Here is a 112,343-nt window from a genome sequence, read left to right as displayed (position 1 = left end):
CGATCCGTGTCGTCGACGGGCAGGTGGAAGTCAATGTCGACTGATCCGTTCGTGATCGTCGGCGCCGGCCACGCGGCGCGGCGCACGGCCGAAGCGCTGCGCGAACGCGATGCGGCGGCGCGCATCGTGATGATCGGCGCGGAGCGCGAGTTGCCGTACGACCGGCCGGCGCTGTCGAAGGACGCGTTGCTGACGGACGGTGGCGAACAGCGCGCGTTCATCCGCGATGCCGCGTGGTACGACACGCAGCGTATCGAGCTGCGGCTCGGCACGCGCGTCGAGGCGATCGAACGCGATGCGCAGCGCGTGCGGCTCGACGACGGTACGACGTTGCCGTACGGCAAGCTCGTGCTCGCGACGGGCTCGCGCGTGCGCACGTTCGGCGGGGCGATCGACGAAGGTGTCGTGGTGCACTACGTCCGCACGGTCGACGATGCGCGTGCGTTGCGTGCGCAACTTGCGCCCGGGCGCCGCGTGGCCGTGCTCGGCGGCGGCTTCATCGGCCTCGAAGTGGCGGCTTCCGCGCGCCAGCTCGGCTGCGACGTGACGGTGATCGACCCGGCCCCGCGCTTGCTGCAGCGCGCGTTGCCGGAAGTGGTCGGCGCGTATGCACGGCAATTGCACGATGCGCGCGGCGTGAACTTTCAGATGGCGACGCTGCCGCGCGCAATTCACCGCGCGCCGGGCGGCGGCGCGATCGTCGAGACCGATCGCGGCGACGTGCCGGCCGACCTCGTCGTGGTCGGCATCGGCGTGGTGCCCAACGTCGAGCTGGCGCAGGCGGCCGGGCTCGACGTCGACAACGGGATCCGCGTCGACGCGGGCTGCCGCACGGCCGATCCCGCGATCTTCGCGGCGGGCGAGGTGACGATGCATTTCAATCCGCTGCTCGGGCGGCATGTGCGGATCGAATCGTGGCAGGTGGCCGAAAACCAGCCGGCCGTCGCGGCCGCGAACCTGCTCGGCGCCGACGAGCGCTATGCCGAGCTGCCGTGGCTGTGGTCCGATCAGTACGACTGCAACCTGCAGATGCTCGGGCTGTTCGGCAGCGAACGCACGATCGTCGTGCGCGGCGACCCGGCGAGCGGGCCGTTCACGGTGTTCGGGCTCGGCGACGACGGGAAGATCGTCGCGGTGGCCGCGGCGAACCTCGGGCGCGACATCGGCGCGTCGCGGCGGCTGATCGCGGCAGGCGCGGTGCCGGACCCGGTGAAGCTGGCCGATCCGGCAGTCAGTCTGAAGACGTTCATGTAGCGGTGGGACGCGCGGCGCGCGTGCGCCGTGCGTGCCCGCACCGGCTGCGGGTTTGTCGGTGGCGGCGAAATCGGGGATATTAACGGCATCGCCGATCCGCCCGTCCTCCATGACGCCAGACAAAGCCCTCGAACTGAAACGAAGCAAGCGCCGTGCGCTGTGGCTGCTGCTGGCGGCCGTCGCGGTGTTCGTCACGACCATCCTGCTGCCGCGCGGCCCGTGGGTCGACGGTTTCAAGGCCGTCGCCGAAGCCGCGATGGTTGGCGCGCTCGCCGACTGGTTCGCGGTCGTCGCGCTGTTCCGCCGCGTGCCGATCCCGTTCGTGTCGCGCCACACCGAGATCATTCCGAAGAACAAGGACAAGATCGCCGACAACCTCGCGGTGTTCGTGCGCGAGAAATTCCTCGGCCCGGACGCGCTCGCCGCGCAGATCCGCCAGCACGATCCCGCACAGAAGCTCGGCGCGTGGCTCGGCGAGCCGGCGAACACCGACGCGCTCGGCGGCTACGTGACGAAGCTGATGAGCTTCGCGCTCGACATGACCGACGACGCGCGGATCCAGTCGTTCGTCCACGATGCGTTCCGCGCGGTGATCGACCGGGTCGACCTGTCGCAATCGGCCGGCGCGATCCTCGACACGCTGACGAAGGACGGCCGCCACCAGGCGCTGCTCGACGACGCGATCGAACAGGTGGTCGACGTGCTCGACAAGGAAGAGAACCGCGACGTGATCGCGGGCTTCATCGTCGAATGGCTGAAGACGCAATACCCGAAGGTCGAGAAGATCATGCCGACGCAGTGGTTCGGCGAGAACGGCGCGCGGATGCTCGCGAGCGCGGTGAGCCGCGTGCTCGAAGGCGTCGCGGCCGACCCCGAGCACGAGCTGCGGCAACGCTTCGACCGCACGGTCGTGCGGCTGACCGAGCGGCTGAAGCACGACCCCGCGTTCATCGAGAAGGGCGAGGAGATCAAGCGCTATATTCGAGACGGCGATGCGTTCAATGACTACGTGCGCGACTTGTGGGACCAGTTGCGTGCGTGGCTGAAGGCTGATCTCGCGCGCCCCGATTCGGCGCTGCACCGGCAGGCCGCGACGCTCGGCGGCTGGCTCGGCGCGCGGCTCGCCGAGAGCCCGGCGCTGCGCGCGTCGCTGAACGAGCACGTCGAGAAGGCCGTGCACGAGATGGCGCCCGATTTCGCCGATTTCCTGATGCGTCACATTCGCGACACGGTGCGCAACTGGGATGCGCGCGAGATGTCGCGACAGATCGAGCTGAACATCGGCAAGGATCTTCAATACATCCGCATCAACGGCACGCTGGTCGGCGGGCTGATCGGGCTCGGGTTGTATCTGGTGTCGCTGGTGCCGCGCTGGGCGGCCGGTTGGCTGCACTGACGCGGGCACGGGCGTTGCGCCCGCGGCGCGATGCCGCGCGCCGCCGGATCACGCGGCAGCCTTGGCGCCGTGCAATTGCAGGCCGAGCGCCTTGATCACTTTCAGGATCGTGCCGAAGCTCGGATTGCCGTCGCGCGACAGCGCCTTGTACAGCCCTTCGCGCGACAGCCCGGCATCGCGCGCGACCTGCGACATGCCGCGTGCGCGGGCGATCACGCCGAGCGCGTGCGCGATGAAGGCCGGATCGTCGCCGGCCTCCTGCAGGCAGGCGTCGAAGTAGTCGGCCATGTCGTCTTCGGTTTTCAGGTGTTCGGCCGAATCCCACGGCCGCGTGTTGATCTTGTCCATCGATCACTCCATGTCGAGGTGCGCGAGCATTGCGTGCGCGGCGCGTATGTCGGCCTGTTGCGTCGATTTATCGCCGCCGCAGAGCAGGATGACCCAGATCGTTCCGCGCCGGACGTAGTAGACGCGATAGCCGGGCCTATGATCGATGCGCATTTCGACGATGGGCGAGCCGGCGGAATTCCAGTCGCCCGGATTGCCCATCGACAGGCGGTCGATGCGCGCCTGGATGCGGCGCCGGGCGATGCGATCGGGCAGGCCGGCAAACCAGGCGTCGAAAACGTCGGTGGTCCGGATGCTGAATGCAGGGGCACTGTAGGGCAGGAATGGCAATGTGTCAACCATGGTTCACATGTCTGTTGAATGGGACATCGTTGCCATTACAGCCCGGCCGCGCGGTTGCCGGGTGTTTACTGGCCGTCAGGCCGACCTTTTTACCGCTGCCGGAGTCGGCCATCCGGTCGAATTCGGAATTCCGCGAATCCGTCTACAATCAAAAACGTCTTTGCCGCCCGTGTGCGCTTGCCGCTGTTTGCCGCGCACGGGCGGGTCCGTTCGTCCTCCGGTATCCGGAGGCGCCGCCGCGCATCACGCATCCAGGAGGGCGTGTCGCGCGGCGAGCAGTGCCGTGGTCTGTGTCCAGTAGGTAAGGCGTCCGCGTGCCGTAGGCCGGCGCGCGTCCTGAACGCCGCGTGTCCGTAGGCCGGGCAGGCGGCATAACCGAGAGTCCCCCATGAAAGCATCGGATCTGTTCGTGAAGGCGCTGGAAGCCGAAGGCGTCGAGTACGTGTTCGGCATTCCCGGCGAAGAAAACCTCGATCTGCTCGAATCGCTGCGGCGATCGAAGATCAAGCTCGTGCTGACCCGGCACGAGCAGGCGGCCGGGTTCATGGCCGCCACCTACGGCCGCCTCACGGGCCGCACCGGCGTGTGTCTCGCCACGCTCGGGCCGGGCGCGACGAACTTCGTGACGGCCGCCGCATATGCGCAGCTCGGCGGGATGCCGATGCTGATGATCACCGGGCAGAAGCCGATCAAATCCAGCAAGCAGGGCCACTTCCAGATCGTCGACGTGGTCGACATGATGCAGCCGCTCACGAAGTTCACGCGGCAGATCGTGTCGATCGGCAACATCCCGTCGGCGGTGCGCGAGGCGTTCCGCCGCGCGGAGGAAGAGCGCCCGGGCGCCGCGCACCTCGAACTGCCGGAAGACATCGCGCACGAGGAGGGCGACGGCAAGCCGATCCCGCGCAGCTACAGCCGGCGGCCGGTGGCCGAGGAAAAGGCGGTCGCGCATGCGGTGGACGCGATCCAGGCCGCGCGCCATCCGCTGTTGATGATCGGCGCGGGCGCCAACCGCAAGACCACCTGCAAGATGCTGCTCGAATTCGTCGACAAGACGGGCATCCCGTTCTTCACGACACAGATGGGCAAGGGCGTGATCGACGAGACGCACCCGCTGTGGCTCGGCAACGCGACGCTGTCCGACGGCGACTTCGTGCACCGCGCGATCGAGCAGGCGGATTGCATCATCAACGTCGGCCACGACGTGATCGAGAAGCCGCCGTTCTTCATGCGCACCGACGACAAGACCGTGATCCACGTGAACTTCCTCGGCGCGCAGGTCGATCCCGTCTATTTCCCGCAGATCGAGGTGGTCGGCGACATCGCGAACGCGGTGTGGCAGATGAAGGAAGCGGTGACGCCGCAGTCGCACTGGGATTTCGAGCGCTTCCGGATGATCAAGGAGCATTTCGACGCGCATCTGCAGAAAGGGCAGCACGATCCGCGCTTTCCGATGTATCCGGTGCGGATCGTGAACGACCTGTACAACGCGCTGCCGGTGGACGGCATCGTCTGCCTCGACAACGGGATGTACAAGATCTGGTTCGCGCGCTACTGGCGTGCGCACGAGCCGAACTCGCTGCTGCTCGACAACGCGTTGGCCTCGATGGGCGCGGGGCTGCCGTCGGCGATCGCGACGAAGATCGTGCATCCGCAGCGCAAGGTGATCGCCGTGTGCGGCGACGGCGGCTTCATGATGAATTCGCAGGAGCTCGAAACGGCCGTGCGGCTGAAGCTCGACATCGTCGTGATGATCCTGCGCGACGATGCGTTCGGAATGATCCGCTGGAAGCAGGAGAACATGAATTTCCCCGATTTCGCGATGACGCTGCAGAACCCCGATTTCGTGGCGTACGCGCAAAGCTACGGCGCGCACGGGCATCGCGTCGGGTCGGCCGACGATCTCGAGCCGCTGCTGCGCGAGTGCTTCTCGTCGCCGGGCGTGCACGTGATCGACGTGCCGATCGATTACTCGGACAACGAGCGCGTGCTGAACCGCGAGATCAAGCGCCTGTCGGCGCAACTTTGAATTCCCGTTCACAGGAAGGAGTCGTTCCATGTTGAAGGAAACCTATCCGTACTACCTCGCCAATGAAGCCGTCTACGCGAACACCGATCTGGAGGTGACCGACAAGTTCAGCGGCAAGGTCGCCACGCGCGTCGCGCTGGCCGACGCGAAGGCGATCGATGCGGCGATCGCCGCGGCCGTCGACGCGACGAAGCCGATGCGCGAGATGCCGGCCTACAAGCGTCAGGCCGTGCTCGATCATTGCGTCGCGCGGTTTCGCGAACGTTTCGACGAGCTGGCCGAGGCGCTGTGTATCGAGGCCGGCAAGCCGATCAACGATTCGAAGGGCGAAGTCACGCGGCTGATCGATACGTTCCGCGTTGCGTCCGAGGAGTCGGTGCGCATCGACGGCGAGATCGTCAACCTCGAGATCTCCGCGCGTGCGCAGGGCTATACGGGCTACACGAAGCGTGTACCGATCGGCCCGTGCTCGTTCATCTCGCCGTTCAACTTCCCGCTGAACCTCGCCGCGCACAAGGTCGCGCCCGCGCTCGCGGCCGGCTGCCCGTTCGTGCTGAAGCCCGCGAGCCGCACGCCGATCGGCGCGCTGATCATCGGCGAGGTGCTCGCGGAAACCGACCTGCCGAAGGGCGCGTTCTCGGTGCTGCCCGCGCATCGCGACGGCGCCGACCTGTTCACGACCGACGAGCGCTTCAAGCTGCTGTCGTTCACCGGTTCGCCGGCCGTCGGCTGGGCGCTGAAGGAGAAGGCCGGCAAGAAGAAAGTCGTGCTGGAACTCGGCGGCAACGCGGCCGCGATCGTCGATGCGGACCAGCGCGACCGGCTCGACTACGTGGTCGAACGGCTCGCGTTCGGCGCGTACTACCAGTCGGGCCAGAGCTGCATCGGCGTGCAGCGGATCCTCGTGCATGCCGATCTTTACGACGCGCTGCGCGAGAAGCTGATCGCGAAGACGCGTTCGCTGAAGATGGGCGATCCGAAGGATCCGTCGACGTTCGTCGGCCCGATGATCTCCGAATCCGAGTCGCGCCGGCTGTCGGGCTGGATGGACGCGGCCGTCGCGGCGGGCGCGAAGATCGTCGCGGGCGGCAAGGTCGACGGCGCGATGTTCGAGGCGACGCTGCTGGAAAACGTCGGGCGCGAGCAGGACCTGTACCGGAAGGAGGCGTTCGGCCCGGTCGCGATCCTCGAGAAGTTCGACCGCTTCGACGACGCACTCGCACGCGTGAACGACAGCGACTTCGGGCTGCAGGCCGGCGTGTTCACCGATTCGCTCACGCATGCGCACCGCGCCTGGGACGAACTGGAGGTCGGCGGCGTCGTGATCAACGACGTGCCGTCGTTCCGCGTCGACAATATGCCGTACGGCGGCGTGAAGGATTCCGGCCTCGGCCGCGAAGGGATCCGCTACGCGATCGAGGACATGACCGAGCCGCGGCTGATGGTCGTGCGGCGCCGGTAACGCGCGGCAGGTAGTGCGGTGCCATGACGGCACGCGGGCGGGCGAACGGGCCGGCCCGCGTGCCGTTTTTCATGACGGCGCGCGCAGCGGCACGGCGCCGTGCGTGCGCCGCGCGGCGGGCCGCCCGAAACAGGCTCGACTACGGGCCTCCCCTCGTGATGTAATCGCGCGAAACTGCCGACCGGGGTACGACGCCGGAACGCGCGAATTCATTCTTCACGAGGTCGATTCATGTCCCCCGTCTCGGCATTCAAGCTGGTTCTGTTGTCATTTCTCGCGATCGTCGCGCTCGAATGCATCGCCAAGCGCCTGCGGCTGCCGCCCGCGGCCGCGCTGCTGATCGGCGGCATCGGCATCGCGTTCATCCCCGGGCTGCCGCCGATCAACCTCGATCCCGAGCTGGTGCTGCTGGTGTTCCTGCCGCCGCTGCTGATGGACGGTGCGTACTTCTCCGTGTGGGAAGAATTCAAGCGCAACGTCGGCGGCATCCTGATGCTGGCGATCGGCGCGGTCGTGTTCACGACGTTCGTGGTCGGCTTTGCCGTGCACTGGGTGGTGCCGGCGCTGCCGTGGGCTGCGTGCTTCGCGCTCGGCGCGATCGTGTCGCCGCCCGATGCGGTCGCCGCGAAGGCCGTGCTCGAACGCGTCGCGCTGCCGCGCCGGCTGATGGTCCTGCTCGAAGGCGAAAGCCTGCTGAACGACGCGGCCGGCCTCGTGCTGTTCCGCTTCGCGGTCGCGGCCGCGCTCACCGGCGCGTTCAGCCTCGAGCATGCGGTCGTGCGTTTCGCGGAGCTCGGGCTCGGCGGCGTGGTGGTCGGCTTCGTGGTCGGCAAGCTCGTCGTGTGGTTCCTGAAGCTGCTCGACGACGACTACCTCGTGATCACCGTCGCGGTGATCGCCGGCTGGATCGCGTATATCGCCGGCGAAATGGTCGAGGTGTCGGGCGTGATCGCGACCGTCACGGCCGGCATGATCATCGGCTGGCATCAGCACGAGGTGTTCTCGGCGGCCGTGCGCACGCGCGGCACCGCGTTCTGGCAGGTCATTGTGTTCCTGCTCGAGGCGATGGTGTTCGTGCTGATCGGGCTGTCGCTGCGCGGCGCGATCCACCGGCTCGGCGGTTTCGAGCAGGTGCTCGGCACGATGGTGCCGCCGGTGCTCGCGGTGCTGGCGGCGGTGATCGTGTCGCGCTTCGTGTGGATCTATGCGGTCGAGGCGCTGAAGTGGCCGGTGCGCGGCCTCGCGCGGCGCGGCGAGGCGCCCGACTGGAAGGCCGCGACGATCATGAGCTGGGCCGGGATGCGCGGCGTGGTGACGCTGGCGATCGCGCTGTCGCTGCCCGACGCGCTGCCCGGCCGCGACGTGATCCTGGTCGCGTCGTTCGCGGTGATCCTCGTCACCGTGCTGCTGCAGGGCACGACGATCGGGCCGCTGATCCGGCTGCTGCGCCTGCCGCAGCGCGACGAGCGCGCCGCGCACCATCTGACCGAGCCGCAGACCTGGGCCTACGTCGAGGCCGCGCAGCTCGCGGCGATCCAGCCGCTCGTGCGCGACGAGAACGGCGTCTTGATCCATCCGCGCCTGCTCGAGCAATACACGTATCGCGCCGAGCTGACCGAACGATCGAAGAACGAACCCGCGTATCCGGCGGAAGTGCGCATGGCGCACTACGACGTGGTGCTGGCCGCGATCCGGGCCGGCCGCGCCGAATTGTTGCGCCTGCATCGATCGGGGCGCATCCATGACGAGATGCTGCATATGCTCGAACGCGACCTCGACCTGCAGGAAGTGTCCGCGCAGCACGCGCGCGGCTAGGGTCTGTTCCCGCTCATGACGGGCCGGCGTCCTGCCGGCCCCTGAAACGCGCGCGGGTCGAGCGCCCGTCGCGCGATTTTCTTCTTCCCACGGCCGATTCCGGGCAGCGGAATCCGGCCCTCAATACGTTCCCCGATACGACCGGCCCCGAGCCTTGCAGCGCATGCAAACCTCACGGCAGCGGTCTCGCAAACGTTATCGTGTTTCGAATCCGGAAATGATCTGATTTATCTGTTTCCGTCTCTTTCTGCATATTTGGCAAAACTAAACCGGAAGGAGATAGATGCTGTGTTCTAATTTCATTTAGAATCAGCCGGTTATGTTTATTGAGAGAAAGAATGCGGAGGTAATGCGGTCGTCGACGGGGAAACAAGCGGCGTCCGAAGCCCCGTAAGGCAATGCCGACAGGCCAAATCGGCGAAATCAGGCGGGTTTTTCAACTGCCAATATAAGATAGTGTCCAAGTCGGATAAACAACTCCTATGAAAGAATCGATTGGAGATTCGGCGTTTGAAACTGTATTTATGAAAGAATCGAGCAGTGATAATGCCTCGGATTGCCTCGAATCGGGGTTATCGGTCCTCCTCGTCGACGACCAGCCGTTCGTTGGCGAGGTGATCCGCCGCGCGCTGCGCAGCGAGCACGACATCGACCTGCACGTGTGCACCGACGCGCATCGGGCGATGGCGGTCGCGCGCGACGTGAAGCCGACGGTCATCCTGCAGGATCTCGTGATGCCGGAGATCGACGGCCTCGATCTCGTGCGGGCCTGGCGGGCCGACGCCGGCACCGCGCGCGTGCCGATCATCGTGCTGTCCGCGAAGGAAGAGCCGATCGTCAAGCGCGAGGCGTTCATCGCCGGCGCGAACGACTATCTGGTGAAGCTGCCCGACGCGATGGAGCTGACCGCGCGCATCCGCTATCACTCGAATTCGTACCTGATGTCGCGGCAGCGCGACGAGGCGCTCGATTTCCTGTCGCACGACATGCGTTCGCCGCAGACGTCGATCCTCGCGCTGCTCGACGTCTACCGGGCCGAACACGGCGACATGCCGGCGATCATGGAGCGCATCGCCGGCCATGCACGGCGCGCGCTCGCGCTCGCCGACGGCTTTATCCACCTGACCCGCGCGCAGTCCGAGCGCCGCGCGCACGAGGTCGTGAGTCTCAACGAGATCGTGCTCGACGCCGTCGACCAGCTGTGGGAGAAGGCGGCCGGGCTCGGCTGCCGGGTGAGCGCGTGCGTGCCCGATACCGAGTGCGTGACGATGGGCGACCGCATGATGCTGACGCGCGCGGTCGCGAACCTGATCGACAACGGGCTGAAGTACGGCCCGGCCGGGACGGACGTCCATTGCACGCTGAGCGGCGACGACGGCGCCTGGCTGATCGGCGTCGAGGATGCCGGCGCCGGCATCGCGCCGGAGCAGCGCACGGCCGCGACCGAGTCGTTCGTGCAGCTCGAATCCGTGCACGGCGCGGCGCGCAGCGGCTTCGGCCTCGGGCTCGCGTTCGTTCGCGCGACGGCGGCGCGGCATCGCGGCCAGATCCTGATGCGCAATACGGCGCGCGGCTTCATGGTCGCGCTTCGGCTGCCGGCGCAAGCGGAGCGGTGATGTCGCGGCGCGGCCTGCCGGCGCCGCGCCGCCCCGCGAGACCCCGATGCGCTCGTGGCGCGCCAACCGGCGCGCCAGACGGGCGCGGATTTTTTTTAACGCTGAATTTAGAAAGCCCATAACGAACATGGCCACCGTGACGCCCCGCGCGACCAATGAAAGCCTGCATCCGACCATCGGCGCTGGCCGGCTGACGCTCGGCAATCGCATCCTGCTCAGCTTCGGCGTGCTGTTCGTGCTGATGCTCGTGACAGCCGGCGTGTCGTACGAGCGACTGCGCGCGATCAATGCCGAAGCCGTCAGCATCGAGCGCGACTCGCTGCCCGGCGTCTATCTCGCGTCGTCGCTGCGCGGCTCGGTCAACGAGTCGTTCACGCTGCTGCAGCGCGGGATCTTCGTCGAGACCGAGCCCGATATCGCGCAGCGCGATCTCGCGAAGATCGCCGACGCGCTGAAGGAAGTCGAGTCGCTGTCGGCGGACTACCAGAACACGACGTTCCGCGACGACGACCGGCAGCGCTTCACGGCGTTCCGCGGCGCCTACGATCACTACGTGCCGCTGCTGAACGAAGCGGTGCAGAAGAGCCGCGCGTCGCACGACGAGGCGGTCGCCGCGTACGCGAAAGCGCTGCCCGCGTGGACCGAGGTCGTGCGCAACGCGAACGTGCTGGTGCAGGAGAACCGCAAGTTCGCGGAGCAGTCGGCGAAGATGATCCGCGAATCCGTGCAGGACACCGAGGTCGTGCTGGCGACCGCGCTGGCGTTCATGCTGCTGTCCGCGCTCGCGCTCGGCTACCTGCTGTACCGCTCGGTCACCGTGCCGATGGCGCGGCTCGTCGAGGTGCACGACGTGATGCGCACCGGCAACCTGACCCATCGCCTCGATCTGCGCCGCAGCGACGAATTCGGCACGCTCGAGACCGGCTTCAACCGGATGGCCGACGAGCTGACCGAGCTGGTGTCGCGCGCGCAGCAGTCGTCGCTGCAGGTGACGACGTCGGTGGCCGAGATCGCGGCGACGTCGCGCGAGCAGCAGGCGACCGCGAACGAGACCGCGGCGACGACGACCGAGATCGGCGCGACCTCGCGCGAGATCTTCGCGACCTCGCGCGACCTGCTGCGCACGATGAACGAGGTGGCCGGCGTGGCCGAGCAGTCGGCGACGCTCGCGGGCGTGAGCCAGAGCGGGCTCACGCGGATGGGCGAGACGATGCGCAGCGTGATGGACGCGGCCGGCTCGGTGAACGCGAAGCTCGCGATCCTCAACGAGAAGGCGCTGAACATCAACCAGGTGGTCGCGACGATCACCAAGGTGGCCGACCAGACCAACCTGCTGTCGCTGAACGCGGCGATCGAGGCCGAGAAGGCCGGCGAATACGGCCGCGGCTTCGCGGTCGTCGCGACCGAGATCCGCCGGCTGGCCGACCAGACGGCGGTGGCGACCTACGACATCGAGCAGACGGTGAAGGAAATCCAGTCGGCGGTGTCGGCGGGCGTGATGGGGATGGACAAGTTCTCCGAGGAAGTGCGCCGCGGGATGCTCGACGTGCAGCAGGTGGGCGGGCAGCTGTCGCAGATCATCGCCGAGGTGCAGACGCTCGCGCCGCGCTTCCAGATGGTCAACGAAGGGATGCAGACGCAGGCGAACGGCGCCGAGCAGATCACGCAGGCGCTGTCGCAACTGTCGGAAGCCGCGCAGCAGACGGCCGAATCGCTGCGCCAGTCGTCGCAGGCGATCGACGACCTGACGCTCGTCGCGAACCAGTTGCGCACCAGCGTGTCGCGCTTCAAGGTCGACGCGTGACGCGCGCCGATCCGCAGAACGGCGCTCATGCGCTGTTCCTGATGTTCGAGCTCGACGGCGAGCGCTATGCGCTCGACGCCGCCGGCATCGAACAGGTGCTGCCGCTCGCCGTGATGAAGGCGGTGCCCGGCGCGCCCGACTGGATCGCCGGGCTGCTGATGCGCGACGGCCAGCCGGTGCCGGTGATCGACGTGCCGATGCTGGCGCTCGGGCGGCGCGCGCAGGCGCTGCGCTCCACGCGGCTCGTGATGGTCCGCTATCGCGCCGGTCACGCCGATGGCGAGCGCACGATCGGCCTGATCGTCGAGCGGGCGACGCAGACGATGCGGATCGACCGCGCGGCGTTCCGCACCAGCGGCATCTCGACCGCGCGCACGCGCTGGCTCGGGCGGGTCGCGAACACGCCCGACGGCGTCGTGCAGCAGGTGTCGGTGTCCGACCTGGTCGACGACGTCGCCCGCCTGTATTTGTTCGATGGCCTGCCGGGCCACGGAGAGGAGTCCGCATGAACGTGTCCGAATCGCGATTTCGCGACTGGTTGCTGCGCGAGACCGGCATCGACCCCGATTCGCTCGGCAACGATTTCCTGATACGGGCGCTGACGGATCGCGTGCATGCGTTGCAGGCGGACGGCGAGCGCGTGCCGTCGGCCGCGCGGCCGCCCGTGACGCCGGAAGCGCTCGACGCGTACTGGCAGCAGCTCAACGCGTCGGCCGACGAACGGCGTGCGCTGATCGAGCTGTTCGTCGTCCCGGAAACGTGGTTCTTCCGCGACCGCGAAGCGTTCGCCACGCTCGCGCGGCAGGCCGCCGAACGGCTCGCCGCGATGCCCGGCCGCGTAATCCGCGTGCTGAGCGCGCCGTGTTCGACGGGCGAGGAGCCGTATTCGGCGGCGATGGCGTTGCTGGATGCGGGGCTCGACCCGGCGAGCTTCGCGATCGACGCGATCGACCTGAGCGCGCGCGCGATCGACCACGCGCGGCTCGGCTGTTACGGGCGCAATGCGTTCCGCGGGACGGCGACGGAGTTTCGTACGCGGTATTTCACGCCGACCCGCGACGGCTGGCTGCTCGACGAGCGCGTGCGCGCGTGCGTGCAGTTCAGTCACGCGAACCTCGTCGAACCGGTGGCCGACAACGGCATTCGCTACGACTTCGTGTTCTGCCGCAACGTGCTGATCTATTTCGACCGCGACGCGCAGGATCGCGTGCTGCGCTCGCTCGACGCGCGCCTCGCCGACGACGGCATGCTGTTCGTCGGCCCGGCGGAGACGGGCGTCGCGATGCGGCACGGGATGCGCTCGGCGCGCGTGCCGCTAGCGTTCGCGTTTCATCGCGAGCCGGCCGGCGCGGCGGCCGATGCGTGCGCGGCGCGGCCGGTTGCGCCGCTGTCCGCGGCGGCGTCGTACCGGCGCACCGAGCGCTTCACGGTCGCGCCGCCCGCCGCGCCGCGCCCGGTGCTGGCCGTCGCGCCGCCGGCCTGGTTCGGCGAAGCGCGTCAGCCGTGCGCGGCGGCGCCGGCCGTGCAGGCGGCCTCGCAGACGGCCGCACTCGACGCACGGGTCGACCGGGCCGACCGGGCGGTGGCGACCGCCGTGGCGGCCGCACCGGCCTACGACGGCCTCGCGCCGACGATCGACGATGCGCCGACGCTGGAGGATGCGCAGGCCCTGGCGAACGCGGGCGCGTTCGACGAAGCCGAGCGCGTGCTCGCGCAGTTCTCGGCGCGCGTCGGCCCGCATGCCGATGCGTTCTACCTGAACGGACTGATCGCGGATGCGCGCGGGCGCGCCGCGGAAGCGAGCGACTTCTACCGGAAGGCGCTGTACCTGCGCCCCACGCATCACGAGGCGCTGACGCATCTCGCGACGCTGCTCGACGTCGGCGGCGATCGCGCGGGCGCGCAATGGCTGCTCGAACGCGCCCGGCGTTCGGCCGGCTGACACGACGACGGGAAATGGGACCGACACCGCGATGACCAGAGGAACCCTTGACGTCCTCCTCCGCCTAAAGGCGGAAGATTCCCACACCTGGCGATGCACGTCCGCATCGGAGAATGTTCAGCGCGGCGTTGGTATCTCGATCATGCTCGACACCACAGTCACTGCAGGTCCACTCTCTTATTCTCAGTCCCGCGATACCTTTCGGCCGCGTTGTGCTGTTTTTCGACCCGCACGACGAACAGGACTGGGTAGAACCGCTTTCGTTGACTTCCTCGAACGTGGCCCCGTGCGCGATCGCCTTGTAGCGGAGCTTGTTCCGGAAGGACGACCAGGACGCGTCGTAGACGCTCTTCGCCATCCTGGTTCTGGCGAGTTTGACAGCCGACACGTTGCCGACCGCGATGTAATCGAAGCGCCGCACCAGATCGAGCGCGAGCTTGTGCTGGAAGTCGGCGCGGGCATTGGCGATCTTTGCGTGCAGCTTCGCGATATGCCGCTTGTGCTTTCGCGCTCGCTGCGCTTTCGCGAGCCTTTCCGCCGCTCGTCGACCGAACCAATCATTGGGCAGCTTCTCGCCGGTCGAAAGTGTGGCGAAGTCTTTCAAGCCGAGATCGATGCCGACGCCGGAACGGATCGGTCGGGCCTGAACATCGGGTATCTCGATCACGATGTTGAGAAACCAGTTGCCACGCGCATCCTGCGCAAAGTTGGTTCCATCCCTGATCTTGCCTTCGGGAAGCGGTCGGCTGTTGAACACGCGAAACGTGTTGCCAGCGAAACGGAACGCGTCACCCTCGCGCTTCAGGTCACGGCCCTTCAGCGGCACGCAGCCCAGCGATTTCCTGCCGCGATAGCGCAGGTAGGGCCGACGGCGCTGACTGCGCGACTTCGCATATTGCTCGCACGTCGCGTTGACCGTGCCGGAATGGATGCCAAGCGCCTTGCTGCTGCCGGTCGTCAGCACGTTCAGATCGAATCCCGTCGGCCACTTCTTGCTCCACTTGAGCGCGTGCTTCTGCGTGTCGTTGCAGAAGTTCCAGACGTAGTTCACCGCACGGCTCTGCTTGTTGAGCAGTCCGTTGAGCGACTTCACCCGGTAGCGGTAGACAAGGATCATGCCGGTGATCCTAACTCGTGGAAGAAGCTGCCTGTCAACAGCACGCCTTTCCTTCCCGCCATCAATGGCGGGGTCTCTCGGAGAAAATTCTGATGAACCGCGCCGCTGCCACTGACGACGCGACGCTCGACGTCGACGATTGCTGGAACCGGATCGGCACGCGCGGCGACCGCTCGTGCGAGCGGCTGAACGACTGCCTGCGCTGCCTGAACTGCCCGGTCTACGCGTCGCACGCGGCGAAGCTGCTCGAGCGTCCGCTCGACGTGGCCGAGATGGCGGACGTCACGCGCCGGATGAGCGCGCTCGGCACGGCGCGCGCGGGCGACGACGACGGCGATACGCGCCATGCGGCGCTCGCGTTCCGGGTGGCCGACGAATGGCTCGCGCTGCCGATCAGCGTGCTGCGCGAGATCGCCGGCACGCGCCCGATCCACTCGCTGCCGTATCGCCGCCATTCGGCCGTGCGCGGCGTGGTCAACATTCGCGGCACGCTGCGCATCGCGATCTCGATCGGCGCGCTGCTCGGCCTCGATGCCGGCAAGGCCGGCAACGGCGGGGGCGGTGGCGACGGCCGTTTCACGCGGCTGCTGGTGGCCGCGCACCAGGGCGAACCGGTCGTGTTTCCGGTCGACGAAGTCGAGGGCGTGCTGCGCTTCGGCGCGTCCGACTGGGTGCCGGTGCCCGCGACGGTCGGGCGCGCGAGCGCCGGCCTGTCGCGCGGCGTGCTGTCGTGGCGCGGCAAGTCGGTGGGCCTGCTCGACGACGACCGTCTGTTCGACGCCGTGACACGGAGCATGCGATGAGCGGCGATGACGACCTGAGCCACCTGTCGCTGCTCGAGCTGTATCGCGAGGAGACGCGCACGCAGACCCAGGCGCTGTCGGAGCGGCTGCTCGCGCTCGAATCGGGCGAGCCCGATTCCGTCGCGCTCGAAGCGTGCATGCGCGCCGCGCATTCGCTGAAGGGCGCCGCGCGCATCGTCGGCGTGCCGCTCGGCGTCGAGATCGCCGGGCGGATGGAGGAATGCTTCGTCGCCGCGCAGGCCGGCACGATCGCGCTGACGGCCACGCACGTCGACGTGCTGCTGGCCGGCGTCGACTTGCTGGTGCGCGTCGGCGATCCGCAGGGGCAGCCCGTGTCGCAGACCGAGATCGACGTGTTCGCGGCGGCGCTCACCGGCGCCGACGGCGCGCAGACGATGCAGGCGCCGGCCGCCGTGCCGCCGTCTGCGCCGCCCGCGCCGCCGTCGCTCGTGCCGTATCGCGATCACGACGGCGCCGCGAACGAGCCGGTCGGCGCGAGTGCCGCGGTGCCGCCGCTTGCCGTGTCGAGCCCGGTGCCCGATCCGGCCCAGGCCGGCCGCGTGGCGGGCGCCGGCGCGATGCGCCGCGTGCGCGCCGATACGCTGAACCGGCTGCTGAGCCTGTCCGGCGAATCGCTGGTCGAATCGCGCTGGCTCAAGCCGTTCGCCGAATCGATGCTGCGCGTGAAGCGCGCGCAGCGCGACGCGGCCCGTTCGCTCGACCTGATGGTCGAGCAGTTCGCCGACGAGCTCGACGCCGGCATGCTCGCGTCGATGAACGAAGTGCGGCACATGCTCAACGACCTGCAGCGCTCGCTCGCCGAGCGCATGGACGAATTCGACCGCTTCGAGCGGCGCAGCACGCATATCGCCGAGCAACTGTACGACGAGGCGCTGCAGTGCCGGATGCGGCCGTTCGGCGACGCGACGCGCGCGTATCCGCGCATCGTCCGCGATCTCGCGCGCTCGCTCGGCAAGCAGGTGCGCTTCTCGATCGTCGGCGAAGGCACGCAGGTCGATCGCGACATCCTCGACCTGCTCGACGCGCCGCTCGGCCACCTGCTGCGCAACGCGATCGACCACGGCGTCGATTCGCCCGATGCGCGGCGCGCGCGCGGCAAGCCGGCCGAGGCGAGCGTCACGCTCGAGGCGCGCCACAGCGCCGGCTCGCTGCTCGTCAGCGTGATCGACGACGGGCCGGGCGTCGACATGGACGCGCTGCGCGCGGCCGTCGTGCGCCAGCGCCTGACCGACGACGAGACGGCCGCGCGGCTGTCCGACCCCGAGCTGCTCGAATTCCTGCTGCTGCCGGGCTTCTCGATGCGCGATGCGGTGACCGACGTGTCGGGGCGCGGCGTCGGCCTCGACGCGGTGCAGGAGATGGTGCGCGGCGTGCGCGGCGCGGTGCGGATCTTCAACGAGCCGGGCGCCGGCATGCGCTTCGTGCTGCAGTTGCCGCTCACGCTGTCGGTGATCCGCAGCCTGCTCGTCGAAGTTGGCGGCGAACCGTATGCGTTCCCGCTCGCGCATGTGCGCCGCACGCTCGAACTCGAACACGACGACATCGACGTGCTCGAAGGGCAGCCGCATTTTCCGTTCGACGGCCGGCGCGCGGGCCTCGTCGCCGCGCACCAGCTGCTCGACGCGGGCGAGCCCGACGTCGCGCGCGCCACCACCGCGGTCGTGGTCGTCGGCGCCGAACCCGAGCTGTACGGCGTCGCGGTCGACCGCTTCCTCGGCGAACGGATGCTCGTCGTGCAGCCGCTCGACAGCCGCCTGCACAAGATCCAGAACATCGCGGCCGGCGCGCTGCTCGAGAACGGCGACCCGGTGCTGATCGTCGACGTCGAGGACCTGATCCGCTCGGTCGACAAGCTCGTGCGCGGCGGCCAGCTCGCGCGGCTCACGCGCGATCCGCAGCTCGCGCTGGCCGACCGGCGCCGCCGCGTACTCGTCGTCGACGATTCGCTGACGGTGCGCGAGCTCGAACGCAAGCTGCTGGAAAAGCGCGGCTACGACGTGACGGTCGCGGTCGACGGGATGGAAGGGTGGAACGCGGTGCGCAGCGATGCGTTCGATCTCGTCGTGACCGACGTCGACATGCCGCGCATGGACGGGATCGAACTCGTCACGCTGATCAAGAGCGACCCGATGCTCAAGCGCGTGCCGGTGATGATCGTGTCGTACAAGGATCGCGACGAGGATCGCCGCCGCGGGCTCGACGCCGGCGCCGATTACTACCTCGCGAAGAGCAGCTTCCACGACGAGGCGCTGCTCGATGCCGTGCACGACCTGATCGGGGATGCGCGCGGATGAACATCGGCATCGTCAACGACCTGCCGCTGGCCGTCGAGGCGCTGCGCCGCGTGATCGCGCTGCGCGCGGACCATCGTGTGCTGTGGGTCGCGACCGACGGCGACGAGGCGGTGGATTTCTGCGTCGCGCAGCCGCCCGACGTCGTGCTGATGGATCTCGTGATGCCGAAGGTCGACGGCGTCGCCGCGACGCGCCGGATCATGGCGCGCGCGCCGTGCGCGATCCTGATCGTGACGGCGAGCGTCAGCGCGAACACGTCGTCGGTGTACGAGGCGATGGGCGCCGGCGCGCTCGACGCGGTCGATACGCCGACGCTCGCGCTCGGGCTGTCGACCGACGCGTCGCCGCAGGCGCTGCTCGCGAAGATCGACCAGATCGGCCGGCTGCTCGAAAGCCGTACCGCGGCGCTCGTGCCGCCGGGGCCGGCGCCCGCGCGCGGACAGCCGACGCTCGTCGCGATCGGTGCGTCGGCGGGCGGGCCGACCGCGCTGACCGCGCTGCTACGCGCGCTGCCGGGCGATTTTCCGGCCGCGATCGTGATCGTCCAGCACGTCGACCAGGCCTTCGCGTACGGGATGGCCGAATGGCTCGACGGCTATACGCGGCTGCCGGTGCGCGTCGCGCGGCAGGGCAGCGTGCCGGAAGCGGGCACGGTGCTGCTCGCGGCGACCAACGATCACTTGACGCTGTCGCCGCGCGGCGTGCTCGGCTATACGCTGCATCCGGCCGACACGCCGTACCGGCCGTCGATCGACGTGTTCTTCAACAGCGTCGCGGACGGCTGGGAGGGCGATGCGCTCGGCGTGCTGCTGACCGGCATGGGACGCGACGGCGCGCTCGGCCTGAAGGCGATGCGGGCGAAGGGCTGCTACACGATCGCGCAGGACGAAGCGACCTGCGCCGTGTACGGGATGCCGAAGGCCGCGGCTGCGATCGGCGCGGCGTCGGCGATCCTGCCGCTCGAACAGATCGCGCCCCAGTTGATCGCGCGGCTCGCGCTCGCGCCGCGCGACTGACCTGAGCGCGGGGCGGGCGCCGTCGTTTCGTGACGCACCGGCGCTTGCATTGCGGGCGTGGCGCGGCGTCGCGTACAATTGCGGCCTGCGGAGATGGCATGCCTCCCTGCGGTCGTTCCCGGCGCGTGGCGCGCGCGGTGCGGCCCTCAACCGCCGGTTTGCCCGGCTGATGATGCCTGCGTGTTCCTGGGTCGTCAGGAGGTCGCAGGCCGTCCATCCGGTATTCTGCCGCCCAGGTTTTGATGTGCCGTCGAATCTGGGAAATCATGTTCTTCACCACTTCTGCCGATCTTTTCGCGACCGTGCGCTATGTGTGCCGCTGGCTCGCGCTTTCCGCGCTGCTCGGCGCGCTCGCCGGCACGGCCTCCGCGCTGTTCCTGATCGCGCTCGACTGGGCGACCGGTACGCGCGTCGCGCATCCGTGGCTGCTGTGGGGGCTGCCGGCCGCCGGGTTCGCCACCGGCTGGATCTACCATCGCTTCGGCCAGTCGGTCGCGCGCGGCAACAACCTGCTGATCGACGAGATTCACGATCCGAAGGCGCTCGTGCCGAAGCGGATGGCGCCGCTCGTGCTCGTCGCGACCGTCGTCACGCACCTGTTCGGCGGCTCGGCCGGCCGCGAGGGCACGGCCGTGCAGATGGGCGGCGCGCTCGCCGATCGCATCACGCACGTGCTGCGCCTCGATCGCGAGCATCGCCGCGTGCTGCTGATGGGCGGCATCGCGGCCGGCTTCGCGTCGGTGTTCGGCACGCCGCTCGCGGGCGCCGTGTTCGGGCTCGAGGTGCTCGCGATCGGGCGCCTGCGCTACGACGCGCTGCTGACCTGCGTCGCGTCGGCGATCGTCGCGGACGTCGTGTGCCGCGCGTGGGGCGTCCATCACACGGCCTATGCGATGCCGTTCGTGCCGGCCGTATCGGCGACGGGGCTGGCCGTGACGGTCGTCGCGGGCGTCGCGTTCGGCGTGGTCGGGCGGCTGTTCGCGTTCGCGACGCATGCGGTGACCGCGTGGTTTCGCCGCGTGATCCGCCATGCGCCGCTGCAGCCGGTGGTCGGCGGCCTGCTGGTCGCGGTGGCGGCGACGGTGCTGAACGTGCCGCAGTATCTTGGCCTGGGCATCCCGACGATCGAGGCCGCGTTTCACGGCCCGCTGCCGCTTTACGATTTCGCGGGCAAGTTCGCGTTCACCGTCGTCACGCTCGCGTCGGGGTTCAAGGGCGGCGAGGTGACGCCGCTGTTCTACATCGGCGCGACGCTCGGCAATGCGCTCGGCCAGGTGCTGGCGCTGCCGGTGCCGGTGCTCGCGGGGCTCGGCTTCGTCGCGGTGTTCGCGGGCGCGGCGAACACGCCGATCGCGTCGACGATCATGGCGATCGAACTGTTCGGCGTGGATATCGGCGTGTATGCGATCGTCGCCTGTGTCGTCGCGTATCTGTTCTCCGGGCACGCGGGGATTTATCGCGCGCAGCGCGTGGCGGTGGGGAAGGGGGAGCGGGTGGAGGTGGAGTGAGGTGGGGCTGCGGTCGATGTCGTTCGGTCACAGCGGTGCGATGTGATATCCGGGACGCTAAAAAGAGAGACATCCAATGACGTCGGACGATTTCCTGACCGAAGCCAAGCGGCTTGCGAGGCCGTGCCGTCAGTACCGCTTCGCGGACGACGGCGAACCCGTCACCGGCTACTGGCACGGTATCGATGACGGCGCGTTGTGCATTTCCGTCGAGCGCGACGACGTCTGGCTGAACGTATATCTCGACGATAGCGGCACGTCGGGCCGCGTGGAGACTTCCACGCAACCCGTCCGCTCCGACCGCCCGCTGTGCCGATCCGACGCGATGTCGCTTCCGCCAGTCGACGCGGTGTTCCGCTTCGGTTCCGCCGCGATCGGCGCGTACCTCGACGCACACGGCTGGCAGCGCGACTGGGGATTTAACGGCAACTTCAAGGGCGCGGCCGCGCACGACTACGAGCGCGCATGGATGGCGCAATGCCCGCTTTATACGGGCAGCGTGGTGGCCGTCGCGGGCGGGTGGAACATGCCGTGGCCCGATGACGACTGGAACGAACTGATCGACCTCGATCTCGTCCTCTGGACGTTCGAGGAATCGGAACCGTGGGTCGAGGTGTTCTTCGACGGCACCCGGTACTCGGTGATCCAGCGGATCACCTAGCATGCGGGCATCGCGCTTACTGCTTGGGCAGCCGCGCGACGTGACGCGCGAGCAGTTCCTCGATATCGATGCCTTTTTCCGCCAGCAGCGCGGTGACGACGCCGTTCAATTCGCCGAGCGTTTCCTTGACCGATTCGCGGATCGTATCCACGACGACCTGCGTGCTGCGCTCGATCTCGATGTTGACCTTGTCGTTCACGCCCTTCGCGTCGAACGTGGTCGCGCGGCGCGTTTCGGGAATCAGCCAGACGTCGAACCAGCCTTCGTCGCGATTGACGTCCGACACGGTGAGGCTGCAGCCGTTGATCGCGATGTAGCCCTTCGCGAACACATAGCGCTTGAACTCGGCCGGCACGCCGATGCGGATCATCCGGTTGTGCTCGGACGACGCGATGTGCGCGATGGTCCCCGTGAAATCGACATGACCGGACAGCGGATGCCCGCCGATCTCCGCGCCGTCCTTCGCGGCCCGCTCGACGTTGACCCGCGCGCCGGTCGCGAGGTCGGCGAGCGTCGTGATCCGCAGGCTCGGCAGCATCACGTCGAAGTCGATCAGCGCCGGCGAATGGATGGTCGTCACGGTCAGGCACACGCCGTCGACCGACACGCTCGCGCCGATCTCGATATCGTCGGTGAACCGCTCGGGGAATGCGATGCTGAACGTCCTCAGTTCGCCGTGATCCTTGATGGCGTTGATGGTGCCAACACCCTGAACAATGCCTGTAAACATGGTCTGCCTTTCGTCGCGAATTGCCTGGCCGACATGATAAGTGATCCGCGGGAGGGGCGCGTGACGGCGGCGATCTGGCGGCGGCCGCTTTCGTGGAAGCCCCGGCCGTGGGCAGGACCACGACGAACAAGGTCGATCGTCGCGAGTCGGCCGTCTATGCCTGCCCCGGGCTTTCGCATGTCAACGGCGCCGGTATCTGATAGATGATCGACACGAATTTCGGGGTCTCGCCATGGCCCGTTACAGTGCCGCCGAGGGACTCGGCGATACGTCGGCTCGGATGGTTCTCCTCGGCGACGGGATAGTTGAAGCGCTGAACGTTGAGTGTCACGCACGCCCATTCCACGACGAGCCTGACCGCCTCTCGTCCGATCCCTTCGCGATGCCGATCTTCGCGGATCCAGACGCCCAATTCCGGGATGGCTTGCTCGACGTGATGAACCCCCACCAGGCCGAGGAAGGTTCCACCGTCGCGTTGTCGAATCACGAACACGTAGTCTGTGCCGCTGGTTTGTGCGTGCAGCCACGTGTGCCAGATGCGATCGAAACTTTCCCGGTTGGCCGGAGGGTCCCAGCCCATATAGCGAGTCAGCGACGGCGTAATGCATGCAAGCGTCGCATCCGCGTCGTTCGCCGAGAACGGCGCGAGCGAAAGGCGATTCGATTCGATACGGGTTTCGTGCGGTTGCAGCATCATTTCCTCGTCGTGCGTCGACCACGCCAATCGGATCGCCGACATGGCCCGGCGATTGAAGCCATGTCGCCGGGCCACGTGACGATCTGCCTGCATCAAACCTTCGCCGGCTCCCCCAGCGGCCCGGCATCGCGATCCGCCATGCGCCGCGGCGAATCGGCGAGCCCCTTCGCCAGCTCCAGCGCCTGCCGCTCGAACAGCCGGCGATAGATGCCGCCGTCGATGCGGATCAGCGCGTCGTGGTTGCCTTCCTCGATCACCTTGCCGCGATCGAGCACGAGCAACCGGTCGAGCGCACGCACGGTCGACAGCCGGTGCGCGACGACGAGCGTCGTGCGGCCGACCATCAGCCGTTCCATCGCCTGCTGGATCAGCAGCTCGCTTTCGCTGTCGAGGCTCGACGTCGCTTCGTCGAGGATCAGGATCGGCGCGTCGGCGAGGAACGCGCGCGCGATCGCGACGCGCTGGCGCTCGCCGCCCGACAGCTTGATCCCGCGTTCGCCGACGAGCGTGTCATAGCCGTCCGGCAGCGCGGCGATGAAGTCGTGCGCGCTGGCCAGACGCGCGGCGCGCTCGATGTCGGCGCGGCTCGCGCCGGGGCGCGCATACGCGATGTTCTCCGCGAGCGTGCGGTGAAACAGCACGGGCTCCTGCTGGACGATCGCGATCTGGCTGCGCAGCGAATCCTGCCGCACCTGCGCGATGTCCTGCCCGTCGATCGTGATGCGGCCGCCCGACACGTCGTACAGGCGCTGGATCAGCTTGATGAACGTCGTCTTGCCCGAGCCCGAATGGCCGACGAGGCCCACGCGCTCGCCGGGCGCGATCCGCATCGAGAAATCGTCGTACAGCGGCACCGGATGGTTGCCGTAGCGGAACGTCACGTGCTCGAAGCGGATCTCGCCTTGTCCGATCCGGATCGCCGGCGCGCCGGGGCGATCGTCGATGCCGAGCGGCTGGCGTTCGAGCGCGACGAGTTCTTCCATGTCGTTCACCGAGCGCTGCAGGTTGCGGATGTGCATGCCGACGTCGCGCAGGTAACCCTGCAGCATGAAGAACATCGTCAGCGCGAACGCGATGTCGCCGACGCTCGCTTCATTGTTCGCCCACAGCCGCAGTGCGACGCCGATCATCGCGGCCTGCATCGCGACGAGCATCGCGCCCTGCAGCCCGCCGTTGAACGTGCCGCGCACCCACGTGCGGCGCGTGCGCTGCCGCCATTTGTCGATCACGCGCGCGAGCCGCGCTTCCTCGCGCGTTTCCGCGCCGAACGCCTTGACCACTGCGTTGCAGCTCACGGCGTCGGCCAGCGCGCCGCCCATGCGCGTGTCCCACAGGTTGCCGAGCCGCGCGGCGGGCGCGACGATGCCGAGCGACACCGCGACCGTCACCGCGATGTACAGCAGCGAACCTGCGCCGACGACGAGCCCCATCACGGGCCAGTGCGTGCCGAGCAGCACGGTCGCGCCGACCAGCATCGCGACCGACGGCAGCAGCGCGATCAGCACGGTGTCGTTGAGCAGGTCGAGCGCCCAGATTCCGCGCGTGATCTTGCGCACGGTCGAGCCCGCGAAGCTGTTCGCGTGCCAGTCGGTGGAGAAGCGCTGCACGCGATGGAACGACGCGGCGGCGATCTCGCTCATCATCTTCAGCGTGAGCGTGATGATGTTCAGGTAGACGCCCTGGCGCAGCACCGTCGCGCCGATGCCGAGCGCGGCGAGCGTGCCGAACGCGACGAGCGCCGAATGCCACGCGGCGGCGCGGTCGGTCAGGCCGCTCGACAGCGCGTCGACGAGGCGGCCGGCGAACAGCGGCGTGAGGACGTCGGCGAGCGCGGCGAGCAGCGCGAGGCTCGCGACCGTGGCGATGCGCGCCGGCTGCTTGCGCCAGTAACGGATGGTGAAGCCGAAGACGGCCTGGAATGCGTGGCCGCCCAGATGGGAGGTTTTTCTGGTCATTTATCGTTGCCCGGCGCATCGCGCGACGGGACTTTCCGGTTCGGAGAACGTCGAAAACGCAACAGCCGGGCCGCGCGAGACACGCGGGCGGAACGAAACGGGCTGTCGGGAAAAGCGCGGCTGACGGGTTAGCGGAAAACTCGGGAGCCGGCGCGGACGGCGGGCTGGATCAGCTGCGCCGCGAGACCACGTTCGGGAAGGTGGCTGGCATTCGGAACATCTGCACCTCCCTGAAGTGAACGGTTGAATGAAAGGACGCCGAAAAGACGTGGAGAAGATTCTATCAGGACAGTCACGCGCGCCGCAACGTCTGACGAATGCGGCGTTGCTGCGTCGATACGGTTAGTATTCAGGGTTTTGGCCCCTTTTCGCGTACGTTGCGCGAGGGCGGGCGCGGGGCCGGCGCGCGCATCGATTACACTTCCGCGTCCGCGGCGCGCGCGCCCCCAGATTCACTCCGAACCCTTCCCGAGGAAACGATGAGCGACGTTCAGCAAGGCATCCTGGCTCCGATCGATACGGCAGCCCGATACCTCACTTTCACGATGTCGAACGACGGCAATATCGCCGCGGCGCTGGCCGCGCTGCGCGAGATCGTCGACGGACGCGACACGGTCGTCGGCTTCGGGCACGCGCTGGCTGCCTATCTCGGACACCCGGTGCCGGGCCTGACCGACTACCCGGCGTTCTCGGTGAACGACCGCACGCTGCCGGCGACGCCGGCCGACGTGTGGGTCTGGCTGCGCTCGGACGACCGCGGCGAGATCGTGCTGCGCGCACGGGCGATCGAACGCGCGCTCGCGCCGGCGTTCGCGCTGCAGGACGCCGTCGACGGCTTCCGCTATTCGAACGATCGCGACCTGTCCGGCTACGAGGACGGCACGGAGAACCCGGAAGGCGACGACGCGGTGGCCGCGGCGATCGTGACGGGGCAGGGCGCGGGGCTCGACGGCTCGAGCTTCGTCGCGGTGCAGCAGTGGGTGCACGACTTCGACCAGATGGAGCGCATTCCGTCGGGCGAGATGGATCACATCATCGGGCGTCGCCGTTCGGACAACGAGGAACTCGACGACGCACCCGAATTCGCGCACGTGAAGCGCACCGCGCAGGAAAGCTTCGAGCCCGAGGCGTTCATGCTGCGCCGTTCGTCGCCGTGGTCGGACACGCGCCGGGCGGGCCTCTACTTCGTCGCGTTCGGCTGCTCGTTCCGCGCGTTCGACGTGCAGATGCGCCGGATGAGCGGCGCGGAAGACGGGATCGTCGACGGCCTGTTCCGCTTCACGCGGCCGCTGACGGGCGCGTATTTCTGGTGCCCGCCGATGAAGGACGGCAAGCTGGACCTCGCCGCGCTCGGACTGTAAGCGCCGGGCAGGATCGACGAACGGGCGGGCCGCGCCGGATGCGCGGCCCGCCCGTTTCGTTTTTCAAGCGTTCAAGCGGCAGTACGTGTGGCCTGCCGCGTGCATCAATTCAACGTCGTTTCGATCCGCGTGCCGCGCTTGATGAACTGCGTCACCGGGGTTTTCTCGCAGATCTCCGCGAGACGCTGGCGTTGCGCGTCGTCGAGCGGGCCATCGAGCGTCACGACGCGGCGCACGTACTGCGCGCCTTCGCGATCGGCATGCAGCTCGGTGCGCACCGCGATGCGCGCGGCCGGCCACGTCTTGCGCTGCATGTACATGCGCAGCGTCGCGGCCGTGCATTGCGCGAGCCCGGCCAGCACGAATTCGTACGGCGCCGGCCCGCGATCCTGGCCGCCTTCGCGCGGCGCTTCGTCGCCGGTCAGCGCGTGCGTGCCGGCCTGCAACTGGACGACGTAGTCGGCCGCGTCGGCATCGAGGACGGCGGCGGCGTGGATGAGCGACATGGCAGGTCTCCGGTAAGCGAGTCAAGGAAAGCGGGCGCCGCGTGGCGGCGTGCAGCCGTCAGCATACCGTCCCGGTCGCGCGGGCGTGCGCTGCGTGCTAGGCGTCGGCGATGCCGGCGCTGCTGCGCACGAGCGCGGCGATGCGTTCGCGCACCCACTGATGCGCGCGATCGGTGTCGCGCGACTCGTGCCAGTACGCGAGCAGCGGGAACGGCTTGAGCCGCAGCGGCAGCGGCCGCACGGCGATCGGCAGCCGCGCGCGCAGCCGGTTGAGCGCATGCGTGACGGCCGGCTGCGTCAGATGCAGCGCACGCGCGGCCGCGCCGATGCCGCCATGCACGTAGACGGCGTCGAACACGCAAAACAGGTTCAGGTCGAGACGGTGATCGGCGGGCACGGAGCACGCGCGGCGTGGTGAAGGACGCACCGATTCTAAAGGATGCGCAGGCAACGGATGCGCCGGTTCGCCTACGCGGCGATCGTACGCGTCCGATGCGTGTCGATGCCGTTCGCGCCGATACGCGAGCGTCCGCTTGACCGATGCGCAATGCAAATTGAACACGCATGTCATTAAGCATGACGGCCGCAATAATCGACCGCATCGCATACGCGATTCTGTGCCGGCATACCAATGGCACGCGGCAGCCTGTAGTAATCCGCCATCATGCTGTCCCCGTCGGCCATTTCGCGCCAAAGGCACTACCCGTTCGGCTAAGATGCCGTCGCTTCATATTTCGGGATAGCCGTCCTGTCGCACGCATTCAAACCAAATATAAGCCTGACAGTTCGACGGTATTAGAAGAAGTCGAACAAGTCGGGGGCTTGGCCAGTGAATGCAGCAGATCAGCGGTGGGTCATTATCTATTTGAGTACGGGGTTTTCGTTGGCCCAGGCCGCGCGTCTTGGCGAGGCCTTCAACCTGGCGAATCGCCTGCACGGGTACGGCGTGGATTACCAGCTGAAGTACGTATCCGAAAGCGGGGGACTGTTGCAGTCGTCGTCTGGCGTGAGAATCGCGGCCGATCCGCTCGGCGACGAACACAGCCGCCGTGCGCTCGCGTTCTTTCATCTTCATGGCGAGCGTGCGGCAGTCAATTGGGACGACGCGTTGCAGCAGCGCCTGGCCGACATTCGTCAGCGTGCGCGCTGGATCGTCGACGCGATGGATCTGCCCGCGCTCGCCGCCGCGCGGCGGCCGTCGTCGTCGATCGACGCGCGGCCGGCCAGGGCCCGGCGCCGCGCCGCCACGACGATCGAATCGCGGGCCGGCGGGACCGACGTGTTCGCCGCCGCGCTCGACATGTTCCGCGCCGACCTCGGCGACAGCGCCGCGCAGGAGATCGCCAGCAACATGATGCGGCCGGTCGAGCAGCGCTATGTGCAGTCGATGTGGGCGTTCCGCGAACTGAGCGCGAGCCCGTCGATCCGGATGTCCGCGCAGCGGCTGCGCGCGCAGAGCGTGAACCGCATCTCGATCGCGAACGCCGCGCAGGCGGCCGCGATGAGCGAGCGCAATTTCCTGCGGCGCTTCAAGAAGGAAATCGGCGTGACGCCGACCGAGTTCGTCCAGCACGTGCGGCTCGAACGGGCGTGCCACATGCTGATCCATACGACGCTGCCGGCCGACAAGGTCGCGCGGCGCACCGGGTTCGGCAGCGGCGAGCGGCTCGCGAAGCTGTTTCGCCAGCGCCTGTTGATGTCGCCGACCGAATTTCGCGTCGCCGAGCGGGAAAAAATCCTCGCGCACGGCACGGCGTCGCGCGATCCGGATGACGGACACGCGGCCGCGTGTTGCGACGGCGACGACGCGGATTGCGACGCGTGCGTGGACGCGCACGAGAAAACGGGACGGATACCCGTAGAATCGTCGTGTCGCGATCTCGATTCCCGGTTTCCATGCCCTTCCTTCCCACTACCGCCACCGCCCCTTTCTGCCCGTCGGAAGTAAAGGGCAGCATCACGATCGACGCCGCCGCGCCGCGCTGGCAGAAGCTCAGGCGTTTCTTCGGCCCCGGCCTGCTGGTCGCGATCGGCTACATGGACCCCGGCAACTGGGCGACCGATATCCAGGCCGGCTCGCAGTTCGGCTATTCGCTGCTGTGGGTCGTCGCGTTCTCGAGCCTCGCGGCGATCTTCCTGCAGATGCTCGCGGCGCGGCTCGGGCTCGTCGCGGGCAAGGATCTCGCGCAGGCCAGCTACGAGCGCTACGGCCGGTTCGGCCGCCTCGTGCAGTGGATCACCGCCGAAGTGTCGATCATCGCGTGCGACATCGCGGAAGTGCTCGGCTGCGCGCTCGCGTTCAAGCTGCTGCTCGGCGTGCCGCTCGCGTGGGGCGTCGTGCTGACCGCGCTCGACACGGTGATCGTGCTCGGCCTGCAGGGCAAGGGCTTCCGGCAGATCGAGGCGATCGTGCTCGGGCTGATCGCGACGATGGCGTTCTGCTTCGTCGCGCAGGTGGCGATCACGCCGCCCGACTGGCATGCGGTGGTCGGCGGGCTCGTGCCGGGCGATCCCGGCCACGACCGCAAGGACGCGATCGTGCTCGCGCTCGGCATCGTCGGCGCGACGATCATGCCGCACAACCTGTATCTGCATTCGTCGGTCGTGCAGACGCGGCACGTGGTCGGCGGCGCGCGCGGCGTGATCCGCGACACGCTGGCGCTCGTGCGCATCGATACCTGCGTGTCGCTGTTCGTCGCGATGCTCGTCAACGCGGCGATCCTCGTCGTCGCGGGCGCGGCGTTTCATGCGACCGGCCAGCACAACGTGACCGACATCGAGCAGGCGTACCGGCTGATCACGCCGATCGCGGGCGGCGCGGCCGCGCTGTTGTTCGGCATCGCGCTGCTCGCGTCGGGGCAGAGCTCGACGCTGACCGGCACGATCGCCGGCCAGGTCATCATGGACGGTTTCCTGCATACGAAGATCCCGTGCTACCAGCGCCGCCTGATCACGCGCGGGCTCGCGCTCGTGCCGGCGCTGATCGGCGTGCTGTGGCTCGGCGACGGCTCGGTCGGGCAACTGCTCGTCTGGAGCCAGGTGCTGCTGAGCCTGCAGTTGCCGTTCGCGATGTGGCCGCTGATCCGCTCGGTCAGCGACCGCCGCACGATGGGCGAACATGCGATCGGCCGCGGGATGCAGGTGGCCGCATGGGCGCTGTTCGCCGTGATCACCGGCACGAACCTGCTGCTGATTACCGGTGTCGCGGGCTGATACAGCCTGTCACAGGCTGACACAGGCGCGCTGCGCGCATGCGGTAAACTGCGCCTTTCGATCGTCCCCCGAAGTCCGTTATGTGGAGTGAAATCAGCAATATCGGCGATGCCGCGCTGACCTTGCCGATCGCGCTGACCTGCGCGGCATGGCTCGTGCTGACCGACTGGCGCCTCGCCGCCCGCTGGGGCGTGCTGCTGGCCGCCGGCATGGGCGTCGTCGGCGCGACGAAGATCCTCTATGCCGGCTGCGGCGTCGAGCTTGCGCAATTCGATTTCCGCATGATCAGCGGCCATACGATGCTGTCGACGTCCGTGTGGACGGTCGCGCTGTCGATGCTGTGGCAGGCGTTCCGGCCGGGCAAGGCGCCGGGCATCGCGGCCGGGCTGGCCGTCGGCGCGATCACGGCCGTCGCGCGCGTGTTCGATCACTCGCACACCGTGCCGGAAGTCGTCGCCGGCTGGATGCTCGGCGCGCTGGTCGCGCTGGTGTTTCTGCGCGGCTACGACGGCGTGCGGCAGCGCGCGTTCTCGCCGCGCGTCGCGGCGGTCTGCCTGCTGCTCGTGTCGGGCATCGCGTACGGGCACCGCGCGCCGTTCCAGCAGATGATCGACACGCATTCGCCGCAGCTCTGCGCGTTCGTGCGTGCGCCGTCGGGCGATCGGTTCTGACGGTTGCCGATTGCCGATTGCCGGTGGTCGGCGCCGCGCCCCCGCGCCGCTTTCTTGCCGCCGGCGTTCGTCCGGCGTGTTCCGGCGGGTGCACGAGGCCATGCCGGCTCATCTTCCCGATTGCGTTCTCCGCGGTGCGGAACGCAACTTGCGTGATCCGACGATGCGGTTCATCGGCCGGTCCACCCGACCGGTCGCGCCGGCCCTGTTTGCGCACCGGCGCCGGTACGCGCAAGTCATGAGCCATATCTATGACCGGGCATAACGAATATTCATTTCATCGATCGGCGGCATTCGCGTACGCTGGCTGTCGTCCAAGCGCGGGCAGGCCGCCCGGCCGCTCCGGCGTGCGTCGCACTCGTCCCGATATACTCGCGCAAACCGTGCGATGCGCCGGCGTGCCGGCGCACGGGCAACCCCCACGCGTCGGCCGGCAGATGCACGGCAACCCCGTCGCGGCGGCGTTCCGCGACGACGATTCAAGACAGGAGCAGGTCACATGGCAATCGTTTCTCCGCGCCTCGCCGGCAAGTGCGCATACATCACGGGCGCCGCGGGCGGCCTCGGCCGCGCGATCGCGCGCCGGATGGTCGAGCAGGGCGCGCGCGTGTTCGTGACCGACATCGCGGAAGCGGCGGTGCTCGACGCGTTCGCGCAGGAACTCAACGCGGGCCACGCGACGCCGGTCGCGTTCGCCGCGACCCAGGACGTGCGCGACGAAGCGCGCTGGCAGGCGCTGCTCGCGCAGGCGACCGATGCGATGGTCGGGCTGTCGGTGCTCGTCAACAACGCGGGCGTTGGCTCGATCGGCTCGCCCGCGCAAATCGAGCTGGACGAATGGCGGCGCGTGATGGCGATCAACGTCGAGAGCATCGTGCTCGGCTGCAAGCATGCGCTGTCGTATCTGGCCGAGAGCCATCCCGCGTCGATCATCAACATCTCGTCGGTCGCCGCGTTCAAGGTCGAGCCGGATTTCACCGCGTACAACGCGTCGAAGGCGGCGGTCGCGTCGCTGACGAAGTCGGTCGCGATCGATTGCGCGCGCCGCGAGATCGACGTGCGCTGCAATTCGATTCACCCGGCGTTCATCCGCACGGGGATCGTCGAGCCGCTGTTCCAGTCGCTCGGCGAACGCGACGCGACGCGCAAGCTCGCGCGCGGCATTCCGCTGCGCCGGCTCGGCGAGCCGGACGACGTCGCGCATGCGGCCGTGTATCTCGCATCCGACGAGAGCCGCTTCGTGACGGCCGCCGAACTCGTGATCGACGGCGGCATGTGCGCGGTCTGACGCGCATCCCGAACCACAACGATTGGAGGAGAACATCATGTCGACACCCGTGAACCGTCAACTGCTGCTGAAGACGCGCCCGGAAGGGCGGGTCGGCCGCGAACATTTTTCGCTCGTCGAGACGCCGGTGCCGGCGCTCGCCGACGGCGAGGTGCTCGTGCGCGTGCTGTACCTGTCGATGGACCCGACCAACCGCGTGTGGATGAGCGACGTGCCGCAGTACCTGCCGCCCGTCGCGATCGGCGAGGTGATGCGCGCGCTCGGTATCGGCCGCGTGGTCGCGTCGCGCCACGCGGGGTTCGCGCAAGGCGATCACGTGCAGGGGCTCGTCGGCTGGCAGGACTACGCGGCGGTGCCGGCCGAGCAGGCCGCGCAGCTCGTGAAGCTGCCCGCGCAGTCGGGCTTGCCGCTGCCGACGCTGCTCGGCGCGTGCGGGATGAGCGGGCTGACCGCGTACTACGGGCTCACCGACATCGCGCCGGTGCAGCCGGGCGAAACGCTCGTCGTGTCGGCGGCGGCCGGCTCGGTCGGGTCGATCGCCGGGCAGATCGGCAAGATCCACGGCGCACGCGTGGTCGGCATCGCGGGCGGCGCGGACAAGTGCCGCTACCTGACCGAGACGCTCGGCTTCGACGCGGCCGTCGACTACAAGGCCGACGATTTCCGCCAGCAACTGAAGGCGGCGACGCCGGACGGCGTGCACGTGAACTTCGAGAACGTCGGCGGCGAGGTGATGCGCGCGGTGCTGTCGCGGATGGTGATCGGCGGGCGGGTCGCGCTGTGCGGCGTGATCTCGAACTACAACAGCGGCCGCGCGGCCGACGACGTCGGCGTGCTGATCTCGAAGCGGCTCACGATGCGCGGCTTCCTGATCCTCGACTACCGCAAGAGTCGCGAAGCCGTGCAGACGCTCGCGGGCTGGCTGCGCGACGGCCGGCTCAAGGCCGAGGAAACCGTGGCCGACGGTCTCGAAAACGCGCCCGACGTGCTGAATCGCCTGTTCGACGGCGACCATCGCGGCAAGCTCGTGCTGCGCGTCGATCCGGACGCGTGACGGGGGTGTCACGGCTGTCGGATCGGGCCGCGGGCGCGTATCGACCGCGCTGAGTTCGATCAATCCGACTTCAGTTTAGGACTTGTCCCATATATAGTCCGGGCCGCTCTCCCTACAGTGATGGCCAGCACACAGGCGGCGTGACCGACGCGTCACGCCGCCTGTTTTTCTGGTCACGCGGCAGAGGAGAGGGAACATGCGCAACGACGCGAAGCGATCGGCATCGGTAACGGCAGTGGGCGCCGGGGTCGTGCGGAGGATGGTGTTCGGGCTGGGTATCGTGCTGGCGATGTCGAACGCAATGTCGAATGCGGCGGCGGCCGGACAGCCCACGCCGGATGGCGTCGTGCGCTTCACCGGCTCGCTCGTCGATCTCTACGACGTGACGCTCGATACCCCGGCGGGCGGGCAGGTCGACGCGCGGAAGGCGACCGACGGCGGGGCAACGGCGACGCTCCGGTTCGATGCGCATGGCCGGCGCTTGCCCGGTGCGCAGGTCGCGTTGGTCGCACTGGTCGGGCTCGACGGCGCGCTGCTCGCGCCGGACGGCGGCGCGGCGGTGCGCGCCACGTGGCGCGATGCGCACGCCGGGCAAAGCGTGCTGCTGGCACCGGGCCGGGTTCATCGCGTCGGCCCGCATGGCGGCGTGATGACGGCCGCGGCGGATGAAGCAACGGGCGCCGTGGCGCCCGTCGTGATCCATATCCGTCATCCTTGACGGGCGAGTTCCGCACGCGTGCGGATCGCCGGCGGCCGGACGCGCGTCATTCGCCCTGTTCGGCGCGCGCGTAGATGTCCCAGCTCGCCATGAACAGCGCGGCGACGAGCGGCCCGATCACGAAGCCGTTGATGCCGAACAGCGCCATCCCGCCGAGCGTCGAGATCAGCACGACCCAGTCGGGCATCTTCGTGTCCTTGCCGACGAGGATCGGGCGCAGCAGGTTGTCGACGAGGCCGATCACGCCGACGCAGAACACGACGAGGATCACGCACTTCCAGACCGCGCCGATCATCAGCAGGTAGAGCGCGGCCGGCACCCACACGAGGCCCGCGCCGATCGCGGGCAGCAGCGACAGGAACGCCATCAGCGCACCCCACAGCACGACGCCCTCGATCCCGAGGATCCAGAAGATCAGGCCGCCGAGCGCGCCCTGCACGAGCGCGACCGCGATGTTGCCTTTCACGGTCGCGCGCACGACCGTCGTGAATTTCGCGAGCAGCAGGTTCTTGTGCTCGTCGTCGAGCGGCAGCGCGCGGCGCACGCGGCGGCCGATCTCGCCGCCGTCGCGCAGCAGGAAGAACACCATGTACAGCATCACGCCGAAGCTCACGATGAACTGGAACGTGTTCTGGCCGATGCTGAGCGCTTGGGTGGCCGCGAACTGGCTGATCTGCGCGGCGCCGTCGGTCAGCTTCTTCTGGATGCCCGGGATGTTGGACAGCCCGTATTTCTGCAGCAGATGCTGGATCGACGACGGCAGCGCGTGGATGATGTCCTGGAAGTACTTCGAGTAGTTCGGCTGCGCGTCCTTGAGCTCCTGGTACACGTACGCGATTTCCTGCACGAGCGTCCCGGCGACGAACACCAGCGGCAGGATCACGATCAGGATGATCAACGACAACGTGAGGAGTGCGGCCAGGTTGCGCCGCTTGCCGAAGCGCGCGGCCAGCCAGCGCTGCACGGGCTGGAACAGGATCGCGAGAATGGTGCCCCAGAACACGGCGCCGAAGAACGGCGCGAGGATCCAGCAGAGTCCGACGGTGACCGCGAACAGCAGGAAATAGAAGAATTTTTGGTGATCGTGTCCGCTATCCATGGGTGACATTCGCGCAGATTGATGCGTGGTTTGATTGAATCTCGTTGCCCCGCGCGCGATCGGTTCGCGAACGTCGGGTTCGCGGCGAAACGCGCCGCCGGGCGGCCCATGCGGAGTATGCCCGCAAAGGTGCCGCGATCATAGCCGCTGCGTGACGCACATGCGAAAACGCCGCGGCCGGGGCCGCGGCGCTGCCGGGAGGCGAACGCGGCGCGACGCCGCGTGCCGCATCGTCAGATGTGGAGCTTGGTGACCTTCGTGCCGTTCACCGACAGGTCGCCCATCAGGCCCGCGTTGGTCAGGACCAGCACTTCGACCGGTGCGGTGGCCGTGTTGGTGTCGACCGCGCCGTTCGCGCCGACCTTCACCACTGCAACCGACGCGTCGGCGCCGGCCGACCAGCCTTCCGACTTGCGGAACGAGTCGAGCGCATCCTGCGTCATGAACAGGAACACCACCGCCTTCGATTGCGCGCCGGCCTGGAGGCCGACCGACAGCGACGACGTGTTGTAGTAGCCGACGGTGCTGCCGCCGACGCGCAGCGCGCCGTTGCCGGACTGGGCGCCGACGATGAAGCCGGCCTGCAGCACGTTCGGGAACACGAGGACGCCGCGTGCCTTCGAGACCAGGTCACGCGAACCCGGTACCGTCGAATACAGGCGCGACAGCGTCGCATTCACGCTGGCGTCGATCGACTCGCGCTTCGACGCGCTGGCCGAGGCGTTGTCGGGTCTGTCGGGCGTGGTCGTGCAGCCGGCGAGGGCGAGGCTGCCGAGCATCACGGCGGCGGCGGCTTTCATGGCGAGGGACTTCTGCATGGCGTTTCTCCTTCGTTGTCGGATGGATGACGGACGGGGCGGGCGACGGTACACGCAGCCCCGTTCAACGGCGGGAAAGGAGCAGGCCCGCGACGAACGCGAGGCCCGCGACGACGCCGGCGGTTTGCCACGGGTTCTCGTGCACGACCTGCGATACGCGTTCGGCCGAATCGCGCAGCCGGGCGGCCGCGCTGCCCGACGCGTAGTCGAGCGCGCCGCGTGCTTCATCGAGCCGGGATTGCACGCGCTTGCGCAGCGCGGCGATATCGCCATCGCCATCGTTTTTCAGCAGGTCTTCCAGTTCGTCGACCAGCCCGCGCAGATCGTCGGTCACGTCGTCATGCAGATCGCGGGCAGCCGAGCGCGTCGTGCGGCCCACGCGCCGGCCGGTGCGACGGATGTCGGACAGGCCGCGGTCCAGCTTGTGTTCGATCGAGTCGGTAAGCGCCATGGTGTTTATCCTCCTTCGATTCCAGGCAATTTGAAGATAAGACGATTCCCAGCAACTGATGTGATTCACTTGATCCGATTGAGTTTCGAGACAAATTTTCAATTCGTCGGCAGGATCGCCGGGAAACCCCGTCGCGCGGGGCGGCGCGGCGGTTGAAAAAATTTCGCGTTTCGCGGCGATTCAGCGTGTCGAGCAGCGGGTCGCAGTGAAGGTCCGGTAAATATGGCGTTGCCAGGGGCATCAGGTAAATAGTGCCGTTGCACGTTGAATGCTGATGCAAATGCACTACTCGACGCCCGGTGGAGGCGCACTATTCGTGCCTGCTGCCGCGGGTGTGCGGCCGGCGTCCAGCGCGACGTCGATGACGACGGGGTCGTGGTCCGACGAGCGGTAGGCGTCCGGTGCGTAATAAGACGACCGTCGCGCGGACGTTTTGTAATCGGGCACGGGTTGCAGGACGAGCGGTTCGTCCGCATTGATGTGCCAGAATCCCACGGCCTTCACGCGCGCGGCGAGCGGCGGCGTGGCCAGCGCGTGGTCGAGCGTGCCGGCTTCGCCGCGAAATACGTAGCTGTACGCAGCATCGCCGACGAAGCGCGCAACCACGTTCGCGTAGCCGCGCGCTTCGAGCGTGCGAACCGGGTCTTCCTTCGCATAACTGTTCAGATCGCCGATCAGCAGCACGAGGTCGGTCGTGGCACCCGTCGGCGCGGTGGCGAGCCAGTCGGCAATGCGCGTGGCAGCCCGCGTGCGTGCCGCGTTCCAGCAGCCCTGGCCGTCGGACTGATCGAGATCGGCGCCGCGTGCGCCCGGGCAGTTCTTCGACTTCAGGTGATTGACGGCGACCGTGAACGCGCGCGTGCCGCCGATGCGCCGGAACGTCTGCGCGAGCGGCGGGCGATGCCGCCGGCCGAGTGAGACGGTGGCGGCGCGCCCGACCGGCTCGACCGTGCGGCTGTCGTACAGCAGCGCGACCGCGATCGCGTCGCGGCCCAGCCGCGCGGTGCCGGGGTCGACCGTGCGCCAGCCGTCGCCGAGTTGCGCGGCGAGACGCCTCACGGCGCTCGCGTCGCCGTGGCCGTTGTTCGCGATTTCCATCAGCCCGATCACGTCGGCGCGCAGCGCGCGCAACGCCGCGACGATCTTCGCTTCCTGCCGCGCGAACACGGCGGGCGTTTTCGCGCCGCGGTTGTCCGGCGCGTCGAATCCGCCGCCACGGCCGTCGCCGTTGAAATAGTTGAAGACGTTGAACGACACGATGCGCACGTCGGCATCGGGATGCCGGGCCGGCGCCGCGGTACGCGGGTTCGCGGCGGCATCGAATACGGGCGCGGCACCGGCCACCGGTTGCAGCCGCCATGCGCCGTAGCGCCATTCGAGCACGCCTTCGACGCCGCGCACCGTGTAGCCCGCGCGCAGCGTGTTGGCGGCGCTCAGCGCGGGCGGCGGATAGCGCACCGCGGCCGGGTCGCGGCGGCTCGAACCGTCGTCGAGCACGATGCGGTTCAGTGCGTTGGCCGCTGCTTGCGCGGCAGCGTCGGCCGGCGTCGCGACCTGGGTCGGCACGCGCAGCCGGCCGTTGCTCAGCACGATGCTGCCGTAGCGGCCGAGTTCGTAGGTATCGCTGACCGTCAGCGTTTGCGGCAGGCGCACGCGCATGGCTTCGTGCGCGGCCAGGATCGCGGGCGACGCGACCGGCAGCGTGAGCGCTGCCGGCGTGACCGTCTGCCCGCGTGCGCAGACGGTCACGCGGCCCGACAGCGTGAACTGCGTCCGGCCGTATCGCTCGTCGACCTGGCCGGTCAGATGCACGAGATCGCCGGGTTCGGCGCGCGCGTTCGGCGCGTAGACGAACAGGCCTTCCGGAACGCCCGGCCGGCGTTGCCGCTGTGCGTCGGCCTGCTGGACGAAGAAGCCGCCCAGGCCGTCGGCGCCGCCGAACGCCGCGGTGACGACCGCTTCGATCGACGTCGTTTGCCCGGCGAGCGGCGACGGGCCGCCGGCGCGGCGGATCTCGGCGATCGCCGTGGCGGCGGCGCCGCAACCGCCGCCGATCGGCAGCGCGGCGTCGGCAGGCCGGGCAACGCGGGCCACGGCCAGCACGACGGACAGCACTAGCAACAGCGCAACGGCAAACAGGGCAAGCGGGCGTGACATGGGACGGTCCACAGGATGAAAATCCGACAGTTCGGGACCGCATCTTGAAGGCAAAATGTCAGGCTGCGGCCGAAATGGCCGTCCGGCCAGTGCCGGTTGGCCAACGATGCGGCAAGCCGCTCCGCGGCTGTTACGCTTTCGCACCGGGCGTCGTGTGCCGCTCGCCCGGCGTGCGTCGCCGCGCCCCGTCCCCTCAGGAGAAACCCATGTCTTACATGCTGTTGATTGTCGAACCGACCGAACAGCGCGCCGAGCGCACGCTCGACGAAGGCCAGGCGCTCTATGCGCGGATGGTCGATTTCGCCGAGTCGCTGAAGGCGCGCGGCGTGCTGCGCGGCGTCGAGTCGCTGGAGCGGTCCGAGCGCGGCACGCGCGTGCAGGTGCGCGATGGCGAGACGCGGCTGCTCGACGGCCCGTTCGCCGAGGCGAAGGAGATGGTCGGCGGCTTCTTCCTCGTCGACGTCGACACGCGCGAGGAAGCGATCGAAATTGCGCGCCAGTGCCCGGCCGCGCAGTGGTGCACGGTCGAGGTGCGCGCGGTCGGCCCGTGCTTCCTGTGAGCGTCGCGACTCGGTATTTACCCTGATTTGTCGTGGCGCGTGTCGATCCGGCCGTCTTCCGCCCGTCGTCCGGGTAAGGCGCTGCGGAGCGGGCGCCGCTTTCCACCGACGACAAGGAGTAACCGATGCGATTCATGATCATGATCCGGGCGAACGCCGTCAGCGAATCCGACGCGTTGCCGGACAACCGGCTGGTCGAGGCGATGACGGTCTATCACGAGGAACTGGCGAAGGCCGGCGTGCTGCTCGACGCCAACGGCCTGAGGTCGAGCGCCCACGGCTGGCGCGTGCGCTACACGGGCGGCAAGGGCACGGTGATCGACGGGCCGTTCGCCGAAACGAAGGAACTGATCGCCGGCTATACGCTGATCCAGGTGCGCTCGCGCGACGAGGCGCTCGAATGGACGCGCCGGTTCCCCGCGCCGTTCGGCGCCGAGCTCGATTGCGAGATCGAGGTGCGGCCGCTGTTCGAGCTCGACGACCTCACGCCGAGCGACGCGGTCGAGCGGTTCCGCGATCTCCACGTCGGCCGCAGCCACGCCTGAATCCAATCTCACCGGGAGCACCCGTCATGCACAAGATGGTTTTCATCAACCTGCCGGTAGCCGACCTGCCGCGCGCGAAGACGTTCTACCAGGCGCTCGGCTTCGAGGTCGTGCCGGCCTATACCAACGAGCAGGCCGCCTGCATCCGGATCAGCGACACGATCTTCGCGATGCTGCTCGTGCGGCCGTTTTTCCAGACCTTCACCGACAAGACCATCATCGATCCGGCGACGCACATCCAGGTGTTGTCGTGCCTGTCGTGCGACAGCCGCGCCGAAGTCGACGCGATCGTCGCGAAGGCGCTGGCGGCCGGCGGGGCCGCGCCGCAGGCGCCGCGCGAGTACCCGAACATGTACGGCCACGGGTTCACCGATCCGGACGGCCACACGTGGGAGCTGATGGCCATGCCGCTGGATGCGTCCGCCCAGGGGCAGGCGTCGTGACGCATGAGGCCACGCATCGTGCGATCGAAGCGGTCTGGCGAATCGAGGCGCCGAAGATCATCGCGCGCGCCGCGCGCGTGGTGCGCGACGTCGGCGTGGCCGAGGAACTGGCGCAGGACACGCTCGTCGCGGCGCTCGAGCACTGGCCCGTCGACGGCGTGCCCGACAACCCGGCCGCCTGGCTGATGACGGCCGTGAAGCGTCGCGCGCTCGACCGGGTCCGGCAGGAGTCGCTTCACGCGGCGAAGCGCGACCAGCTCGGCCACGAGATGGACGCGCTTGAAGCGCACGTCGTCCCCGACATCGCCGAGGCGCTCGCCGACGCGCGCGACGACGACATCGGCGACGATCTGCTGCGGCTGATCTTCACGTCGTGCCACCCGGTGCTGTCGACCGATGCGCGCGTCGCGCTGACGCTACGGCTGCTCGGCGGGCTGACGACGGGCGAGATCGCGCGCGCGTTCCTGACGCCCGAGCCGACGATCGCGCAGCGGATCGTGCGCGCGAAGCGCACGCTGTCGGCCGCGCACGTGCCGTTCGAGGTGCCGGCCGCCGATGCGCGGCCGGCGCGGCTCGCGTCGGTGCTCGAAGTGATCTATCTCGTGTTCAACGAAGGCCATGCGGCGACGGCGGGCGACGACTGGATGCGTCCGGCGCTGTGCGACGAGGCGTTGCGGCTCGGCCGCGTGCTGGCCGGGCTCGCGCCGGACGAAAGCGAAGTGCTCGGGCTCGTCGCGCTGATGGAGCTGCAGGCGTCGCGCATGCATGCCCGCGTCGACGCGCAGGGCCGGCCCGTGCTGCTGCTCGACCAGGATCGCAGCCGCTGGGATCCGTTGCTGATCCGGCGCGGCCTCGCGGCGCTGGAGCGGGCGACGAAGCTCGGCGGCGTGCGCGGGCCGTATGCGCTGCAGGCCGCGCTCGCCGCGTGCCACGCGCGGGCGCGGCACGCGGCGGACACGGATTGGGCGCAGATCGTCGCGCTGTACGACGCACTCGCCGAAGTCGCGCCGTCGCCGGTCGTCGAGCTGAATCGCGCGGTGGCGGTGGGGATGGCGTTCGGGCCGGCCGCCGCGCTCGAACTCGTCGACGTGCTGCGCGACGATCCGGCGCTTGCGCGCTATCACTGGCTGCCGAGCGTGCGCGGCGATCTGCTCGTCAAGCTGGGCCGCGCCGACGAGGCCAAACTGGAGTTCCGCCGCGCGGCGGAGCTGACGCGCAACGAGCGCGAGCGCGAATTGCTGCTCAAGCGCGCGATGGATGCGTGACGCGCTGCCGTATGCCGCACGACGCACGACGCACGACGAGCGCACGCACCCGTCTCCCCAACCGTCCACCGACACCCCACCCAGCACACTATCGCGAGCATTGAAAAAGCCTATTGGGTGATGCGAACGCGAACGCCTAGATTGAAGAGCACGATGCGCGCCCGGCGCACGCATCGTTCCCCACATATCTGATCGGCCCGGCGTCGCACGCGGCCGCGCCGACTCGAACGGAGGCGCAAATGGCTCAACTCAAGGGCAGCAAGACCGAAGAGAACCTGAAGGCCGCATTCGCGGGCGAATCGCAGGCGAATCGGCGCTATCTGTATTTCGCTTCGAAGGCCGACGTCGAGGGGCAGAACGACGTCGCCGCGCTGTTCCGCTCGACTGCCGAAGGCGAAACCGGCCACGCGCACGGCCATCTCGAATACCTGGAAACCGTCGGCGATCCGGCCACGGGCTTGCCGTTCGGTTCGTCGCGGCTGAATCTCGAATCGGCGATCGCCGGCGAGACGCACGAATACACCGACATGTATCCGGGCATGGCGAAGACCGCGCGCGACGAAGGGTTCGACGAAATCGCGAACTGGTTCGAGACGCTCGCGAAGGCCGAACGCAGCCACGCGAACCGCTACACGAAGGCGCTGGACAGTCTCGTCGACTGACAGGCCGCCGCAGGCTGCCCGGCCTCGCCGGGCGACCGGCACGCGGCCGGCTGTTCGTTCATCGCCGCCCGCATCGTGCGGGCGGCGCGCTTGCGCACATGCGCGCGATGCGGGAGCGCCCCCATGCCCCACGAGGAAGGCAGTCTCGAAGCCCCGACCCGGCATCCGCTCGACTGGCAGTCCGAAGCGTTCTACGACCAGGCCGCGATCGATGCGGAAATGACCCGCGTATTCGACATCTGCGCGGGATGCCGGCGCTGCGTGTCGCTGTGCGGCGCGTTTCCGGCGCTGTTCGACCTGGTCGACGACACGCCGATGGGCGACATCGAGGAAGTGCCGAAGGAAGCGTTCGGCAAGGTCGTCGACCAGTGCTACCTGTGCGACCTTTGCTACATGACGAAATGCCCGTACGTGCCGCCGCATGCATGGAACGTCGACTTCCCGCACCTGATGCTGCGCGGCAAGGCCGCGCGTTACAAGCGCGGCGAAGCGACGCTGCGCGACAAGGTGCTGTCGAATACCGATGCGCTCGGCCATTTCGCCGGCATTCCGGTCGTCACGCAGACGATCAACGCGGTGAACCGCACGCCGCCCGCGCGCCACGCGCTCGAAGCGGCGCTCGGCGTCGATCGCGACGCGTGGCTGCCGGAATTCGCGCCGCGCACGTTCCGGCGCGCCGCGAAGCGCTCGGACGATCCGCCCGTGCGCGACGGCGAACGCACGCCCGGCAAGGTCGCGATCTACGCGACGTGCTACGTGAATTTCAACGAGCCGGGGATCGGTCATGACCTGCTCGCGATCCTCGCGCACAACGAGATCCCGTACGAACTCGTCACGCGCGAAGCGTGCTGCGGGATGCCGCTGCTGGAGCAAGGCAACCTCGCCGGCGTCGCGGCGAAGCAGGCGGTGAACATCCCGGTGCTCGAACGCTATGCGCGCGACGGCTATGCATTGATCGGCGCGATTCCGAGCTGCGTGCTGATGTACAAGAGCGAGCTGCCGCTGATGTTCCCCGGCGACGCAGCCGTGCGCGCGGTGGCCGACGCGTTCTGGGATCCGTTCGAATACGTGATCGCGCGGCATCGCGACGGACTGCTGAAGACCGATTTCAAGACCGGCCTCGGCACCGTGTCGTATCACGTGCCGTGCCATGCGCGCGTGCAGAACATCGGCCGCAAGACGGCCGATGCGCTGTCGCTCGTGCCCGATACGCGCGTGAACGTCGTCGAGCGTTGCTCGGGCCACGCGGGCACGTTCGGCGTGAAGAAGGAATTTCATGCGGATGCGATGCGGATCGGCGCGCCGGTGTTCAAGGCGATGGCCGAGCCGCGGCCGGACGTCGTGTCGTCCGACTGCGCGCTCGCCGGCCATCACATCGCGCAGGGCATCGACGAGAACGGGCTGCCGGAAGCGCCGCTCGCGCATCCGCTGACGCTGCTGCGCCGCGCGTACGGCATCTGAGCCGCCACCGGTCATCCACGAGGACCATCCATGACGCTGACCCGCGACTCCCTGCTGACGCTCGAAGCGTACGCGAAGATCCGCAAGGCCGAACACGCGCGGCTCGTCGCGTACAAGCGCCGCCGCGCGGTGGCGCTCGGCAACCACCTGCGTTTCCTGTTCGAGGACGAGACGACGATCCGCTACCAGATCCACGAGATGCTGCACATCGAGAAGATCTTCGACGAGGCCGGCATCGAAGGCGAGCTGGAAGCGTATCTGCCGCTGGTGCCCGACGGCACCAACCTGAAGGCGACGATGCAGATCGAGTACGAGCACGAGATCGAACGGCGCGCGGCGCTCGCGCGGCTGATCGGTGTCGAGGATCGCGTGTACCTGCGGGTCGACGGGCACGCGAGCGTCTACGCGATCGCCGACGAGGATCTCGAGCGCGACACCGCCGAGAAAACGTCGGCCGTACACTTCGTCCGCTTCGAGTTCGATGCGCCGATGCGCGCGGCGCTCAAGGGCGGGGCGGCGCTGTCGATCGGCTGCGATCACCCGGCCTACACGATGCCGCCGCAGCGCATCGACGCGGACGTGGCCGCGTCGCTGGCCGGCGATCTGCGCTAGCGCCGCCGTCGCTTCCGAGCCGCGCTCGCCGGCTTCCTCCTTTCCGTTCCGACCCGAAACAGCCGCGCCGCATGCCGTGCGGCACGGCTGTTTGCCGCTTGCCGCGAAGATGTAACAAGCGTGACTGATTTGCATGCGGGGACATAACGGGCATGCCGCGTCAGCGTGTTTTCATCACTCGCAGGGAAACAATAAAAAGATTGTGCATCGGGATAATTTGATTCAACGCAAATTGAATGATTTACCGATTCGTGAATATCTTGTTACGAATTTTCCCCTGATTTACCGATTTCCGGACACCATTCCGGCGGGTATTGCCGGGAGCGGGCGGAACAGGCCGCCGCAGCCTGTTTCAGCGCATTCGTCGGATGCCGCGGAGCCCCGCCAGACGGGCCTTTGCAGCCGTTGGCATAAAGATCTCGCAAAAAAATTCAAGCATAAATGGTTTGCCCGCCCATGGCAGGTTGTTTCAGTGCGTAACATTAAGTCATTGTCATATTGAGATAAACCCTAGGGATGGTATGCTTCGTGCACAAAAATTCCCACATTGGAGTGAGACCGCGATTTGTGCGCCATTGCCGGGAATCGCGGCACCGAGAAAGTGCGGTGTCGCCCGGTATGCACAACGCCGGATAACCATAATGTGCAACCTGGCCGCCCCGCGACGCGAAGTGTCGCGACGGCGCCGCCAATCGCAGCCCCGGCCTGGCTGCGTGGAGAGATCGACTATGTTCTTCGATGAGCTTAACGATGAAGAGTGGTTTCGCCTTTCAGCGCTGATCGCCGATGAACCCATCCGGCTGAACCGTCGCGGGCGTCCACGCGCCGAACCGCGTGTCGTCGCCAACGCGGTGCTGTGGATCCTGACGACCGGGGAAGCCTGGTCCAAGCTGCCCGGTCGTTATCCGTCCGGGCCGACGTGCCGTCGCCGCTACGAGGAATGGCTCGCGAACGGCACGCTGCTGAAGATGATCGACGTGCTGACCCAGTTCAGCGGGCGCACGTTCGCGTATATTCCGCCGCCACCGGAGGCGGTCGCGCCGGCCCGTCGCGCGGAGCCCGTGCCCGACAACGACCGTCTGCGCGGCGTGTTCTGGCAAAACCCCGAGTCGTGGCAATTGCCAGTTGCGCAGGCAAACGTTTGGCAGGGCGAGGGTGCGTCGCTGAGCACGATGCCGGACGACCGGGTGGACGGCCGTTCCGACGTGTCGTTCGCGGTGCCCGGCGCGCCGGCCGCGGAGTTGCGCCATGCGCGCGCGTCGGCGACGAGCTTCGCCGCGGCCGAGCCGCAGGTCGACGAGTATCGCGGCTATACGATCAGCGGCATCGCGCAGCCCGTGCAGAACCTGATGTATCGCGCGTGGGCCGAGATCTCGCAGGACGACCGTCGGGTCGAACGCTCGGGCCTGATCGGCCCGCGCTTCACCGATGCCGAGGCAGCCGAGCAGTACGCGCTCGAGTGGGCACGCCAGTGGATCGATCGTCACGGTGCGAGCGACGCGCCGGCGCGCGAGCCGCAAGGCGAAGTGCTGGCCGGCTTGTCGGCGCTGGCGCGCGCGGAATCGGACATCAAGCGCTTCATCGCCGAGCGTCGCGCGGGCGCGTTGTCGGAAAGCCGCAACGATCCCGTGCAGGCGGAGCGTCGCGAATACGCGTACCGCGTGGGCTGATCGCCGTTGCCGTGCCACGCGCGGGGCGTCGTGTGCCTGTGCCACGACGCCCGCGCGGAAGTCCCGTGTCTCCATGTCTGCCTAGCCCGGGCGCCGCCGTCGAAAGCGGCGCCCTTTGTTGCATGACGCGTTACTGCCGGCCGTAGGTATCGTCGAAGCGGACGATGTCGTCCTCGCCGAGATACGCGCCCGACTGCACTTCGATCAGCTCGAGCGGCATCTTGCCCGGGTTCTCCAGGCGATGCGAGACGCCGAGCGGAATGTACGTCGATTCGTTTTCGGACAGCAGGAACGTTTCGTCGCCGCGCGTGATGCGCGCGGTGCCGCGCACGACGATCCAGTGTTCGGCGCGGTGGTGGTGCATCTGCAGCGACAGTTGCGCGCCCGGCTTCACGACGATGCGTTTCACCTGGAAGCGCTCGCCGGTGTCGACCGAGTCGTAGTGGCCCCACGGACGATGCACCTTGCGGTGATCGGTCGCTTCGGTGCCTTGTCGCGCCTTGATGTGCCCGACGATCTTCTTCACGTCCTGCACGCGCGATTTATCCGCGACGAGCACGGCGTCGGGCGTTTCGACGACGACCAGGTTCTGCGTGCCGACGCATGCAATGAGCCGGCTTTCCGAATGCGCGAACGTCGAGCCGGCGCCTTCGAACAGCACGTGGCCGCGGCCGACGTTCCCGCTATCGTCCTTCGGCGAGATCTGCCAGATCGCGTCCCACGAGCCGACGTCCGACCAGCCCGCGTCGAGCGGCACGACGACGCTTTCGCACAGTTGCGGCTGGCTCGCGAGCGGCTCCATCACCGCGTAGTCGATCGAGTTCGACGGCGACGCGGCGAACGCGTCGCGATCGACGCGGAAGAAATCGCCGTCTTCCTTGCCCTGTGCGACGGCCTGTTCGCACGCCGCGTAGATCGCCGGTTCGAGCTGCCGGATCGCGTTCAGCCACACCGACGCGCGCACGATGAAGATCCCGCTGTTCCACCAGTATTCGCCTGACGCGACGTACTGTTGCGCGAGTTCGAGGTGCGGCTTCTCGACGAAACGGTCGAGGCGGCGTACGTCGAGGCTGCCGGTGGCGGCGTCGCCGAGCGGCGCGCCGACGCGAATGTAGCCGTAGCCGGTTTCCGCGTGCGTCGGCACGATGCCCATCGTCGCGATCTTGCCTTGCGCCGCGCAGTGCACGCCGGCCGCGACGGCCGCGTGAAAGCGCGGCACGTCCGCGACCGCATGGTCGGCGGGCATCACGGTCATCACTGCGTCGTTGCCGTTCGCGACGAGCCGCAACGCGGCGAGCGTCAGCGCGGGCGCGGTGTCGCGGCCGAGCGGCTCGAGCATGATCGTCGCGTGCTTGGCCGTCAGGCGCAGTTGTTCGGCGGTCGTGAAGCGGTGATCCTCGCCGCATACGATCAGCACGTCGTCGTTCAGCGGGTGATCGGCCGTCAGGCCGTCGAGGCGCAGCGCGGTGGATTGCAGCAGCGAATGATCGCCGAGTAGGCCGATCAGCTGTTTCGGAAAACGCTCGCGCGACATCGGCCACAGGCGCGTGCCGGAGCCGCCGGCGAGAATCACGGGCTGCACGGCGAGGCGGGTGCCGACGGCGGGCGTACCGGCGACGGGTGCGGCGGAAGAAGAATGGCGCGTTTCGGCGACCACTGCCGGAGCATTCATGATGACACTCTCCACGGTTGAAGTCAGTGCCTGTCGTTGTAGCATGAAGTAAATCGACAATAAAACCGGACCCAATGCCGGATACTCGCCACGCATTCATCCGGGAGAATTTTCCGCGGTAGCACCGGCCGGAAATAAAAAAATAAAAAATAATTCCGCGAACCGGCCCGGCGTGCCCGCCCGCAAAGGGCGAGCGGAAAGCGTAAAGACGCCGAAAAAATCCCCGTTGCCGACCGATTCGGGAAATCCTGCCGATTTAATTAAAAAAGATCGCGGCAAGAATTTCCGATTATTTTTCGAAATACTTGTGCGCTTGAGGATGAATTTTCTTGTCGCTTCAATAGCGTCATGCAACGTTTGAATCGAATGTGCGGCACGGGTCGCACAAGGCGCTGTTCGGCAAACGCCTGTTCAAAGAAGAGGAAACAGACATGTTGAGCGTGCTGGCGAGAGTCATCGATATCGCGATGGTCGTGACGGGCGCGCTGATCGCGGCCGCGCTGCACGACGGCAGCATCGGGCTCAGCGACCTGCAACGCACGACGGTGCTGTTCGACTGCCTGCTGGTCGTCGTGTTCTTTCCGGCCATCGGCATCTACCAGTCGTGGCGCGGCAAGCGTCTCGTCGGGCTGGTGGTCCGCGTGGCGTTCGCGTGGCTCGTGGTCGAGCTCGCGGGCATCCTGATGAGTTTCAGCTTTCACCAGTCGGGCGACCTGTCGCGGCTGTGGCTGGGTTACTGGGCGCTCGTGACGATGGCGCTGCTCGCCGGCTCGAAGGCCTGCGTGCACGTGGTGCTGCGGCAGTTGCGCCGCGGCGGCTACAACCTGAAGGCGGTCGCGATCGTCGGCGGTACGCCGGCGGCGCGGCGGCTGATCGCGCAGATGCGGGCGCGGCCGGAAGCCGGCTTCAACCCGGTGTGCGTGTACGACGAAAGCGAGGCGCCGGGCGAGGTCGCGCTCGACGACGTGCGCATCGAGCGGCAGTTCGAATCGCTGGTGTGGCTGGTGCGCAGCCGCGCGATCAGCGAGCTGTGGCTCACGCTGCCGATCACGGAGGAGCGCCGGATTCACCAGATCGTGACGGTGTTCCGCCACGACTTCGTGAACATCCGCTTCATTCCGGACGTGCGCACGCTGTCGTTCTTCAACCAGGAAGTGGTCGAGGTGCTCGGCGTGCCGGCGATCAACCTCGCGGCGTCGCCGATCACCGACGTGCGGATCCTGCCGAAGTTCGTGTTCGACCGGCTGTTCGCGCTGGCGGCGCTCACTGCGCTCGCGCCGGTGATGGTGCTGATCGCGGCGCTGATCAAGCTGACCTCGCGCGGGCCGGTGTTCTTTCGGCAGAAGCGCAAGGGGATCGACGGGCACGAGTTCGAGATCTACAAGTTTCGCTCGATGAAGGTGCACCAGGAAGTGGCCGGGCAGGTCACGCAGGCGACCAAGAACGACTCGCGCGTGACGCCGGTCGGCCGCTTCCTGCGCCGCACGAGCCTCGACGAGCTGCCGCAGTTCATCAACGTGCTGAAGGGCGAGATGTCGGTGGTCGGCCCGCGCCCGCATGCGCTCGCGCACGACGACATCTACAAGGATCTGGTCAAGGGCTACATGTTCCGCTACCGGATCAAGCCGGGCATCACCGGGTGGGCGCAGATCAACGGCTATCGCGGCGAGACCGACCAGATCGAGAAGATGATGGGCCGCGTGAAGCTCGACCTGTACTACATGCAGAACTGGTCGTTCTGGCTCGACATCAAGATCGTCGTGCTGACGCTGTGGAAAGGCTTCACCGGCAGCAACGCGTACTGACACCGACGCCGCGTCACGCAGGCAATTCCGGTTTTCCGAATTTCGAATCATTGGTCAAGGGGTCCGACACATCATGAATCTGACTATCATCGGCAGCGGTTACGTAGGGCTTGTCACCGGCGCCTGTCTCGCCGACATCGGGCACGACGTGTTCTGTCTCGACGTCGACCAGGCAAAGATCGACATCCTGAACGACGGCGGCGTGCCGATCCACGAGCCGGGCCTGAAGGAAGTGATCGCGCGCAACCGCTCGGCCGGCCGCCTGCGCTTCTCGACCGACATCGAGGCCGCGGTCGCGCACGGCGACGTGCAGTTCATCGCGGTCGGCACGCCGCCCGACGAGGACGGCTCGGCCGACCTGCAATACGTGCTCGCGGCGGCGCGCAACATCGGCCGCTACATGACCGGCTTCAAGGTGATCGTCGACAAGTCGACGGTGCCGGTCGGCACGGCCGAGCGCGTGCGCGCGGCGGTCGCCGAGGAACTCGCGAAGCGCGGCGGCGACCAGATGTTCTCGGTCGTGTCGAATCCGGAATTCCTGAAGGAAGGCGCGGCCGTCGACGATTTCACGCGGCCGGACCGCATCGTGATCGGCTGCGACGACGACGTGCCGGGCGAACGCGCCCGCGAGCTGATGAAGAAGCTCTACGCGCCGTTCAACCGCAATCACGAGCGCACGCTGTACATGGACGTGCGCTCGGCCGAGTTCACGAAATACGCGGCGAACGCGATGCTCGCGACGCGCATCTCGTTCATGAACGAGCTGGCGAACCTCGCCGACCGCTTCGGCGCGGACATCGAGGCCGTGCGCCGCGGGATCGGCTCCGATCCGCGCATCGGCTATCACTTCCTGTATGCGGGCTGCGGCTACGGCGGCTCGTGCTTCCCGAAGGACGTCGAGGCGCTGATCCGCACGGCCGACGAGCACGGCCAGTCGCTGCAGATCCTGAAGGCCGTGTCGTCGGTCAACGCGACGCAAAAGCGCGTGCTCGCCGACAAGATCGTCGCGCGTTTCGGCGAGGACCTGAGCGGCCGCGCGTTCGCGCTGTGGGGCCTGGCCTTCAAGCCGAACACCGACGACATGCGCGAGGCGCCGAGCCGCGAGCTGATCGCCGAGCTGCTGTCGCGCGGCGCGCGCGTCGCCGCGTACGACCCGGTCGCGCAGCAGGAAGCGCGCCGCGTGATCGCGCTCGATCTCGCCGATCACCCGAGCTGGCTCGAGCGCCTGTCGTTCGTCGACGACGAGGCGCAGGCCGCGCGCGACGCCGACGCGCTCGTGATCGTCACCGAATGGAAGGCGTTCAAGAGCCCCGACTTCGTCGCGCTCGGCCGCCTGTGGAAGGCGCCCGTGATCTTCGACGGCCGCAACCTGTACGAGCCGGAGACGATGAGCGAGCAGGGCATCGAGTATCACCCGATCGGCCGGCCGGGTTCGCGCCAGGCGGTCGCCGCCCGCGTGCCGGGCACTGCCCGCGCCAGCGCGTAACCCGTTTTCCGTCACTCGTTACGAGACGCCATGTTCCGGAACATCCTGATCGTCTGCCACGCGAACGTCTGCCGCAGCCCGGCGGCGGAAATGCTGTTCAAGTCGCACGCCGCGTCGCGCGGCGGCCCGCGTCCGACGTTCCACTCGGCCGGCGTGCACGCGAACGACGGCGACGGCATCGATCCGGTGATGCGGCAACTGCTCGCCGAGCGGGGCGTCGATGCGACGACCCACCGCTCACGGCGGCTGTCGCGCCGGATCGTGCGCGACGCCGACCTGATTCTCGTCAGCGAGCGCCGACAGATCGCGGCCGTCGAATCGGTCGATCCGTTCGCGCGCGGCAAGGTTCACCTGCTCGGCAAGTGGGAAGGGGCCGAGATCGCGGACCCGCACGGCGGCGCCGAGGCCGACTACCGCGAGAGCTACTCACTGATCGAACGTCTGGTTCAAGGATGGCTACAGAAACTATGCTGAAACGCCCGATGCGCCCGGTGGCGCTTGCCGTCGCGCTGACGACTTTCCTGTCAGCCTGTGCAACCGCGCCCGGCAACTACCTCGACTCGTCGAACCTGAAGGACGAAGGCCGGCAGGAAGCGGCCGAAACCTATCCGGTTCATTACATCGACGCCAAAGTGGTGATGGACCAGCTGCAGAAAGCGCAGGTCGATCATCCGCTGCCGCCCGGGCGCTATACCGATCCGTCGCAGTACACGTATCGCGTCGGCCCGCAGGACATCCTCGGCGTCACCGTGTGGGACCATCCGGAGCTGACGACGCCGCAGGGCCAGTCGTTCTCGAGCGGCGGCAACACGACGCAGTCGGTCGCGGGCGCGCTGCAGCAGCCGTATACGACCGCGCTGCCGGGCCAGGCCGATCCGTACGGCCAGACGGTCGCCGCCGACGGCACGATCTTCTTCCCGTTCGTCGGCCGGATTCGCGTGGCGGGCAAGACGGTCGCGCAGATCCGCGACGAGATGGCGTCGAGCCTCGCGCGCTACGTGAAGAATCCGCAGCTCGACGTGCGCGTGCTGTCGTTCCGCAGCCAGAAGGTGCAGGTGACGGGCGAGGTGAAGCAGCCCGGCCCGCTCGCGGTGAGCGACGTGCCGCTCACGCTCGTCGACGCGATCTCGCGCTCCGGCGGCTCGACCGCCGAGGCCGACCTGCAGCGCGTGCGCCTGACGCGCGACGGCAAGCTGTACACGCTCGACGCGAACGGCGTGCTCGATCGCGGCGAGGTGAAGCAGAACGTGATGCTGCAGCCGGGCGACATCGTCAACGTGCCGGACCGCAGCGACAGCCGCGTGTTCATCATGGGCGAGGTCAAGACGCCGGTCACGGTGCCGATGCTCAAGGGCAGGCTGACCATCGCCGATGCGCTGACCGCGGGCGGCGGGATTCTCGATACCGACGCGAACCCGCGCAAGATCTACGTGATGCGCGGCATGCGCGACAACCCGACGAAGCCCGAGGTGTACCGCCTCGACATGACGCAGCCCGATGCGCTGATGCTGTCGAGCCGCTTCCCGCTTCAACCGCTCGACGTCGTCTACGTCAGCACGGCCGGCTCGGTGCAGTTCAACCGTGTGCTGCAGCAGGTGCTGCCGACGATCCAGACGATCTTCTACATGCGGCAAATCACGCGCTGATAGCCCGCCGGGGCGGCGTCCGCCCCCCGGCACCACTCAAGCGGGAACGAATGGTGAACACGCAAGCGAAACACTCCTACGCGGACCTGACCGCCAAGACCGAGGAAGAGGACGTCGTCCTCGGCCAGTTGCTCCAGGTCATCATGGACGACATCTGGCTGCTGCTCGGCATCGCGGTGACGGTCGTCGCGCTCGCCGGCCTCTACTGCTTCATCGCGAAGCCGGTCTACCAGGCGGACGTGCACGTGCGGGTCGAGGGCAACGACAACACGTCGCAGGCGCTCACGCAGACGCAGACGGGCGCGTCGATCAACAGCGGCCCGCAGCAGGCGCCGACCGACGCGGAAATCGAGATCATCAAGAGCCGCGGCGTCGTCGCGCCGGTCGTCGAACAGTTCAAGCTGAACTTCTCGGTCGCGCCGAAGACGCTGCCGGTGCTCGGCAGCCTCGCCGCGCGCGTCGCGACGCCCGGCGAGCCGTCGCGGCCGTGGCTCGGGCTGAAGTCGTATGCGTGGGGCGGCGAACTCGCCGACGTCGATTCGATCAGCGTCGTGCCGGCGCTCGAAGGCAAGAAGCTGACGCTGACGGCCGGCCCGAACGGCACCTATTCGCTGGTCGACGAGAACGGCACGCGGCTGCTGGCGGGCCGCGTCGGCGAATCGGCGCAGGGCGGCGGCGTGACGCTGCTCGTGCAGAAGCTCGTCGCGCGCCCCGGCACGCAGTTCACGGTGGTGCGCTACAACGATCTCGACGCGATCAGCGGCTTCCAGGCCGGCATCCAGGTGAGCGAGCAGGGCAAGCAGACGGGCGTCGTGCAGATCTCGCTCGAAGGCAAGGACCCGGACCAGACCGCCGCGATCGCGAACGCGCTCGCGCAGTCGTACCTGAACCAGCACGTGGTCGCGAAGCAGGCGGAAGCGACCAAGATGCTCGACTTCCTGAAGGGCGAGGAGCCGCGCCTGAAGGCCGACCTCGAACGCGCGGAAGCCGCGCTCACGCAATACCAGCGCACGTCGGGCTCGATCAACGCGAGCGACGAGGCGAAGGTCTACCTCGAAGGCAGCGTGCAGTACGAACAGCAGATCGCCGCGCAGCGGCTGCAACTCGCGTCGCTCGCGCAGCGCTTCACCGATTCGCACCCGATGGTGATCGCCGCGAAGCAGCAGCTCGCGGAGCTGCAGGGCGAGAAGGACAAGTTCAGCAACCGCTTCCGCAGCCTGCCGGCGACCGAAGTGAAGGCCGTCCAGCTGCAGCGCGACGCGAAGGTCGCCGAAGACATCTACGTGCTGCTGCTGAACCGCGTGCAGGAGCTGTCGGTGCAGAAGGCCGGCACGGGCGGCAACATCCACCTGATCGATTCGGCGCTGCGCCCGGGCGCGCCGGTCAAGCCGAAGAAGGTGCTGATCCTGTCGGCCGCCGTGTTCCTCGGGCTGATCCTCGGCACGGGCGTCGTGTTCCTGCGCCGCAACCTGTTCCAGGGCATCGAGGATCCCGATCGCATCGAGCGCACGTTCAACCTGCCGCTGTACGGGCTGGTGCCGCAAAGCGCCGAGCAGGTGAAGCTCGACGCGGCGGCGGAGAAGGGCGGCAGCCGTGCGCGGCCGATCCTCGCGAGCCTGCGTCCGAAGGACCTGAGCGTCGAAAGCATGCGCAGCCTGCGCACCGCGATGCAGTTCGCGATGATGGACGCGAAGAACCGCGTGATCGTGCTGACCGGCCCGACGCCGGGCATCGGCAAGAGCTTTTTGACGGTCAACCTCGCGGTGCTGCTCGCGCATTCGGGCAAGCGCGTGCTGCTGATCGACGCCGACATGCGGCGCGGGATGCTCGACCGCTACTTCGGCCTGACCGTGCAGCCGGGCCTGTCCGAGCTGCTGAGCGATCAGTCGCCGCTCGAGGAAGCGATCCGCGAGACGCCGGTGCAGGGCCTGTCGTTCATCGCGGCCGGCACGCGTCCGCCGAACCCGTCGGAGCTGCTGATGTCGACGCGCCTGCCGCAATACCTCGAAGGGCTCGGCAAGCGCTACGACGTCGTGCTGATCGATTCGCCGCCGGTGCTGGCGGTGACCGACGCGACCATCATCGGCCGCATGGCCGGCTCGACGTTCCTCGTGCTGCGCTCGGGCATGCATACCGAAGGCGAGATCGCCGACGCGATCAAGCGCCTGCGCACCGCGGGGGTCGATCTGGAAGGCGGGATCTTCAATGGTGTGCCGCCGAAGGCGCGCGGCTACGGCCGCGGCTACGCGGCCGTGCACGAATACCTGAGCGCTTGACCGCATTGCACGAAACCGGGCCGGCGCGCGCCGCATCGGCCCGGCCGAATGGAGAATCCTCGATGAAAATTTCCGTGCTCGTTCCGACCTACCGGCGTCCCGCCGACCTCGCGCGCTGCCTGCTGGCGCTGCAGCGGCAGCAGCGGCTGCCCGACGAGGTGATCGTCGTCGCGCGCCCGGAGGACGACGCCACGCACGAACGGCTCGCCGATCCGGCGGTCGGCGGCGCGCTGCCGCTGCACATCGTGCCGGTCGACGTGGCCGGGCAGGTCGCCGCACTGAACAAGGGGCTCGACTCGGCGACGGGCGACATCGTCGCGATCACCGACGACGACGCGGCGCCGCGCCCCGACTGGCTCGCGCGCATCGAAGCCGTATTCCTCTCCGACCCGCGCGTGGGTGCGGTCGGCGGACGCGACTGGGTGCACGAGAAAGGCCGCGTGCTCGACGAATCGCGCGAACTCGTCGGCCAGCTCACGCTGTCCGGCAAGATCGTCGGCAATCATCACCTCGGCGTCGGCGGCGCGCGCGAAGTCGACATGCTCAAGGGCGCGAACATGAGCTACCGCCGCGCGGCGATCGAACGGCTGCGCTTCGACACGCGGCTGCGCGGCGCCGGCGCGCAGGTGCACAACGACATGGGCTTCAGCATGCATGTGCAGCGCGAAGGCTGGAAGCTCGTCTACGACCCGGCGATCGCGGTCGATCATTTTCCGGCCGAGCGCTTCGACGACGACCGGCGCGATGCGGCGTCGCTGAATGCGATCAGCAACGGCGCGTACAACCTGCATCTGATCCTGCGCGAGCATCTGTCGCCGCTGCGGCGCGAGATCGCGTGGTGGTGGTGGACGCTGGTCGGCACGCGCGTCTATCCCGGCTTCGCGCACGTGCTGCTGTCGTTGCCGACCGCGCGCCGCGCCCGCGTGCTCGCGCACTGGCGCGCGGTGCGCCGCGGCGCCCGCGATGCGCGCCGCACGAACCTCGCCCCCCACCGCGCGGCGATGCCGCCGGTGACGTCTTGAACGGCCTGCGCGCCTCGCGCGCGGCCACGCCCGGAGGGCTCGCATGACCACGAAGGCTGCAACGAACGTTCACGTCCATTTGTTCTACGGCGCCGATCCGCGTACCTACCGGAAAGGCGACGACATCGGCTGCCTGTACGGCTATCACCACGCCGAATCCGACGAATTCCGGCTGACCTATTCGCAGGACGCCGGCGAGAACCGCGTGGTGAGCATCGCGCGCCGCGCGCTGAAGGCGGCGCTCGGTTTCGACGTCGTGCATGCGTGGCGCAACCGTGCGGCGCTGCTCGGTACCGACGTGATCTGGACGCACACCGAGCAGGAGCATCTGGCCGCCGCGCTGATCCTCAAGCTCGCCGGCGCGCAGGGCAAGCGCCCGCTGCTGCTCGCGCAGAGCGTGTGGCTGTTCGACAAGTGGGGCAGCTTCGGCGGCCCGCGCCGCTGGCTGTACCGCAAGCTGCTCGCGCGCGCCGACGCGCTGACCACGCTCGCCCGCGACAACGCCGACCTGTGCCGACGCTATCTCGGGCGCGAAGCCGAATTCGTCTATTACGGGCTGAACACGCAGGATTTCCCGCCGGTCGAGCCGCGGCAATGGCAACCGAGCCGGCCGCTGCGGATCGCGGCGATCGGCAACGACCGCGACCGCGACTGGCGCACGTTCCTCGCCGCGTTCGGCGGCGACGAACGCTACGAGGTGCGGCTCGCGACGCGCCGCCGCGTGCCGCGCGAATGGCATGCGCCGAACGTGACGATCGGCCCGGCGTCGGGGCTCGCGAAGCAGCACGAGCTGTACGCGTGGGCCGACGTGATCGTCGTGCCGCTGCGGCCGAATTTCCATGCGTCGGGCATTACCGTGATGCTCGAGGCGGCGGCCGTCGGCAAGCCGATGATCGTGTCCGACGTGGGCGGCCTGAGCGACTACTTCCCGCACGACACGGCCGCGTATGTGCCGGCGTTCGACGCGCAGGCGATGCGCCAGGCCGCCGACCGCTTCGTCGCCGATCCGGTGGCGGCGCTCGACTGCGCGCGGGCGGCGGCCGCCTGCCTGCGCGAGCGCGACCTGACCACGCAGGCGTTCGCCGAGCAGCACGTGCGGATCACGCGCGACATGCTGCGCCGGCGCCGCACGCCCGCGGCGGCAGGCATGGCGATGCCGCTCGCCGATTCGCGTCCGTCGTCGCAGTGAGCGCGAATCGATGAGTACGATTGCCGCCGAACGCGCGCCGTCGCGCGCCCGCAGCTGGTTCGCCGAGCCGAAGCACTGGGCCGGGCAGGCCGGGCTGTGGGCGTTGACCGCCGCGCTGATCGCCGTCCACCAGGGCAAGGTGCTGACGCTCGCGTTCCCGGTGCTGGCCATCGGGGTCGGCGTCTGGCTGTATTTCAAGAGCCCGGCGCGCTATGTCGGCTTCATGTGGTGGGTGTGGTTCCTGAGCCCGGAAGTGCGGCGCCTGGCCGACTGGTCGAAGGGCGCGTTCACGCCGACGAGCCTGATCCAGGTCGCGCCGCTCGCGGTCACGATGATCGCCGGCCTGGGGCTCGTCAGGCATTACCGCGTGCTCGCGCAGCGGCGCGGGATTCCCGTGCTGCTGATTCTGTTCGGGCTCGTGTATGCGTACCTGGTCGGGATCGTGTCGAGCGGCGTGATGGCCGCGACCTACGACCTCGCGAACTGGCTGTACCCGATCCTGATCGGCTTTCACATCATGGTGAACGCGCGCAACTATCCGGAGTATCGCGACGTGCTGCTGTCCACCTTCATGTGGGGCATGCTCGTGATGGGCCTGTACGGCGTCGTGCAGTACTTCGTGATGCCGCAGTGGGACGTGCTGTGGATGGTCGGCTCGCAGATGGGCTCGCAGGGCGAGCCGGTGCCGTACGGCGTGCGCGTGTTCAGCACGATGAATTCGTCGGGGCCGTTCGCGTTCGCGATGATGGGCGCGCTGGTGTTCGTGCTGGTCGCGCCGCAGAAGATCCGCTGGTTCGCGGGCGCGGCCGGTTTCGTGTCGTTCGCGCTGTGTCTCGTGCGCTCGACCTGGGGCGGCTGGGTGATCGCGCTCGCGATCCAGCTCGTGCAATCGAGCAACCGCGTGCGGATGCGGATCCTGATCAGCGGCGTCGTGCTGGTCGGGCTGTGCGTGCCGCTCCTGACCGTCGGGCCGGTGGCCGACCGGCTCGGCGCGCGCCTGCAGTCGATCACGAACCTGAAGGACGACCGCAGCTACGACGACCGCAACAAGTTCTACGCGACCTTCGCGCAGACGGCGTTCACCGACGTCGCCGGCGAAGGGATGGGCGCGACCGGCGCGTCCACGAAGCTGTCGAGCGACAGCGGCGAGCTCGGCAAGTACGGCAGCTTCGACAGCGGCGTGATGAACGTGCCGTTCGTGCTCGGCTGGCCCGGCACGCTGCTGTATCTCGCCGGCGTCGTGATGCTGTTCGGCCGCACGCTGCGCGCGGCGTTCAAGCTGCGCAAGGACAAGTTCGTCGGCGCGTGCCTGAGCCTGTGCCTGTCGACTTTCGCGATGCTCGTGTTCACGAACTCGCTGATCGGCACCGGCGGCCTGCTGATGTTCACAGCCATTTTTTCGATACTTGCCGCGGCGCACTGGCAGAAGGCGCAACGCCTGCTGGCCGCCGCGCGTTCACGGGGAGGCGACCATTGAGAATCGCGATCGTCACGCACGTCGTGCGACATAACGACGGGCAGGGCCGCGTCAATTACGAAATCGCGCGCGCGGCGCTGGCCGAAAACTACGAGGTCACGCTGGTCGCGTCGCATGTCGCGCCCGAGCTGCTGGCCGACCCGCGCGTGCGCTGGGTGCCGGTGAAGGTCGGCGGCTTCTGGCCGTCGAATCTCGTCAAGCAGCAGGTGTTCGCGCTGAAAAGCGCGGCGTGGCTGCGCGCGCACCGTAGCGAATACGACGTGCTGCACGTGAACGGCTTCATCTCGTGGATCAAGGCCGACGTGAATACCGCGCACTTCGTGCACGGCGGCTGGTTCAAGAGTCCGTACTATCCGTTCGGGCCTGCCAAGGGGCTGTGGTCGGCCTACCAGTATGTCTACACGCGCGTGAATACCGTGCTCGAGCGCTGGGCGTACAAGCGTTCGCGCGCGATCACCGCCGTGTCGCAGAAGGTGGCCGACGAGATCGCCGGGCTCGGCATCGACAGCCGCAAGATCAGCGTGATCTACAACGGCGTCGACGGCAGCGCGTTCGCGGGCGCGCAGGCGGACCGTGCGGCGTTCAAGCTGCCGGACGACGCGTTCCTGCTGCTGTTCGTCGGCGACCTGCGCACGCCGCGCAAGAACCTCGGCACCGTGCTGAAGGCGCTGACGAAGCTGCCCGCGAACGTGCATCTGGCGGTGGCAGGCTATCTGCCCGGCAGCCCGTATCCGGAAGAGGCGCGCGCGCTCGGCATCGCTTCGCGCGTGCATTTCCTCGGGCTCGTGAAGAACATGCCGACGCTGATGCGCTCGGTCGACGCGTACGTCTTTCCGTCGCGCTACGAAGCGATGAGCCTGTCGCTGCTGGAGGCGATGGCGGCCGGGCTGCCGGTCGTCACCGCGCGCACGGCGGGCGGCGCGGAAATCATCACGCGCGAATGCGGGATCGTGCTGGAGGACCCGGACGATCCGGCCGCGCTCGCGCAGGCGATCGGCTCGCTCGCGGCGTCGCGCGACACCTGTCGCGCGATGGGCGACGCGGCCCGCGAACTGATGACCCGTTTCGGCTGGGCGCACATGGGTGCCCAGTACGTCGCGCTTTACCGGCGCATCGGCCAACCCTCGCAGCCGTCCGCTTTCGAGCGGGTCGAGCATGCAATCACGCAGGAGCAACCGTGATGTCCCACTCTTCCCGGCCGATCAAATCGTTGCAGATCGGCATGCACTGGTTCCCCGAACGCGCGGGCGGCCTCGACCGGATGTACTACTCGCTCGTCGGCGCGCTGCCCGGCGCGGGCGTCGAGGTGCGCGGGCTCGTCGCCGGCTCGCCGAAGGTCGCCGACGACACGGGTGGCGCGATCCAGGGCTTCGGGCCCGCGTCGCAGCCGCTCGCGCGCCGGATGCTCGCCGCGCGGCGCGCGCTGCGCGACGAGATCCGCAGCGACCGGCCGGACGTGATTTCGTCGCACTTCGCGCTGTACACGTTCCCCGGCCTCGACGTGACGCGCGGGATTCCGCAGGTGTCGCACTTCCAGGGGCCGTGGGCCGACGAAAGCCAGGTCGAGGGCGCCGCGTCGCTCGGTCAGCGCGCGAAGCGCTATCTCGAACAGGCCGTCTATACGCGCTCGTCGCGGCTGATCGTGCTGTCGCAGGCATTCGGCCAGATCCTGACGCACCGCTACGGGATCGATCCGTCGCGGGTGCGCGTGATTCCCGGCTGCGTCGATACCGCGCAGTTCGACACGCCGCTCACGCCCGCCGAGGCGCGGCACAAGCTGCAACTGCCGCAGGACCGGCCGATCGTGCTGGCCGTGCGCCGGCTCGTGCGGCGCATGGGGCTGGAGGACCTGATCGACGCGATCGGCCTCGTCAAGCGCCGTCACCCGGACGTGCTGCTGCTGATCGCCGGCAAGGGCAAGATCGGCGAGGAACTGCAGCAGCGCATCGACGAAGCCGGGCTGCAGGACAATGTGAAGCTGCTCGGCTTCGTGCCCGACCATCATCTCGCGGCGCTGTATCGCGCGGCGACGGTCAGCGTCGTGCCGACGGTCGCGCTCGAGGGCTTCGGGCTGATCACCGTCGAATCGCTGGCGTCCGGCACGCCGGTGCTGGTCACGCCGGTCGGCGGGCTGCCGGAGGCGGTCGCCGGGTTGTCGAACGATCTCGTGCTGCCGTCGACGGGCGCGGACGCGATCGCCGAAGGGCTCGGCGGTGCGCTGTCGGGCGCGATCGCGCTGCCGGATGAAGCCGCGTGCAAGCGCTATGCGCGCGATCACTTCGACAACGCGGTGATCGCGCGACGCGTGGCTGGCGTGTACGAAGAGGCGATTCAGGCGGCTGGCTGAGCGTCCGCGGCGCGCACCGCGCCGCCGAACCGAAGCGGGACCGAAGCGGGACCGCAGCGGAACCGACATGCGCCGCGACGTTGCCGGCACGCCCGCCTGCCTGCCGCGAGGATGTCCCAAGCCGACCGAAGCCGAACCGAAAGCCCGATCGGCGTGCGTGCGCGGCCGGTTCGCGTACCGGCCGCCCGTCCAGGGCGCGCGGGCTTTTCCTGTTCGATCCGCACAGCCGGCGCGCATCACGCGCGCCGGAGCGTCGCGGCCCATACGCCGAGCGCGGCCACGCTCACGCCCGCGCCGAGCACGCACACGCCTGTCCATCCGGCGCGCGCATACATCATCGTCGACGCGATCGCACCAAGGCCGCTGCCAGCCGAATAGAACAGCATGTAGCAGCCGACGAGGCGCGCATGCGCGTCGGGCCGCGCGCCGAGAATCATGCTCTGGTTGACCACGTGCACGGCCTGTCCGCCGACGTCGAGCAGCACGATGCCGACGATCAGCAGCGCAATCGACGTATTGCCGAACGCGAGCGGCAGCCACGCGCACGCGAGCAACGCGAGTGCGGCGCCGGTCGTCGCTTCGCCGCGCCCGCGATCCGCGAGCCGGCCCGCGCGGGCGGCCGCCGCCGCACCCAGCGCGCCGACGAGGCCGAATGCGCCGATCTGCGTGTGCGACATCGCGTGCGGCGGCGCGCTCAGCGGCAGCACGAGCGCGCTCCAGAAGATGCTGAACGCCGCGAACATCAGCAGCGCGATTGCGCCGCGCACGCGCAGCACGCGTTCGTCGCGCAGCAGCGCTACCATCGAGCGCAGCAGCGCCACGTAACCGATGCGCTCGCGCGGTGCGTGCCTATCGGGCAACAGCCGCGACAGCGTGACCAGCATCGCGATCGCGAGCACGCCCGACACGAGATAGACCGCCCGCCACCCGGCGATGTCGGTGACGACGCCCGCCAGCGACCGCGCGGCCAGCAGCCCGACCACGACGCCGCCCTGCGCGGCGCCCACGACGCGCCCGCGTTCGTCCGCGCCGGCGAGGGCGGCCGAGCACGCGATCAGCCCTTGCGTCATCGCGGTGCCGAGCAACCCGACCGCGACCATCCCGGCCAGCAGCGCGACGCGCGTCGACGCGGCGGCCACGCCGATGCAGGCCGCCGTCAGCAGCAGAAGCTGCACGGCGATCAGGCGCTTGCGGTTCAGCAGGTCGCCGAGCGGCACGACGAACAGCAGCGCGAGCGCGCAGCCGAGCTGCGTCGCGGTGATGACGCCGCCGACGGCAGCCTGCGACACGCCGAAATCCCGTGCGATCGAATCGAGCAGCGGCTGCGCGTAGTAGACGTTCGCGACGCTCGCCGCGCAGCAGACGGCCAGCAGCGCGACGCGCGCCGACGACAGGCGGCCGCTGTCGGCCGGATGGATCGCATCGGTTCGCGGGTTCGATGCAACGGTGCCGGAATGACAGGACGACTCCATGGTTTCCTCGCGCAATGTAGTTGCAATTTGAAACTTGTTTGGAGTGTAGGGAAAGTAGTTTTAAAATGCAACCTGTTGGGTGGCGGGCGACGGGCCCGTGCACGGAGGGCCGGCATGGCCGCGAAGGCGGCCGGCGCGATTGCGGAGAGGAACATGGCCAGGCAGAAAAGTCTTGCGGATTCGCCGTGCCCGGTGGCGCGCGCGACCGATATCGTCGGCGATCGCTGGGCGTTGCTGATCGTGCGCGATGCGTTCGACGGCGTGCGCCGCTTCGGCGATTTCCGCGCGAGCCTCGGCGTCGCGAGCAACATCCTGTCCGACCGGTTGAAGATGCTGGTGGATGCCGGCGTGTTCGACGTCGTGCCGGCGTCCGACGGCAGCGCATATCAGGAATACGTGCTGACCAGGAAAGGCGAGGGGCTGTTTCCGGTCATCGTGATGCTGCGGCAGTGGGGCGAGGCCAACCTGTTCGCGCGCGGCGAGCCGCATTCGGTGCTGGTCGAACGCGGCACCGGGCGCGCGATCCGCAAGCTCGCGCTGCGGCACGACGACGGCCGGCCGTTGAAGGCGGCCGATACGGTCGTCAGGAAGATCGACGATGAGACCCGCGCGGCACGGCGGTGAGCGTCATGTGCGAAGGTTGCGCCGTCGGATGACATTCGGCGCGGAAGCACGACCACGGCTCGGCCGGCTACGCGAGTCGCGTCAGGAAGACTTCCTTTCGTTGGCGTGACGACCTGATTCAGCCTCGCCCCGGCGACGCATGACCGCACGCGCTCAATCGTGCGCCGACGCTGCGTGACGCGCACCCGGCGCGCCGCGATCCGCATCGGCCCGCACGCGGGTCGCGAGCAGCGCGGCCGCGACCAGCAGCGCGACCGACACGACGGTCTCGATCCGCAGCCCGCTGACGACCCGCGATGCGCCGCCGCCGGCGAGCGCACCAAAGGCCGCGACGCCGATCGCACCGCCGGCCTGCCGCGCGGTATTCAGCACGGCCGACGCGATGCCGGCCCGGTCAGGCGCGACCGATGCGAGCACGGCCGTCGTCATCGCGGGCACCGCGAAACCCATGCCCAATGGAACCAGCAGGAACGGCACGAGCAGCACGCCGAGCGGCGTCGCCGCGTCGACGAAATGCAGCGACCCGTAGCCGAGCGCGGCGACGAGCGCGCCGGCCACCATCGGCACGCGCGGGCCGTGGCGGGCGACCGTGCGTCCGCTCGCGAGATTCGACAGCAGGAAGCCGCCCGTGAGCGGCAGGAACGCGAGCCCCGCCTGCAGCGCCGATTCGCCGCGCGCGCGTTGCAGGTACAGCGCGAGCACGAACACGGTGCCGTAATACGTGAGGTTCACGCAGATTCCGAACAGCACGGCCGCGCTGAACGTGCGGCGGCGGAACAGCGACAGCGGCAGCATCGGCGTGGCCGTGCGCGATTCGACCGCGACGAACGCGAGCGCGGCCAGCGCCGCCAGCGCGAAGCCGCCGGCCACGACCGGATGCGCGAAGCCGAGCGGCCGCCATTCGATCACGGCGCCGGTCAGCGCGGTCAGCATCGCGATCGCGATGAGCTGGCCGCGCAAGTCGAGCGAGCGGGTCGAGCGGGTCGAGCGGGCCGGTGCGGCCTGCTCGCGGCGCGCCGGCACCCACGCGAACGTCGCCGCGAGCCCCGCCGCACACAGCGGCAGGTTCACGAGGAAGATGCCGCGCCAGCCCCACGCGGCGATCAGCAGGCCGCCGACGACCGGGCCGGCGGCGATCGCGATCGACCCGGCCGCCGTCCACCCGCCGACCGCGCGGGCGCGCAGGCGCCGGTCGTGCCGGCACGCGTCGTTCAGCAGCGCGAGCGAGTTCGGCAGCATGGCCGCCGCGCCGACGCCCTGCAGCGCGCGGGCCGCGATCAGCATCGCGGGCGCGACGGCGGCGCCGCACGCAAGCGACGCGAGCGCGAACAACAGGAGGCCGGCGAGGTACAGGCGGCGCGCGCCGAAACGGTCGCCGAGCGCGCCGGCCGACAGCATCAGCACCGCGAACGCGAGCGTGTACGCATCGACGACCCATTGCAGGCCGGCGACCGGCAGGTGCAGATCGGCGGCGAGATGCGCGAGCGCGATATTGACGATCGTCACGTCGAGCTGCGTGACGACGAACCCGATGCTGACGGTGGCGACGACGCGCGTGAGCGCGGGCGGGAAAGCGGGGGACGGTGTGATCGTATCCATGTGTCCATCGTAGGCGGCGACGGACATGCGATGTTTCAGCGGGACGTGAAGCGTCGATACGCGGCCGGTACGTGGCGACTAACATGGCCATGCGGCGCGTCATGCACGCCACCGCACACCTCGACTTTCGACAGGCCCATCCGGATGACTCCCTCGACCCTGACGACGCGCGACGCGCAGCTCGCCGATCACGCCGACATCGCCAGGCTGATGCACCAGCTCGGCTACGATGCGACCCCCGCGATGATCCGCGACAAGCTGGCCACCCTGCTGCCGAGCGCGGTCGACCGCATCCTGGTCGCGACGATCGCGCGCAGCGTGGTCGGCTGCATCAGCCTGCATGCGCTGACGCTATTTCACGCGCACGGCAATCTCGGGCGCATCACCAGTCTGGTCGTCGACGAAGACTGTCGCGCGCAGGGTGTCGGCGGCGCGCTGATCGCCGCGGCGCAGATCTGGTTCGAATCGGCAGGGTGCGTGAAACTGGAGGTGACGAGCGGCGACCATCGGCCCGATGCGCACCGCTTTTACGCGCGGCACGGCTTCACGCGGGACGGACAGCGGCTGTCGAAGCGCGTGCGGCCGTGACGCCACGGCGCGGTGGCCGCCGCATCCGCTATCGCGGGAAAACCGGCGCCGCTGGGGCGTTCAGTGCCGCTCCCCACGCCAGCGCCCCGGCGCCACGCCGAAGCGCTTCGTGAACGCATGCGTGAACGTGCTTTGATCCGCGAAGCCGACGCTGCCCGCGATGTCGACGAGCGAATGCCGGCCGTCGGCGAGCAGCACGACCGCGGCGTCGAGCCGCAGCCGCTGCAGGTAGCGATGCGGCGTTTCGCCGAACGCGTCGACGAACAGCTGATGAAACCGGCGCATCCCGTAGCCGCAATGCGCGGCGAGATCGGCGATGCGCAGCGGCTCGGCGAGCCGCGCGCGCAGCCAGCGGTCGATGCGCGCGAAATCGAGGCCCGACGCGGGCGCGGCGATGCCCGCATCGTCGAGCAGCGCGTCGCACAGGCGCGCGGCGGCCTGCCACTGGAAACGGTGCGCGGCGGCCCGCCGCGCGTCGCCGGCCGGCGCATCGTGTTGCGCGGCGGCCGCCGCGACCTGCGCGACGAGCGACGTGAGCGCCGGGTCGATCGACACGGCGCGCGCATGGTCGAACAGCCGCTGCGGCACCGCGAGCGACGCGGCGGGCAGGTCGATCACGAGCTGGCGATTGTCGCCGAGGCCCGCGTAGTCGTGGCGCGCGCCGGCCGGAACCAGCCAGGCCGCGTGCCGGTCGATGCGCCGGCCGATTCCGTCCACCGCCATCACCATCGCGCCGTCGACGCCGAGCACGACCTGATGGAAGTCGTGCACGTCCGACGCTTCGCACGTGTCGTAGCGGCGCAGCGCGATGGCGGGGGAGACGATGCGTTCCATCGGGAAGGAAACGGCCGGAGGCCGGGTCAGACGTCGAGCAGTTCGACTTCGAACACGAGCGTCGCGTTCGGCGGAATCACGCCGCCTGCGCCGCGCGGGCCGTAGCCGAGTTGCGGCGGAATCGTCAGGCGACGCACGCCGCCGACCTTCATGCCCTGCACGCCTTCGTCCCAGCCCTTGATGACCATGCCGCCGCCGAGCACGAACGCGAACGGGTCGTTGCGATCCTTGCTCGAATCGAATTTCTGACCGTCGGTCAGCCAGCCCGTGTAGTGGACGCTGACGGTCTTGCCGGCTTGCGCTTCCGCGCCGGTGCCTTCGGTCAGGTCTTCGTACTTGAGGCCCGATTCGGTCGTGATGACGGACATGATTTCTCCTGAAAGAGGTTGCGTTAAACCGCTATTGTAGGCGAGCGCGCAGCGGGCCGGCGCGGGTGGATTTCGCGCCGCCGTACGCGTGTCGGCGAGCGTGGCGGCACGCCGCGCACGCGATTGCACGAAACGCAATTGGAACGCGCGTTTGAATTTTTCGCGACCGGCGAGGCCGAGGTTGCACCACGCAAGTGCGCCCGCGTATGAATCGATGCGCCTGTCACGCGTTGCCGCACGCTGCACGACCGTTGCCGGATGCCGCGAAACGCCCGCCACACGGGGCTCGCGAGCGGCCGCCGAGAGGTCGCGCCGAGCCTGAAAAGTCGCCCGTACGCGAGCCCGCGCGTTCGAATCGCGCCGCGTCCGGGCGCCGTTCGAACGCCGTTTTTTCCGCCTTGCCGACCGTGCCCCGTTTGGAAGCGCGCATCTACCGCGCGGCTTGCATGCGCCGGCGCGCGCGGCCTATCGTTACATCTGTCGATGTCAGGATTTTGGCGGCGCGCGCCGCGTCGCCCGGGCTTGCGCCGGCCGCGTCCGACGATGCGCCGGGGCCGCGCCGCAACAGGAGAACGATGAACATGAAGTCAGCCGCTTCCGCCACCGCAGCCGGGATCATGCCGGTGCGCCGCGACTTGCGCTTCGACCTGCCGGTCGAGCGCGCGAAGGACTGGCATGGCCTCGGGTCGCACGTGACCCATTTCTTCAACGCGCTGTCGCTGCTGTTTCCGGCCGGCGAGCGCTTCTTCATGGATTCGGTGCGCAACTACCGCGACCGGATCGACGATCCCGTGCTGAAGCAGCAGGTGCTCGGCTTCATCGGCCAGGAGGCGATGCACACGCGCGAGCACGTCGAATACAACGAACTGATGCAGGCGAACCGGCTGCCCGCGCGCAAGCTCGACAAGCGCGTGTGGACGGTGCTCGGCTACATGAAGCGCAAGCTGCCGCATTCGGTGCAGCTCGCGCACACGGTGGCGGCCGAGCACTACACGGCGATGCTCGCCGACTGGCTGCTGCGCGACCCGACGCGCCTCGGCGGTTCGGTCGAAGGCTACCGGCAGATGTGGATCTGGCACGCGCTGGAGGAAACCGAGCACAAGGCCGTGTCGTTCGACGTGTGGAATGCCGCGATGAAGCCGGGGCTGCGCCGCTACCTGATCCGCATCGGCGTGTATCTGCTGACGACGCTGACGTTCTGGCCGACCGTGTTCCTGCTGCATGCGACGCTGCTGTGGCGCGATCGCGGCGCCGGCCATCACGTGCGCGGCATGCTGCGGATGATCGCGTTCCTGTACGGGCCGCGCCGCGGGCTGTTCCCGCGCATCGCCGGCGAATGGCTGAGCTTTTTCCGGCCGGGCTTCCACCCGTGGGATCACGATAATCGCCACCATCTCGCGCGGGTCGACGCGCTGGCCGCCGCCTACGGCGAACACGGCGGCACGCCGGCCGGCCGCGGCCGCGCGAACGCGCCGGCGCCGCTCGCGTCGGGCCGCTGACCCGGCCGCCTTCGCCTCAGCCGCGCGGCGGCGCGCCGTGCATGTTGCGTGCGTGCATCAGCCGGCTTCTTCCGACGATTGACGAAAATCACCTGGAACCGGTTGCCCGGGTATCCACCTGTCCGGCAGGCCGGTTGCGCGCGCATGCGCCGGCGCGCCGATCGCGCGTGCGCCGCGTCGCCCGCCATCGCTGCGCGCCAGCACCGGCGCGGCTTTGCGCGCGCTGTGCCGGTCCCTCCCGGTCGCGCGCGGCGTCCGCCACCGGGATAACACCCATCTAGCCGCGGGCCGGCCGCATCGATATACCGTTCATGGCAACGCCGACCTCTGGCGCGATTCATGCGCTGGGGGATTTTATTCGGACGGAAATACGGCCAATATGTCGGTTCGATCGTGTCCGTCGTACGCGGCGGCGAGCCGGCGCGCGATACCAACGCCAAGCGGGGAACAACGATGGTTGCAAGGTCACCCGACGCAAACGGGCACGCGGCGCCCGAGATGACGGACGTGTCCGTCACCGCTCCCGAGGCCGGACGCAAGCTGTTCGTGATCATGCGCACGCCGGACGAGCCGTTGCTGGCGCAACTGCGCGGGCTCGGCTGGGAGATCGCGGTCGCGAAGACGGCCGGCGCCGCGCAGAACATGACCTCCGGCGTGAGCGTGGCCGCCGGGCTGGTCGATTTCACCGGGTTCACGTCGCGCGACTATCCCGCGCTGAAGATGTGCCTGAGCCAGCCGGCGATCGGCTGGATTTCCATCGCGCAGGCCGGCATCACGATCGGCCCCGCCGTGCGCGAACTGATCCGCAGCTATTGTTTCGATTACGTGACGCTGCCGCTGCCGTACGAATGGATTTCGCACGTGCTCGGCCATGCGCGCGGGATGGCCGCGCTCGATCGCGTCGACGGCGCGGCTTATGCGGCGTCGATCGGCGAACACGGGATGATCGGCAACTGCGAGGCGATGCAGCAGTTGTTCAGCACGATCCGCAAGGTCGCGAAGACCGACGCGAGCGTCTTCATCTCGGGCGAGTCGGGCACCGGCAAGGAACTGACGGCGCTCGCGATTCACGAGCGCTCCGGCCGCGGCAAGGGGCCGTTCGTCGCGATCAATTGCGGCGCGATTCCGCATCACCTGCTGCAGTCGGAGCTGTTCGGCTATGAGCGCGGCGCGTTCACCGGCGCGAACCAGCGGCGCGCGGGCCGGATCGAATCGGCGAACGGCGGTACGCTGTTTCTCGACGAGATCGGCGACATGCCGGTCGAAAGCCAGGCGAGCCTGCTGCGCTTCCTGCAAGAAGGCAAGATCGAGCGGCTCGGCGGGCAGGAATCGATCGCGGTCGACGTGCGGATCATCTCGGCCACGCACGTCGATCTCGACGGCGCGGTCGAGGCCGGGCGCTTCCGCGCGGATCTCTATCACCGGCTGTGCGTGCTGCGCATCCACGAGCCGCCGCTGCGCGCGCGCGGCAAGGACATCGACATCCTCGCGCACTACGTGCTGCAGAAATTCAAGGCCGACAGCGGCCGCAAGATCAGCGGCTTCACGTCGGCCGCGCTCGACGCGATGCGGCGCTACGAGTGGCCCGGCAACGTGCGCGAACTGATCAACCGCGTGCGGCGCGCGATCGTGATGGCCGAGAGCCGGCTGCTGACGCCGCACGATCTCGGGCTCGACACGCCCGGCGAAACCGAACCGGTGACGCTCGAACAGGCGCGGGCGCTGGCCGAGCGCACCGCGATCGAGAACGCGCTGCTGCGCAACGACCACCGGATCAACAAGGCCGCCGCCGAACTCGGCATTTCACGCGTGACGCTCTACCGGATGATGATCGAGCACGGGCTGAACGATCGCGACAACAGCGGCGGACACGACGACGCGCCGCCGGACGACGCCGGGCATCAGCGGGTCGGCTGAGCGGCGCGCGAACCGGCTCGGCGGCGCGTCCACAGCCGGTGCGGCGCGAACGCGACGGGCGGCACGGCATGGCCAAGGTACGGATCATCGTGGACGGTCGCTCGGGCAGCGTGAGGGCGCGTGAAGCGGTGTCGCGGTATCGCCATGCGACCGGCCGCCGCGTCCGGCGTCGAGCAGCGCCGTGCGGTGTTTCGTGCCGCCGCCGGCATGTAAAGCGCATGAAACATTTCGGGTGGGCCGCCGGGCGAATTTCCGTGGCGAACGGGGCCGATCGGCCCGCCTCCCCGCCGGTAAAAATTCCGCGCTCCATTGTTCAGCCTTATTCCGCAAGGCCCCGCCGCGACACGGCCGGCGCGTGCTCCGGCGCCGACGTTTCAGTTTCGCAACTTCCGGCATGCGACGCTTGTTCCGGCCGTCAGCCGGCCCGGTCACCCCCTTGTCCGGCCGGGCTCGCGCAGCGCTGGCCCGGTCCTTGCGAAGAAGGGCGTGCGAGAGTCGACGACGCGAGGTCCGTCCGGTCAGGCAGCGAAAGCTTCCGGTACCGGCCAGGATGCAGTCCGCGGGGATGCGGCGCCCGAGCGCGGTGCAGCGATCGCGTCACGGCGAGCACGGAGCGTCGTCGCCTGATCGCCGGGGCATCGGCATCGTCCGGTTGCCGGAACAAACACCAGACAGCAAACGGGGTAGAAAAATGATCGATCGTCACACGCCGCGGTCCGCAGGCCGCGATCGCAGTGATTCGGGACATCGCCGCGCGAACGTCGCGCTTGCGGCCGGCCGGCATGCCTCGACAGGCCATCTCTGCACGCCCGGTGCGAGGCGGATCCGGCTGGTTGCCGGTCATCCGCGCCGGGTCGGCACTTTCCTGCACGCAAACCCGATCCGCATGGGCATGTGCACACGGGCGCCGATGCCGCGACGCCCGATCTTCGCCTATTGAGTCGGGCCGCACGACGTCCGTTCGCGTTGCCCGTCGTTGCCGCGAACGATTGATCGGTAATCCGAACGATGGCCGAAGCGTCGTGCCGCGGGCAGCGTACAACGCAGGAAGCAAGCAGACAAGCATTCGATGCAGCGGCGCACCACGCGATGCCGTTGCGATCCGGTTGCAAGGGGAGGGCGGTCGGACGCGCGCGACGGAAGCAGTCATCCGTACGCGCGCGACGCCGTTTTCAACTGCCGTAGATGTCGAAGTCGAAGTACTTCGATGCGAGCCGCTTGTAGGTGCCGTCCTTGACCATGTCGGCGATCGCGCGATCGATCTTCGCCTTCAGGTCGGTGTCCTCCTGGCGCAGGCCGATGCCGGCGCCGATGCCGAGCACCTTGTCGTCGACGAGTTCGGGCCCGACGAACGTGTAGTTCGCGCCGCGCGGCGATTTCAGGAATCCGATCGCGGCCTGCACTTCATCCTGGAGCGCCGCGTCGAGGCGGCCGGCGATCAGGTCGGCATACACGCCGTCCTGGTTCTGGTACGACACGACGTTCGCGCCTTGCTTGCCCCAGTACGCCTTCGCATACGTCTCCTGCGTCGTGCCCTGCTCGACGCCGATCGATTTGCCCTTCAGCGATTCGGCGGTCGGCAGCAGCGACGAGCCCTTCTTCACGACGAGCCGCGTCGGCTGGTTGTAGATCTTCGTCGTGAAGCCGATCTGCTGCGCGCGCTGCGGCGTGATCGACATCGACGACAGCACCGCGTCGAACTTCTTCGCCTTCAGCGCCGGAATCATCCCGTCGAAATCGTTCTCCAGCCACACGCATTTCGCCTTCAGGCGCGCGCAGATCTCGTTGCCGAGGTCGATGTCGAAGCCGACGAGCTTGCCGTCGGGCGCCTTCGATTCGAACGGCGCATAGCTGGCGTCGGTGCCGAAGCGGATCGTGGTCCAGTCCTTCGCGATGGCGGGCCCTGCCGATACCGCGAGCAGGGCGATCGAAACAGCGGCAATCAGTCTCTTCATGGTGCGTTCCTTGGCGTGGTGCATCCGGTTGCTGCGCGACACGGTCTCCACGGACACGACCCGCGCCGTGACGCGGTGTCCGCACGGCCATTAACGCAGAAAATAAAATAAGAGTCCAGAATGGACAAAAAATATCGATTTGTCGGATCGGCGGCCCCTTCGATGGTGCGACCCTTGCAAAAATACGAGAATGGACTAATCTTGTTAGTAAATTCGTTTCGAGACTAACCGTCATGTCACAGCCCGCTTACGATTCGCATTCCGCCGTGCCGCATGCTTCGGTCGCGCAGATGTCGACGGCCGGCCTGCGTGCGTTTTTCAACATCGCGCGCGACTGGGAACTGACGATCGACGAGCAGATCGTGCTGCTCGGGTCGCCCGGCCGTTCGACGTTCTTCAAGTGGAAGGCCGCGCCGGAATCGGCGCGCCTGCCGCGCGATACGCTCGAGCGGCTGTCGCTGCTGCTCGGCATCTACAAGGGCTTGCAGATCCTGCTGCCGCAACCCGCCGCGGCCGATGCATGGGTCAAGCGGCCCAACGATGCGGCGCCGTTCGGCGGCAAGCGCGCGCTCGACCGGATGCTGGCCGGCAACGTCGGCGATCTGGTGGCCGTGCGGCAATATCTCGATGCGATGCGGGGTGGCTGGGCGTGACGACACCGATCGAAGTCACCCGGTGGCCCATGACCACCGTCGACTGGGCGCCCGCCTATCGCGTGATTCCCACCCGTTTTCCGGCCATCAACCTGTTCGACCGCGTCGCGTCGGCGGACGATTTCGACGCGCTCTACGCGCTCGAATCGCTGACCAACGACCGCATCCGCAACGAAGTCGGCACGCTCGACCTCGTACCGCCTGCCGAGCGCCGCTACGGGCAGGGCTGGGGGCCGATCATGGCCGCGTTCACGCACCTGAATCCGCTGGGCAGCCGTTTTTCGGACGGCAGCTACGGCGTGTTCTACTGCACGCGCTCGCGCGACACGGCGATCGCCGAGACGCGCTATCACAGCGGGCTGTTCCTCGCCGCGACGAAGGAGCCGCCGATGCGCCAGCAGATGCGGCTCTATACCGTGCTCGCGCACGGCGACGTCGCCGACGTGCGCACATGGCCGCAGCGCGATCCCGCGTTACTGCATCCGGTCGACTACAGCGCGGGGCAGGCGTTCGGCCGCGCGGTGCGCAATGCGGGCGGCATGGGGATCGTCTATCCGTCGGTGCGCGATCCGCGCGGCGAATGTCTCGCCGCGTTCCGCACGACGCTGCTGCGCGACTGCCAGCATGCGGCCTATCTCGAATACAACTGGAACGGCTCGGCCGTCGATGCGGTGTTCGAACTGAATCAGGTCGGCTAGGGTTCGCTTGGCCGGGCACGGCGGGCCGTTGCGTTGCGCGCCGGGCCAGCGCGTCACGGCAGCGGCCAGTCGCCCGCGTGGCGTTCGCGCGCTTCGGCCTGCGTCATCGACCAGGTGCGGCCGGTGCGCGGCTCGGCGAGCGTGAGCCGCCCGGCCGGCGCGAACGCACCCGTATCGATGAACCATTGCGCGCCGATCCGCTGCGGCGTACGCACGGGCGTGTGCCCGGTGCAGGTCAGCGATAGCCCTGCCTGTCGCGCCGGATCCGCGAGCCCCTGGACGAGATCGCGGCCCCAGATCAGCCGCTCGCGCACGTCGTGCGCGTAGCTGCCGGTATCGAGATCCGCGTCCGAGCCGAAGAACTCCGCATGCAGCACGTTGAAGCGCGCCGGGCCGTCGCCGATCACGCGCACGAGCGGCAATGCGTCGACGCGCGCCGCATGCGCGCGCAGCTTCTCCGGCGGCAGGTCGGCGCCCCAGTCGCCGCCGATCCCGCGCCACGCGTCGGGCGGCAGCTTGCCGCGCGCGACGAGGCTCAGCACTTCCTCGTGATTGCCGCGCACGACGTGGCACCACGGCCGGTCGAGCAGGTCGAGCGCGGTGTCGGAGGCCGGGCCGCGGTCGACGAGATCGCCGACCGAGAACAGCCGGTCGCGGGCCGGATCGAAGCGGACGTCGTGCAGCAGCGCGCGCAGCACGTCGACGCAGCCGTGCAGGTCGCCCACGACGAAGTCGCGGCCGGCCGTGTTCGCAGGATGGCGGCAGAGCAGGGCGGTGGCGGTCATCCCCTTATCTTAGGCGCTCCCTGGGCGCTCGCGCCCATCGCCACGTCACGACGGAATGGCGATAATCGGGGCGCGTTACCCGCCGGCGCAGGAGCCCTCCCGCGCACCGGCCGAACCCTTTCCATCTGCTTTCGGAATCACACGATGACGCTTTATCCGCAGGTATTACGCAACCGGCCACGCATGGTCGCGGCGTTCGTCGCCGGCGTGCTGTGCGCGGTGCTGCTGCCGTTCCCGCTGCGCGCCACCGCGCGGGCGCTGATCGGCTGGGATTGCGCGGTCTGGTTGTATCTGGTGTTGATGTGGGTGCGCATGGTCACCGCGCATCATCACAAGGTGCGCGAAGTCGCGATCCGCGAGGACGAGAACGCGACGACCGTGCTGACCGTCGTGTGCCTCGCGACCGTCGCGAGCGTGGCCGCGATCGCGATCGAACTCGCGACGGCGAAGAGCGTCGGCTTCAGCGCGGGGCTCAGCCACTACGCGATCACGGGCGCGACGCTGTTCGGCGCGTGGTTCCTGATCCCGACGATCTTCACGCTGCACTATGCGCGGCTCTATTACGGCTCGCCGAGCAACGATCGCGCGCTCCGTTTCCCGGACCGGAACCCGGAGCCCGACTACTGGGATTTCCTGTATTTCGCGTTCACGCTCGCGGTCGCGTCGCAGACGGCCGACGTGTCGCTCGCGAACCGCTCCGCGCGGCGCTCGGTGCTCGCGCAGTCGATCCTGTCGTTCTACTTCAACATGGCCGTGCTCGGCCTGTCGATCAACGTCGCGGCGGGGTTGCTGAGCTGACGCCGGTTACTGGTTACCTGAGCAGGTCGTACCGGCCGCCGCGCTCCAGCGCCCGCTGGTACGCCGGCCGCGCATGGATCGTGTCGAGAAAGCGCGCGATCGCGGGATACCGGCTGCCGCCGCCGCGCGCGGTCGCGGCTTCGAGCGGAAAGCTCATCTGGATGTCGGCCGCGCTGAAGCCGTCGCCGACGAACCAGCCGCTGCGCGCCAGCGCGCCGTCGACATGGCCGAGATGCAGGTCGATCTGCGGATCGACGAAACCCGACTGCAGCGTCGCGGCGATCTTGCGCGCGATCGGTCGCGCGAAGAACGGCATCGGCGCATGCGCGATCCGCAGCGCGACGAGCTTGAGCAGCAGCGGCGGCATCGCCGATCCTTCGGCGTAGTGGAGCCAGTACGTGTAGTCGTGCCGCTCGGGCGAGCCGGGCGGCGGCGCGAGACGCCCGTCGCCGTAGCGTTCGACCAGGTACTCGATGATCGCGCCCGATTCGGCGAAGGTGCGGCCGTCGTCGGTCACGACGGGCGACTTGCCGAGCGGATGGATCGCGCGCAATTCGGCCGGCGCGAGCATCGTCTTCGGATCGCGCTCGTAGCGCACGATCTCGTACGGCACATCCAGTTCTTCGAGCAGCCAGAGCACGCGCTGCGAACGCGAGTTGTTCAGGTGATGGACGGTGAGCATGTCGAGGCCGGGAAGGGGGCGGGAACGACATCATACCGAGCGCGTGCGGCGCGTTCGCGAATCGCGTGGCGCGCGCCGTTGCGGGCCGCCTCGAACCGTCACGCGCGCCGCACCGCGATCCACGCGCCCCAGAACAGGCTCGCGAAAAAACGCAGCGGCGCATCGAAGCCCGCGTCGCGCAGCAGCGCGAACACGGCTTCCTCGGACACAGGCGGATCGGCGCCCTGCAGGATCTTCGCGAGTTGCGCGCGCACGGCGTCAGGCGTGGCGCCCTTCATGCGCCAGCGCTGCTGCCACGCGTCGAGCAGGCGCGGGTGGTCCGCGTAGCGGCGATGGTTGCCGGCGAGCACGAGCAGCGCGCCGGGCTTCAGGCGCCGCGCGATCGCGTGCAGCAGCGCGGCTTTCGCGTCGTCGCCCGGCACGTGATGCAGCACGCCGATCAGCGTCGCGCCGTCGAACGCGGGCGCGTCGGGCAACGCGTCGACGCCATCCTCGACGAACGTCGTACGCGCGCCGAAACCCGCGGCTTCGACGTTCGAGCGCGCGAGCGCGAGCATCGGCGCGGACGGGTCGACGGCCGTGAATTGCCAGCCCGGTTCGAGCGCGGCCGCGACGCAGATCTCCTGTCCCGTGCCGCCCGCGCCCGCGACGAGTATCCGCGCATCGGCCGCACCGATCGCCGACGCGAGCATGCATGCGGCGAGTTCGTGGCACGCATCGTAGCCGGCGAGCGCGATGCGCGATTGCTCGGCATATTCGTGTGCGCGTGACGGATCGAATTTCGCGGCGCTGGCGGGAAGCGACATGGCGGAGTTCCTCGGGATGGGGCGGACGACATGTCCGCGAGCATGACCCCGAGCGTAGGGGCGCGCGGCCGGCGCAACAAGGCGAGCAATCATTCCGGTATGCCGACTACCCGACTCGCAGGCGCATGCAGGCCGGTCGCCAGCGGCGGTTTTCCAAGGGTCGATTCGCATTTAAAAATGTCTGACTACGATGCATCGACGTGGCGAATCCGGCGCATACTCGTTTCTCTCCCCCCGCCTGGCCGTCGCATGCCGGGCCCCGATGCGCTGCGCCATCGGCGCGGCCATGCCGCTCGGCACGCACGAGGAGCGCATGATGTCCGATTGTCCGCACGATCCGTACGCGCAGCACTACATCCATTGTTTGCCGTTTGGCGCGCAGCCCTGCGGCGCGCTCAGCGCGACGCCGCGCACGCATTTCCGCGTGTGGGCGCCCGGCAGCACCCACGTCCAGCTCGAACTCGATACCGGCTACGGCCCGATGCTCGTGCCGATGACGAGTGCCGGCCCGAACTGGTTCGAAGTCTTCGTCGAATGCGGCGCGGGTGCGCGTTACCGCTATCGCCTCGACGATACCGTGTCGATTCCCGATCCCGCGTCGCGCTCGCAACCCGAGGGGCTCGACGGTCCGAGCGAGGTCGTCGATCCGCGCGCGTTCACGTGGCGCAATACGTTCTGGCATGGGCGCGCGTGGGAAGACATCGCGCTCTATGCGATCCGCCCGCACGCGGTGGGCGGCTTCGACGCCGTGCGCCGCCGCCTGCCGCGGCTCGCGCGCCTCGGCGTGACCGCGCTGGAGTTGCTCGCGTCGCCGCACGACAGCCTGCCGTTCGCGCCGCTCGCGGCCGAAGGCGGCCCCGACGCGCTGAAGGCGCTGATCGACGATGCGCACGGCTACGGTCTCGCGGTGCTGCTGGAACTCGACTACGCGCGCTTCGGCAGCGGCACCGATGCGTTGCGCCACTACGCGGGGCCGTTCTTCCATACGCGCGACGATCCGCTGCAGGCCGCGCCGCTCGCGCTCGATCATCCGGAAGTCTGCGATTTCTTCTGCGACAACGCGCTGTACTGGATCGACGAATACCGCTGCGACGGGCTGCGCCTGCGCGAAGCCGACCGGATCGGCGTGTCGTGGCTGCGCGAGATCGCGGATCGCGTGCGCGCCGCCGTGCCGGCCGACCGGCTGATCCACCTCGTGCTCGGCAGCGAGCGGCATCCCGCGCATCTCGCCGATACCCATTTCGATGCGCAGTGGAACGGCTGCGGCGAACGCGCGCTGCACCGGCTCACGGGGCGCGACGCGTCGGCGCATGAAGGCATTTCCACGCACCAGTCGATTCATACGCTCGCCCGCGCGCTGACCGCGGCCGGCGCGGCGTACCAGCCGGCCGCGTCGGCGGACGGGATGGCCGCCGACAGCAGCCTGTCGCTGACCTCGCTCGTGCTGTCCGATGGCGCATGGCGCGATAGCGGCCCCGGCGATCAGGGGCAGGCGGCCGGCCTCGCCGCGCTCGCGCTGTCGCTGCTCACGCCGCAGATCCCGCTGATCTTCGATGAAACCGCGCGCGACATCGATCGTGCGCATTTCGTGCAGTCGGCGCTCGCGGTGCGCGCGAAGCTGATCGCGCCGCGGCTGTCCGATTGCCGGCCGCAGGCAGCCCATGCGCTGAAGGCGGACGGCGACGGCGATGCCGACGCGCTGTGCGCATCATGGCGGCTCGCCGACGACGAGACTTTGACGATCGCGTTGAACCTGTCGCCCGACGCGGTGCCGTTCGACGCACCGGTCGGGCGGGTGGTGTTCGAGACGCCGGCACGCGCGCGCGACCGGGTCGATGAAGGGGAATTGCCGCCGTATTCGCTCGTCGCGTGGCTGACGGGCGACGTCAATCGCTACGCGCTGACGCACGACGTGCGTCGCATGGACGACGGTTCATGGCGCGGAATGCGTCCGAACCTGAATGCATGAGCCGATGAACGCGTGAAGCGGCGCGGTCGTGTGCGGCCGCGCTGCCGGAAAGCACCGAATTACCAGAACCCGCGAATGCCCGCGACGCCGTACGCGCCGTGACGGCGCGCGTCGTCGAGGTGCGCGCGCGTCATGCCGCCGAGCGCGAACACCGGCATCGCGGCCTGCGCGGCCAGCGCGTCGAATCGAGCCCAGCCGAGCGTCGGCGCGCCGGGGTGGCTGAGCGTCGGCAGCACCGGCGACAGCGTGACGAAATCCGCACCGGCGCGCGCGGCCAGCAGCAGGTCGTGTTCCGCGTGGCATGCGGCGGACACCCATCGTCCGGCCGGCAGCGGCCGCTGCGCGACGGCGCGCAACGCGGTGCCGTCGAGATGCCAGCCGGCGCCGTCGAGCCGCATCACGCCGGCTGCATCGATCGGGCCGTTCAGCATCAGATGCGCGCCGGCTGCGTCGCAGCGCGCGAGCGCCGCGGCGGCCAGCGACGCAAACGCGGCTGCATCGAGCGATTTCACGCGCAGTTGCACGAGCGTTTCGCCGCGCGCGAGCACGGCCGATAGCCGGTCGAGAAACGCGGCCCGATCGGCCGCCGACGCGGACGCCGGTTCCGGCGTGATCACGCAGCAGCGCGGCAGCGTCGCGTTCATCGCGCGGCGCGACGCGCGGCCGTCATTCGTCGGCCTCTTTCGCGATCTTCGGATAGACGCGCACGAGCACGATGCGCGGCCCGTTCATCTTCTTCACGACGACGTCGAAGCGGTCGAACGACACGCGCTGCCCTTCGGTCGGCAGGTCGCTCAACGCCTGGATCACGAGGCCGCCGACCGATTCCGCGCGGCCTTCGTCGATGTCGATGCCGAGCGCCTGCTCGAGCGACACGACGGGCAGGCTGCCCTTGCCCATCAGCGTGCCGTCGTCGAGGCGGCTCCAGTCGGCGTCTCCCTGACGGAATTCGTCGTGGATCTGCCCGACCAGCGCGCCGAGCAGGTTGTCGAGCGTCAGGAAGCCGATCGGCTTCTCGCCCTTGTTGCCGACCAGCGCGAAGTGCGGGGCGCCCTTGCGGAAGCGGCGGAACAGCTCCAGTGCCGGCGTGTCGGGCTTCACGTACTGGACCGGGCGCACGTAGTCGGACAGATCCTCGAGCGCGGCGCCCGCGTGACGCGCGAGCAGCAGGTCCTTCAGGTGGATCAGTCCGCTCACCTGTTCGCGCGACGCATCCTCGAACAGCGGATAGCGGCTGAAACGGTGCCGCGCGACGATCTCCATGTTGTCGGGCAGCGGCAGGTCGCGCCGCAGGCCGATCATTTCATGGGCCGGCCGCATCAGGTCCGACACGGTCATCGACGAGAAATCGAGCGAATGCGCGAGCGTGTTCCACTCGTCGTTGCTGTACGTGCCGCGCGCCGGCTGCGCCGCATTGCCGGCCGCGCTGCGGCGGCTGCGCAGGATCAGCTTCAGCTCGTCGGTCGAATAGTGCGCGTCGCCGCCGTGGTCGGCCGACAGCCCCGCGAGCCGCAGCACCGCGTTGGCGCTGGTGTTGAGCACCCAGATCGCCGGATACATCGACCAGTAGAACGCGTAGAGCGGCAGCGCGACCCACAGGCCGACCTTTTCCGGCTGGCGGATCGCCATCGATTTCGGCGCCAGTTCGCCGACGACGATGTGCAGGAACGAGATCAGCGAGAACGCGAACACGAGCGAAATCAGGTGCACGACGCGTTCGGACTGGACGCCGATCAGGTCGAGCAGCGGGCCGATCAGTTCCGCGAACGCCGGTTCGCCGACCCAGCCGAGGCCGAGCGACGCGAGCGTGATGCCGAGCTGGCACGCGGAAAGATACGCGTCGAGCCGGCCGTGCACGATGCCGAGGATGCGCCCGCGCAGCCCGTGCTTGCGGGCGAGGGTCTTGACGCGCGTCGCGCGGAGTTTGACGAGGCCGAATTCGGCCGCAACGAAGAACCCGTTCAGGGCCACCAGGAACAACGCGCCGATGAGCGCGAAGATCTGTAACAAAGAATCGCTCCGGTTATGACAGGCCCATCAGTATAGAGCCGGAAAGGAATTTGTAATGTGTCGGCGGCCGCTTGCTTACACGGGCGCCTCGCAGGGAATCGAGAACGTGAGGGTGGCGGGCGCGCCGTCGGCGAACACGTCGTGCGCGAACGTGCCGCCGTGCGCGAGGGCGACGCGCTGGCACAGCGCGAGCGTCCACGCGCTGCGTTTCGTGTCGCGCTCGCGCAGCATCTCGCGCCGCGCGAACGATTCGAACGCGTGCGGCTGCGCGGGATCGACGAGCACGCTGGCGTTCACGGTGCAGGCGGCGCGCGCGGTGAACTGCGCGCCGTCGCGCGTGCACGTGAAAGCGACGCGGCTGCCCGCGGCGCTGGCCTCGACGGCCGTCGTCAGCAGGGTCCAGAGCGCCTGCGCGACGCGTTCGCGATCGACGGTGAGCGACGGCTCGCCGTCCGGCAGCGTCGTGTCGAGCGTGACCTGGCGTGCGTCCGCGAGCGCGAAACGCACGAGCGCGATCGTCTCGTCGAGCAGCGCGCGCAGCGCGAACGGCTGCGGCGCGAGCGTGAGCGTGCGTGTTTCCGCGCGCGGCGCGTCCAGCACGCCATCGATCAGCGCGACCTGCTGGTCGATGCCCGTGCGGATGCCCGCGAGCGCGCGCTGCAGGTTCGGATCGGCGTTGGCGAGCTGGCGTTCGAGCACGTAGGCCCAGCTGTGCATTGCATTCAGCGGGCTGCGCAGGTCGTGCGAGGCGGTGGAGAGCGCCTGGTCGCGCAGGAACAGCGCCGCCTGGGCGGCGTAGTGCGCTGCGCGTTCGCGCAGCAGGTCGGCGGCGGGATCGACGGAAATGGACGTCACGGAGCTGGCCTGTCGGAAGCGGTTGGCGTGGAAGTCACGCGAATCGCCATTATAGGGACGGTGAGCGTCACGCCGGCAGCGCGTCCTCGTCCTTTTTCCGCGCGTCGCCGTTCGGCAGCAACTGGCACGCGAGCAGGCCGGCCAGCATCAGCGCGCAGCCGACGAGCGCGCGCAGCGTCAGCGTTTCGCCGAGCGCGGCCCAGCCCGCGATCGCCGCGAACACGCCTTCCATGCTGAAGATCACGGCCGCGTGCGCGGGCGCCGCGTCGCGTTGCGCGACGACCTGCAGCGTATAGCCGACCCCGACCGACAGCAGCCCGCCGTACAGCAGCGTCGGCAGCGCGCCGCGCAGCATCGCGACGCTGACCGGCTCGACCGCCAGGCCGACCGCGAGACACGCCACGCCGCACACGGCGAACTGCAGGAATGCGAGCACGAGCGGATCGTGGCGCTTCGCCAGATGGCCGACCGCCATCACGTGCGCGGCGATGATGACGGCGCCCGCGAGCTGGAACCAGTCGCCGTAGAGCACCGAGAAGTGCTCGTCGATGCTGAGGAAATACAGGCCGATCGCGGCCAGCAACGCGCCGAACCACGTGCCCGCGCCGATCCGGTGGCGCGCGAGCGCGCCCATCAGCGGCACGATCACGACGTACAGCGAGCTGATGAAGCCGGCGTTCGCGATCCGCGTGTATTGCAGGCCGACCTGCTGCAGCGAGATCGACACGGCGAGCAGTCCGCCGAGCGCGACGCCCGGCAGCAACAGCGCCGGTTCGCGCCGGATCGCCGCGAGCTGCGCGCGCGACGCCGCATTCAGCATCAGCAGCGGCACCAGCACGAGCGCGCCGAGCAGGAAGCGCAGCCCGGTGAACAGGAACGGGCCGATCACGTCGAGGCTCAGGCGTTGCGCGACGAAAGCGGAGCCCCAGATCGCGGCGGCGCCGAGCATCAGCAGGTTGGCGCGAAGGTGCTTGCGGGCGTCGGGCTTCATCGGAATTCGTCTGGAGATTGCGGAGGAGCCCGCTAGTTTACGCCGAGATTGCAAGACTGTCGGTGAACCTGCGCAGCGCGGCGGCGGCACGGGCGTCGCGGACGCGCGAATACAGCACGACCTGCGATTGCGGCAGCGGCGGCAGCCCGAATTTCGCGCCGACGTCGACCAGCGTGCGCGGGGCGACGCGCCGCGCGAGCGGACAGACGGCGAGCCCCGCCGCGGCGGCCGCCGCGACCGCCGCGACCCCGCCGCCCGTGAAGCGCTCGCGCCACGGCAGCCCCGCGCGGTCGAGCGCGCGCAGCGCGGCGGCCCGCACGCCGCAGGGGCCGGCCAGCACCGCGAGCGGCAGCGGCTCGCCCGCGCGCGGCGCCCAGTCGGGCGCGGCGAGCCAGGCCAGCGGCTCGGTGAACAGCGGCGTGGCGTCGTCGCGCGGCGGATCCTCGCCGGGCTCGTGCCGGGCGATCACCGCGTCGAACCGCCGTTCGTCGTATTGCGGGAGCAGGCTCGTCGACGCGCCGAGATGCATTTCCAGCGACAGCCCCGGATCCTGCCGGTGCAGGCTCGTCAGCACGGCCGGCAGGTCGGGCACCGCGACGTGCTCGCTGACGCCGAGCGACAGGCGCACCGTGCCGCTCGAGATCGCGCCGAGCGCATGCTCGTGCGCGTCGAGCAGCGCGCGGGCGGCCGGCAGGAAATTCTCGCCGTCGGCGGCCAGCTTGACGACGCGCGGCGTGCGCGCGAGCAGCGGCTTGCCGAGATGAGCCTCCAGCCGCTTCAGCTTCAGGCTGACGGCCGATTGCGTGGTGCCGAGCGCATCGGCGGCGCGGGTGAAGCTGGCGAGGTCGGCGACCAGCACGAACGCGCGGACGGCATCGAGATCGAGTACTTTCATTTCAAATGAAAATGGATGAAATATTCATCAATGACTGTTTATTATAGGTGCGCGCGCCTAACCTGACGCTGTGTTTTCGTTCTTCAACGTCATTCACCGACAGGAGCAGCACCATGCCATTCACCCGTATCGCCGTACGCGAAGGCAAACCGGCCGCCTACCGCAAGGCCCTCGTCGACGGCGTGCAGCGCGCGCTGATCCAGACGTTCAACGTGCCCGAGGACGACATCTTCATGGTCGTGACCGAGCATGCGGCCGAGAACTTCGTGTTCGGCCGCCATTACCTCGATATCGAACGCAGCGACGATCTCGTGATCATCCAGATCACCGCGAACAACACCCGCACGCTCGAGCAGAAGCGCGCGCTGTACCGGACGATCGCCGACAACCTCGCGCAGCAGCCCGGCGTGCGGCAGGAAGACGTCTTCATCAGTCTCGTCGAGGTGCTGAAGGAGAACTGGTCGTTCGGCAACGGCATCGCGCAATACGCCCTCTGACGTGCCGGCTTGACCTGCCACAGCGCGGCGGGGCCGGATCGGCGCCTGCGCGTGGGGGGCGGCGTGTACTATGGAAGCTGCTTCACGAGCGACGCCGGCGCGGTCGATGCGCCGGCGATCCTTCATGTGCAGGAGCCTCCATGTCGCGTGTGCTGGAAATCGTGTTGTCGTTGTCGCTGGAAGGGTGGCCGGTCAAGGGCGCAAGCCGTGCCCGTGGCGCGCAGCGCGACTTCGGCGCCGAACTCGTGCGCGCGTGGCGGATCTGCCCGCAGGTCCGGATGCGGCGCGGCCACGAGCGCGTGACGATCGAGCCGTGCCAGATCGAGGAGGCCGAGCGGAGCCCCGGCGCAAGCTGGTGGACCTGGGTCGAATCGAACGCACACGGCACGCGGGTCGTTGCATCGCGCACCGAGACGTTCGCCCCCGGTGTCACGCAGCGCGAGCTGTTCGACGCGGAGCACGCGGGCATCGTCGTCGCGGCGCCGCTGCCGGTGCCCGCGACGGCCGGCGCAGCCGATGCCGACGCGCCGGCCACCGACGTCGACGGCATTGCGCCGGACACCGACGAAGCGCGGGCCCAGGCGTCGGCGCTGCGCATCATCAGCGAACGGCGGCGCGGGCGCTGGGCCGACGACAGCGGCGTCGGGGTCGAAATGACGCTCGACGACATCACGCTGCACGGCGGTGGCGAGCCGCCGCGCCGCTACGTCGAGCTGCGCCTGGCCGCGCCCGACTGGGAAACCGTGGCCGCGCGCGCGGCCGCGCTGCGCGCGCTGTTTGCCGCGGCGCGCGAACTGAGCGGCGCGTGGCCGGCCTTCGTGCAACTGACGAGCGTGATCGACCGCGCCTGTGCGGGCGGGCCGGTGGCCGCCGCGCTGGTCAAGGCGCAGCCCGTCGACCTGACCGGCATCCGCACGCAGCGCGCCGCGCTGTTCGCGCTGTCCCGCGACATCACCGCGCAATGGCTCGGCAACGAATCCGGCGTGCTCGATCGCGACGATCCCGAATTCGTGCACCAGATGCGCGTCGCGCTGCGCCGCCTGCGCACGCTGATGCGGTTCTTCCCGCGCTTCACCGACCGTCAGTGGAAGGACACGCTCGGCGTCGACCTGCGCTGGCTCGCCAAGCTGCTCGGCACGGTGCGCGACTGGGACGTGTTCGCCACCGAGAGCCTGCCCGCGCTGATCGCGGCCGACGGCGGCCGCAGCGACTGGGACGGCACGCTCGACGCCGCCCGTGCGCAGTCGATGGCCGCGCGCGTCGAACTGCGGCAGGCGCTGCATTCGGCCCGCTATGCGCGGCTGACGCTCGGCTGGCTCGAATGGCTGAGCGCGCTCGCGCTGCCGGCGGCCGACGGCGACGACGCGCCGTCGCTGCGGCGTCACGCGACCAAGCGCGTGCGGCGGCTGTTCGGTCATCTCTACGGATCGCCGTCGCTCACGTCGCTCGACACGGCCGCGCGCCACCAGGTGCGGATCGATGCGAAGCGGCTGCGCTACGCGCTCGAATTCTTCGCGTCGCTGGCGTCGCGCCGCACGCGCACCGAGACGGTCAAGACGCTGGCGCGTGTGCAGAGCGTGCTCGGCGAAGCGAACGACGCGATGGTCGCGCTGCACCATCTCGAGCAACTGTCGGCGCCGCCGTACCAGCTCGGTTTCGTGCGCGGCTACGGCGCCGCGCTCGAACAGCGGGCTGCACGCGACGCCGAGACGCTGCTCGCCAGCCTGCGGCCGCCGAAGCTCGACGGCAAGCCGGGCTGAGCGCCGCCTCTATAATGGCCGCCCGTTTCCCGCACGCATGCCGATGACGACCGACGCCCCGCCTTCTTCCTCGTCCGCCGAACCGCTCGAACTGGGCGGCGAGCTGTGGCTGCGCGCCGGCGAACAGACGCTCGGCGGCGCGACGCGCATCGCGCTGCTCGCGGCGATCGGCGACACCGGTTCGATCACGCGCGCGGCGAAGGCCGTCGGCCTCAGCTACAAGGCCGCGTGGGACGCGGTCGACACGATGAACAATCTCGCCGGCGAACCGCTCGTCGCGCGTTCGACGGGCGGCAAGGGCGGCGGCGGCACGACGCTGACACCGCGCGCGACGTCGCTGATCGCCGCATTCCGCACGATCGAGCGCGAGCATCGCCGCTTCATCGAGGCCGCGAGCGCGGCTGTTGCCGGCTTCGACGTCGACTGGGCGCTGATCGGCCGGATCGGGATGAAGACGAGCGCGCGCAACCAGTTGTTCGGCAAGGTCGCGTCGCTCGTGCGCGGCACCGTCAACGACGAGGTGACGCTCGCGCTGCCGGGCGGGCAATCCGTCGTCGCCGTGCTGACGCACGAAAGCGCCGAGGCGCTCGGGCTGCGGGAAGGCGTGGACGCGTGCGCGCTGGTGAAGGCGTCGTGGGTCGTGCTCGCGGTCGACGACGGCGGGCCCGACCTGAAGGTGTCCGCGCGGAACCGGCTGTGCGGCAGCGTGGAAGCCGTCGCGGCGGGGGCGGTGAACAGCGAGGTGACGCTGGCGCTCGACGGCGGCGGAACGCTGACGGCCGTCGTGACCAACGACAGCGTCGATGCGTTGCAGCTCGCGGCCGGCCGGCGCGCGATCGCGCTGTTCAAGGCGTCGAGCGTGATTCTGGCGGTGACGGGCTGACCGGGCCGGCAGCGCGGCTCGCGTTGGCCGGCGGCCGTCGTGCGAGGCGGGGCGAAGCCGGTGCCGCACGCGTTTGCATCGCACCGGCTTCGTTTCCGCTTTCAGCATGTGCCGCGACGCGGCGGCTCTCAGGCTCCAACGTGGCGGCCAGCGCCACGCTCACGACCACGGCCTCGCGCGCTCAGGTGACGCGCGTCGGCCACTCGGCGTGCGGCGGGTTCGCCTGCACGCGTCCTTCGCTCAACTGCACGACCTGGTCGCCGAACGCGGCGACGTCGTCGGGGTCGTGCGAGATCAGCACCATCGGGATGTCGAGCCGCGCCTGCAGCTCGGCGAGCTCATGGCGCATGCGCTGGCGCATCGCGCCGTCGAGCGCCGCGAACGGTTCGTCGAGCAGCAGGATGCGCGGCTGCGCGACCAGCGCACGCGCGAGCGCCACGCGCTGCTTCTGCCCGCCCGACAGTTGCGACGGATATTGCCCCGCGAGCGATTCGAGATCGAACGCGCGCAGCCAGTACGCGACCTCCGGCGGCGCCGTCTTCGCGCGCGGGTTGCGCAGGCCGGACGTGAGCCCGAACGCGATGTTCTGCCGCACGTTCAGATGGGGAAACAGCGCGTAGTCCTGGAACAGGTACGCGACCCGGCGTTCGCGGGTCGGCACGTCGATGCGGCGCGCGGCGTCGAACAGCGGCTCGCCGTTCAGCGTGATCGTGCCTTCGTCGGGCGTCAGCAGCCCGGCGATCGCCTGCAGCGTCATGCTCTTGCCCGCGCCCGACGGCCCGAACAGCACGACGCGCTGCGTCGTCGCCGTGAACGACATGTCGAGCGTGAAGCGGCGCTCGGCGTTCGCGTAGGTCTTGCGGATGTCGACGACGAGGCTCATCCGAACCTCCGCCGAAGCGGGCCGGCCGCCGGACGACGGACGCGATACGGGCAGCGCGGGCGCTTCATGTCAGCTGGCTCCCCCGCGCGCGCGACGGCACGAGCCAGCCGGTCGCGAGCAGCACGAGCACGCAGGTGATCGACGTCACCAGCACGAGGAAATTGGCCGTGTTGTCGTCGCCGGCCTGTACGGCCGCGTAGATCGCGACCGACAGCGTCTGCGTGCGGCCGGGCAGGTTGCCGGCGATCATCAGCGTCGCGCCGAATTCGCCGAGCGCGCGCGCGAACGCGAGCAGCGCGCCCGCGAGAATCCCGCGCGTGGCGACCGGCAGCGTCACGCGGAAGAACACCGCGGCTTCGCCGAGCCCGAGCGTGCGCGCGGCGCGCTCGAGATGCGGATCGACGCCCTCGAACGCCGCGCGCGCCGATTTCAGGATCAGCGGAAACGCGACGACCATCGACGCGATCACCGCGCCTTGCCACGTGAACACCAGCGCGATGCCGAACTTGTCGAGCCACGCGCCGAACACGCCGCGCCGGCCGAGCAGCACGAGCAGGTAATAGCCGAGCACCGTCGGCGGCAGCACGAGCGGCAGCGTCAGCACGGAATCGACGACGTCGCGCAGCGGCGAGCGCCAGCGCGCGAGCACGAACGCGGCCGCGACGCCGAGCACGATGTCGAGTGCGGTCGCCCAGCCGGCCACCTTCAGCGACAGCAGCAGCGGGACCCAGGCGTCTTGCATCGCGAGTCGCTCACTTGGCGGGCTTGAAGCCGAACGTCGACAGCACGGCCTGGCCCTGCGACGACGCGACGAAATCGATGAACGACTGCGCCTGCGCGGCGTGGCGGCTGTCCTTGACCACGGCGATCGGGTAGGTGATGGCCGTCCGGGTCGGCACCGTCAGCGCGACCTTCACGCGGCCCGGCATGATCGCCGCGTCGGTGCCGAACACGAAGCCCGCGTCGACCTCGCCGCGCGCGACGTAGTCGAGGCTCTGGCGCACGTTGGCGGCCAGCACGCCCTTCGCGCTGACGGCATCCCACACGCCGGCCGCGCGCAGCGCGCCTTCGGTGTAGCGGCCGACCGGCACCGAGGCCGGGTCGCCGTACGCGATGCGCTTCACGCCGGGCGCGGTCAGGTCGTTCAGCGATGTCGGCGCGGCCGCGCGGCTGTCCGCCGGCACGATCAGCACCAGCGAGTTCGCGGCGAAATCGCGGCGCGTGCCGGGCACGATCACCTTCTCGTTCACCGCGCGATCCATCGCCTTCTGGTCGGCCGACGCGAACACGTCGGCCGGCGCGCCCTTGGCGATCTGCTGCATCAGCACGTCCGATGCGCCGAAGTTGAACAGCACCTTGGTGTCCGGATGCTGCTTCTCGTACGCGTCGCCGACGGCCTTGAACGCGTTCGTCAGGCTGGCGGCCGCCGACACGACCAGTTCATCGGCGGAAGCAGGCGCGCTGAACGCGACCCCGGCGGCAAGCGTGGCGATCGGCAGCAGGCGAAGCAGGGCGCGGCGAAGCGGGCGGGCGGTTGAGCGCATGGGGATTCGTGTTGAATGGGTGGAAACCGTAATCGTAATATAGGGTGGGTTATAACGCTCGACATACTGCTCATGCGACGGTGCGCATGAAAGGGTCGGACGTGAAAAGGGATGGCCGGGCGGCCGCTCACGCGTGAAGCGTGGGCGGCGCCGATTCGGTGCGCTGCAGCGACGACGGCTGCGACGCGGGATGGTAGTTCGGATTGGCCTTCCAGCGCGCGCGGACGAACGGGCGCTCGTGGCCCGACAGTTCCAGCGCGACCTTGGTGACCCAGCGATGCGACGGCACCGTGATCCCGTGCAGCGCCACGGTGACGAGCGCGAGGCTCGCGACGACCGCCGGCACCGACCAGCGGTGCGGCGCCGCGCGCCATGAGCCGGCGATGAACGCGAGCGCGGCGATCGCGCCGACGATGCAGCCGGTGATCGATTCGGACGGCGAATGCGCGGCGAGCGCGACCCGCGACACGCCGACCGCGACGCCGGCCGCCAGCCCGAGCGCGATGCCGGCGATCCGCACCGGCGTGCGCGTGCGGATCAGCGCGAGGAAAATCGCGACCGGATACACCGACGTCGACAGCATCGCATGGCCGCTGAACCCGGTGAAATCCCACGCGCGGATGCCGATGCCCCAGCCGAGGAACGCGATCTTCGTGAGCGCCACCACGCCGATCGCGGCCGCCAGCACGCCGAGCCACGCGGCCGCGCGCTGCCACGAGTAGCCGAGCGCGAGCCAGACGGCAATCGTGATCGCGAGCGGCAAGGTCAGGCCGGCGCCGCCGAATGCGGTGATCATGATCCACAGGTGAGAGGGCAGGTCGAACATCGGGAAGGGGACGAACGAAGGCGGGGAGAATGCTTAAATCAACGCGCGAGCCGGGAAGAACGACTACAACGGATACAAGCGACGAAACCCCAGTATAGCGCCGCGTCCGCATGAGGCCCGTTTTTTGCGCCGCGGAGAACGACCGGCGTGCAGGAAAAATCCTGGAAACAATGTTATGGTGCATTGCACAAAGTCGAACGATGCATCCGTTGCGGCGCTTTGATGGCGCCCCTATTTTTCCTGACTGCGAGCCCGATCGATGACCAAAAGTCTGACCAAGGTGTGGCTGGGCGGCATGAAACGCATGCTGTCCCCGGCCGCCAAACGCGCGGCGCGCGATGCGCAGCGCATCACCCGCGACGCACTCGAGGCCGCGGCCTCGTCTGCCGTGGCCGATCCGTCCCCGCCACGCGAATCGCGCGTGCGGCCGCGCGCGGCCGCATGGGCGGCGGGTGACTGGACGCGCGGCGAACATCCGATGGCGCCCGCGCTCGGCCGCCTCGTCCAGAATCTCGCGTACGGGCTCTACGTGCCGCCCGGCCGCCGGCGCGGCGCGATGCCGCTCGTCGTGATGCTGCACGGCTGCCAGCAGTCGGCGGACGAATTCGCGCAGGGTACGCGAATGAACCTGCTGGCCGACAAGCACGGCTTCGCGGTGCTGTATCCGGAACAGTCGCCGCGCGCGCACGCACACGGGTGCTGGCACTGGTATGAAGACACCGACCGCGCGGGCCGCGGCGAGGCGGACACGGTGGCGTCGCTGGTCGACGCGCTGGTCGACGAGCACGGTTTCGACGCGTCGCGCGTCTACGTCGCGGGGCTGTCGGCCGGCGCCGGGCTCGCAGCGCTGCTTGCGCTGCACCACCCGGACCGTTTCGCGGCGGTCGCGTTGCACTCCGGCCCCGCGCTCGGCGAGGCGAATTCCGGCATCACCGCGATGGACGTGATGCGCCGCGGCCTGCGGCAGAACCCGGCCGCGGCGGTCGACGCGCTCGTCGATGCCGGCGCGTATCCGGGCATGCCCGCGCTGATCGTCCAGGGCGACGGCGATCATGTCGTCGCGCCGAAGAATGCCGATCAACTGACCGTCCAGTTCATGCGCCTGAACGGGCTCGCCGACAGCCGGGGCGCGCTGCGCGGCGGCGAGCGCGTCGAGACACGCAAAACGGGCGTACAGATTACCGACGTGTGCCGCGACGGCGAGCCGGTGGTGCGGCTGTGCCGCGTGAAAGGGCTCGATCACGCGTGGGCCGGCGGCGACGAAGCCGTGCCGTTTCACGCGGCGGTCGGCCCTGACGCAAGCGCGATGATCTGGGCTTTTTTCGAAACCCATCAGCGAACTGTGGCGACCGAACGACGCACCGTCTGATCGATGCTGGTCAAAGCCTAGGGTTTTCCCTATAATTCGGGAAAACCCTAGTCCAGAACCTTTGAACAGCGAGATCGACCATGTACCTGCTGAGCCACCTCTTCCTGATGCTGACCAAGAATGCTGACAAGGCCGCGAAAGAGCGCGCCGATGCGTACCTGGCCGAAGCCACCGACATCTACGACCTCGAATTCCGCATGCGCAAGATCGATCGCGAAGCGGCAATGAACCGTCCGTATTCGATCGGCGCGCGCTAAGCGGCGCACGCGGGCCTGCCGGCCCGCCATTTCGACGAATCGCGCAAAAGGGCGCGTGCGGCATGATGCCGCACGCGCCCTTTTTGTATTTCCTGAACCCGGAACCTGCGTCGCGTCAGACGACCGTCAGGCGCACCGGCACGTTGTTGCGCGTGGCGTTCGAATACGGGCACACGTGGTGCGCCTTGTCGACCAGCGCCTGCGCGTCGTTCTTGTCGAGCCCCGGCAGCGACACGCGCAGCTCGATGTCCAGCCCGAAGCCGCCTGCGTCGTTCGGGCCGATGCCCACTTCCGCCGTCACTTGCGTATCGGCCGGCAGCGTCTGCTTGTTCTGGCCCGCGACGAATTTCATCGCGCTCAGGAAACAGGCCGAGTAACCTGCGGCAAACAGCTGCTCCGGATTCGTGCCTTCCGCGCCCGTGCCGCCGAGTTCACGCGGCGCGGCCAGCTTCACTTCCAGCTTGTGGTCGGCGGATACCGCGCGGCCGTCGCGGCCGCCCGTGCTCGTGGCGCTGGTCTTGTACAGAATGTTCATCGTGCAGCTCCTGTCGGGAAGAGAGGGGAAAAGCGGTCCGGTCGAACGGGATGTCGCCGGCCACACGCAAAATATAGAACACTAATCATTAGTGTGCAAATGAAATTTTGAAGAAAAACCCGGCAGGGCCGGGCAGGTCGGTCCGAACTCGAGCGTGTGAGGGTCAGCGTTCGTTGGCCGCCGACAACGCGTCGCGCAACTGCTGGAGATCGGCGCGCAGCCTGATCAGGAAGTCGGGCGTCTGCTGCATCGCGCAAAAGAGGTCGGCGGGCACCGAGCGCGCGCGGTCCTTCAGCGCACGGCCTTCCGGCGTCACGCGCACGTTGACGACGCGCTCGTCGGCCGCGCTGCGCACGCGTTCGACGTAGCCGAGCGCTTCCAGCCGCTTGAGCAGCGGCGTGACCGTGGCCGGATCGAGGTCGAGCCGCGCGGCGATGTCCTTCACGGCCATGTCGTCGCGCTCCCACAGCACGAGCATCGCGAGATATTGGGGGTAGGTCAGCGACAGCTTGTCGAGCAGCGGCTTGTACGCCTTCGTCATCGCGTGCGAAGTCGAGTAAAGCGCGAAGCAGAGTTGCTCGTCGAGCGTCTGGGGCAGCGGAGGCAGGCGATCCATGATTCGGGAAGCGCGGCGGATGCGCTAACGATTTGTACGCAAATTATTTTGCGCGCAAAAGATCAGGTTGAACAGGGGGCGACCAGAGACGGTCGATACCGGAAAAGGGGAGAGATCAGAAGCGCGCCGGGCGACTACCCGGCGCGGGAAACGGCGTGACGGCCGGCGACATGCGCCGGCCGGGACAAGGATCAGCGGCCCGACATCGTCGTGGTCGCGCCCGGTTCCTGCACGCCGAAGCAGCCGCGATAGGTCGCGTAGAACGAGCAGTACAGCATCGTAGCGATGATGATCGCCACCGGCATCATGATCGTCAGCGCATACGTGCCCGCGCCGAGCGCCTGCAGCAGCAGCGACAGCGCGAGCGACGTGCCGAGCGTGACGCCGAACCACAGCGCGCCGTACACGACGAACGCACCGCGATTGCGCCAGCAACTGACGACGCTGAAGAACAGCGCCTTCGCGGGCGGAACGTCATGCCATGCGACCAGCACCGGCGCGAACCAGAACAGCATCGCGACCGGCAGATAGAGCAGCGTCGCGAAGAACAGCGCGCCGAGCGTGCCTTGCGCGGCGAGCGTCTCGGGCGTCGTGTTCGCGTCGTCGGCCGCGCCCATCATCACGTGGAACAGCGCGCCGCCGTCCACGAACGACGAAGCGGCGAACACCAGCACCATCGACGCGACGTAGATCGCGCCGAGCGCGAGCAGCCGCTGGGTCGCGACGGTGCCGTACGAGCGAAAGCCGTCGACGAGGATCGTCGGCATCACGGTCTTGCCGGCCACGGTATCGCGGCACGCGGCCATGAAGCCGACCGCGATACCGGGAACGAACACCAGTGGCAGCGTCGAGCCGATCACGGGCACCCCCGACATCAGCGCAATGGCGAGCAGGTACGTGAAGAACAGCGTGATGAACGCGAGCGGATTCCGGCGGAACAGCCAGATGCCTTGACGGAACCAGACATAGCCCGTTTTCGCGGGCACTTCGATCAGTTGCATGCGGTTTGGATCTCGGGAAGCGCGGGCGTATGCGCGATACGCTCACGCAGAATGCGTTCGAAATGGCCGGGGTCGTGCGGCTTGAGCATCTCGGCCGCGCGCGGCAGGTAGAAGTCGTACAGGCGGGACACCCAGAAGCGGTACGCGCCGGCGCGCAGCATGTCGCTCCAGTGGCGGCGTTCCTCGGCCGTGAACGGCCGGACCGTCTGGTACGCGCGCAGCAGCGCATCGGCGCGCGCGACGTCGAGCACGCCGGTCGCGAGGTCGACGCACCAGTCGTTGACGGTCACCGCGACGTCGAACAGCCACTTGTCGCAGCCTGCGAAATAGAAGTCGAAGAAGCCGCCGAGCCGCACGTCGTGGCCGGTGCCGGGCGCCGCGTGCGCGAACAGCACGTTGTCGCGGAACAGGTCGCAATGGCATGGGCCGGCCGGCAGCGCCGCATAGTCGTCCGACGCGAAGAAGCCGGCCTGGTGCGCGAGCTCGCCTTCGAGCAGCGTGCGTTGCGCGTCCGTGATGAACGGCACGATCGCCGGCACGTTCTCCTGCCACCACGGCAGGCTGCGCAGGTTCGGCTGGCTGCGCGGATAGTCGCGGCCCGCGAGGTGCAGGCGCGCGAGCATCTGCCCAACCTCGATGCAGTGTTCGACCCCGGGGGCCAGCTCGGCCGCGCCGTCGAGCTTCGTGACGATCGCGGCCGGCTTGCCGTGCAGTTCGCCGAACAGCGCGCCGTCGTCACGCGGGACCGGGTCCGGCACCGGCACGCCGTGGCTGGCCAGGTGGCGCATCAGGTCGAGATAGAACGGCAACTGCTGCGCCGTGAGCTTTTCGAAGATCGTGAGGACGTATTCGCCGCGCGTCGTCGTCAGGAAGAAATTGCTGTTTTCGATACCGGACGGAATGCCGCGGAACGCAAGCACGTCGCCCAGTTCGTAGTGGCGCATCCATTGCGCGAGATCGGAGTCGGAAACAGCGGTGAAAACGGCCATGCGGGATGCGTCAGGTCAGGGTGTCGGCACGCGGGCGGCGTGCAGCGCGACAGCAGGTGAAGGGGCGGCGCGGCGCGATCGACGCGCCGCGCGACGGAATCAGTAGCGCAGGTTCAGCGACGGCAGGCGCGTGATCGGGATGCCCGCGTCGTGCGGCTTCGGCGACGTGTCGGGCGTCGAGCTCATCTGGTAGCGCGTGCCGAAGTTCGACTTCACGTCGATCTCGACCGGCTTGCCGCGGTCGCGGTACTCGGTGACTTCGGTGCCGTTCTTGCTCTTTTCGTGGAAGCTCGGCGTGCGGCGGATGTCGGCGAAGTCCACTTTCGACGTGACTTCGGCGCCCGGCCGGTTGATCTTGCGGAGATCGGGCAGGCCGGCGGCTTCGTTGGCCTCGGCCCGGGCCTGCGCGTCGGCGTCAGGCGTGCCGCCGGCGGCGTGAGCGACGCTGGCGGCGGCAAACGCGACGGCAGCGGCGACGAAAATGAGCGGCTTCATGATGAGTCTCCAGTGAACCTACCGATTTTAGCAAATACTGCGCGCCATCCGGCCCCCGCGTGCGCAGGAGCGGCCATAAGGGCGACCGGGTTCCGTGGTAATGTCGTCTGATCAGACGAGGTGTTGACGTCCTCCTCTCCCTAAAGGGGAGAGGATTCCCACACCTGGCGATGCACGTCCGCATCGGAGAATGTTCAACGCAGCGTTGGTATCTCGATCATGTTCGACACCACAGTCACTACAGGCCCACTCTCTTACTCGCAGTCCCGCGATACCTTTCGGCCGCGTCGTGCTGTCTTTCGACCCGCACGACGAACAGGACTGGGTCGAACCGCTTTCGTCGACTTCTTCGAACGTGGCCCCGTGCGCCATCGCCTTGTAACGGAGCTTGTTTCGGAAGGACGACCAGGATGCGTCGTAGACGCTCTTCGCCATCCTGGTTCTGGCGAGCTTAGCGGCCGACACGTTGCCGACCGCGATGTAATCGAAGCGCCGCACCAGATCGAGCGCGAGCTTGTGCTGGAAGTCGGCGCGGGCATTGGCGATCTTTGCGTGCAGCTTCGCGATATGTCGCTTGTGCTTTCGTGCCCGTTGCGCTTTCGCCAGCTTCTCCGCCGCTCGTCGACCGAACTGGTCATTGGGCAGCTTCTCGCCGGTCGAAAGTGTGGCGAAGTCTTTCAGGCCGAGATCGATACCGACGCCGGAACGGATCGGGCGGGCGTGAACGTCAGGCATCTCGATCACGATGTTGAGAAACCAGTTGCCGCGTGCATCCTGCGCAAAGTTGGTTCCGTCCTTGATCTTGCCTTCGGGAAGTGGGCGGCTGTTGAACACGCGGAAGGTGTTGCCGGCAAAGCGAAACGCGTCGCCCTCGCGCTTCAGGTCACGCCCCTTCAGTGGCACCCAGCCCAGCGATTTCCTGCCGCGATAACGCAGGTACGGGCGACGGTGCTGGCTGCGCGACTTCGCGTACTGCTCGCACGTCGCGTTGATCGTGCCGGAGTGGATGCCGAGCGCCTTGCTGCTTCCCGTCGTCAGCACATTCAGGTCGAATCCCGTCGGCCACTTCTTGCTCCACTTGAGCGCGTGCTTCTGCGTGTCGTTGCAGAAGTTCCAGACGTAGTTCACCGCACGGCTCTGCTTGTTGAGCAGTCCGTTGAGCGACTTCACCCGGTAGCGGTAGACAAGGATCATGTCGGTGATCCTAACCCGTGGAAGAAGCTGCCTGTCAACAGCACGCCTTTCCTCCCCGTCCTGAAGGACGGGGTTTCTCGGAGCAATTGATGAAGAACGATTTGAGCCGCCGGCACCGTGTGCTGTCGCCCGAAAGCCCGTCAATCGAGGCTTTCGACGATCCGATCGCCGCGGTCGCGCGGCTGTCCGCCATTTACGACACGAATACGGGCTTCCTGCGCGACGCGTTCGCGCGTTATCGCCGCCACGAAGCGATTACCGAGCACGTGCGCGCCTGCTATCCGTTCGTGCGGATCCGCACCGACGTCAACACGCACGTCGATTCGCGCCGCTCGTACGGCTTCGTCGCAGGCCCCGGCGTATTCGAGACGACCGTCACGCGCCCCGATCTCTTCGCGAACTACTACCGCGAGCAATTGCGCCTGCTGGCGAAGAACCACCATGTCAAGATCGAGATCGGCGTGTCGTCGCAGCCGATTCCGATCCATTTCGCGTTTCCGGAAGGCATCCATCTCGAAGGCGAACTCGATCGCGACCGCCTGCTCGCGATGCGCGACATCTTCGACACGCCCGACCTGTCGTATCTCGACGACCGCATCGTCAACGGCACGTTCGAGCCGGCGCCGGGCGAGCCGCATCCGCTTGCGCTGTTCACGGCCGCGCGCGTCGACTTCTCGCTGCATCGGCTGCGCCACTACACGGCGACGTCGCCCACGCATTTCCAGAACTATGTGCTCTACACGAACTACCAGTTCTACATCGACGAGTTCGTGAAGCTCGGCCGCACGATGATGACGGAAAGCGACGATCCCGAAGTGCGCGCGTACCGCAGCGAGTACAGCGCGTTCGTCGAGCCGGGCGACGTCGTCACGTACAACGCGAACCTCGGCGGCGAGCCGGCCGAGGGCACCGCGCCGCCGCGCCTGCCGCAGATGCCCGCGTATCACCTGAAGCGCGCGGACGGCAGCGGGATCACGATGGTCAACATCGGCGTCGGCCCGTCGAACGCGAAGACGATCACCGATCACATCGCGGTGCTGCGTCCGCACGCGTGGGTGATGCTCGGTCACTGCGCGGGGCTGCGCAACACGCAGCGTCTCGGCGACTACGTGCTCGCGCACGGCTACGTGCGGGAAGACCACGTGCTCGACGACGATCTGCCGCTGTGGGTGCCGATCCCGGCGCTGGCCGAAGTGCAGCTCGCGCTCGAGCGCGGCGTGGCCGAAGTTACGCGGCTGGAGGGCGTGGAACTGAAGCGCGTGATGCGCACGGGCACGGTCGCGAGCGTCGACAACCGCAACTGGGAATTGCGCGACCATCGCGAGCCCGTGCAGCGGCTGTCGCAGAGCCGCGCGATTGCGCTCGACATGGAAAGTGCGACGATCGCCGCGAACGGCTTCCGCTTCCGGGTGCCGTACGGCACGCTGCTGTGCGTGTCGGACAAGCCGCTGCACGGCGAGCTGAAACTGCCGGGCATGGCCGACACGTTCTATCGCGGGCAGGTCGACCAGCATCTGCAGATCGGCGTGAAGGCGATGGAGATCCTGCGCACGAACGGGCTCGACAAGCTGCATAGTCGCAAGCTGAGAAGCTTCGCGGAAGTGGCGTTTCAGTAACATGACCGCCGGCCCCGGGTTGCGGTGCGCGTCGCGATGTTCGGCGCAATCGCGAACCGGGGCATGCCGGGCTTCAAGTCGGCAGGCGCGCACTTGCCCCTGTGTGGCCGTGCGTAGCCGCGTCGCGGCTTTCGTACTGGAACGCCGTCATTTCCTGTAATTTGGAAGTTGTCCTATTGGTTGCCCTCGCCATCAACAATATGCTCCGATGCGTGGCGTGATTCGACGCCCGCACGAAGGAACGACGAACAGTCGATCCGGCCGATTCCTATCATGTTGAGAGAGGGCATACCTGATGAAAATCAATATCTTGCTGGCTTCCCTGATGTTCACCACATCGCTGTCGGCAATGGCCGAAAGCGCGGTGATCGGCCCGTCCAATCCTTGTGCGCCCGTCGCCGTAATCGGTCCGTCCAACCCCTGCAAACCCGTCGCGGTGATTGGTCCCGGGCCGATCAAAAAGTGTCCGTGCTATTGACCGAGTAAGCGATTAAACAGGTGCGCGAAGTCGCGTTCCAGTAACGCCGATGGCACGGCGTCGCGGCGCCTGCAACGACGAAGGTCGCACGCGAACGGTGGTTCGCGTGCGACCTTTTGATTTCTGCCACTGCTTCAGCGCCCGGGTCGAACGCTGCGGCGCTCAGGCGTTCAGCACTCGCCCTTTTTCGCGTGCCCCGGCGGGCAGTGATAGCCGCCATGACCGCGATGACGCTCGCGATCTTCCCACTCGCGGCGTTCCCAGTAACGGCGGCCGTCCCAGTAGCGGTCGCCGTGCCAGCCGACGATCACCGGCGCGGGGGCGACCACGACGGGCGCGGGCGCGACGACGACCGGCGCGGGCGTGCCGATGTTGACGTCGACGTTGACGGCGTGAGCGAGGCCGGACAGCGAAAGGCCGAGGCCGGCGAAAGCGAGGGCGATCAGCGAGCGTTGCATGTTCTTTTCCGTGGTGTCGTGATGAAAATAGGCCGACGCGACGCGATGGAAGCGAGGGGGCCGTTCCACCGGGGGATCGCCGCGCCGACACAATGCAGTGTGCTGCCGCGCGACGGAAAAGGCGAGTCGTGATTATTACGGAGAGTTGGCGGTGCGCCGGCGTGCGGCGAGCCATCCATTTGACAGTGGCGAGCCACCGGTGCGGCCGATCCCGCCGCATCGCGCGCGCCGACTGCGAGGATTTGACATTCGACCGCGCGCGGCGGCGAACGGGTATTAACAGCGCGTTACAAAGTCACGCCCGGCGGGCCGCACGATCGCGATGCCCGTTTGTGCCCGTTGCGTGAAAGCACGACGGCCGGCCGTCGGGCCGGCTGTCGTCACCGACCGGTTACAGATAGAACATCCGGTCTTCTTCCGGGCGCGGCGGATGATCGTCGTCGTCCGAACCTTCTTCCTCGCCGCTGTCCTCGTAGAATGCGAGCACCGCGTCGAGCACCTGGTCGGGATCGTCGATCACCTGCATCAGATCCATGTCTTCCGGATTGATCAGGCCCATCGGAATCAGTTGATCGCGGAACCATTGCAGCAGCCCCTGCCAGAATTCGCTGCCGACGAGGATGATCGGCACGAGGCGCGACTTCTTCGTCTGGATCAGCGTGAGCACTTCGGACAGTTCGTCGAGCGTGCCGAAGCCGCCCGGCATCACGATCACCGCATCCGAATTCTTCACGAACGTGACCTTGCGCGTGAAGAAGTGGCGGAAGCGCAGCGAGATGTCCTGGTAGTGGTTGCCGGCCTGCTCGTGCGGCAGCTCGATGTTCAGGCCGACGGACGGCGCCTTGCCGGCGTGCGCACCCTTGTTCGCGGCTTCCATGATGCCGGGGCCGCCGCCGGAGATCACCGCGAAGCCGGCGTCCGACAGCTTGCGCGCGATCTGCGCGGCCAGCTTGTAGTGCGGCGTGTCGGGTTTGAGGCGGGCAGAACCGTAGATGCTGACAGCCGGGCGGATCTCCGACAGGTACTCGGTCGCCTCGATAAACTCTGCCATAATCGTGAACATCTGCCACGATGCGCGCGCCTTCTTGGCCGTCGCGCGCTCTTGATCTGCGAGCGAACGCAGACTCGGAATCACTTTTCTCTTGTTCATAATGCCTGAAGAACGAAATCTGGAAGGTAAGACCCTGCTATTGGTTGACGGTTCGAGCTATCTGTATCGGGCTTACCATGCGATGCCTGATTTGCGTGGCCCTGGCGGGGAGCCGACCGGAGCGCTCTACGGAATCATCAACATGCTGCGCCGTATGCGCAAGGAAGTCAGTGCAGAGTATAGCGCTTGCGTGTTCGATGCAAAGGGCAAGACGTTCCGCGACGACCTTTATGCCGACTATAAGGCAAACCGTCCGTCGATGCCGCCCGATCTCGCGTTGCAGGTCGAGCCGATCCACGGCGCCGTGCGCGCGCTCGGCTGGCCGCTGCTGATGGTCGAGGGCGTCGAGGCCGACGACGTGATCGGCACGCTCGCGCGCGAAGCCGAACGGCACGGGATGAACGTGATCGTGTCGACCGGCGACAAGGATCTCGCGCAGCTCGTGACCGACCGCGTCACGCTCGTCAACACGATGACCAACGAGACGCTCGACCGCGACGGCGTGCTCGCGAAGTTCGGCGTGCCGCCCGAGCGCATCATCGACTACCTCGCGCTGATCGGCGACACCGTCGACAACGTGCCGGGCGTCGAGAAGTGCGGGCCGAAGACGGCCGTGAAATGGCTGTCGCAATACGACAGCCTCGACGGCGTGATCGAACACGCGGGCGACATCAAGGGCGTGGTCGGCGACAACCTGCGCCGTGCGCTCGATTTCCTGCCGCTCGGCCGTCAGCTCGTGACGGTCGACACGGCGTGCGATCTCACGCCGCATCTCGAATCGATCGAAGCATCGCTGAAGAGCGACGGCGAGGCGCGCGACCTGTTGCGCGACATCTTCGCGCGCTACGGCTTCAAGACCTGGCTGCGCGAAGTCGAGAGCGCACCGGCCGAAGGCGGCGGCGCCGATGCGCCGGAAGGCGAGCCGGCCCCGGTGATCGCAGCCGACGTCGTACGCGAATACGACACGATCCAGACCTGGGAACAGTTCGATGCATGGTTCGCGAAGATCGACGCGGCCGCGCTGACCGCGTTCGACACCGAGACCACCGCGCTCGATCCGATGCTCGCGCGGCTCGTCGGCCTGTCGTTCTCGGTCGAGCCGGGCAAGGCGGCCTACCTGCCGGTCGCGCACCGCGGCCCCGACATGCCCGAGCAGCTTCCGCTCGACGAAGTACTCGCGCGCCTGAAGCCGTGGCTCGAATCGGCCGATCGCAAGAAGGTCGGCCAGCACCTGAAGTACGACGCACAGGTGCTCGCGAACTACGACATCGCGCTGAACGGCATCGAGCACGACACGCTGCTCGAATCGTACGTGGTCGAATCGCACCGCACGCACGACATGGACAGCCTCGCGCTGCGTCATCTGGGCGTCAAGACGATCAAGTACGAAGACGTGGCCGGCAAGGGCGCGAAGCAGATCGGTTTCGACGAAGTGGCGCTCGCGCAAGCCGCCGAATACGCGGCCGAAGACGCGGACATCACGCTGCAGCTCCATCACGCGCTGTATCCGCAGGTCGCGCGCGAGCCGGGCCTCGAGCGCGTGTACCGCGAGATCGAGATGCCGGTGTCGCTCGTGCTGCGCAAGATGGAGCGCACGGGCGTGCTGATCGACGATGCACGCCTGCACGCGCAGAGCACCGAAATCGCGACGCGCCTGATCGAGCTCGAGGGCGAGGCGTACGAACTGGCGGGCGGCGAATTCAATCTCGGCTCGCCGAAGCAGATCGGGCAGATCTTCTTCGAGAAGCTGCAGTTGCCGGTCGTGAAGAAGACGCCGAGCGGCGCGCCGTCGACCGACGAGGAAGTGCTGCAGAAGCTGGCCGAGGACTACCCGCTGCCGAAGCTGCTGCTCGAGCATCGCGGGCTGTCGAAGCTGAAGTCGACCTATACCGACAAGCTGCCGCGGATGGTGAACCCCACCACCGGCCGCGTGCACACGAACTATGCGCAAGCGGTCGCGGTAACCGGCCGCCTTGCGTCGAACGACCCCAATCTTCAGAACATTCCGGTGCGCACGGCCGAAGGGCGACGCATCCGCGAGGCGTTCATCGCGTCGCCGGGCCACTGGATCGTGTCGGCCGACTATTCGCAGATCGAACTGCGGATCATGGCGCACATCTCGGGCGACGCGTCGCTGCTGCGCGCGTTCTCGCAGGGCGAGGACATCCACCGCGCGACGGCCGCCGAGGTGTTCGGCGTGACGCCGCTCGAGGTCAATTCCGACCAGCGCCGGATCGCGAAGGTGATCAACTTCGGGCTCATCTACGGGATGAGCGCGTTCGGGCTCGCATCGAATCTCGGCATCACGCGCGACGCGGCGAAGCTCTATATCGACCGCTATTTCACGCGTTACCCGGGTGTCGCGCAGTACATGGAAAACACGCGCGCCGTGGCGAAGGAAAAGGGATACGTCGAAACCGTTTTCGGTCGCCGCCTGTGGCTGCCCGAGATCAATGGCGGTAACGGCCCGCGCCGCCAGGCGGCCGAGCGCGCGGCCATCAATGCACCGATGCAGGGCACGGCGGCCGACCTGATCAAGCTGTCGATGATCGCGGTGGACGACTGGCTCACGCGCGACCGGCTTGCGTCGCGGATGATCATGCAGGTGCACGATGAACTGGTGCTCGAGGTGCCCGAAAGCGAGCTGTCGCTCGTGCGCGAGAAATTGCCGGAAATGATGTGCGGCGTCGCGAAGCTGAAGGTGCCGCTGGTCGCCGAAGTGGGTGCCGGCGCGAACTGGGAAGAGGCACACTGACGCACCCCCGAGCGGTTCCCGCTTCCCGCGGCATATTGTTGCAGGGATGCCGAATATCGAGATGGTTTGCTTGTGGTCAACGCGCAAGCTCCCGGACAATGCATGTGAGTCATGTCATTGACGCGGGGCGGCGCGCCCCGCGTTCCGGATCGGCCGCATCGAAGTGCTTCGAACTGCACACGATGATGTCCGAACCGGTTAATCCACCGGGCGGCGCGCGTGCATCGCGTTTGCTTCATCCGGCGGCAGCAGTTTCGAATCGCAAAGGGGGAATCAGATGCATCGGATCATCATCGTAGGCGGAGGCGCGGGCGGCCTGGAACTGGCGACGCGGCTCGGCGACCGTTACGGCGCGCGCGGCAATCGTCCCGCGCGTGCGCTCGTCACGCTCGTCGACCGCAATCCGACCCACATCTGGAAACCGCTGCTGCACGAGGTCGCGGCCGGCAGCATGGACCCGTTCACGCAGGAACTCGAGTATGCGGCGCAGGCGCGCTGGCACGGCTTCGAGTTTCAGCAGGGCGAACTGACCGCGCTCGACCGCGCGGCGAAGCGCGTCACGCTGTCGCCTATCAACGACAGCGACGGCGAGGAACTGTTGCCGGCGCGCGAGCTGGAATACGACACGCTGGTGATCGCGATCGGCAGCACGACCCACTTCTTCGGCGTGCAGGGCGCGCCGGAAAACGCGATCGCGCTCGACACGGTCGGGGAGGCCGAACGCTTCCGCAAGCGGCTGATCGCGGCATGCATGCGCGCCGAGCACCAGACGCCGGCGCCGACCGCGCCGGGCGAATCGGCCGAGCCGCGCATCCAGGTCGTGATCGTCGGCGGCGGCGCGACGGGCGTCGAGTTGTCCGCGGAACTGCGCAATACCGCGCAGGTGCTGTCCGTGTACGGGCTGCACAAGCTCGATCCGCGCCATGACGTCGGCATCGTGCTGATCGAATCGGGGCCGCGGATCCTGCCGGCACTGCAGGAACGCGTGTCGACGGCGACGGCCGAACTGCTCGAAAAGCTCGGCGTGCGGCTGATGCTCAGCGAGCGCGTGACCGAGGTGGCGCCCGGGTTCGTGCATACCGCGAGCGGCAAGGCGGTGCGCGCGGACCTGACGGTCTGGGCGGCCGGCATCAAGGCGCCGTCCGTGCTCTCGCACCTCGACGGCCTCCAGGTCAACAAGCTCGGTCAGCTCGACGTGCGCCGCACGCTGCAGACCTTCACCGACGACAACGTGTTCGCGCTCGGCGATTGCGCGGCCTGCGCATGGCCCGGCAACGAACGCAACGTGCCGCCGCGCGCGCAGGCAGCGCACCAGCAGGCGAGTTTCCTGCTCAAGGCGATCGGCTGCCGGCTGGAAGGGCGCCCGCTGCCCGAGTTCACGTATCGCGATTTCGGTTCGCTCGTGTCGCTCGGTCACTTCAGCGCGGTCGGCAACCTGATGGGCGGGCTGATCGGCGGCAACATGCTGATCGAAGGGCTGTTCGCGCGCTTCATGTACATGTCGCTGTACCGGCTGCACATCGCGGCGCTGCACGGTTATCCGCGGATGATGCTCGACACGGTCGCGCACTGGCTGCGGCGTACGACGCTGCCGCGCGTCAAGCTGCACTGATCGCGTACTTGTGTGCGGAGCGGGCGGGGAGTACGCATGTCTTGCGTGTTCGCCGCCCGTTTTTCTTTTCGATTCGCAACGATTCGGTCGCGCGACGAACCTCGATATGCACCACCGCGCTGTGATTCGGCAGGCCGCTGGTGCGCTGCCGCACGATGATCGATTCGAGCGCCGCAACGCGTCGTAATCGAGTCTTACACATCCGACAGTTGACGCGACAACGGATTATTGGGCATCTTGTCCGGGTTTGCGTTTGCGGCGGAGTGCCAATCGCCGCGACATCCGCGCCGCGCGCCGGCGTGATGCCCCGTCATCCCGTATCCGTGATCGTGACGGCGGCGCCCAATCGAGGAGTGCATTCATGTTGAAACCCGAAGTCGACAGCCTGGTCCCCCATGTCCCGTTCTCGCGCCGCAAGTTCATGCAGGCAGCGCTGGGCGGCACCTTCGCGGCGGCCGTGCTGCCCGTGTCGGCGCAGACGGTCACGACCGACAGCACCGGGCTGGACGTCGACACCATCGAGATCCGCTCGGGCGATGCGAGCGTGCCGGCTTATCGCGCCCAGCCGGTCGACAAGACGAACCTGCCGGTCGTCATCGTGATTCACGAGATCTTCGGCGTGCACGCGCATATCGCCGATGTGTGCCGGCGCTTCGCGAAGCTCGGCTATCTGGCGATCGCGCCCGACCTGTTCGCCCGGCAGGGCAACGCGGCGAAGTATCCGACGATGAAGGAGCTGTACGACCACATTATCAGCAAGGTGCCCGACCGCCAGGTGACCGAGGATCTCGATGCGACCGTCGCGTGGGCCGGCAAGAACGGCGGCGACCTGACGCGCCTCGGCGTGACCGGATTCTGCTGGGGCGGTCGCCAGGCGTGGCTGTATGCGGAACACAATCCGCACGTGCGGGCCGCCGTCGCGTGGTACGGGTTCGTCGAGGGCAAGACCGACGAGATGACGCCGTTCAACCCGGTCGATCACGCATCGCTGCTGAAGGTGCCCGTGCTCGGGCTGTACGGCGAGAAGGATCAGAACATCACGCAGGCGTCGCTCGCGGACATGCGCAAGGCGATCCAGACGAGCGATTCGAAGCTCGCGCGCGAATCGGAGATCGTCGTGTATCCGGATGCCGGCCACGCGTTCTTCGCCGACTACCGGCCGAGTTACGTGAAAGGCGATGCCGAGGACGGCTGGAAGCGCGCGACCGAGTGGTTCCACAAGTACGGCGTGATGTAAACGACGAAGCGGCGGCAACTGCCGCCGCGGCATCGGCCGCCGCTTCGTCGTCGCGCCGCGTGGGTGCTCAAGGATTCGGGCCGGTCGCGATCGGCCGCGACGGATCGGCGCTCCATTCGCTCCACGAGCCCGGGTACAGCGACGCGCCGTGCAGGCCCGCCACTTCGAGCGCCAGCGCGTTGTGGCACGCGGTGACGCCGGAGCCGCATTGCAGGATCACGCGGTTCGGCTCGGTGCCGGCCAGCACGGTGGCGAAGGCCTCGCGCAGTTCATGGCCGGTCTTGAAGCGGCCGTCGGCCGTCAGGTTGTCCTTGAAGAAGCGGTTGCGCGCACCCGGAATGTGGCCGCCCACCCGATCGATCGTTTCGTTTTCGCCGCGATAGCGGTCCGGTGCGCGTGCATCGATCACGACGCGCGCGGCCGACGACACGTTCGCGAGCACGGCCGCCGCATCGACGGTCGATTCGAGCGGCGTGCCCGAGCGGAAGTCGCCGGCTGCCGGTTGCGGCACGTCGGTCGTCAGCGGCTGGCCGGCCGCTTCCCAGGCCTGCAGGCCGCCGTCGAGCACGGCAACCGAATCGTGGCCGAGCCAGCGCAGCAGCCACCACAGGCGCGCCGCATAGGCGCCGCCTTGCGCGTCGTACGCGACGACCTGCTGACCCTGCTTGAGGCCACGGCTGGCGAGCAGCGTGGCGAGCGCGTCGCGGGTCGGCAGCGGATGGCGGCCGTTGGTGCCCGTCTTGCGGCCCGACAGGTCGCGGTCGAGATGAAGATATTGCGCGCCGGGGAGATGGCCGGCCGCGTAGGCGGCTTCGCCGGCGGCGGGATCGGCGAGATCGAAGCGGCAGTCGAACAGCGCGACGCTGCCGGGCGCCGCGGCCAGGCGCTCGGCGAGATTGGCGGCGGAGATGAGCGTGGTGTAATGAGTGTGTGGCATGACGACTCCCTGGAGTGCAAATGACCTGACACTCCAAGTCTAAACAAAAAAAGACGGGCCGAAGCCCGTCTTTTCGTCTGCCGGATGCGGGGCGGCGTCAACGCGCCGCAGCCGCTGTCAGAGGTCGCCGAGGTGGCGGCGCAGGAACTCGTGGAAGTGCTGCATGCCGTCTTCCATCGGGCTCTGGTACGGGCCGACCTGCGATTCGCCGCGAGCCATCAGCGCACGGCGGCCTGCGTCCATCCGCATCGCGATCTCGTCGTCCTCGACGGCCGTTTCCATATAGGCGGCGCGCTCGGCCTCGACGAATTCGCGTTCGAACAGCGCGATTTCCTCGGGGTAATAGAACTCGACGATGTTGGTCGTCTTCTGCGGCCCGCGCGGAATCAGCCACGACACCACCAGCACGTGCGGATACCACTCGATCATCAGGCCCGGGTAGTAGACCATCCAGATCGCGCCGAACTCCGGCGGCACGCCGTTGCGGAACTTCAGCACCTGCTCGTGCCATTTCTGGTAAGTCGCGCTGCCCGGCTTCGCGAGGGCGTTGTGCACGCCGACCGTCTGCACGCTGTACCAGTCGCCGAACTCCCATTTGAGATCGTCGCACGACACGAAGCTGCCGAGGCCCGGGTGGAACGGGACGACGTGGTAATCCTCGAGGTAGACCTCGATGAACGTCTTCCAGTTGTAATCGCACTCGTGCACTTCGACGTGATCGAAGAGGTACTCGGAGAAGTCGAAGTGATGCCTGGTGCCGAGGTTCGCGAGATCGCGCGCGACGTTGCGGCCCTCGGCCTCGAACAGCAGCCCCTGCCAGTTCTGCAGCGGGCTCTTGCCGAGGTTCAGGCACGGCTTGTCGGGGAAGTGCGGCGCGCCGAGCAGCTGGCCTTCGAGGTCGTACGTCCAGCGGTGCAGCGGGCACACGATGTTCTGCGCATGGCCGCGCCCGCTGAGCATGATCGCCTGGCGGTGGCGGCACACGTTCGACAGCAGTTCGATCTGGTTCGTCTGGTTACGGACCAGCACGCGGCCTTCCTTCTCGGACGGCAGCGCAAAATAATCCCCCGCCTCGGGCACCATCAACTCGTGCCCGACGTAACGAGGTCCTTTCTTGAAGAGGGTTTCGATCTCGCGCTCGAGCAGCGCCTCATCGAAATATGCAGTGACTGGAAGCTGGCTGTGGGCCGACTTCAACTGAAGCGCATCGCTCAGATTGGACATTCCCACTCCCGGTGTTAGCGTGAAAGCAGTGAACAACCCAACCATCGAAAAATCGATTTAGGGAAACGGAGAATTATACCCGGTTCGCCTCGCAAGGCTAGGATTAAGTGCCTGATTTGTGTCAATTTTTTGTCGGGCGACCGTCGAAAGGCGCACACTGTGCATCGGAGATGGGGCCGGAATTGTGCGCGGGCGCCCAAGACGGCAGGTCGGAAAATTCTCTTTTGCCGTAGAATGTCCGACTTGTTTTGAAATTTGACACCCTCGTCCATGGCGAAAACCGCATCCCCAGGCGCCACGCCGCCCGGCAATGACACCGAACCGTTGCCGGACAATTACGAGATGGCGCTCGCGGAACTCGAGACGCTGGTTGCCCGGATGGAAGGCGGCGCGTTGAGCCTCGAGGATTCGCTGGCGGCGTATCGCCGCGGTGCGACCCTCGTTGCGTTTTGCCAACAGCAGCTCGAGAAAGTGGAGCAGCAGGTTCGCGTGCTCGACGGCGCGACGCTGAAGCCGCTTTCGTCCGGAACGGCCGCCACGGACGGCGAAGACGACGATCTATGACATTCGAACAATGGATGCGGTCCGTGCTTGACCGCGTCGAGGACGCACTCGGCCACTATCTGCCGGCTGAAACCGCGATGCCCGCGAAACTTCACGAGGCGATGCGCTACGCGGTCCTCGGTGGCGGCAAACGCGTTCGCCCGCTGCTGTGCCATGCAGCAGGCGAGCTGACCGGCGCGACGGAAGCGGCACGCAACGCGGCGGCGGCGGCGCTGGAGATGATCCACGTCTATTCGCTCGTGCACGACGACATGCCGTGCATGGACGACGACGCGCTGCGTCGCGGCAAGCCGACCGTGCACGTGCAGTACGACGAGCCGACGGCGCTGCTGGTCGGCGACGCGCTGCAGTCGCAGGCGTTCGTCGCGTTGACCGACGCCGATGCGCTGTCGCCGGTGCAGCAGGCGGCGCTCGTGCGCGAGCTGGCGCTCGCGAGCGGCTCGATCGGCATGGCCGGCGGGCAGGCGATCGACCTGGCGAGCGTCGGGCTGAAGCTGACGCGCGAACAGCTCGAGACGATGCACCGGATGAAGACGGGCGCATTGCTGCGCGCGGCCGTGCGGATGGGCGCGCTGGCCGGCGAGACGCCTTCGGCGGAAACGATGGCCGCGCTGGATGTTTACGCCGGGGCCGTGGGTCTGGCCTTCCAGGTCGTCGACGATATTCTCGACGTCACGACCGATTCGGCGACGCTCGGCAAGACGGCTGGCAAGGACGCGGCGAACGACAAGCCGACTTATGTATCGATCCTCGGTCTCGAGGCGTCGCGCGAGCTGGCAGCGCAGCTGCGCGCCGAAGCGCATGACGCGCTGAAACCGTTCGGCGCACGCGCACAGCGTCTCGCCGAACTTGCCGACCTGGTAGTGAACCGGGTCAGCTGACGCGAAAGCCCGCCGCCGCGCACGCGCTACGGTGCGCGCAAAAGAATGCGGGCGCGTTTGATTTCCTACAATGGAACGACGATGTACGACTTGCTGAAAACCATCGACGACCCGGCGGATTTGCGCCGCCTCGATCGTCGCCAACTGCAACCGCTCGCGGATGAACTGCGCGCGTTCGTGCTCGACAGCGTGTCGAAGACGGGCGGCCACTTGTCGTCCAACCTCGGGACGGTCGAGCTGACGATCGCGTTGCACTACGTGTTCAACACGCCGAACGATCGCATCGTCTGGGACGTGGGGCACCAGACCTACCCGCACAAGATCCTGACGGGCCGCCGCGACCAGATGCATTCGCTGCGTCAGTACGACGGCATCTCGGGTTTCCCGCGCCGCAGCGAATCCGAATACGACACGTTCGGCACCGCGCACTCGAGCACGTCGATCTCGGCCGCGCTCGGGATGGCGATCGGCAGCCAGCTGAACGGCGACGACCGCTTCTCGATCGCCGTGATCGGCGACGGCGCGATGACGGCCGGCATGGCGTTCGAGGCGATGAACAACGCGGGCGTGTCGGAAGATGCGAAGCTGCTCGTGATCCTGAACGACAACGACATGTCGATCTCGCCGCCGGTCGGCGCGCTGAATCGCCATCTCGCCCGCCTGATGTCGGGCCGCTTCTATGCGGCCGCGCGCGCAGGCGTCGAGCGCGTGCTGAGCGTGGCGCCGCCGGTGCTCGAACTCGCGCGCAAGCTCGAGGAGCACGCGAAGGGCATGGTCGTGCCGGCCACGCTGTTCGAGGAATTCGGCTTCAACTACATCGGCCCGATCGACGGTCACGATCTCGATTCGCTGATCCCGACGCTGCAGAACATCCGCGAGCTGCGCGGCCCGCAGTTCCTGCACGTGGTGACGAAGAAAGGCCAGGGCTACAAGCTCGCCGAAGCCGATCCCGTGCTCTATCACGGCCCCGGCAAGTTCAACCCGGCCGAAGGCATCAAGCCGTCGACCACGCCGGCGAAGAAAACGTACACGCAGGTGTTCGGCGAATGGCTGTGCGATGAAGCCGAGCGCGATACGCGCGTGGTCGGCATCACGCCCGCGATGCGCGAAGGCTCGGGCATGGTCGAATTCGAGAAGCGCTTCAAGGATCGCTACTACGACGTCGGCATCGCCGAGCAGCACGCGGTGACGTTCGCCGGCGGTCTCGCGACCGAAGGGCTGAAGCCCGTCGTCGCGATCTACTCGACGTTCCTGCAACGTGCGTACGACCAGCTGATCCACGACGTCGCGCTGCAGAACCTGCCGGTCGTGTTCGCGATCGACCGCGCGGGCCTCGTCGGCGCGGACGGCGCGACGCATGCGGGCGCATACGATCTCGCGTTCATGCGCTGCATCCCGAACATGACGATCATGGCCGCATCCGACGAGAACGAATGCCGCCAGATGCTGCACACGGCGCTGCAGCAGCCGAACCCGACCGCGGTGCGTTATCCGCGCGGCGCGGGCACGGGCGTGGCGACGGTGAAGGAATTCACCGAGATCCCGCTCGGCAAGGGTGAAGTGCGTCGCCGCACGTCGCAGCCGGAAGGCAAGCGCGTCGCGATCCTCGCGTTCGGCACGATGGTCGCACCGTCGCTCGCAGCGGCCGAGGAACTCGATGCAACGGTCGCGAACATGCGCTTCGTGAAGCCGGTCGATGCGGCGCTCGTGCGCGAACTGGCCGAAACGCACGACTACCTCGTCACGGTCGAGGAAGGCTGCGTGATGGGCGGCGCGGGCTCGGCCTGCGTCGAAGCCCTGATGGAGAGTGGGGTTATCCGACCCGTACTACAATTGGGCCTCCCTGACCAGTTCGTCGACCACGGCGACCACGCGAAGCTGCTGGCGCAATGCGGCCTCGACGGCGCGGGCATCGCGAAGTCGATTCGCGAACGCTTCCTGAGCCCGGCGGCCGACGTCGCCGGCCACGCGAAGCGCGTCGCATAAGCTGGCGCCGCCCGCGGGCGGCGTCGGCGCGACTGGCGCAACCGGTCTTCATTGATGCGGAAAACATGGGCCTGCGGGCCCATGTTGCTTTTCCGGCTGCCGCATGACGCGGCGTGCGCGTCGTCGAACGCGCGGCTTACAAGGATTGAACAAATGAACCAGATGAATCCCGCCTTCGTGATGCCAGACGTGCAGAGCACGGTGGATACCCGTCAGATCCCGATTCAGCGCGTGGGCGTGAAGGCGGTCCGGCATCCGTTGACGGTGCGTACCGAAAGCGGCGACGTGCAACCGACCGTCGGTGTCTGGAATCTCGACGTCCGTCTGCCGGCCGATCAGAAGGGTACGCACATGTCGCGCTTCGTCGCGCTGCTCGAAGAGAATCGCGCGCCGCTGACGGTCGAACGCTTCCGCGCGATGCTCGCGTCGATGCTCGAGAAGCTCGAAGCCGAGGCCGGCCGCATCGAAGTCACGTTCCCGTATTTCGTAAACAAGACGGCGCCGGTGTCCGGCGTGCAGAGCCTGCTCGACTACGAAGTGACGCTCGCGGGCGAAAGCCGCAACGGCGACACGCGCCTGTTCCTGAAGGTGCTCGTGCCGGTGACGAGCCTGTGCCCGTGCTCGAAGAAGATCTCGCAGTATGGCGCGCACAACCAGCGCTCGCACGTGACGATCGATGCGGAGCTGGCCGCCGATCTGCCGGTCGAAGCGCTGATCCGTATCGCGGAAGAGGAAGCATCGTGCGAACTGTGGGGGCTGCTGAAGCGTCCGGACGAGAAGTTCGTCACCGAGCGTGCGTACGAGAACCCGAAGTTCGTCGAGGATCTCGTGCGTGACGTCGCGCAGCGTCTCGATGCGGACGAGCGGGTGGTTGCGTACGTGCTCGAAGCCGAGAACTTCGAGTCGATCCACAATCACAGCGCATATGCGCTGATCGAGCGCGACAAGCGGCTGGCTGCGGCTGCATAACGCCGCGGCGTTTTGTCGCGCCAATGAGAAAAGCCGCTCGAACGAGCGGCTTTTTCGTTTTCCGGCTGGCGGTGTCGCGTGGCGCGATTCAGCCTGCGAGCGATGCGAGATCCCAGCGCGGCTTCACCGTGAACGCGTAGTCGGCATTCGCCTGTTCGGGCCAGCGGCCGAGCCGCAGCGCACCCGCGAGCGCGATCATCGCGCCGTTGTCGGTGCAGAGCGCGAGATCGGGGTAGTGCACGTCGAAGCCGCGCTTGGCCGCGGCCGCCGACAGGGCCGCGCGCAACTGGCGGTTCGCGCCGACGCCGCCCGCGACCACGAGGCGCTTGAGCTTCGTCTGCTTCAACGCGGCGAGCGACTTCGCGACGAGTACGTCGACGGCCGCATCGACGAAGCCGCGCGCGAGGTCGGCCTTCGCGCGTTCGAGTGCGTCGCCTTCGAGCTTCGCCGCCTCGAATTTCTTCATCTGCGTGAGCACGGCCGTCTTCAGGCCGCTGAAGCTGAAGTCGAGATCGCCCGAATGCAGCATCGGGCGCGGCAGCACGACCACGCCCGGCGTGCCCGTTTCCGCGAGCTTCGACACTTCAGGGCCGCCCGGGTAGCCGAGGCCGATCAGTTTCGCGGTCTTGTCGAACGCTTCGCCGGCCGCGTCGTCGAGCGTTTCGCCGAGCGTCTCGTACACGCCGACGTCGGTCACGCGCATCAACTGCGTGTGGCCGCCGGAAACCAGCAGCGCGACGAACGGGAACGGCGGCGGCTCGTCGACCAGCAGCGGCGACAGCAGGTGGCCTTCGAGGTGATGGATGCCGACGGTCGGCTTGTTCCATGCGAGCGCGAGCGCATTCGCGATGCTCGCGCCGACCAGCAGCGCGCCGGCGAGGCCGGGGCCCTGCGTGAACGCGATCGCGTCGATGTCGTCGCGGCGCGTGCCGCTTTGCGCCATCACTTCCTCGAGCAGCGGCAGCGCGCGGCGGATGTGGTCGCGCGATGCGAGTTCGGGCACGACGCCGCCGTATTCGCGATGCATCGCGATCTGCGAATGGAGCGCGTGCGCGAGCAGGCCGCGCTGCGTGTCGTAGAGCGCGAGGCCGGTTTCGTCGCAGGAGCTTTCGATGCCGAGAACGAGCATGGGTCAGGGCAGGGCGCGCCGTTTCGGGCGCGCCGCGGGTAGGTCAACGTAACCCGAAATTATAGCAGGCGGGGGCTGGCCGCCGCCGCGGGCGGCCCGGGCCCGAGGCCGGGCAGGTATAACGCTTCTGGAACCTTCCTAACCAGTTAGGGCTAGTACATTGTACCGAAGTCCAATTTCGACCGTATCACCGATGAAAATGGTGGGGCGCCTCTC

The 112,343-nt window shown here is 68.1% G+C and carries 105 protein-coding genes and 1 riboswitch (1 of these 106 running past the window's edge); of the genes, 63 read left to right on the top strand and 42 right to left on the bottom strand.

Annotated elements, in window-relative coordinates; all coding sequences use genetic code 11:
- From andAb to HWX14_RS17430, 3 genes are all read left to right on the top strand, one after another.
- Window positions 1–44: the end of an anthranilate 1,2-dioxygenase ferredoxin subunit AndAb gene (andAb, locus tag HWX14_RS17440; protein ID WP_175883696.1), read on the top strand. The gene continues 283 nt to the left of window position 1, outside the view; 44 of the gene's 327 nt are visible here — the last part of the coding sequence; its start codon lies off the left edge, out of view; its stop codon occupies window positions 42–44.
- Entirely contained in the window at window positions 34–1,254 is a 1,221-nt protein-coding gene (andAa, locus tag HWX14_RS17435; RefSeq protein ID WP_175883695.1) for an anthranilate 1,2-dioxygenase system ferredoxin--NAD(+) reductase, read from the top strand. The genes andAb and andAa overlap by 11 nt, the downstream gene beginning before the upstream one ends.
- Before the next feature lie 109 nt (window positions 1,255–1,363).
- A complete protein-coding gene (locus HWX14_RS17430) occupies window positions 1,364–2,650 on the top strand; it encodes a DUF445 domain-containing protein (protein ID WP_175883694.1) in 1,287 nt (428 codons plus the stop codon).
- Window positions 2,651–2,698: 48 nt separating this feature from the next.
- Here the strand turns inward: HWX14_RS17430 and HWX14_RS17425 are convergent, their stop codons facing one another.
- Together HWX14_RS17425 and HWX14_RS17420 are read right to left on the bottom strand one after the other, a co-directional pair.
- On the bottom strand, window positions 2,699–2,998 hold the full coding sequence (locus HWX14_RS17425; protein WP_175883693.1) for an addiction module antidote protein: 300 nt from the start codon (window positions 2,996–2,998) through the stop codon (window positions 2,699–2,701).
- A gap of 3 nt (window positions 2,999–3,001) precedes the next feature.
- Entirely contained in the window at window positions 3,002–3,340 is a 339-nt protein-coding gene (locus HWX14_RS17420; protein WP_175883692.1) for a type II toxin-antitoxin system RelE/ParE family toxin, read from the bottom strand.
- Window positions 3,341–3,728: 388 nt separating this feature from the next.
- On the opposite strand from HWX14_RS17420, the gene HWX14_RS17415 reads away from it, so the two are divergent.
- The 7 genes from HWX14_RS17415 to HWX14_RS17385 all read left to right on the top strand — a co-directional run bounded on the left by HWX14_RS17415 (window position 3,729) and on the right by HWX14_RS17385 (window position 14,008).
- A complete protein-coding gene (locus HWX14_RS17415; RefSeq protein WP_175883691.1) occupies window positions 3,729–5,369 on the top strand; it encodes an acetolactate synthase large subunit in 1,641 nt (546 codons plus the stop codon).
- Between the two features lie 28 nt (window positions 5,370–5,397).
- Complete coding sequence (locus HWX14_RS17410) at window positions 5,398–6,831, top strand: aldehyde dehydrogenase family protein (protein ID WP_175883690.1); 1,434 nt, start codon at window positions 5,398–5,400, stop codon at window positions 6,829–6,831.
- Between the two features lie 231 nt (window positions 6,832–7,062).
- Window positions 7,063–8,646, top strand: a complete 1,584-nt coding sequence (locus HWX14_RS17405; RefSeq protein WP_175883689.1) for a Na+/H+ antiporter — start codon at window positions 7,063–7,065, stop codon at window positions 8,644–8,646.
- Window positions 8,647–9,128: 482 nt separating this feature from the next.
- Window positions 9,129–10,262, top strand: a complete 1,134-nt coding sequence (locus tag HWX14_RS17400; RefSeq protein ID WP_175883688.1) for a hybrid sensor histidine kinase/response regulator — start codon at window positions 9,129–9,131, stop codon at window positions 10,260–10,262.
- Window positions 10,263–10,389: 127 nt separating this feature from the next.
- Entirely contained in the window at window positions 10,390–12,066 is a 1,677-nt protein-coding gene (locus tag HWX14_RS17395; protein WP_175883687.1) for a methyl-accepting chemotaxis protein, read from the top strand.
- Window positions 12,063–12,575 (top strand): chemotaxis protein CheW, encoded by a 513-nt coding sequence (locus tag HWX14_RS17390; RefSeq protein WP_175883686.1) that lies wholly within the window; start codon window positions 12,063–12,065, stop codon window positions 12,573–12,575. Before HWX14_RS17395 ends, HWX14_RS17390 begins: the two co-directional genes overlap by 4 nt.
- Window positions 12,572–14,008 (top strand): CheR family methyltransferase, encoded by a 1,437-nt coding sequence (locus HWX14_RS17385; protein WP_175883685.1) that lies wholly within the window; start codon window positions 12,572–12,574, stop codon window positions 14,006–14,008. The genes HWX14_RS17390 and HWX14_RS17385 overlap by 4 nt, the downstream gene beginning before the upstream one ends.
- A gap of 64 nt (window positions 14,009–14,072) precedes the next feature.
- Here the strand turns inward: HWX14_RS17385 and HWX14_RS17380 are convergent, their stop codons facing one another.
- Entirely contained in the window at window positions 14,073–15,125 is a 1,053-nt protein-coding gene (locus HWX14_RS17380) for an RNA-guided endonuclease TnpB family protein (RefSeq protein WP_175883684.1), read from the bottom strand.
- 92 nt (window positions 15,126–15,217) lie between these two features.
- Between HWX14_RS17380 and HWX14_RS17375 the strand changes: the two genes are divergently transcribed.
- From HWX14_RS17375 to HWX14_RS17355, 5 genes are all read left to right on the top strand, one after another.
- Window positions 15,218–15,928 (top strand): chemotaxis protein CheW, encoded by a 711-nt coding sequence (locus HWX14_RS17375; RefSeq protein WP_175884611.1) that lies wholly within the window; start codon window positions 15,218–15,220, stop codon window positions 15,926–15,928.
- Window positions 15,925–18,243 carry a hybrid sensor histidine kinase/response regulator gene (locus HWX14_RS17370; RefSeq protein WP_175883683.1) on the top strand — a complete coding sequence of 773 codons (2,319 nt, stop codon included), beginning with the start codon at window positions 15,925–15,927 and terminating at the stop codon, window positions 18,241–18,243. The genes HWX14_RS17375 and HWX14_RS17370 overlap by 4 nt, the downstream gene beginning before the upstream one ends.
- Window positions 18,240–19,259: a chemotaxis response regulator protein-glutamate methylesterase gene (locus HWX14_RS17365; RefSeq protein ID WP_175883682.1), complete on the top strand. Its 1,020-nt coding sequence runs from the start codon at window positions 18,240–18,242 to the stop codon at window positions 19,257–19,259. Before HWX14_RS17370 ends, HWX14_RS17365 begins: the two co-directional genes overlap by 4 nt.
- Before the next feature lie 80 nt (window positions 19,260–19,339).
- Window positions 19,340–19,445: riboswitch (Fluoride riboswitch) on the top strand.
- A gap of 80 nt (window positions 19,446–19,525) precedes the next feature.
- Window positions 19,526–20,767: a voltage-gated chloride channel family protein gene (locus tag HWX14_RS17360; RefSeq protein ID WP_175883681.1), complete on the top strand. Its 1,242-nt coding sequence runs from the start codon at window positions 19,526–19,528 to the stop codon at window positions 20,765–20,767.
- Window positions 20,768–20,843: 76 nt separating this feature from the next.
- Entirely contained in the window at window positions 20,844–21,428 is a 585-nt protein-coding gene (locus HWX14_RS17355; protein WP_175883680.1) for a hypothetical protein, read from the top strand.
- A 16-nt stretch (window positions 21,429–21,444) separates the two neighbouring features.
- On the opposite strand, the gene HWX14_RS17350 is transcribed toward HWX14_RS17355, so the two are convergent.
- The 3 genes from HWX14_RS17350 to HWX14_RS17340 form a co-directional block, all read right to left on the bottom strand.
- Entirely contained in the window at window positions 21,445–22,158 is a 714-nt protein-coding gene (locus HWX14_RS17350) for a riboflavin synthase subunit alpha (protein WP_175883679.1), read from the bottom strand.
- A 154-nt stretch (window positions 22,159–22,312) separates the two neighbouring features.
- Window positions 22,313–22,948, bottom strand: a complete 636-nt coding sequence (locus HWX14_RS17345) for a GNAT family N-acetyltransferase (protein WP_347879824.1) — start codon at window positions 22,946–22,948, stop codon at window positions 22,313–22,315.
- The gene (locus HWX14_RS17340; RefSeq protein WP_175883678.1) at window positions 22,948–24,810 is read right to left on the bottom strand and encodes an ABC transporter ATP-binding protein; all 1,863 of its coding nucleotides are present in this window, start codon (window positions 24,808–24,810) and stop codon (window positions 22,948–22,950) included. Before HWX14_RS17340 ends, HWX14_RS17345 begins: the two co-directional genes overlap by 1 nt.
- Window positions 24,811–25,289: 479 nt before the next feature.
- On the opposite strand from HWX14_RS17340, the gene HWX14_RS17335 reads away from it, so the two are divergent.
- Window positions 25,290–26,171 (top strand): Dyp-type peroxidase, encoded by an 882-nt coding sequence (locus tag HWX14_RS17335; protein ID WP_175883677.1) that lies wholly within the window; start codon window positions 25,290–25,292, stop codon window positions 26,169–26,171.
- A gap of 104 nt (window positions 26,172–26,275) precedes the next feature.
- On the opposite strand, the gene HWX14_RS17330 is transcribed toward HWX14_RS17335, so the two are convergent.
- Window positions 26,276–26,677 carry an OsmC family protein gene (locus tag HWX14_RS17330; RefSeq protein ID WP_175883676.1) on the bottom strand — a complete coding sequence of 134 codons (402 nt, stop codon included), beginning with the start codon at window positions 26,675–26,677 and terminating at the stop codon, window positions 26,276–26,278.
- A 97-nt stretch (window positions 26,678–26,774) separates the two neighbouring features.
- Window positions 26,775–27,248: a LysR family transcriptional regulator gene (locus HWX14_RS36775; protein WP_279611816.1), complete on the bottom strand. Its 474-nt coding sequence runs from the start codon at window positions 27,246–27,248 to the stop codon at window positions 26,775–26,777.
- A gap of 312 nt (window positions 27,249–27,560) precedes the next feature.
- Here HWX14_RS36775 and HWX14_RS17320 point away from each other — a divergent pair, with 312 nt between their 5' ends.
- The 6 genes from HWX14_RS17320 (at window position 27,561) to HWX14_RS17295 (ending at window position 33,621) form a co-directional block, all read left to right on the top strand.
- The gene (locus HWX14_RS17320; protein WP_175883674.1) at window positions 27,561–28,625 is read left to right on the top strand and encodes a helix-turn-helix domain-containing protein; all 1,065 of its coding nucleotides are present in this window, start codon (window positions 27,561–27,563) and stop codon (window positions 28,623–28,625) included.
- The gene (locus HWX14_RS17315) at window positions 28,574–29,890 is read left to right on the top strand and encodes an Nramp family divalent metal transporter (RefSeq protein ID WP_175883673.1); all 1,317 of its coding nucleotides are present in this window, start codon (window positions 28,574–28,576) and stop codon (window positions 29,888–29,890) included. The genes HWX14_RS17320 and HWX14_RS17315 overlap by 52 nt, the downstream gene beginning before the upstream one ends.
- 80 nt (window positions 29,891–29,970) lie before the next feature.
- Window positions 29,971–30,561, top strand: coding sequence for a phosphatase PAP2 family protein (locus HWX14_RS17310; protein ID WP_175883672.1), 591 nt, complete (start codon window positions 29,971–29,973; stop codon window positions 30,559–30,561).
- 499 nt (window positions 30,562–31,060) lie between these two features.
- Window positions 31,061–31,849, top strand: coding sequence for an SDR family oxidoreductase (locus tag HWX14_RS17305; protein ID WP_175883671.1), 789 nt, complete (start codon window positions 31,061–31,063; stop codon window positions 31,847–31,849).
- Window positions 31,850–31,886: 37 nt separating this feature from the next.
- The gene (locus HWX14_RS17300; RefSeq protein ID WP_175883670.1) at window positions 31,887–32,903 is read left to right on the top strand and encodes an NADP-dependent oxidoreductase; all 1,017 of its coding nucleotides are present in this window, start codon (window positions 31,887–31,889) and stop codon (window positions 32,901–32,903) included.
- A gap of 196 nt (window positions 32,904–33,099) precedes the next feature.
- Window positions 33,100–33,621 carry a thioesterase gene (locus HWX14_RS17295; RefSeq protein WP_175883669.1) on the top strand — a complete coding sequence of 174 codons (522 nt, stop codon included), beginning with the start codon at window positions 33,100–33,102 and terminating at the stop codon, window positions 33,619–33,621.
- 46 nt (window positions 33,622–33,667) lie between these two features.
- Here the strand turns inward: HWX14_RS17295 and HWX14_RS17290 are convergent, their stop codons facing one another.
- From HWX14_RS17290 to HWX14_RS17275, 4 genes are all read right to left on the bottom strand, one after another.
- A complete protein-coding gene (locus HWX14_RS17290; RefSeq protein WP_175883668.1) occupies window positions 33,668–34,720 on the bottom strand; it encodes an AI-2E family transporter in 1,053 nt (350 codons plus the stop codon).
- A 233-nt stretch (window positions 34,721–34,953) separates the two neighbouring features.
- Window positions 34,954–35,538 (bottom strand): YSC84-related protein, encoded by a 585-nt coding sequence (locus tag HWX14_RS17285; protein WP_175883667.1) that lies wholly within the window; start codon window positions 35,536–35,538, stop codon window positions 34,954–34,956.
- Window positions 35,539–35,602: 64 nt separating this feature from the next.
- Window positions 35,603–35,989: a DUF883 family protein gene (locus tag HWX14_RS17280; RefSeq protein ID WP_175883666.1), complete on the bottom strand. Its 387-nt coding sequence runs from the start codon at window positions 35,987–35,989 to the stop codon at window positions 35,603–35,605.
- A 285-nt stretch (window positions 35,990–36,274) separates the two neighbouring features.
- The gene (locus tag HWX14_RS17275; RefSeq protein ID WP_175883665.1) at window positions 36,275–38,146 is read right to left on the bottom strand and encodes an ExeM/NucH family extracellular endonuclease; all 1,872 of its coding nucleotides are present in this window, start codon (window positions 38,144–38,146) and stop codon (window positions 36,275–36,277) included.
- Between the two features lie 206 nt (window positions 38,147–38,352).
- On the opposite strand from HWX14_RS17275, the gene HWX14_RS17270 reads away from it, so the two are divergent.
- The 8 genes from HWX14_RS17270 (at window position 38,353) to HWX14_RS17235 (ending at window position 45,364) form a co-directional block, all read left to right on the top strand.
- Window positions 38,353–38,706, top strand: coding sequence for a YciI family protein (locus tag HWX14_RS17270; protein ID WP_006482933.1), 354 nt, complete (start codon window positions 38,353–38,355; stop codon window positions 38,704–38,706).
- A 125-nt stretch (window positions 38,707–38,831) separates the two neighbouring features.
- The gene (locus HWX14_RS17265) at window positions 38,832–39,251 is read left to right on the top strand and encodes a YciI family protein (RefSeq protein WP_006482945.1); all 420 of its coding nucleotides are present in this window, start codon (window positions 38,832–38,834) and stop codon (window positions 39,249–39,251) included.
- A 26-nt stretch (window positions 39,252–39,277) separates the two neighbouring features.
- Complete coding sequence (locus HWX14_RS17260; RefSeq protein WP_175883664.1) at window positions 39,278–39,694, top strand: VOC family protein; 417 nt, start codon at window positions 39,278–39,280, stop codon at window positions 39,692–39,694.
- The gene (locus tag HWX14_RS17255) at window positions 39,691–40,959 is read left to right on the top strand and encodes an RNA polymerase sigma factor (RefSeq protein ID WP_175883663.1); all 1,269 of its coding nucleotides are present in this window, start codon (window positions 39,691–39,693) and stop codon (window positions 40,957–40,959) included. The genes HWX14_RS17260 and HWX14_RS17255 overlap by 4 nt, the downstream gene beginning before the upstream one ends.
- A gap of 239 nt (window positions 40,960–41,198) precedes the next feature.
- Window positions 41,199–41,621 carry a rubrerythrin family protein gene (locus tag HWX14_RS17250; RefSeq protein WP_006479492.1) on the top strand — a complete coding sequence of 141 codons (423 nt, stop codon included), beginning with the start codon at window positions 41,199–41,201 and terminating at the stop codon, window positions 41,619–41,621.
- 123 nt (window positions 41,622–41,744) lie between these two features.
- Window positions 41,745–43,082 carry a heterodisulfide reductase-related iron-sulfur binding cluster gene (locus HWX14_RS17245; protein WP_175883662.1) on the top strand — a complete coding sequence of 446 codons (1,338 nt, stop codon included), beginning with the start codon at window positions 41,745–41,747 and terminating at the stop codon, window positions 43,080–43,082.
- Between the two features lie 30 nt (window positions 43,083–43,112).
- Complete coding sequence (locus tag HWX14_RS17240; protein WP_175883661.1) at window positions 43,113–43,694, top strand: DUF3501 family protein; 582 nt, start codon at window positions 43,113–43,115, stop codon at window positions 43,692–43,694.
- Window positions 43,695–44,422: 728 nt separating this feature from the next.
- Window positions 44,423–45,364: a transposase gene (locus HWX14_RS17235; RefSeq protein WP_175883660.1), complete on the top strand. Its 942-nt coding sequence runs from the start codon at window positions 44,423–44,425 to the stop codon at window positions 45,362–45,364.
- A 130-nt stretch (window positions 45,365–45,494) separates the two neighbouring features.
- On the opposite strand, the gene HWX14_RS17230 is transcribed toward HWX14_RS17235, so the two are convergent.
- Both HWX14_RS17230 and HWX14_RS17225 read right to left on the bottom strand, forming a co-directional pair.
- A complete protein-coding gene (locus HWX14_RS17230) occupies window positions 45,495–47,036 on the bottom strand; it encodes a mannose-1-phosphate guanylyltransferase/mannose-6-phosphate isomerase (protein ID WP_175883659.1) in 1,542 nt (513 codons plus the stop codon).
- Between the two features lie 96 nt (window positions 47,037–47,132).
- Window positions 47,133–47,390 (bottom strand): hypothetical protein, encoded by a 258-nt coding sequence (locus HWX14_RS17225; RefSeq protein WP_175883607.1) that lies wholly within the window; start codon window positions 47,388–47,390, stop codon window positions 47,133–47,135.
- Window positions 47,391–47,467: 77 nt separating this feature from the next.
- On the opposite strand from HWX14_RS17225, the gene HWX14_RS17220 reads away from it, so the two are divergent.
- From HWX14_RS17220 to HWX14_RS17175, 10 genes are all read left to right on the top strand, one after another.
- Window positions 47,468–48,841 carry an undecaprenyl-phosphate glucose phosphotransferase gene (locus HWX14_RS17220; RefSeq protein ID WP_175883658.1) on the top strand — a complete coding sequence of 458 codons (1,374 nt, stop codon included), beginning with the start codon at window positions 47,468–47,470 and terminating at the stop codon, window positions 48,839–48,841.
- Window positions 48,842–48,914: 73 nt separating this feature from the next.
- Window positions 48,915–50,327, top strand: a complete 1,413-nt coding sequence (locus tag HWX14_RS17215) for a UDP-glucose/GDP-mannose dehydrogenase family protein (RefSeq protein WP_175883657.1) — start codon at window positions 48,915–48,917, stop codon at window positions 50,325–50,327.
- A gap of 30 nt (window positions 50,328–50,357) precedes the next feature.
- Complete coding sequence (locus tag HWX14_RS17210) at window positions 50,358–50,801, top strand: low molecular weight protein-tyrosine-phosphatase (protein ID WP_175883656.1); 444 nt, start codon at window positions 50,358–50,360, stop codon at window positions 50,799–50,801.
- Window positions 50,795–51,973, top strand: a complete 1,179-nt coding sequence (locus tag HWX14_RS17205; RefSeq protein WP_175884609.1) for a polysaccharide biosynthesis/export family protein — start codon at window positions 50,795–50,797, stop codon at window positions 51,971–51,973. The genes HWX14_RS17210 and HWX14_RS17205 overlap by 7 nt, the downstream gene beginning before the upstream one ends.
- Before the next feature lie 50 nt (window positions 51,974–52,023).
- Entirely contained in the window at window positions 52,024–54,249 is a 2,226-nt protein-coding gene (locus tag HWX14_RS17200; protein ID WP_175883655.1) for a polysaccharide biosynthesis tyrosine autokinase, read from the top strand.
- A 62-nt stretch (window positions 54,250–54,311) separates the two neighbouring features.
- Window positions 54,312–55,271 carry a glycosyltransferase family 2 protein gene (locus HWX14_RS17195; RefSeq protein ID WP_175883654.1) on the top strand — a complete coding sequence of 320 codons (960 nt, stop codon included), beginning with the start codon at window positions 54,312–54,314 and terminating at the stop codon, window positions 55,269–55,271.
- Between the two features lie 43 nt (window positions 55,272–55,314).
- Window positions 55,315–56,460 carry a glycosyltransferase family 4 protein gene (locus HWX14_RS17190; protein WP_175883653.1) on the top strand — a complete coding sequence of 382 codons (1,146 nt, stop codon included), beginning with the start codon at window positions 55,315–55,317 and terminating at the stop codon, window positions 56,458–56,460.
- Window positions 56,461–56,470: 10 nt separating this feature from the next.
- Window positions 56,471–57,937, top strand: coding sequence for a glucose-6-phosphate isomerase (locus tag HWX14_RS17185; protein ID WP_175883652.1), 1,467 nt, complete (start codon window positions 56,471–56,473; stop codon window positions 57,935–57,937).
- Window positions 57,934–59,118: a glycosyltransferase family 4 protein gene (locus HWX14_RS17180; RefSeq protein WP_175883651.1), complete on the top strand. Its 1,185-nt coding sequence runs from the start codon at window positions 57,934–57,936 to the stop codon at window positions 59,116–59,118. Before HWX14_RS17185 ends, HWX14_RS17180 begins: the two co-directional genes overlap by 4 nt.
- Window positions 59,118–60,284 carry a glycosyltransferase family 4 protein gene (locus tag HWX14_RS17175; protein ID WP_175883650.1) on the top strand — a complete coding sequence of 389 codons (1,167 nt, stop codon included), beginning with the start codon at window positions 59,118–59,120 and terminating at the stop codon, window positions 60,282–60,284. The genes HWX14_RS17180 and HWX14_RS17175 overlap by 1 nt, the downstream gene beginning before the upstream one ends.
- A 236-nt stretch (window positions 60,285–60,520) precedes the next feature.
- Here the strand turns inward: HWX14_RS17175 and HWX14_RS17170 are convergent, their stop codons facing one another.
- Window positions 60,521–61,756 carry an MFS transporter gene (locus HWX14_RS17170; RefSeq protein ID WP_175883649.1) on the bottom strand — a complete coding sequence of 412 codons (1,236 nt, stop codon included), beginning with the start codon at window positions 61,754–61,756 and terminating at the stop codon, window positions 60,521–60,523.
- Window positions 61,757–61,909: 153 nt separating this feature from the next.
- Between HWX14_RS17170 and HWX14_RS17165 the strand changes: the two genes are divergently transcribed.
- Window positions 61,910–62,380 (top strand): helix-turn-helix domain-containing protein, encoded by a 471-nt coding sequence (locus tag HWX14_RS17165; protein WP_175883648.1) that lies wholly within the window; start codon window positions 61,910–61,912, stop codon window positions 62,378–62,380.
- Window positions 62,381–62,533: 153 nt separating this feature from the next.
- On the opposite strand, the gene HWX14_RS17160 is transcribed toward HWX14_RS17165, so the two are convergent.
- Complete coding sequence (locus tag HWX14_RS17160; RefSeq protein WP_175883647.1) at window positions 62,534–63,979, bottom strand: MFS transporter; 1,446 nt, start codon at window positions 63,977–63,979, stop codon at window positions 62,534–62,536.
- A gap of 144 nt (window positions 63,980–64,123) precedes the next feature.
- Here HWX14_RS17160 and HWX14_RS17155 point away from each other — a divergent pair, with 144 nt between their 5' ends.
- Complete coding sequence (locus tag HWX14_RS17155; RefSeq protein ID WP_175883646.1) at window positions 64,124–64,567, top strand: GNAT family N-acetyltransferase; 444 nt, start codon at window positions 64,124–64,126, stop codon at window positions 64,565–64,567.
- Window positions 64,568–64,627: 60 nt separating this feature from the next.
- Here the strand turns inward: HWX14_RS17155 and HWX14_RS17150 are convergent, their stop codons facing one another.
- Window positions 64,628–65,401, bottom strand: a complete 774-nt coding sequence (locus HWX14_RS17150; protein WP_175883645.1) for an AraC family transcriptional regulator — start codon at window positions 65,399–65,401, stop codon at window positions 64,628–64,630.
- Between the two features lie 26 nt (window positions 65,402–65,427).
- On the bottom strand, window positions 65,428–65,769 hold the full coding sequence (locus HWX14_RS17145; RefSeq protein WP_006479474.1) for an FKBP-type peptidyl-prolyl cis-trans isomerase: 342 nt from the start codon (window positions 65,767–65,769) through the stop codon (window positions 65,428–65,430).
- A 581-nt stretch (window positions 65,770–66,350) separates the two neighbouring features.
- Here HWX14_RS17145 and HWX14_RS17140 point away from each other — a divergent pair.
- From HWX14_RS17140 to HWX14_RS17130, 3 genes are all read left to right on the top strand, one after another.
- Window positions 66,351–67,268, top strand: coding sequence for a metal-dependent hydrolase (locus HWX14_RS17140; protein ID WP_175883644.1), 918 nt, complete (start codon window positions 66,351–66,353; stop codon window positions 67,266–67,268).
- A 453-nt stretch (window positions 67,269–67,721) separates the two neighbouring features.
- Window positions 67,722–69,185: a sigma-54 dependent transcriptional regulator gene (locus HWX14_RS17135; RefSeq protein WP_175883643.1), complete on the top strand. Its 1,464-nt coding sequence runs from the start codon at window positions 67,722–67,724 to the stop codon at window positions 69,183–69,185.
- 691 nt (window positions 69,186–69,876) lie between these two features.
- A complete protein-coding gene (locus HWX14_RS17130) occupies window positions 69,877–70,125 on the top strand; it encodes a hypothetical protein (protein ID WP_175883642.1) in 249 nt (82 codons plus the stop codon).
- Between the two features lie 232 nt (window positions 70,126–70,357).
- Here HWX14_RS17130 and HWX14_RS17125 read toward each other — a convergent pair whose 3' ends face one another.
- A complete protein-coding gene (locus tag HWX14_RS17125; RefSeq protein WP_175883641.1) occupies window positions 70,358–71,140 on the bottom strand; it encodes an ABC transporter substrate-binding protein in 783 nt (260 codons plus the stop codon).
- Between the two features lie 233 nt (window positions 71,141–71,373).
- On the opposite strand from HWX14_RS17125, the gene HWX14_RS17120 reads away from it, so the two are divergent.
- Together HWX14_RS17120 and HWX14_RS17115 are read left to right on the top strand one after the other, a co-directional pair.
- Window positions 71,374–71,793, top strand: coding sequence for an MbcA/ParS/Xre antitoxin family protein (locus tag HWX14_RS17120; RefSeq protein ID WP_175883640.1), 420 nt, complete (start codon window positions 71,374–71,376; stop codon window positions 71,791–71,793).
- 29 nt (window positions 71,794–71,822) lie between these two features.
- Window positions 71,823–72,491, top strand: coding sequence for an RES family NAD+ phosphorylase (locus HWX14_RS17115; RefSeq protein ID WP_175883639.1), 669 nt, complete (start codon window positions 71,823–71,825; stop codon window positions 72,489–72,491).
- 53 nt (window positions 72,492–72,544) lie between these two features.
- Here HWX14_RS17115 and HWX14_RS17110 read toward each other — a convergent pair whose 3' ends face one another.
- Window positions 72,545–73,276, bottom strand: a complete 732-nt coding sequence (locus HWX14_RS17110) for a metallophosphoesterase (protein ID WP_175883638.1) — start codon at window positions 73,274–73,276, stop codon at window positions 72,545–72,547.
- A gap of 144 nt (window positions 73,277–73,420) precedes the next feature.
- Here HWX14_RS17110 and HWX14_RS17105 point away from each other — a divergent pair, with 144 nt between their 5' ends.
- The gene (locus tag HWX14_RS17105) at window positions 73,421–74,074 is read left to right on the top strand and encodes a DUF1345 domain-containing protein (protein WP_175883637.1); all 654 of its coding nucleotides are present in this window, start codon (window positions 73,421–73,423) and stop codon (window positions 74,072–74,074) included.
- Between the two features lie 13 nt (window positions 74,075–74,087).
- Here HWX14_RS17105 and HWX14_RS17100 read toward each other — a convergent pair whose 3' ends face one another.
- Both HWX14_RS17100 and HWX14_RS17095 read right to left on the bottom strand, forming a co-directional pair.
- Window positions 74,088–74,756: a glutathione S-transferase gene (locus tag HWX14_RS17100; RefSeq protein WP_175883636.1), complete on the bottom strand. Its 669-nt coding sequence runs from the start codon at window positions 74,754–74,756 to the stop codon at window positions 74,088–74,090.
- Window positions 74,757–74,854: 98 nt separating this feature from the next.
- Window positions 74,855–75,562: a class I SAM-dependent methyltransferase gene (locus tag HWX14_RS17095; RefSeq protein ID WP_175883635.1), complete on the bottom strand. Its 708-nt coding sequence runs from the start codon at window positions 75,560–75,562 to the stop codon at window positions 74,855–74,857.
- Between the two features lie 316 nt (window positions 75,563–75,878).
- Between HWX14_RS17095 and HWX14_RS17090 the strand changes: the two genes are divergently transcribed.
- Window positions 75,879–77,531, top strand: coding sequence for a DUF3459 domain-containing protein (locus HWX14_RS17090; protein ID WP_175884608.1), 1,653 nt, complete (start codon window positions 75,879–75,881; stop codon window positions 77,529–77,531).
- Between the two features lie 59 nt (window positions 77,532–77,590).
- On the opposite strand, the gene HWX14_RS17085 is transcribed toward HWX14_RS17090, so the two are convergent.
- The 5 genes from HWX14_RS17085 to HWX14_RS17065 form a co-directional block, all read right to left on the bottom strand.
- The gene (locus HWX14_RS17085; protein ID WP_175883634.1) at window positions 77,591–78,175 is read right to left on the bottom strand and encodes a thiamine phosphate synthase; all 585 of its coding nucleotides are present in this window, start codon (window positions 78,173–78,175) and stop codon (window positions 77,591–77,593) included.
- 22 nt (window positions 78,176–78,197) lie between these two features.
- Window positions 78,198–79,541: a hemolysin family protein gene (locus HWX14_RS17080; RefSeq protein ID WP_175883633.1), complete on the bottom strand. Its 1,344-nt coding sequence runs from the start codon at window positions 79,539–79,541 to the stop codon at window positions 78,198–78,200.
- A gap of 75 nt (window positions 79,542–79,616) precedes the next feature.
- Window positions 79,617–80,396: a HAMP domain-containing sensor histidine kinase gene (locus tag HWX14_RS17075; protein WP_175883632.1), complete on the bottom strand. Its 780-nt coding sequence runs from the start codon at window positions 80,394–80,396 to the stop codon at window positions 79,617–79,619.
- A gap of 67 nt (window positions 80,397–80,463) precedes the next feature.
- On the bottom strand, window positions 80,464–81,387 hold the full coding sequence (locus HWX14_RS17070; RefSeq protein WP_175883631.1) for a DMT family transporter: 924 nt from the start codon (window positions 81,385–81,387) through the stop codon (window positions 80,464–80,466).
- A gap of 37 nt (window positions 81,388–81,424) precedes the next feature.
- Window positions 81,425–82,282: a LysR family transcriptional regulator gene (locus tag HWX14_RS17065; protein ID WP_175883630.1), complete on the bottom strand. Its 858-nt coding sequence runs from the start codon at window positions 82,280–82,282 to the stop codon at window positions 81,425–81,427.
- Between the two features lie 113 nt (window positions 82,283–82,395).
- On the opposite strand from HWX14_RS17065, the gene HWX14_RS17060 reads away from it, so the two are divergent.
- The 3 genes from HWX14_RS17060 (at window position 82,396) to HWX14_RS17050 (ending at window position 85,422) form a co-directional block, all read left to right on the top strand.
- On the top strand, window positions 82,396–82,779 hold the full coding sequence (locus HWX14_RS17060) for a tautomerase family protein (RefSeq protein WP_175883629.1): 384 nt from the start codon (window positions 82,396–82,398) through the stop codon (window positions 82,777–82,779).
- A 140-nt stretch (window positions 82,780–82,919) separates the two neighbouring features.
- A complete protein-coding gene (locus HWX14_RS17055) occupies window positions 82,920–84,539 on the top strand; it encodes a CHAD domain-containing protein (RefSeq protein WP_175883628.1) in 1,620 nt (539 codons plus the stop codon).
- Window positions 84,540–84,576: 37 nt separating this feature from the next.
- The gene (locus tag HWX14_RS17050; RefSeq protein ID WP_175883627.1) at window positions 84,577–85,422 is read left to right on the top strand and encodes a TOBE domain-containing protein; all 846 of its coding nucleotides are present in this window, start codon (window positions 84,577–84,579) and stop codon (window positions 85,420–85,422) included.
- Window positions 85,423–85,603: 181 nt separating this feature from the next.
- On the opposite strand, the gene HWX14_RS17045 is transcribed toward HWX14_RS17050, so the two are convergent.
- From HWX14_RS17045 to HWX14_RS17030, 4 genes are all read right to left on the bottom strand, one after another.
- Window positions 85,604–86,305: an ATP-binding cassette domain-containing protein gene (locus HWX14_RS17045; RefSeq protein ID WP_175883626.1), complete on the bottom strand. Its 702-nt coding sequence runs from the start codon at window positions 86,303–86,305 to the stop codon at window positions 85,604–85,606.
- A 64-nt stretch (window positions 86,306–86,369) separates the two neighbouring features.
- A complete protein-coding gene (gene modB / locus HWX14_RS17040; protein ID WP_175883625.1) occupies window positions 86,370–87,047 on the bottom strand; it encodes a molybdate ABC transporter permease subunit in 678 nt (225 codons plus the stop codon).
- A 10-nt stretch (window positions 87,048–87,057) separates the two neighbouring features.
- The gene (gene modA / locus HWX14_RS17035) at window positions 87,058–87,849 is read right to left on the bottom strand and encodes a molybdate ABC transporter substrate-binding protein (protein WP_175883624.1); all 792 of its coding nucleotides are present in this window, start codon (window positions 87,847–87,849) and stop codon (window positions 87,058–87,060) included.
- Between the two features lie 127 nt (window positions 87,850–87,976).
- Entirely contained in the window at window positions 87,977–88,675 is a 699-nt protein-coding gene (locus HWX14_RS17030) for a phosphatase PAP2 family protein (RefSeq protein WP_175883623.1), read from the bottom strand.
- A gap of 259 nt (window positions 88,676–88,934) precedes the next feature.
- Here HWX14_RS17030 and HWX14_RS17025 point away from each other — a divergent pair, with 259 nt between their 5' ends.
- Together HWX14_RS17025 and HWX14_RS17020 are read left to right on the top strand one after the other, a co-directional pair.
- Window positions 88,935–90,044: a PHB depolymerase family esterase gene (locus HWX14_RS17025; RefSeq protein ID WP_175883622.1), complete on the top strand. Its 1,110-nt coding sequence runs from the start codon at window positions 88,935–88,937 to the stop codon at window positions 90,042–90,044.
- An 80-nt stretch (window positions 90,045–90,124) separates the two neighbouring features.
- Entirely contained in the window at window positions 90,125–90,301 is a 177-nt protein-coding gene (locus tag HWX14_RS17020) for a DUF3563 family protein (RefSeq protein WP_126367197.1), read from the top strand.
- 115 nt (window positions 90,302–90,416) lie between these two features.
- Here HWX14_RS17020 and HWX14_RS17015 read toward each other — a convergent pair whose 3' ends face one another.
- The 6 genes from HWX14_RS17015 to HWX14_RS16990 form a co-directional block, all read right to left on the bottom strand.
- Window positions 90,417–90,836: an organic hydroperoxide resistance protein gene (locus HWX14_RS17015; RefSeq protein WP_069618520.1), complete on the bottom strand. Its 420-nt coding sequence runs from the start codon at window positions 90,834–90,836 to the stop codon at window positions 90,417–90,419.
- A gap of 163 nt (window positions 90,837–90,999) precedes the next feature.
- Entirely contained in the window at window positions 91,000–91,452 is a 453-nt protein-coding gene (locus HWX14_RS17010) for a MarR family transcriptional regulator (RefSeq protein ID WP_175883621.1), read from the bottom strand.
- Between the two features lie 191 nt (window positions 91,453–91,643).
- Window positions 91,644–92,453, bottom strand: coding sequence for a BPSS1780 family membrane protein (locus tag HWX14_RS17005; RefSeq protein WP_175883620.1), 810 nt, complete (start codon window positions 92,451–92,453; stop codon window positions 91,644–91,646).
- Window positions 92,444–93,442 carry a homoserine kinase gene (locus HWX14_RS17000; protein ID WP_175883619.1) on the bottom strand — a complete coding sequence of 333 codons (999 nt, stop codon included), beginning with the start codon at window positions 93,440–93,442 and terminating at the stop codon, window positions 92,444–92,446. The genes HWX14_RS17005 and HWX14_RS17000 overlap by 10 nt, the downstream gene beginning before the upstream one ends.
- A gap of 99 nt (window positions 93,443–93,541) precedes the next feature.
- On the bottom strand, window positions 93,542–93,937 hold the full coding sequence (locus HWX14_RS16995; protein WP_006479446.1) for a hypothetical protein: 396 nt from the start codon (window positions 93,935–93,937) through the stop codon (window positions 93,542–93,544).
- Between the two features lie 111 nt (window positions 93,938–94,048).
- Window positions 94,049–95,131, bottom strand: coding sequence for an RNA-guided endonuclease TnpB family protein (locus HWX14_RS16990; protein WP_175883618.1), 1,083 nt, complete (start codon window positions 95,129–95,131; stop codon window positions 94,049–94,051).
- Between the two features lie 89 nt (window positions 95,132–95,220).
- Here HWX14_RS16990 and HWX14_RS16985 point away from each other — a divergent pair, with 89 nt between their 5' ends.
- The gene (locus HWX14_RS16985; protein ID WP_175884607.1) at window positions 95,221–96,747 is read left to right on the top strand and encodes an AMP nucleosidase; all 1,527 of its coding nucleotides are present in this window, start codon (window positions 95,221–95,223) and stop codon (window positions 96,745–96,747) included.
- Between the two features lie 295 nt (window positions 96,748–97,042).
- Window positions 97,043–97,225 (top strand): hypothetical protein, encoded by a 183-nt coding sequence (locus tag HWX14_RS16980; RefSeq protein WP_175883606.1) that lies wholly within the window; start codon window positions 97,043–97,045, stop codon window positions 97,223–97,225.
- A 170-nt stretch (window positions 97,226–97,395) separates the two neighbouring features.
- Here HWX14_RS16980 and HWX14_RS16975 read toward each other — a convergent pair whose 3' ends face one another.
- Together HWX14_RS16975 and HWX14_RS16970 are read right to left on the bottom strand one after the other, a co-directional pair.
- A complete protein-coding gene (locus tag HWX14_RS16975; protein ID WP_175883617.1) occupies window positions 97,396–97,683 on the bottom strand; it encodes a hypothetical protein in 288 nt (95 codons plus the stop codon).
- 391 nt (window positions 97,684–98,074) lie between these two features.
- Window positions 98,075–98,833: a TIGR00730 family Rossman fold protein gene (locus tag HWX14_RS16970; protein ID WP_059237322.1), complete on the bottom strand. Its 759-nt coding sequence runs from the start codon at window positions 98,831–98,833 to the stop codon at window positions 98,075–98,077.
- 1 nt (window position 98,834) lies between these two features.
- Here HWX14_RS16970 and polA point away from each other — a divergent pair, with 1 nt between their 5' ends.
- The 3 genes from polA to HWX14_RS16955 all read left to right on the top strand — a co-directional run bounded on the left by polA (window position 98,835) and on the right by HWX14_RS16955 (window position 104,437).
- Entirely contained in the window at window positions 98,835–101,588 is a 2,754-nt protein-coding gene (gene polA / locus HWX14_RS16965; protein WP_175883616.1) for a DNA polymerase I, read from the top strand.
- Between the two features lie 277 nt (window positions 101,589–101,865).
- Window positions 101,866–103,200: an NAD(P)/FAD-dependent oxidoreductase gene (locus tag HWX14_RS16960; RefSeq protein ID WP_175883615.1), complete on the top strand. Its 1,335-nt coding sequence runs from the start codon at window positions 101,866–101,868 to the stop codon at window positions 103,198–103,200.
- A gap of 361 nt (window positions 103,201–103,561) precedes the next feature.
- Window positions 103,562–104,437: a dienelactone hydrolase family protein gene (locus HWX14_RS16955; protein WP_175883614.1), complete on the top strand. Its 876-nt coding sequence runs from the start codon at window positions 103,562–103,564 to the stop codon at window positions 104,435–104,437.
- A gap of 67 nt (window positions 104,438–104,504) precedes the next feature.
- Here the strand turns inward: HWX14_RS16955 and HWX14_RS16950 are convergent, their stop codons facing one another.
- Together HWX14_RS16950 and HWX14_RS16945 are read right to left on the bottom strand one after the other, a co-directional pair.
- Window positions 104,505–105,374, bottom strand: coding sequence for a sulfurtransferase (locus tag HWX14_RS16950; RefSeq protein ID WP_175883613.1), 870 nt, complete (start codon window positions 105,372–105,374; stop codon window positions 104,505–104,507).
- 117 nt (window positions 105,375–105,491) lie between these two features.
- The gene (locus HWX14_RS16945) at window positions 105,492–106,598 is read right to left on the bottom strand and encodes an aromatic ring-hydroxylating dioxygenase subunit alpha (RefSeq protein ID WP_175883612.1); all 1,107 of its coding nucleotides are present in this window, start codon (window positions 106,596–106,598) and stop codon (window positions 105,492–105,494) included.
- Window positions 106,599–106,868: 270 nt separating this feature from the next.
- Here HWX14_RS16945 and HWX14_RS16940 point away from each other — a divergent pair, with 270 nt between their 5' ends.
- From HWX14_RS16940 to folE2, 4 genes are all read left to right on the top strand, one after another.
- A complete protein-coding gene (locus HWX14_RS16940; RefSeq protein WP_174381044.1) occupies window positions 106,869–107,162 on the top strand; it encodes an exodeoxyribonuclease VII small subunit in 294 nt (97 codons plus the stop codon).
- Window positions 107,159–108,043 carry a polyprenyl synthetase family protein gene (locus HWX14_RS16935; protein WP_006479426.1) on the top strand — a complete coding sequence of 295 codons (885 nt, stop codon included), beginning with the start codon at window positions 107,159–107,161 and terminating at the stop codon, window positions 108,041–108,043. The genes HWX14_RS16940 and HWX14_RS16935 overlap by 4 nt, the downstream gene beginning before the upstream one ends.
- An 81-nt stretch (window positions 108,044–108,124) precedes the next feature.
- Window positions 108,125–110,029, top strand: a complete 1,905-nt coding sequence (gene dxs / locus HWX14_RS16930; protein ID WP_012338492.1) for a 1-deoxy-D-xylulose-5-phosphate synthase — start codon at window positions 108,125–108,127, stop codon at window positions 110,027–110,029.
- Window positions 110,030–110,182: 153 nt separating this feature from the next.
- On the top strand, window positions 110,183–110,998 hold the full coding sequence (folE2, locus tag HWX14_RS16925; RefSeq protein WP_175883611.1) for a GTP cyclohydrolase FolE2: 816 nt from the start codon (window positions 110,183–110,185) through the stop codon (window positions 110,996–110,998).
- 88 nt (window positions 110,999–111,086) lie between these two features.
- On the opposite strand, the gene tsaD is transcribed toward folE2, so the two are convergent.
- Window positions 111,087–112,127, bottom strand: a complete 1,041-nt coding sequence (gene tsaD / locus HWX14_RS16920) for a tRNA (adenosine(37)-N6)-threonylcarbamoyltransferase complex transferase subunit TsaD (protein ID WP_175883610.1) — start codon at window positions 112,125–112,127, stop codon at window positions 111,087–111,089.
- Window positions 112,128–112,343 lie beyond the last annotated feature (216 nt).

The organism is Burkholderia sp. BCC0044 (genome assembly GCF_902832955.1).
Lineage (GTDB): Bacteria > Pseudomonadota > Gammaproteobacteria > Burkholderiales > Burkholderiaceae > Burkholderia.
This window is presented reverse-complemented; position numbering and strand designations above follow the sequence as displayed.

Excerpts from the sequence above, each read along its gene's own strand:
- HWX14_RS16940 (WP_174381044.1), top strand. The coding sequence starts at position 106,869 with ATGGCGAAAACCGCATCCCCAGGCGCCACGCCGCCCGGCAATGACACC.
- HWX14_RS17155 (WP_175883646.1), top strand. The coding sequence starts at position 64,124 with ATGACTCCCTCGACCCTGACGACGCGCGACGCGCAGCTCGCCGATCAC.
- HWX14_RS17375 (WP_175884611.1), top strand. The coding sequence starts at position 15,218 with ATGAACCGCGCCGCTGCCACTGACGACGCGACGCTCGACGTCGACGAT.
- HWX14_RS17315 (WP_175883673.1), top strand. The coding sequence starts at position 28,574 with ATGCCCTTCCTTCCCACTACCGCCACCGCCCCTTTCTGCCCGTCGGAA.
- HWX14_RS17235 (WP_175883660.1), top strand. The coding sequence starts at position 44,423 with ATGTTCTTCGATGAGCTTAACGATGAAGAGTGGTTTCGCCTTTCAGCG.
- HWX14_RS17070 (WP_175883631.1), bottom strand. The coding sequence starts at position 81,387 with ATGAAGCCCGACGCCCGCAAGCACCTTCGCGCCAACCTGCTGATGCTC.
- HWX14_RS17095 (WP_175883635.1), bottom strand. The coding sequence starts at position 75,562 with ATGTCGCTTCCCGCCAGCGCCGCGAAATTCGATCCGTCACGCGCACAC.
- HWX14_RS17140 (WP_175883644.1), top strand. The coding sequence starts at position 66,351 with ATGAAGTCAGCCGCTTCCGCCACCGCAGCCGGGATCATGCCGGTGCGC.
- HWX14_RS16975 (WP_175883617.1), bottom strand. The coding sequence starts at position 97,683 with ATGCAACGCTCGCTGATCGCCCTCGCTTTCGCCGGCCTCGGCCTTTCG.
- HWX14_RS17060 (WP_175883629.1), top strand. The coding sequence starts at position 82,396 with ATGCCATTCACCCGTATCGCCGTACGCGAAGGCAAACCGGCCGCCTAC.
- HWX14_RS17345 (WP_347879824.1), bottom strand. The coding sequence starts at position 22,948 with ATGCAGGCAGATCGTCACGTGGCCCGGCGACATGGCTTCAATCGCCGG.
- HWX14_RS17280 (WP_175883666.1), bottom strand. The coding sequence starts at position 35,989 with ATGGCGCTTACCGACTCGATCGAACACAAGCTGGACCGCGGCCTGTCC.
- HWX14_RS16945 (WP_175883612.1), bottom strand. The coding sequence starts at position 106,598 with ATGTCCAATCTGAGCGATGCGCTTCAGTTGAAGTCGGCCCACAGCCAG.
- HWX14_RS17020 (WP_126367197.1), top strand. The coding sequence starts at position 90,125 with ATGTACCTGCTGAGCCACCTCTTCCTGATGCTGACCAAGAATGCTGAC.
- HWX14_RS36775 (WP_279611816.1), bottom strand. The coding sequence starts at position 27,248 with ATGACATGCGTGTTCAATTTGCATTGCGCATCGGTCAAGCGGACGCTC.
- HWX14_RS16980 (WP_175883606.1), top strand. The coding sequence starts at position 97,043 with ATGAAAATCAATATCTTGCTGGCTTCCCTGATGTTCACCACATCGCTG.
- HWX14_RS17170 (WP_175883649.1), bottom strand. The coding sequence starts at position 61,756 with ATGGAGTCGTCCTGTCATTCCGGCACCGTTGCATCGAACCCGCGAACC.
- HWX14_RS17160 (WP_175883647.1), bottom strand. The coding sequence starts at position 63,979 with ATGGATACGATCACACCGTCCCCCGCTTTCCCGCCCGCGCTCACGCGC.
- HWX14_RS17045 (WP_175883626.1), bottom strand. The coding sequence starts at position 86,305 with ATGAGCCTCGTCGTCGACATCCGCAAGACCTACGCGAACGCCGAGCGC.
- HWX14_RS17330 (WP_175883676.1), bottom strand. The coding sequence starts at position 26,677 with ATGTCGCTCATCCACGCCGCCGCCGTCCTCGATGCCGACGCGGCCGAC.
- HWX14_RS17215 (WP_175883657.1), top strand. The coding sequence starts at position 48,915 with ATGAATCTGACTATCATCGGCAGCGGTTACGTAGGGCTTGTCACCGGC.
- HWX14_RS17270 (WP_006482933.1), top strand. The coding sequence starts at position 38,353 with ATGTCTTACATGCTGTTGATTGTCGAACCGACCGAACAGCGCGCCGAG.
- HWX14_RS17305 (WP_175883671.1), top strand. The coding sequence starts at position 31,061 with ATGGCAATCGTTTCTCCGCGCCTCGCCGGCAAGTGCGCATACATCACG.
- HWX14_RS17015 (WP_069618520.1), bottom strand. The coding sequence starts at position 90,836 with ATGAACATTCTGTACAAGACCAGCGCCACGAGCACGGGCGGCCGCGAC.
- HWX14_RS17125 (WP_175883641.1), bottom strand. The coding sequence starts at position 71,140 with ATGAAGAGACTGATTGCCGCTGTTTCGATCGCCCTGCTCGCGGTATCG.
- HWX14_RS16935 (WP_006479426.1), top strand. The coding sequence starts at position 107,159 with ATGACATTCGAACAATGGATGCGGTCCGTGCTTGACCGCGTCGAGGAC.
- HWX14_RS17220 (WP_175883658.1), top strand. The coding sequence starts at position 47,468 with ATGTTGAGCGTGCTGGCGAGAGTCATCGATATCGCGATGGTCGTGACG.
- HWX14_RS17145 (WP_006479474.1), bottom strand. The coding sequence starts at position 65,769 with ATGTCCGTCATCACGACCGAATCGGGCCTCAAGTACGAAGACCTGACC.
- HWX14_RS17065 (WP_175883630.1), bottom strand. The coding sequence starts at position 82,282 with ATGAAAGTACTCGATCTCGATGCCGTCCGCGCGTTCGTGCTGGTCGCC.
- HWX14_RS17025 (WP_175883622.1), top strand. The coding sequence starts at position 88,935 with ATGACCAAAAGTCTGACCAAGGTGTGGCTGGGCGGCATGAAACGCATG.
- HWX14_RS17430 (WP_175883694.1), top strand. The coding sequence starts at position 1,364 with ATGACGCCAGACAAAGCCCTCGAACTGAAACGAAGCAAGCGCCGTGCG.
- HWX14_RS17200 (WP_175883655.1), top strand. The coding sequence starts at position 52,024 with ATGGTGAACACGCAAGCGAAACACTCCTACGCGGACCTGACCGCCAAG.
- HWX14_RS16990 (WP_175883618.1), bottom strand. The coding sequence starts at position 95,131 with ATGATCCTTGTCTACCGCTACCGGGTGAAGTCGCTCAACGGACTGCTC.
- HWX14_RS17275 (WP_175883665.1), bottom strand. The coding sequence starts at position 38,146 with ATGTCACGCCCGCTTGCCCTGTTTGCCGTTGCGCTGTTGCTAGTGCTG.
- HWX14_RS17285 (WP_175883667.1), bottom strand. The coding sequence starts at position 35,538 with ATGCAGAAGTCCCTCGCCATGAAAGCCGCCGCCGCCGTGATGCTCGGC.
- HWX14_RS17230 (WP_175883659.1), bottom strand. The coding sequence starts at position 47,036 with ATGAATGCTCCGGCAGTGGTCGCCGAAACGCGCCATTCTTCTTCCGCC.
- HWX14_RS17395 (WP_175883687.1), top strand. The coding sequence starts at position 10,390 with ATGGCCACCGTGACGCCCCGCGCGACCAATGAAAGCCTGCATCCGACC.
- dxs (WP_012338492.1), top strand. The coding sequence starts at position 108,125 with ATGTACGACTTGCTGAAAACCATCGACGACCCGGCGGATTTGCGCCGC.
- HWX14_RS17115 (WP_175883639.1), top strand. The coding sequence starts at position 71,823 with ATGACCACCGTCGACTGGGCGCCCGCCTATCGCGTGATTCCCACCCGT.
- HWX14_RS17400 (WP_175883688.1), top strand. The coding sequence starts at position 9,129 with ATGAAAGAATCGATTGGAGATTCGGCGTTTGAAACTGTATTTATGAAA.
- HWX14_RS16950 (WP_175883613.1), bottom strand. The coding sequence starts at position 105,374 with ATGCCACACACTCATTACACCACGCTCATCTCCGCCGCCAATCTCGCC.
- HWX14_RS17335 (WP_175883677.1), top strand. The coding sequence starts at position 25,290 with ATGAGCGACGTTCAGCAAGGCATCCTGGCTCCGATCGATACGGCAGCC.
- modB (WP_175883625.1), bottom strand. The coding sequence starts at position 87,047 with ATGCAAGACGCCTGGGTCCCGCTGCTGCTGTCGCTGAAGGTGGCCGGC.
- HWX14_RS17090 (WP_175884608.1), top strand. The coding sequence starts at position 75,879 with ATGTCCGATTGTCCGCACGATCCGTACGCGCAGCACTACATCCATTGT.
- HWX14_RS17030 (WP_175883623.1), bottom strand. The coding sequence starts at position 88,675 with ATGTTCGACCTGCCCTCTCACCTGTGGATCATGATCACCGCATTCGGC.
- HWX14_RS17290 (WP_175883668.1), bottom strand. The coding sequence starts at position 34,720 with ATGGATAGCGGACACGATCACCAAAAATTCTTCTATTTCCTGCTGTTC.
- HWX14_RS17385 (WP_175883685.1), top strand. The coding sequence starts at position 12,572 with ATGAACGTGTCCGAATCGCGATTTCGCGACTGGTTGCTGCGCGAGACC.
- HWX14_RS16960 (WP_175883615.1), top strand. The coding sequence starts at position 101,866 with ATGCATCGGATCATCATCGTAGGCGGAGGCGCGGGCGGCCTGGAACTG.
- HWX14_RS17295 (WP_175883669.1), top strand. The coding sequence starts at position 33,100 with ATGCGCAACGACGCGAAGCGATCGGCATCGGTAACGGCAGTGGGCGCC.
- HWX14_RS16985 (WP_175884607.1), top strand. The coding sequence starts at position 95,221 with ATGAAGAACGATTTGAGCCGCCGGCACCGTGTGCTGTCGCCCGAAAGC.
- andAa (WP_175883695.1), top strand. The coding sequence starts at position 34 with ATGTCGACTGATCCGTTCGTGATCGTCGGCGCCGGCCACGCGGCGCGG.
- polA (WP_175883616.1), top strand. The coding sequence starts at position 98,835 with ATGCCTGAAGAACGAAATCTGGAAGGTAAGACCCTGCTATTGGTTGAC.
- HWX14_RS17265 (WP_006482945.1), top strand. The coding sequence starts at position 38,832 with ATGCGATTCATGATCATGATCCGGGCGAACGCCGTCAGCGAATCCGAC.
- HWX14_RS17135 (WP_175883643.1), top strand. The coding sequence starts at position 67,722 with ATGGTTGCAAGGTCACCCGACGCAAACGGGCACGCGGCGCCCGAGATG.
- HWX14_RS16970 (WP_059237322.1), bottom strand. The coding sequence starts at position 98,833 with ATGAACAAGAGAAAAGTGATTCCGAGTCTGCGTTCGCTCGCAGATCAA.
- HWX14_RS17240 (WP_175883661.1), top strand. The coding sequence starts at position 43,113 with ATGACGCTGACCCGCGACTCCCTGCTGACGCTCGAAGCGTACGCGAAG.
- HWX14_RS17000 (WP_175883619.1), bottom strand. The coding sequence starts at position 93,442 with ATGGCCGTTTTCACCGCTGTTTCCGACTCCGATCTCGCGCAATGGATG.
- HWX14_RS17105 (WP_175883637.1), top strand. The coding sequence starts at position 73,421 with ATGACGCTTTATCCGCAGGTATTACGCAACCGGCCACGCATGGTCGCG.
- HWX14_RS17165 (WP_175883648.1), top strand. The coding sequence starts at position 61,910 with ATGGCCAGGCAGAAAAGTCTTGCGGATTCGCCGTGCCCGGTGGCGCGC.
- HWX14_RS17185 (WP_175883652.1), top strand. The coding sequence starts at position 56,471 with ATGAGTACGATTGCCGCCGAACGCGCGCCGTCGCGCGCCCGCAGCTGG.
- HWX14_RS16955 (WP_175883614.1), top strand. The coding sequence starts at position 103,562 with ATGTTGAAACCCGAAGTCGACAGCCTGGTCCCCCATGTCCCGTTCTCG.
- tsaD (WP_175883610.1), bottom strand. The coding sequence starts at position 112,127 with ATGCTCGTTCTCGGCATCGAAAGCTCCTGCGACGAAACCGGCCTCGCG.
- HWX14_RS17250 (WP_006479492.1), top strand. The coding sequence starts at position 41,199 with ATGGCTCAACTCAAGGGCAGCAAGACCGAAGAGAACCTGAAGGCCGCA.
- HWX14_RS17380 (WP_175883684.1), bottom strand. The coding sequence starts at position 15,125 with ATGATCCTTGTCTACCGCTACCGGGTGAAGTCGCTCAACGGACTGCTC.
- HWX14_RS17100 (WP_175883636.1), bottom strand. The coding sequence starts at position 74,756 with ATGCTCACCGTCCATCACCTGAACAACTCGCGTTCGCAGCGCGTGCTC.
- HWX14_RS17405 (WP_175883689.1), top strand. The coding sequence starts at position 7,063 with ATGTCCCCCGTCTCGGCATTCAAGCTGGTTCTGTTGTCATTTCTCGCG.
- HWX14_RS17410 (WP_175883690.1), top strand. The coding sequence starts at position 5,398 with ATGTTGAAGGAAACCTATCCGTACTACCTCGCCAATGAAGCCGTCTAC.
- HWX14_RS17050 (WP_175883627.1), top strand. The coding sequence starts at position 84,577 with ATGCCGATGACGACCGACGCCCCGCCTTCTTCCTCGTCCGCCGAACCG.
- HWX14_RS17370 (WP_175883683.1), top strand. The coding sequence starts at position 15,925 with ATGAGCGGCGATGACGACCTGAGCCACCTGTCGCTGCTCGAGCTGTAT.
- HWX14_RS17055 (WP_175883628.1), top strand. The coding sequence starts at position 82,920 with ATGTCGCGTGTGCTGGAAATCGTGTTGTCGTTGTCGCTGGAAGGGTGG.
- HWX14_RS17190 (WP_175883653.1), top strand. The coding sequence starts at position 55,315 with ATGACCACGAAGGCTGCAACGAACGTTCACGTCCATTTGTTCTACGGC.
- modA (WP_175883624.1), bottom strand. The coding sequence starts at position 87,849 with ATGCGCTCAACCGCCCGCCCGCTTCGCCGCGCCCTGCTTCGCCTGCTG.
- HWX14_RS17300 (WP_175883670.1), top strand. The coding sequence starts at position 31,887 with ATGTCGACACCCGTGAACCGTCAACTGCTGCTGAAGACGCGCCCGGAA.
- HWX14_RS17195 (WP_175883654.1), top strand. The coding sequence starts at position 54,312 with ATGAAAATTTCCGTGCTCGTTCCGACCTACCGGCGTCCCGCCGACCTC.
- HWX14_RS17355 (WP_175883680.1), top strand. The coding sequence starts at position 20,844 with ATGACGTCGGACGATTTCCTGACCGAAGCCAAGCGGCTTGCGAGGCCG.
- HWX14_RS17210 (WP_175883656.1), top strand. The coding sequence starts at position 50,358 with ATGTTCCGGAACATCCTGATCGTCTGCCACGCGAACGTCTGCCGCAGC.
- HWX14_RS17350 (WP_175883679.1), bottom strand. The coding sequence starts at position 22,158 with ATGTTTACAGGCATTGTTCAGGGTGTTGGCACCATCAACGCCATCAAG.
- HWX14_RS17205 (WP_175884609.1), top strand. The coding sequence starts at position 50,795 with ATGCTGAAACGCCCGATGCGCCCGGTGGCGCTTGCCGTCGCGCTGACG.
- HWX14_RS17130 (WP_175883642.1), top strand. The coding sequence starts at position 69,877 with ATGATCGATCGTCACACGCCGCGGTCCGCAGGCCGCGATCGCAGTGAT.
- folE2 (WP_175883611.1), top strand. The coding sequence starts at position 110,183 with ATGAACCAGATGAATCCCGCCTTCGTGATGCCAGACGTGCAGAGCACG.
- HWX14_RS17425 (WP_175883693.1), bottom strand. The coding sequence starts at position 2,998 with ATGGACAAGATCAACACGCGGCCGTGGGATTCGGCCGAACACCTGAAA.
- HWX14_RS17245 (WP_175883662.1), top strand. The coding sequence starts at position 41,745 with ATGCCCCACGAGGAAGGCAGTCTCGAAGCCCCGACCCGGCATCCGCTC.
- HWX14_RS17310 (WP_175883672.1), top strand. The coding sequence starts at position 29,971 with ATGTGGAGTGAAATCAGCAATATCGGCGATGCCGCGCTGACCTTGCCG.
- HWX14_RS17420 (WP_175883692.1), bottom strand. The coding sequence starts at position 3,340 with ATGGTTGACACATTGCCATTCCTGCCCTACAGTGCCCCTGCATTCAGC.
- HWX14_RS17085 (WP_175883634.1), bottom strand. The coding sequence starts at position 78,175 with ATGAACGCGACGCTGCCGCGCTGCTGCGTGATCACGCCGGAACCGGCG.
- HWX14_RS17415 (WP_175883691.1), top strand. The coding sequence starts at position 3,729 with ATGAAAGCATCGGATCTGTTCGTGAAGGCGCTGGAAGCCGAAGGCGTC.
- HWX14_RS17365 (WP_175883682.1), top strand. The coding sequence starts at position 18,240 with ATGAACATCGGCATCGTCAACGACCTGCCGCTGGCCGTCGAGGCGCTG.
- HWX14_RS17150 (WP_175883645.1), bottom strand. The coding sequence starts at position 65,401 with ATGGAACGCATCGTCTCCCCCGCCATCGCGCTGCGCCGCTACGACACG.
- HWX14_RS17010 (WP_175883621.1), bottom strand. The coding sequence starts at position 91,452 with ATGGATCGCCTGCCTCCGCTGCCCCAGACGCTCGACGAGCAACTCTGC.
- HWX14_RS17360 (WP_175883681.1), top strand. The coding sequence starts at position 19,526 with ATGTTCTTCACCACTTCTGCCGATCTTTTCGCGACCGTGCGCTATGTG.
- HWX14_RS17340 (WP_175883678.1), bottom strand. The coding sequence starts at position 24,810 with ATGACCAGAAAAACCTCCCATCTGGGCGGCCACGCATTCCAGGCCGTC.
- HWX14_RS17260 (WP_175883664.1), top strand. The coding sequence starts at position 39,278 with ATGCACAAGATGGTTTTCATCAACCTGCCGGTAGCCGACCTGCCGCGC.
- HWX14_RS17120 (WP_175883640.1), top strand. The coding sequence starts at position 71,374 with ATGTCACAGCCCGCTTACGATTCGCATTCCGCCGTGCCGCATGCTTCG.
- HWX14_RS17175 (WP_175883650.1), top strand. The coding sequence starts at position 59,118 with ATGTCCCACTCTTCCCGGCCGATCAAATCGTTGCAGATCGGCATGCAC.
- HWX14_RS17005 (WP_175883620.1), bottom strand. The coding sequence starts at position 92,453 with ATGCAACTGATCGAAGTGCCCGCGAAAACGGGCTATGTCTGGTTCCGT.
- HWX14_RS16995 (WP_006479446.1), bottom strand. The coding sequence starts at position 93,937 with ATGAAGCCGCTCATTTTCGTCGCCGCTGCCGTCGCGTTTGCCGCCGCC.
- HWX14_RS17110 (WP_175883638.1), bottom strand. The coding sequence starts at position 73,276 with ATGACCGCCACCGCCCTGCTCTGCCGCCATCCTGCGAACACGGCCGGC.